The sequence below is a fragment of the Mechercharimyces mesophilus genome (assembly GCF_059818345.1).
Genome location: NZ_JCBAPH010000002.1, coordinates 288,357 through 403,699, shown reverse-complemented (window position 1 = coordinate 403,699; position 115,343 = coordinate 288,357). Strand labels below are relative to the sequence as shown.

Sequence of the window (115,343 nt, the reverse complement as noted above, 5' to 3'; positions counted from 1 at the left end):
GTGAATTTACAAAGCGAGCCTTTCTTAATGGGCGCATCGATTTATCACAAGCAGAAGCGGTTATCGATCTGATTCGCTCTAAGACGGATCGGGCCGCTCAAGTGGCTCTACGGCAAGCAGAAGGACGTTTATCGCAAAAGATCCAGAGGCTACGCCATGAGATCGTGGAGACACTGGCCCATCTTGCTGTCAATGTAGATTATCCAGAATACGACGCAGAGGAAATGACGAGCGCACTCTTGCGTGAACGACTGCAATGGGTGCAAGGGGAAGTGCAAGCCCTTCTGCGTAGTGCTCGTCAAGGAAAGATTTTACGTGAGGGGATTGCCACCGTGATTGTTGGCCGCCCGAATGTAGGAAAATCTTCCCTTCTAAATGCTTTGATTCAAGAAGATAAAGCCATTGTGACGGAGATTCCAGGTACCACAAGGGATGTGATCGAGGAATTCGTCAATGTCCGTGGAATCCCCTTGCGTTTAGTGGATACGGCCGGTATCCGGGAGACGGAAGATGTGGTCGAACGTATAGGAGTAGAGCGTTCACATCAAGCATTATCCGAAGCGGATCTAATGCTACTTGTGCTCAACGTAGCAGAGCCACTAAACGAGGAAGATCGTAAGTTACTCCGTCATATTGAAGAGCGGACTGCCATTGTGATTGTGAATAAAACAGATTTGGATGCTGTGTTAGATTTGGAGGAAGTGAAGCGGGAAATTGGTGATACGCCGTTAATTACCACTTCAATCAAAGAAGAGCAGGGCATTGATCAGTTAGAAGAAGCAATTTCTGACCTTTTTTTTCAAGGAAAAGTAGAGTCGCCTGAGTTGACCTATGTGAGTAACACGCGTCATGTTCATCTGTTGGAGCAAACGCAGAAGCAAGTGGTGGAAGCGCTTCAAGGGATCGATCTGGAAGTTCCACTCGATATGGTTGAGATCGATCTAAAAAATGCATGGGAATCCCTTGGGGAGATCATTGGTGACGCCGTTTCAGAAGATCTGATCGACCAAATCTTTTCCCAATTTTGTCTAGGGAAGTGAGGGGAAATGATGGAGATGGAAACAAAGTACGATGTGATTGTGATCGGAGCAGGGCACGCCGGTTGTGAAGCAGCTCTGGCGTCTGCACGTATGGGCTGCTCCACCTTGCTTCTTACCTTGAGTCTCGACATGATTGCTTTTATGCCGTGTAATCCTTCGGTGGGAGGACCGGCTAAAGGACATGTGGTGCGAGAGGTGGATGCACTGGGAGGGCAAATGGCGCGTACAATCGATAAAACCCATATCCAGATGCGAATGTTGAATACAGGCAAGGGACCGGCTGTATATGCCTTGCGAGCGCAAGCGGATAAAGTGCTGTATCAACAGGAAATGAAACAGGCTTTGGAGAAAGAACCGCAACTCACCATGCAACAAAACATGGTGGAGAAGCTTATCGTAGAGGACGGCGTGTGCCGTGGAGTGGTCACTCGTACCGGGACCCGCTATCTAGCTGAGGCCGTGATATTGACCACCGGTACGTATCTGCGCGGGAAAGTGATTATTGGTGATTTGTCTTATGAGAGTGGTCCCAACAATCAGCAACCTTCGATCGGTCTATCGCAGCATCTAGAAGAACTAGGATTTGACCTTGTGCGCTTTAAGACGGGGACTCCACCACGGGTGCATGCAGATTCGGTGGATACGAGCGAAATGGAGATCCAACCGGGGGATGAAGTCCCTCGTGCTTTTTCTTACGAGACGACGGAATACATTACGGATCAATTGCCGTGCTGGTTAACCTACACGAATGAAACGACCCATGAGCATATTCAAGCAAACTTACATCGTGCCCCCATGTACTCAGGGGAAATCGAGGGAACGGGTCCGCGCTATTGCCCTTCAATCGAGGATAAAATTGTTCGCTTTGCGGATAAGAATCGGCATCAGGTTTTTTTGGAGCCGGAAGGGCGTCATACGGACGAAATCTATGTACAAGGACTCTCAACCAGCCTACCGGAAGACGTACAACTGATGATGTTACGTACGATGAAAGGCATGGAAAAGGCACAAATGATGCGTGCGGGCTATGCGATTGAATACGATGCGATTGTTCCGACCCAATTATGGCCCAGCTTAGAGACAAAAAGGCTCCCTCGCTTATTCACAGCTGGGCAAATTAATGGGACCTCGGGCTATGAGGAAGCGGCGGGACAAGGTTTAATGGCAGGAATTAATGCCGTACGTAAAGTTCAAGGAAAAGACCCCGTCATTCTTGATCGTTCACAAGCTTACATTGGTGTGATGATCGATGATCTCGTAACAAAAGGAACCAATGAGCCTTATCGCCTACTCACCTCACGAGCCGAATATCGCTTGCTGTTGCGTCATGATAATGCCGATATGCGGTTGACAGAGTTGGGTCATGAGATTGGGATCATTCCACAGGATCGGTTTGAGCGCTTTACGCAGAAGCGGAGTATAGTGGAAATGGAGATCGAACGCTTACGGAAGACGATCATCAAGCCGAGTCAGGAATTAGCCACTCTTTTAGAGGAACAAGGCTCCAGCCCAGTCTCACAAGCGACTGATTTGGCCAGTCTGCTTCGTCGACCAGAAATTCGTTACGAACATATTGCGCAACTTTCGTCGCCCTCCGCACTCTTGGAGGCGGGCGCAGCGGAACAAGTAGAGATCCAGCTTAAGTATGAGGGGTATATCAAAAAGTCACTGCAACAAGTAGAGAAAATGAAACGGATGGAACGAAAGAGTATCCTGGAGTGGGTAGATTATCAGAATATCCATGGCATTTCTTCTGAAGCACGTGAAAAGCTAGATCAAGTACGTCCATTATCATTAGGGCAAGCGGCCCGAATTTCAGGCGTCAATCCAGCTGATATCTCCATCTTGTTGGTTCATATTGAACAAGGTGGCAAGTCGTTTACCAAAAGTGAATAGGAGGGGAAACGAGATGGGAGAAAGCCAACAATGGTTGGCTGAGGCGGCATCCAAGCTCGGCATTACTTTAACCAAAGAACAGTTACATCAATTTCATCTATACTATCACTTGCTGGTTGAGACGAACAAACAATTTAATCTGACTGCTATCACGGATGAAGCTGAAGTTTATCTCAAACATTTTTACGACTCCTTATTGATGGCGAAGGTGGTCCCCTTTTCTACCCTCTCATCGCTGATCGATGTGGGAACCGGTGCAGGATTTCCAGGAATCCCACTTAAAATCGCCTTTCCTCATTTGCGCCTTTGTTTGATGGACTCCTTAAACAAGCGCGTGCAATTTTTAACGGATGTGGTGGATGAACTGGGTTTCTCTCAAGTGGAATGTGTGCATGGCCGAGCAGAAGAACTAGGCCAACAGGCACACCTGCGTGAGCAGTTTGACATCGCGACCGCCCGTGCTGTCGCAAAATTAAACGTACTAGCAGAGTACTGCCTTCCCTTTGTTCGCCCTAACGGTCAGTTTATTGCGATGAAGGGTGCGCAAGTAGGAGAAGAGATGGAAGAGGCGTACCCAGCAGTGAAGAAGTTGGGTGGATCAAGATTAAAATTAGAAGTATTTTCTTTGCCACAGGACCAGGGGAAGCGTCACTTTATTATGGTGCCCAAAGTGGCCACTACTCCGTCGCAATATCCTCGGCGCCCGGGAACGCCGGCGAAAAAACCGTTGCGGTAACGGATAGAGGGAAGAAGCGAAGGCAATAAAGCGATTGCTGCAGAAATGATTTTGACAGGAAAAAAGCTGACTGATCAGGTTTATCAACTGACAGTCAGCTTTTTGTTAGCCGAGATTGTTAATCAAATTATGGAGACCTCGTAGTGCAACCTTTCTTTTTTCCTGACTCATTGATGATTGCCGATCAAACGGATCACTAAAATCTTCATACGCATTATAACCATAGGGATCTTCTACTTCTATGGAATCACGCTTCAATGAGTCAGTTGCCGGCTTTTTTAGCGGGGGAGGAGACCTCTTTTCCGTTTGTGCATTCGTTTTGGTTGCGGCCACTTCCTCTTCTGGAAAGTGGTTTTTGGTACGTCGCGCTTTTTTTGTTATTGATTTCGCTTGGGTATCCGCTTTTTTTTCTTCCCATACCACCTTACTCTGGTTTCCTTCCTTTTTTGTGGATGAGGATGGATGGGAAGGTGGTGTGGATGGGCTAGTAGATTGTTTGGCTAGTTGCTCTGTTTGCTTACGATGAGATCGTTTTTCGTCCATGTGGATGACAGATGGATGATCTCGGCGCTGCCGTGTTCGTTCCTGTACGGAGGACTTTCTATCGGGTGGGTTATAAAGTGCCTGTTCCTTTTGTGGTGCCTCTGTCTCCTCTTGTTTATTGGCCCTAAATTGGGCAAGCGGATCCTTATGCTTAGGTTTGGCAGGAGGTCTACGGCTTTGCATACTGCGTGTAAGTTTTTTGCGGAGTTCCATCTCTCGTTTGCGGAAGGATGGTGTATCATCAACCAGGACTTCCGTGGTTTCTTGCGGCTTGGTTCTTTTTCGAACAGGACGATGGATCATGCGTGAGCGCATGTGAATTTCACGTTCTTGCGAAAGAGAAGACGCAGTAGTGGGTTCATCTAGTGTTAGCGGTTGATTCACTTTTTCTTGAAGAGCATGCATGGTATAGACGATTTGCTGACCTTGTCCTTCATCATTTGGAAGTTGAGTCATGATTTTCGTCTGCTTCTTCTCGAGAGAGCTCTGTTGTTCATCTGGATAGAACACTTGGTGGCTTGTTCCTTTATTACAGGTTTGAATAAAGGAGGCAATCTCATCTGGATGAATGGGAAGTAAGAGAACGGACTTTCCATCAGCAGCTTGTTTTTTCGCTAACTGTTCGCCTGTCTCTTTATCAGGGCTAATAAGGATAAGATCGAACGTTTCAGTTTGATAGGCCATGGCTATTTCCCCTCCTTCTTGAGATCGTATGAGGATCCATTTCTTTTGATAATTAATAAAATGTTTCATAGAGTATAACTTGAAAGTTTCTTCCTTCTTTAATCATAATGGGATTTCATATAGATAGTAAAGAGGATTTTCATTGTTTTGTAAGGAATCCGCTCGAAATGACAGATCGAATGGAGAAGAATATGCTTGGTGAATAGTTCCTCCCTTAAGCCACAAGGACTTAAGGGAGGTTATCATAGATGAACGCACGTTTTTCAGTATTCGTTTCTTACTTCTCTTCTTTTTTCTTATTAGTGGTCTTACTGCTATTGTTTCTAGCAGTAGGAGCTTGGAATTCTTGTTGGATCGAAGCCGCTACTTCTTGATGATTCTTCGATGGAATGGCCGCTTTAAATTTGGATTGCGTAAACTTACAGAGACCGAAGGCATTAGCAAATTGAGCTTCGATACCATAATCTTCGGCAAAGATCAGTTTGTCGCCGAACCGCTCATGGTAAAAGGGCTTAAATGGAATAGAGGAGCCACCCGTTAAGATAATATAGGTGATATCATCCCCGTAATCGAGACGGTTCCAAACTTCATTGACGAGGGATTGGCCAATCTCCTTAATGCAATCGTCTACGATTCCTTCTACGTTAAACACATTTCCTTTGTAACTGATCTCCCCAGAGCGAACGACCCGATTTAAACTCCAAATGGGGTATTCTTTGCCTTGTCCATCAGGATCCATCTCACGGGTGAACTCTGTCAAGCGCTTGGAAAGCAGGTTGTATACGTTGAGCATAGCAAAGCGAGAGGTAAAGCTTTGACGTTTAATAATGGTTTCACCGTGTAACGTTTCTACATCGGATGTACCAAATCCGAGGTCATTGATGCTCACTTTACGAATAAACAAGTCTTCATTGAGCAATTGTCCTTCGCGATCAAGCGCGATTTGGAAGAGAGTTGCCATCGGTTGGCTAATCACATACAGATTTTCTGGTTTAATTTCAAATTCGACCTTACGATAAGGAAGGTTCCCTTGTTTCATTTCGAAGGAGTGCTTCCCAATCAAACGACGCTTTAACTCATCTTTATAGTCAATGTAGCTATCTGTCGGGAGCGCTACCGAGATAATAGGCTCTTCATCATCCTGTTGCAACATGAGTGCCGTGCTGACACGGAACATAATGAGGTATTCATTTTCACGGAACCATGTTGGGCTGAAAAGACGGCGTTCATGGGAGTCAAAGAGTTCATCGTCCCCTGATTGCTCAATCGCTAACTTCCCGACAAACCATTCGCGATCGCCTTCATTTTCACGGTACATAATGTTGTGAGGGTCATTGTTGTAAGTAATTTCGCCAACACGGTTGGGGACGACCATGTTGCGGATAAACATCTTATAAAACTTATCTCCATTGCGAGCGACCACTTTGGTTCCATAGTAACCTTGGTCATTTCCGATGTATACAGGTGTACTCATCATTATCTCTCCTTTTAATGGGTTGTTTTTGATGGCATGTCAAGCGTAGGTAGGATTTTGCTGTCGAGCAGTCCTGACGATCGGTTCCTCTTTTTTGCATGGGCTTAGACCCGCACTTCTATAAGTGAACTTTTCCAATCAGATGAAGATTCAACTTCTCCTCATTCCCCGATGTTTCAGCATGGACTGAAACGAGTTTGATGGTGTTTTGTGAATAGATATATAGTTGCATATACAAATTTTTTACAAATCAGATATTTTTCTATCACAAACTCTTTATCTAGGGCTTTCAGATATTTTTACTCATCCTACTCTGTACGCGGATACTTGATAGTGGGCAAGTTTTCCTATGCTCATATTTAGATTCTATCAAGTGGTGAAGATGAAGGTCAACCAAAAAGGATTAGTAGGAGTTTTCTATAAAAATCTATCTATTACCTCTATATAATAATAGGTAATGATGTTATCTACCGTCTTATTATCTTTATATGGAAAAGTTGTTTGATAAGGGGATTGTATCAATATATAATTCTCCGCTACCTAGCGAATCCCTTTTCTGAATTTTTGCATAAATTACCATTCAGGATTGTTTATTGTGAGGAACTCTTCTACTTACTTTGGCATGTGAATTTCATGGAAGGATTTCACTCTTCTCGCCATCACGATAAGAGAATGTTTAAGTATTTACAGAGGTCTCTATGAAAGTCGTTCCTTGTTAAAAATGATTTCATGATGAAAAACGATCTTTGAAGATAAGGATAAAAGCTCCTCTAAGAGTGGTTGGAAGATGGGTGAGCGGTTCTCCTTAAGGGAGACAGAGCTGTGGATTAGACGAAGTCCACCAACCACACACCGAGGGAACCTGAAGCTCCGTTGCTGGTTGCTATCGTCCGGAACGTATGGCGTAGTCTATGAGTGTTTTCTATGGAATGTTTCACGTGGAACATTATAATAGAAAGTTTCTTTTTCCCATTCAACTTCCGTGGGAGATCATATACAATAGCGGTAGAGTAGAGAATTCATTATAAGGAGGGCAGAGGCGTACGTGCTCATAGGAGTGGAGCAAAGGGCGCCGTTTTGGATGAAGGAGCCGTTTACGCGGTGGTTTGGGAAAGAGGAAAAAGTGGATAAAGACGAACTAAAAGAGTTATCCGTCCATGAAATTGTCCCCAGTCCCTATCAACCGCGAACCATATTTGATGAAGATCGAATTGATGAACTTTGCGAAACAATTCAGAAACATGGTGTAATCCAACCGATTGTCGTTAGGAAGAATGAGCAGGGGTACGAGATCATCGCGGGAGAACGTCGTCTGCGAGCAGTACAGAAGCTCCAGATGGAAAAGATCCCAGCGGTCATCCGAAACTTCAACGATGGACAAGCAGCGGCTATTTCTTTGATTGAGAACTTACAACGTGAAGGACTAACGGTGATCGAGGAAGCCAAAGCGTATCAACGTCTCATGAAGTTGCAAGGTTGGACTCAAGAGGGATTAGCGAAGCAACTAGGCAAAGGGCAATCCACTATTGCAAATAAAGTACGCCTGCTGCAATTGCCAATGGAGGTACAAAACTCCTTATTAAATCGACAAATTTCGGAAAGGCATGCACGTGCACTATTGGCTTTGCCAACAGAAGAAGTACAAATGAAAGTGTTACACGAGGTTCTCGATAAAGAGTGGAACGTGAAGGAGACGGAAAAGCGAATCGAACAGCTTTTGTCTAAAGAGGGGAAGCGAAAAGCGAAACGAAAGGCTGTCTCCAAGGACGTCCGCATTGCGATTAATACCATATTCGAGTCAGTTAAAATGGTGAAGAATACAGGTATGCAAGTGGATACGGATGAGCGTGAACACGCAGATCACTATGAAGTGGTTATCCGCATTCCGAAACAGAAAAAAGCAAATCAAGAAACCAAAGGTGGAAAGTCATAATGGGAAAAGTCATGGCGATTGCAAACCAAAAAGGTGGTGTTGGAGTGCGTCCGTAAGGGTTTTTGAACAATGCCGTACAGGCTGGGAAGCGAGAGATTCCTATGATCACCTAGCTTACCCAAAGAGGAAACTTGGATGGGGAACATAGCATGCTAGGAAAGCGCATACCACCAATAGCGAGCAATAGTGGATGATGTGCGAGATCAGTAGGGGCAATATGGCTAAAGCTAGACTGCTTGAAACCTAGTTTCTTGACCCTAACCACCGGGATGTACGAAGGCTCGTTGTTACGTACATGGAAAGAATGAGCGAATCTTTTTCCAACGGGTTCGATCCTCTCGATTCTTTCCTAGCGAATCAAGTGATTCGTGAAAGAAACGAACGGGTGGCCTACGTTGCTCTATTGTGTTCAAATATCTAAACGGAGATGGCCTAAGGCAAAGGTTAGTAAGCGATCTTTGCGATGGTCACGGAGCCTCTGTAGTAGTCCGCGGTAGGGAAAGCCTACTACTTGGCGAAGAGAGGCAGGTTGTTCAAGCGATAAGGAACGGAGGTATGCGAAATGCAAAAAGCCGAAGTCGTCTTATCGATACTGAGTGAAAAAGCGCAGATGGATCCGCAATTTGTTTTTACTCGTCTTTATCGATTGTTTTTTAATCCGGACTTTTATACTTATGCGGACAAACGGCTAAATGGTGGACGAGAAGCTAGCCTCACTCGTGAAGAAATTTTAGCCCTGATTGATACCATGAAGAATGAAAGGTATTACCCGACACCCTACTCTACCTCTGAGAGCCTCCAAATGGATCAAGTGGTGGAAGAGATGGTGTGGCTCGTATTACATACGATCTATCAACCACTCTTTTCTAAGAGGCTCCATCGTTCTTGTTTCAAAAAGGACCGTTTGACAGCGTTACAATCTCTGAGAGAAGAGTACAATGGTGCACAGTGGTGTATTAAGGGAAAGATTGATTCTCTCCTACCACTGTTGGATCAGAAGCTGCTTTTATCACGGATTTGGCAGCGAGTAGCGGATGGGCGATGGATGGAGCTATTGCGCAGGATGATGATGGGAGGAGTACTGCAACGTTCTAGCTTGTTGCAACAATTATTAAGCGATATCTATTTGTACGAGTGGGACCATCGATACGGCCGGGAAGAGGATCCGTCATCTATCTATGTACGCTATGGTGGAGAGTGGCTCTTCCTATTAGCAGGGGGCAAATCGGATGCCATCTACTGGAAGGATGAAATGGAGTCTACCCTCACCCAATCTCTAGGTTTCTCTCTCAATGTGGATTCGCTTACTCTCCACCATCTGGGCAAGAGCAAGGTTTCTTTCTTAGACTACGAGCTCTCTAGTAGATCGAATCGAAAAGGGAAACAGGGATCTTCTGTAAAGTCTCTACAATTACTTGTGCCAAGTAGTCAAATAAATAAGCTTTTGCGTCCCTTTCGAAGAGAAAGCCAGCCTATCCATCATGCTGCTCGTCTTCACCTATCGATTCCCATGATGATTCAGCTCTACAATCAGGAAATGGAAGAGGTTTATCGCTACTATTGCCTTGCGAGCAATGTGAACAAAAGGATGCGTCAATTTCACTATTTTCATTATCGTAGCTTAGTCAAGACGATTGCTCGCAAGGAAAATCGGTCAATGAAGCAGGTATTACAAAAATATGGAGTCTTAGTATCGGTAGAGAATGGAGGAGGGAAAAGAAAGCGAATTGGCTGGGAGGATGGACAAAAAAATATTTTCTGCTATCATCATTCACCTTTTATCCCACTATCCTCCCCTCCTTCCCTTGATCAAAACCGATGAGAGTTTCCATCAACCAGGCTCCGAGAGCAACTGACACGTTTGAGCTGTTTGCTTTTATCGGGGAGAGTAGAGGCGGATCATGGCGGTCTTCTTAGAAGAGATCCATCTGTGCGTGTAAAAGAACTCAGGAACAACTGGAGAGCCGAATACATCGAAAGGTGTACGTTCGGTTCGGAGGGGGGTCTACAGAAACCTGCGATATCCGTTCGTAAGGCGCTGTTTTCCTACCCTACAAAACAACCACTTCGATTAATCTGGGAGCAAGTTTAGCCTCTCTGGGCAAACGTACTTTGCTCGTTGACATTGATCCACAAGGGAACACCACCAGTGGGATGGGAATCAATAAAGCCGATGTAAAAGAGTGTATCTATGATGTTCTAGTAAATGATGCTTCCATGGAGAATGTAATTTCCCCAACGAAGGTGGAACAGCTCGACATCGTTCCTGCTACGATACAATTGGCAGGGGCCGAGATTGAGCTTGTACAAGTGATTTCGCGAGAAAAAAGATTAAAACAGGCGCTGCAGCCTGTTATCGATCAATATGATTACATTTTGATCGATTGTCCCCCTTCTCTTGGAGTGATCACGATCAATGCTCTGACGGCATCCGATACGGTGTTTATCCCCATTCAATGTGAGTTCTACGCATTGGAAGGCTTGGGACAGCTTCTTAATACGATTCGTTTGGTACAAAGACACCTCAATAAAAGTCTGGAAATTGAAGGTGTTTTGTTGACCATGTTTGATAGTCGGACCAATCTATCGGTTCAAGTGATGGAAGAAGTGAAAAAGTATTTTCAACAAAAAGTGTACGAGACGATGATTCCCCGCAATGTTCGTTTAAGTGAAGCGCCTAGTCATGGGATGCCCATTCTTGTTTATGATCATCGCTCGAAGGGAGCGCAGTGTTACTTAGACTTGGCGAAGGAAGTGGTACAAAATGGGGAATAAACGCTTGGGAAAGGGATTAGGAGCACTATTACCTGAAATGGAAGTGGAGGATAAGGATATTCAAGAAGTAGCCGTTGAGGATTTGCGGCCCAATCCTTATCAGCCACGGAAAAGCTTTGCCCCCGAGGCTTTACAAGAGTTAGCAAATTCGATTCAAGAACATGGGATTGTACAACCCTTGGTGGTAAGAAAAAGCATTCGAGGATATGAAATTGTTGCTGGTGAGCGTCGCTTTCGGGCGGCTAAACAGTTGGAGATGGTACGGGTACCTGTCGTTATCAAAGAGTTTAGTGAAGAGCAGATGATGGAGATTGCGCTCATCGAAAATGTACAACGAGAAGATCTAAATCCGATGGAGATCGCTCAAGCTTACCAACAATTAATGGGTCATTTTTCTTTAAAGCAGGAAGAGTTGGCTCAAAAGGTAGGAAAGAGCCGTCCTCATGTAGCAAACTTCTTACGTTTATTGCAACTCCCACAGTCGATGCAAGAGAATGTTTCACGTGGAACATTGTCAATGGGACATGCGCGCGCATTATTGGGAGTGCAGGATCCTGAACTGCAGCGGCGACTAGGAGAGAAAGTGATACAGGAAAAAGCGAGTGTGCGCCAGTTAGAAGAATGGATTAAGCGACTTCATGATCAGAAGAAGCCATCTAAGCGAAAGCAGGCTGAGAAGCCAGATCCGGCTGTGAGGCATTATGAAGATTTACTCCAGGAGATCTTTAGTACTCCTGTACACATCAAGAATGGCCGACGCAAAGGGAAAATTGAGATTGAGTTTTTCTCCTCGCGTGAATTGGATCGTCTGATTGAGATTTTGCAACGCGATCGAATGATTGACTAGGCTTTTTGCTTAGAGAGTCGGTCGCTAGAAAGGAGGAAAGCGTCGTTGATCTACTTAGACAATGCTGCAACCTCATGGCCCAAACCTGCTACAGTAGGAGATGCGATGGCCACTTGTTTACAAAAGTATGGAGTCAATCCTGGACGTGGTGGCTATCGCTTGGCCCAACAGGCGACAACGGCTATTGAACAAACGAGGCAAGTGGTAGCAGACTTTCTTCAGATACGAGATCCGTCTAACGTGATTTTCACTCCGAACACGACCTTTGCTATGAATCTAGCAATAAAGGGGCTAGTCCGTTCGGGAGACCATATTATTAGTACCGGTTGGGAACATCATGCGACAGGGCGTCCACTGGAAACGTTAAAGCATGAAAAGATCGATGTAACTTACTTATCAGGAGATCCTCAGCAGGTGGAACAAGAGTTGAAAGAGGCTATTCTTCCTCGAACCAGACTGATCATCAGTACGCATGCTTCCAATGTGACAGGGGAGCGGATGCCGATTGAGAGCATTGGTCGAGTCGCTCGACAGAAGGGGATTTGGCATCTGGTAGATGGTGCACAAACCGTTGGACATCTGCCAATAGATGTAGAGGAGATGGCGATCGATCTGCTCGCGTTTCCTGGTCACAAAGGCTTGTTGGGACCACAGGGTACCGGGGGGCTCTATATTCATCCTGACTGTCCGCTCATACCCATGATCCAAGGTGGGACAGGCGTACGTTCGGAAGAGATGGAGCAACCCGGCATGCGACCTCAAGGTTTTGAGAGTGGCACCTTAAATGCACCGGGTATTGCTGGATTGCGTGCAGGTATTCAATTTATCGTGGAACGAGGAATAAAGGAAATTCATCAAAATGAAATGAGGCTGACTCATCTACTTTCGGAGAAATTACGAGCGATAAATGGGATTACTCTCTATTCTCCTCTTTCATGGGAACTTCCGCTCCTTCTTTTCCGTATGACAGAAGTGGACAGTCAAGAGGTGGCACTTATCTTGGATCAGCATTATGATATTGCTGTTCGTGCAGGTCTCCATTGTGCGCCACATGCACATCGAAAGTTGGGTACATTGCAAGAGGGTGGAGCCATCCGCGTGAGTCCTGGATTTTTTAATGATCAGGAGGATATCGAACACTTGGCGGTAGCGTTGCAAGAGATTCGACAGGCATTTCTAGGATAAAGAAAAATTCGTATAACGATTAAAGGATGGGGGTGCTTCATGCATATATTTATTATTAACCCCGTCTCTGGCAAAGGACAAGGTAGTAAGATTTGGACTCACAAAATCAAGCCCCACTTAGAGGGAGATAACATTCCGTACAAGGGTTTTTTTACCTCTTATCCTGGACATGCGCGACAATTAGCGAGCCAATGGAGAAATGCATTGGGTGTAAAGGCGATTGTGGTTATTGGGGGAGATGGAACCCTCAGTGAAGTAGGTAGCCAAATGATTGAAAGTGAAATCCCATTGGGCTTAATACCTGCTGGCTCCGGAAATGATTTTGCAAGAGCCAATCGGATCCCCTTTGATTCAATTGGAGCACTGAAGAGGGTGCTCTCCCATCAAGTGCAGAGAATAGACAGCGCTCAATGGGAGAGCGGTTCACTGATTAATTCTGTTGGAATCGGATTTGATGGGCTAGTGACGCAATCTGCTAACCAATCAAGATGGAAATCCATGATAGGGAAATGGGTTTATGTCTTTGCTATGATTCGGGCTTTGTTCTCCTATCGCCCTGTGACGGTTGGAATAGAAGTAGATGAAGAATGCTTTGAATACCATCGGGTGTGGATGGTAACAGTTTGTAATATCGCCAACTATGGAGGGGGAATGAGGATCTGTCCGGAAGCTCAGAACGATGACGGAGAACTGAACGTCTGTATTATTCACAACGTGTCTCCTCTGCGTCTTCTTTTTCTTTTTCCATCGGTTTTTCGTGGCAATCACGTTCGTTTTCCTGAAGTTTCTTTTCATAAAGGTAGCCAGATTCGACTTCAACATGAAGAGTCTCTGATCGCCCAGGCTGATGGTGAGGTTCTGACACAGAGTCTACTAGTTATTGAGGTAAACAAAGAATCCCTAGCAATCTTGTAATCACTAGAGTAAAAGGGCCTCCTATTCTGGCAAAGGGGAGGCCTTTTTTTGATAGGAAGCTTGGGTATCATAGGACATTGACGAGATAGCATTTGCGATGATATCCGCCATTTTCATGACGATACTAAGACGGGTATTTTGTAAGACGAAGTATTCCATAAAGCCTGCTACATTAACAATACCCGTTACATGAACCTGCCCTACTTCGGGTAGGTTTTTGTTTACGCCTGCGCCTGGCTTTAAGGGGCCGAGCCCTACTTGTATTCCACCCACACTTCTAAGCTGTCCGAGGCACGCGTCAACAGCTATGACAAAAGGATGGTGAAATTGTTGTTCAATCTGTACCAGTGTTTCTTGTAAGTTGACGGCATGAACGGGCTCGTCCAACGTCCCAAAGATATGTAAGGAGGGTAGAGAAATTTTTTTTAGTTGAGAGCCAACGAGTGGTCCCAGTGCATCCCCTGTTGAGCGATCCGTACCAATGCAGACACAAATCCATTCATGACGACGCGGATAAAGTTGTCTCGCATAGTTAAGCCACTCGACACAACGGCTAAGGGCCACCGGATCGGAATAAGGAATACGAGCGGGAAACTGTGTGGTTGGAGACGGATGAATCGAATCTTGCATATGGTTAGCCTCCCCCTAATCTGATTTTTACCAGTATACGGATTCAACCATGGAAATATACATATAGGGACAACCTCAAGAGAGAAAAAGATGTCTTGAGAAATAGGGGAAAGTAGGGGAGGAATGAAGGTTGCAATTTCGTCTAGGGCAGGCCATAAAGATCAGTATGACGATCATCGGGACGACCATTGGGGCAGGCTTTGCTTCTGGTCGTGAGATATGGGAGTTTTTCGGTTCATATGGGACCAATAGTAGCAATAGTATCTTCCTAGCAATGGGATTGTTTTGGGCTGTCAGTATTATTGTCTTGTATATCAGTTGGCGCTACCAGACAAAAAACTACTCGGAGGTATTGGTTCATGTAATGGGAGAAAAACTAGCCCGCGTTTTTGATTTGTTTGTGTTGGTCTTTTTACTCATCTCCACTTTGGTGATGGTAGCGGGGAGTGGGGCCACGTTCCAACGCTTTAGTGGGTCCTTTTTCTTCGGGTCGATTCTCTTATCGTTAGCGGTGATGATTGTTCTACTTTATGATGTAAAAGGACTCATCTCGATGAATTCGATATTAATGCCTGTGTTAACCGTGATTCTGATTGTCGTCTGTGTTCAATTCTTACAATCTAGTCCGCTAGACCCTACACTGGCGAGTGATCAACAGGCGAGTATGCCGATGTGGCCCTCTGCTATTACGTATGCAGCATTTAATATTTTGTCACTACTGGCGGTGTTGTCCACAATGGGGTCACAAGTTAGTCACCCCGCGGAAATTTGGATTGCAGGAATCATCAGCACCGTTTGCCTCAGTCTTATGGCCGTCTTATATAATCAATCGCTATTGCAAGTAGAAAGCTTGATTCCTCAGTATGATATTCCGTTATTTGCCTTGATGCGGGACTACTCCTCCTTATGGGTGTATTTGATCTCCTTTGTCTTGTGGTTAGCTATCTATACGACGGCAGTCAGCAATGTTCATGGATTGGTATATCGTATGGAAAGATACATTCCTTTGCCCCATTGGTTGATGGGATTACTATTATTCACGTTTCTCATTCCCCTTAGCCAACTGGGATTTTCTACATTAGTACAAGTCATTTATCCTGTATATGGCGTACTTAACCTCTTTCTCTTATGTACAATCTTGTTATACCCACTCTCTAAAGAATCTTTAGGAGTAGCAGAGAGAAGTGATTAATGGGTAAAATAGAGAAAGGAAGGGGAAATGATTATGTTATATGGATTCGGTAAGGGATTGATCCTATCGATCTTGGTTCTTTATCATCGGGTCAAAATTGAGGGCAAGGACCACATTCCTCAAGAGGGTTCTTTTATACTGGTAGGCAATCATATCAGCTATCTAGACCCCTTTTATATTGGAGCGACGCTTCCAAGACGTATTAAATATATGGCGAAAAAAGAGTCGTTTGACCACCCAGTGACACGTTGGTTTTTGCGTCATTTGGATGCGTTTTCTGTTGATCGTAGTAAGCCGGATATGCAGGCCATTCGTGTGGCACTTAAACATTTGAAGAGTGGAAATGTGGTAGGTATGTTCCCTGAAGGGACACGTCAGGATCAAGAAGGATTAAGTGAACTTAAACATGGAGCAGCTTATTTATCCATAAAGAGCGGAGCACCTATTATTCCTGTTCATATATCAGGGACAGAAAAATGTTTGCCACGAGGGAAGGTATGGATACGACCAGCCAAAGTGCGTATCGCTTTTGGGGAACCGATTCATCCAGATCAAGAAGGAAAGAGTAGAGAAATTCAAGAAAATGTGAGTCAGCAGATTTTACAATCACTACGAAAGCTATCCCCTGAAGGGTGAAGCTGTTTTCTTCTAAAGAAAGCGGACGTTTCCTACCTGGGCTAGGTAGAGACAATATGGACAACCAATTCTTTCTGGCAAGTGACACGAGTAGTGGATAAGGGGGGATGAAGGGGTGCAACGTAAAGAATTTTCCCTAGGAGATATTGTAGAAATGAAAAAAAGCCATCCCTGTGGAACCAATGCATGGAAAGTTATTCGGATGGGGATGGATATTCGCATTAAGTGTACGGGTTGTGGACATAGTGTTTTGCTTCCTCGCCAGCGATTTGAAAAGAGATTAAAAAAGGTGATTCAACCAGCGGACAACTCCTTGTCCAATGATTCATAAGGGAGACAGAAGAGACGGATGGTGAAGTTAGCTGTCCGTCTCTTTTTTAGTTGGCAAAGAGGAGGTAGGCTGAAATTTCCGCCGCAAACGAAGCATATAGAGTTTGAGAATAATAAGCGTGATAAGTAGCAGAATGGATGAGCGAATCAATTTTTGATTTTCCTCATCTGCGAGAAAATGATTAAGGTTTCTTTCCCATAAGGTGAGAGTAGAAGCTCTTTTTACATCCTGAGTGGTGATGAGAGGGACTTTCTCTGCCTCCTTAACGACTTCACCATTGAGGAATAACTGTGCAGTTGCGACGGGTGTTTGGGCAGGAATCGGTGCCTGTAGATTCCTTTGATAGGTTACACGAACTTCATACTGTTCGCTGTCTTCGATGCGTATAGGAAGACGGATGGTTTCAGTCGGCATGATAGGAACCTCTTCTTTTTCTCCTTCTTCCACATGAATAGTTGAATGGCTAGGTATGGGCTGATTGGTGGTGATCAGATTTTCTACCCGATAGTGATCGATGCCATAGTTCATGAGCTTTGCTGTTTCCGCAAAGCGTGATCCTTTAGAATCTGCTCCCATGACAATTGTAATGAAGCGTTGGTCATTTCTCTGAACCGTTCCCGCAAAACAGTAACCGGCTTCACTTGTAAATCCTGTTTTTAAACCATCAACTCCGGAAAACGCGTATTTTTGTCCTGGTAGCATCCAATTCGTGTTCTCTAACTTGATGGTCTTTCCCACTTGGGGATCGAAATGGGCTTCAGTGTTAGATGAGATCGTAAGAATATTAGGATGATGCGCGATCAATGTTCTCGCTAAAATGGAGGCATCACGAGCAGACATCTGATGTTTTCCCTCTATCTTTGGAGGCTGAGGATAAAGGGAAGAAGGAAGTCCCGTGCTATTTAGAAAATGGGTATGTGACATCCCAAGCTTCTTTGCTTTCTTATTCATACGTTTAACGAAGGAGGTTTCGCTTCCTGCGACATGATGAGCCAATGCGGAGGCTGCATCGTTGGCAGAAAGAATCGACATGGCATGAAATAATTCCTTCACTGTTTGTTTTTCACCCGGCAGTAATTGGACATCTACGGCACCCCCAGCTCCTAAGCGGGCAGCAGCAGAGTCAATCGTGACAGTCTCCTCCCAAGTAAGATGCCCTTTCTCAATCTGCTCCAGGACGAGCAGTTGGGTCATCATTTTGGTCATACTGGCGGGAGGAAGGGGTTTATCACTATTTTTCTCAAGTAAGATGGCGCCTGTTTCTGCTTCCATCAGGAGATAAGATGTTGCTTGGATCGAGGGAACTTCTTGAGCATAGCTGGTGGTAGGAGGGATGAGAATAGAACTGATAAGAAAGAGGAAGGAGATGATGAGACTAGTTATGAGGAATTTTGGCTGTGTCTGTTGCTTGTTCACGGAATCCTCCTTGCGATCTGTCGTGATGAAGTAGAATAGGATGGTTCATTAAGTAATGGAAGATATGGTGATGTAGGAGAAGTAGGAAGAGCGCTCGTTTCTCGATTAGAAAGATATTAATAAGAATAACATAGGGTATATATTTTTTTCCACATAAGAAGTTTATGGGTACAAAGGAGTGAGAAGAACGAGGGAGAGGCGATAGAGACACAAAAAGGAGGGAAAGCCCCTCCTTTCCCACAAATCTATTCTCAATAGATAAAGAAGCCTACTGTTTAGTTGAATTCATTCTACTCTACAGGTTATCGGATTGATCAATCGATGATGGTGAACGGACCTTCTGCTAGCAGGTCTTTTCCTCGCCACAATTGCATTTTGTAGTCTCCGGTATAATAGAAACCATTAAACTTGTCGAATTTCGTGAATTCCCACTTCAAATGCGTGGAACTAGGATCTCGGTCATCGAAGATCATCTCTTCGATGACTCGTTTTTCAGGAAATTTGATCCATCTTATGGTGATGACTGAGGTATCGATTTTCTCATCGAATGTGGCTGACATAGAAAAAGTTTCGTCTTTACCGAAGTGGGTGCGCTGGTTTAATACTTCCTTGTTATTTTCATCTTGAGGAAAATCACCAAACTTGATTTCTGCTACTTCTGCTTCATCTTTTGCTTCCGTACTTTTTTGATCCTCTTGAGGGTTGGAGTCTTCGAAAATCCCACAACCACTACTGAAGACCATGAGGAAGGATAAGAGCAGAGGCAAAGAGAATTGTCTATGGGTGTTCATGTCGAGTCCTCCCCGTTTGCTTAAAAAGTCCTAGTCAACAATTTCAAACTCCCCTTCAGCAAGAAGTTCTTCGCCACGATAGTGTTGCATTTTATATTTACCAAGTTCATAAAACCCATGGAAATCATAACTATCGGTGAACTCCCATCTCCATTTAGTGGAATCTGGACTTTTTTCATCAACGACCCATTCTTGAATCAATCGTTCTCCAGGGAGCTTTAATATTTTCACTTTAATTCGGGTGGTATCGATCTTATCAGGAAAAGTGACAGACATAGCAATGGCTTCATCTTTACCAAAGTGTTCGCGTTGATTTAATACTTCCCAGTTGTTTTCGTCCTTTGGTAAATCTCCAAATTTAATGGTGGCTACTCCTTCCTTCTTCTCCTTTCCTTCCTCTTTCTTTTCTTCCTGTTTACTCTCTTTCGCAGATTCATCTCCTATCACGCTACATCCACTGCCTACGAGGAGCAGACTCAGGCAGAAAAGTAGAATCCATCCTTTTTTCATGGCTTGGTCCTCCATTCATTCTAGTCGGATACTTGATCTTGTTCACTGTCCCGTTGGTTTCTTACATAATCCTGAATCGAGTCTCGTTTCTCACGTACTTCACTTTTCAAGTCGTCGCGTGCGTCATACGTCCAACCCTTGATCTCGGTTTCCCGTTCATAGATCCTACTCTTGACCGTGCTGATGACATCATATTCGTAGTCACGCTCATCTTCGAGGTAGATCGCTGCATCCAATAACTGATGATGTTCTTTACTAGCTAACTCTAACAGTGAATTCGCTTCTCTCTCGACCTCATCCAGTTTCAGGTTGGCATAATACTCCGCTTTATTGTATTGGTCATCGGCCCACTTCTCCCATTGATCATAGAGCAAGCGGAATTGGCCTTCAAAGTACTCTTTCATTTCTACTTTGCTCTGCACGGTTTGATAGGTTCCTCCACCTGCATCGGCCACTTCTTTGAGGGATTTTTGTCCTTCATCGTCCACATCGAAACCTAGGATGTTTACAATCGCTTGGATTCCCGATTGATTAAGTTCTTTCGCTACTTTTGCTGGGTCTCCATCACATGTCTCCACCCCATCACTAACAACATAGATGAGGTTTTGTACATTGGCCCCGCCCAAGTGAGAGGAGAGTGTCTCTCTCGCTGCTTTCATGGAGCCAGCAAGAGGGGTAAACCCCTTAGGTTTTGCTTTATCTAGTGCATTTTGAAAGGAATCCTCGGAGAATTCCCCTAAGGGATAGACTTCTTCAATTCCCTTACAAGAGATTCCCTTATCCGCTTCGTTGCTGGAGCCCTTATGACCGTAAAGTTGTAGTGAGACGTTGGCCCCTTCCGGCATATTGGAGAGAAACTTATGGACGGCCTCTTTGGCCATGTCCATTTTCACTCCACCGTCTACCTTTTCTCCCATACTGCCACTGGAATCGAGGAGGATCACTACATTGACCTCTTGTCCTTCAGGAACTTTGATTTTCTTCATCGATTCTGGACTAGCATCCAATTCGGTGACGCTTGTATCATAGTTTTGAAAAAAATGAATGTTAGACCGGTAATCTTCTCCGACTAAGTTGAGCAGTTTGGTATATAGTTGGTCCGAAGACAACTCTTTTGACAGTTTATCCAGTTGCGGACGAATCTGATTAAGATCATATTTGTCTGCGCTATAGCTCCCTGGTCCGGCTAGTAGCTGAATATCTTCCAGCCGAGATGGAACGTTGATTTCAGGTGGCTTTTCCTTAATTGTCTCTGTGTCAGAACTACTTGTTTTCTCTTTAGTGGTTTCACTTTCTACTGCATTTTTCTCTTCTGGAAACAGAAGCGAACATCCACTAAGGACTAGCAATGAGAGTGCTAGTAAGATGCCTATAGGTTTTTTACTCATCGATTCACCTCTTTTCTGTACGTTTGCAAAACTATTATACCGTAAAATAAAACCAAGGGAAATAATAGTATGGGTGGTTTGTATCAACTTTGAAAGATATTCTTTTCCTTATGAAGTGTAATTCTTCAATTCATTCCTCTCTATACCGCTGTGAAGTGTGCCAAAATGACAGAGGGATTGGGTTTCGATATAATGAACGGGGAATGAAGAATAATACGGATGAATGCCGATGAGAGGATGACAGCAAGATGGCTTTAACAACCGGAATTGTGGGCTTACCCAATGTAGGGAAGTCAACACTTTTTAATGCGATTACGAAAGCGGGGGCCGAGTCGGCCAACTATCCTTTTTGTACGATTGACCCCAATACAGGTGTGGTGGATGTACGTGACGAACGTTTGGATCGATTAACTGAGATCGTGAACCCACAACGCGTTGTTCCTACTGCGATTCAAATGGTTGATATTGCAGGGCTCGTACGGGGGGCTAGTAAAGGAGAAGGATTAGGGAATCAGTTTCTCGCTAACATTCGAGAAGTGGACGCAATCATTCATGTGGTGCGCTGCTTTGAGGATGGCAACATTACGCATGTGGAAGGGAAAGTGGACCCAGCTAGTGATATTGAAACCATTGATACGGAACTGGGTTTATCTGATCTGGATTCGGTCGAACGGCGACTGGAAAGGGTATTACGAAAAAAGAAGAGTGGCGATGCGGAAGCGATAAAAGAGTACGATGTATTGGAGAAACTGCAAGCGGGATTGGCTGAAGGTTTATCTGTTCGCCAGATTGAGCTAACGAAAGAAGATATGGAAGTAGTACGCACCTTAAACTTACTTACGTCAAAACAGGTACTTTATGTAGCCAATGTAGGAGAAGATGAAGTAGCAGATCCGACAGGGAACCCCCATGTCCAGCGTGTAATGGAAATTGCCGAAAAAGAAGGAGCGCAAGTGGTAACGATCTCAGCGCAACTTGAAGCGGAAATTGCCGAGTTGGATGGGGAAGAGCGGGAACAATTCCTTGAAGATATAGGATTGGAGATGGCAGGGTTGGATCGCTTGGTTGGAGCAGCGTACAAACTTCTTGGCCTCATCACCTATTTCACAGCGGGTGAAAAAGAAGTACGAGCGTGGACGATCCGTGAAGGCACCAAAGCTCCGGGAGCCGCCGGTGTGATCCACACCGATTTTGAAAAAGGGTTTATTCGTGCCGAAGTGGTGGGATATGAAGACCTCATGGCGAGTGGTTCGATGAATGAAGCACGCGAACGTGGATTGATGCGCCTTGAAGGGAAAGAGTATGTTGTGCGAGATGGGGATGTCATGCATTTCCGCTTTAATGTCTAGAGAGAACTCACGGATAAGGACATCGGGGAGTGGAGTGAAAATGCTCCCTCTGTCCTACCTCTATAGAGGCTCGATGGTTTTTAGATGAGATGGCTAGGGGAGTGTGTTCTTTCCATCCACACACCACAATAGGGGCTATCTAAATCAAATTCTATAATACCACAAATCAAAATAAGTATTCTCATTTATCAATCAATTGATGTGAATATTTCGGACCTGAATGGTGCTGTAGAAACAAAAGAGAACGCCATTACCAACCGAAATATTAGTTTCCCTTGCTTCTCGCCTTCCTAACTGATAGAATAGTTCAGTGTGGGTTTTATATAAACTCCTTGCTTCATCCAGAAAGGATGGGGCCGCAATGTCCATGAGGAGGTGAACGCAAGATGGGAAATTATGAGATGATGTATATCGTACGTCCGGATGTGGACGAAGAAACATTGAAAGCAACACGTGAAGGCGTGGAGACAACTCTTTCAAGCAACGGTGGTGCAAGCATCGAGAGCAAAGACTTTGGAAAACGTCGTTTTGCTTACGAATTCGCTGACTTCCGTGAAGGTTTCTATACCGTTGTCACATTCGAGGCGAATAATGATACACTGAACGAATTGGATCGTACGATGAAATTGAACGATCGTATTCTCCGCAAGATGGTTATTAACTTGGATGATAAATAAGGGATAGATCAGCTTGTCTACATTAGGAGGGGATCAAGATGAACAGGGTTGTATTGATTGGAAATTTGGCTCGTGATCCCGAATTGCGTTATACCGGCAGTGGGGTTGCAGTTGTTAACTTTGCGATTGCAGTAAACCGGCCGTTTACTAACCAACAAGGAGAGCGTGAAGCAGACTTTGTCAACATCGTCGCTTGGCGTCAGCTAGCAGAGAACTGTGCCAACTACTTGAAAAAGGGACGAAAAGCTGCTGTGGAAGGTCGCTTGCAAACTCGCAGTTTTGAAAATCAAGAGGGACAGCGAATTAAAGTGACTGAAGTGGTTGCGGACAATGTCGAATTTTTGTCTCCGCGTTCGGAGTCAAGTTCGCAAGCAGGCTATAGCAACAATGACTATAGCGGAAACAACCCATTCCAAGATTCATCCAACAAAGATCCCTTTGCTGATGATGGAAAGCCCATCGATATTTCAGATGACGATCTGCCCTTCTAAATAAGAGCGACGGAAGAAATATCGAAGAAGGAGGGAATGGAAGATGGCACGTAGACGTGGACACAAACGACGTAAAGTTTGTTTCTTCACAGCAAACAAGATTACCTATATCGATTACAAAGATGTGGATTTGCTAAAGCGGTTCATCAGTGAACGTGGCAAGATCTTGCCGCGTCGTGTAACCGGTACTTCATCTAAATATCAACGGCAATTGACACGCGCAATTAAGCGAGCTCGGCAAATGGCTTTATTGCCATACACCACAGACTGATAAAAACAGGGGCACCTCTTCGCCCCTGTTTTTTCCTTTCCTCCTTTGCTGGAACAAGGAATTTCGTGTCGAGATGTTGAAAGTACATCTAAACCCTTTTCTAAAAGGAGGGCACCTACGTATGAGCCGGCCCGATCGCAGTGTACATATTGCAAAGAGTGTAAAAGTCATTGACTGGTTGAAGACGGAGTTGATCGACCAGCTGGCCAATCTATTTAAAGGGTTGCATCATGCGAACCAGACTTTAATTGTTGATAGTCTGGCAAGCTTGATTACGGCTGTATATGTTTTGGCACGTCGCCTTGGATTGTCCTACCGCGAAATTGATCAAGCGGTAGTGAAGAATTTAAAAGAGCATGTGGAGGAAGGTCACCAACTGGAAGAGTGGTATCAAGATCTCTCCCATTTGGAAAAATATATAGATGACCGTTAACTTGTTGTAGAGAAAGGGGGAGGCCACCAACTAATGAATTTGCAGAGAAATAAGTTTGATTGGCTCCTGTATAGTGGATTATTCATTGCAATATTTCTAGCAACCTTTACGCCATTGGGGATCATAACGATTTGGATTCTTCCGCTCCCTTTTCTGTTGATGGCTACCAAAGAATCTCTCCCACCAACATTGTTGTTTATCTTGAGTATTCATGTCCTGTTCATCGGATGGGTTTACATAAGTGAAAGCTTTACACTCACAACCTTTATGATGATATCCCTCATCTTTCTTGCTACTCTTATTGGAGCGACGATGGGAAGGGTTTATCGAAGGGAAGAAATGAGTGGAACGGATGTCATACTGGCAGGGTTGATGGTGACATGGATCGGACTTCTCCTGGTCTTCGTCGGCGCTACCATCTGGTTTAATGCCTATGATGTGATGCAATCGGCATGGCAGACTCAGTGGGATGAATCCCTTGCTCTCTTCCAAGAGTGGGGCATGGGAGAAATCGAAATGCAGGAATTACCTGAGCTTAGCACGTTCATTCCTGCGGTGATGGCGATGTTGACGATTCCTTTTCCTCTGATTAATTTTTGGTTAGGAAGACTGTGGTTAAACAAAAAATTTCCCGGGAAACAAGTTCCTCCGTTTTACCAATGGCGTCTGCCGAGTGCGTTTCTCTTGCTTTATGGAGCGATGCTTATCATTAAACTGGTCGCTACGATGAATGAGAACCCATTGCCATGGGTCGACGGGGCCTCCAATTTGCTTCACCTCCTCTTTTTGGTTCAAGGATTGGCTTTTGCCTCCTTTTTTCTGCATCGCAAGCAAGCTCGTCAATGGTGGATGATCCTGCTCGTTTTTTTCGCTTTTATGCCTGTTCTTTCTCTTGTGTTCTATGGATTGGGGATACTGGATGTTGGAACGCAGATGAGAAGTCGAGTGAAAGGAAAGGATTAGAACTGTTGGGTTTGGAAAGAGGCTACTCAATGATATCTGCCTAGGTTAAAATGGAGATAGGAAACGTTAGAAAATATGAATGAATTTCGTGCAGGTCGAGGGGATGTGACCATGCCAAATTTCTTATTGCGACGCTGGTACGGCTACCATATGATTAGCGTTCTTTGTTTCATGTTACTGTTGGTGGCAGCATTAGGTTTTTTTCATTATTACCTTGCCATCATCGCTTTTTGTGGGTTTCTTCTGTTTGCCTACTATTTATACCGAGCGGAACGTGCTTTTCGCGCGGATTTGCAGGAATACATCTTAACTTTGTCCCATCGCGTCAAAGGAGCAACCCAAGCAACCGTAGATGAAATTCCGGTAGGGATCTTGCTCTATGATCGGGAGGACCAAGTGGTGTGGCACAATCCATTTATCAAAGAGATGATGGATACGGAAACACTAATAGGAAAGAGGGTAAATGAGGTATTCCCTTCTTTACTGACGGAAGAAAAAAGTGTAACTCCTACACGGTTGGTGATGGATGAACGGGTATATGAAGTGTCTCAGTGGGAGGATGAACGGCTGTTTTTTTTCCAAGATGTGACGGAACTGGCCAGCTTGGAAGAACAGTACGAACAGGAGCGAGTCGTATTTGGCTTTCTTCATATGGATAATTACGAAGACGCCGGTCAAGGGATGGATGACCAAAATCGCGCCCTCCTTCTTACAAATGTAACCAATGCGATTACAAGATGGGCGAGGGAATACGACATCGCTCTGCGTCGCTTTGATTCAGATAAATTTTTCTTAACGATGTCTCATGGAATGCTGGATCGATTGGTGGAGAACTCGTTTGAGCTGTTGGATGAGATCCGTGAGATGACTCATGAGAATAAAATCCCGATCACCTTAAGTATTGGGATGGCTTCATATGGGGATTCGATGACCAGTCAAATGCAAACAGCGCAATCAGCCTTGGATATCGCATTGGCACGTGGTGGAGATCAAGCTGCTGTGCACAACGGTGAACATATTACCTTCTTCGGAGGAAAAACCAATGCGGTGGAACGACGGACGCGAGTAAGAGCGCGTGTGATCTCACATGCGTTGGCCAACCTGATTCGGGATAGTGAACGTGTCTTGATTATGGGGCACGTGGAACCGGATATGGATGCATTGGGGGCATCTATTGGTGTTCTCAAGTCGGTTCAACTCTGTCAGCGCGAAGGGCATATTGTGTTAGCAGAATCCAATCCATCGATTGAGCAGTTGTTAGGGGCGGTTTATGAGCACGAGGCCTTGAGCGAGGCGATCGTCACGCCGGAGAAAGCACTTCAATTATTGGACCCAGGGACATTGGTTATCCTTGTTGATACGCATAAGCCATCGTTTGCCATTGAACCGCGATTAATTGAACGAGCGAATAAAGTGGTGGTCATTGATCATCATCGACGCGGAGAAGAATTTGTGTCAGACCCGGTACTGGTTTATCTGGAACCTTACGCTTCCTCTACATGTGAGCTGATTACGGAGCTCCTTCAATATCAGAGCGACCGTATGGAGATGGACACATTAGAAGCTACCTCGCTCTTGGCCGGTATTGTCGTCGATACCAAGAGTTTCTCCTTCCGTGCAGGTTCGCGTACCTTTGAAGCAGCTTCCTTCTTGCGTCGCCATGGAGCGGATCTAACGATGGTGCAGTCTCTACTCAAAGAAGACATGGATCAATTTGTTAGACGAGCAGAGATTGTCAAAAATACGGAAGTGATATACGATAAAGTAGCGATTGCAATGGGGGAAGAAGGGGCGCGCTATGAGCAGTTGTTAATTGCGCAAACCGCAGATACCCTTTTAAATATGCATGGTATTGGCGCTTCCTTTGTGATTGGTCAAAGGGATGACGATAAAGTTGCCATTAGTGCTCGTTCACAAGGAGAGCTCAATGTGCAAGTTGTGATGGAAGGAATCGGAGGCGGCGGTCACTTGACGCATGCTGCTGTACAATTAGAGAATATCAGTGTGAAGCAAGCGCGTGCGCTTTTGCTCGAACAACTGAAGAAGTTTTTTGCAGAAGGGGAGGACGCTTAGAATGAAAGTGATCTTTCAGCAAGACGTAAAAGGAAAAGGGAAGAAAGGGGAGGTGAAGGAGGTTTCAGACGGTTACGCTCGTAACTACCTGTTGCCTCGCAATCTCGCTGTTCCTGCTTCTTCAGGAAATATAAACGACCTGAATGAGAAAAAGAAACGTGAACAACAACGGAAAGAACAAGAGCGAGTTCAAGCAGAGGAGTTGGCAGAGAAGCTGGCCCAGTTGGAGGTTGTTATTCCAACCAAAGCAGGAGAAGGAGGCCGTCTCTTCGGAGCTGTTACTTCTAAACAGATTAGTCAGTACGTTAAAAAAGTACACAACGTAACGCTAGACAAGAAAAAGATTCTGCTTGATGATCCGATTCGCCATCTTGGAGTGACGAAAGTACCTGTGAAATTGCACCCCAAAGTAACGGCCACGTTGTCGGTACAAGTGGTAGAGGAGTAAAGGGGGAAGAGGGGCGCTCCACTTCGAAAGTGGGGTGCCCTTTTTGGTTGGGGGAATGAAAGATGAGTGATCTATTTGCCGATCGGTTGCCACCTCATCATGTGGAAGCCGAGCAGGCCGTCATTGGTTCCATCCTTATTGATCCGGATGTATTGGTTCAAGTGATGGAAAAACTGCGTGCGGAAGATTTTTATCGTCAGTCGCATCAGCGAATATTTGAAGTGGTTGTCTATTTATCAGAGCGGGCAGAACCGGTTGACCTGGTGACACTTACGGATGAGTTGCAAAATCGAAAGCAACTCGAAGAGGTAGGAGGCGTCACTTATCTCACCGATCTAGCCAACACGGTGCCAACATCCGCCAATGCGGATCATTATGCGCGCATTGTGGAGGAGAAGTCTATCCTTCGCCGTTTGATACGGACAGCAACGCAGATTGCCGCATCCGGCTATGCCGCAGACCAAGAGACGACCAACATTATTGATGATGCAGAAAAACAAATACTAGAGATCTCACAAACGCGATCGACCAAAGCATTTATTCCGATTAAAGATGTGTTGATGGAGACCTTTGATCGCATTGAATCCTTGCATGAAAACCAAGGCAAGTTATTGGGGGTTCCTTCAGGCTATACGGATCTGGACCGCATGACTTCTGGCTTTCAGAAATCGGATTTCATCATCTTGGCGGCACGTCCCAGTATGGGTAAAACGGCGTTTGCTTTAAACGTAGCACAAAACGCTGCCGTAAGAGCAGGAGCACCGGTAGCCATCTTCAATCTAGAAATGTCCGCTCCACAAATGGTGCAGAGGATGCTGTCTGCGGAGGGAAACATTGAGGCAGAGAAGTTTCGCACAGGTAGCATGACGGAAGAAGATTGGGAGAAGTTAACGATGGCGATCGGGACACTCTCTGAAGCAAACATTTTTATCGATGATACACCAGGTGTAACGGTGTTTGATATTCGTGCGAAACTTCGTCGTCTTAAAGCGGAGCATGGCCTTGGACTGGTGATGATCGATTACCTGCAACTCATTAATGGCTCCGGCAAAGAAAGTCGCCAGCAGGAGATTTCACAAATCTCTCGTTTTCTAAAGCTGATGGCGAGGGAATTGGATGTTCCAATCATTGCTCTGTCACAGTTATCGCGGGCAGTGGAGCAAAGACAGGATAAACGACCGATGATGTCTGATTTGCGTGAGTCAGGGTCTTTGGAGCAAGATGCCGATATTGTCTCCTTTCTGTATCGAGATGATTACTATGATGAGAACTCGGAGAAGAAAAACATCGTCGAAGTACTCATCAGTAAGCAACGGAATGGTCCTGTCGGAAAAGTGGAACTCCTCTTTTTAAAGCAGTACAATAAGTTTCTCAGCTTGGACCTTCGTCATGATGAATCGATGATGTAAGAGAGACTTAGGGACCCCTAGTGAGCCACAACAATTTGAAATTAGGTGGATATATCACCCTGATAGGAAGCGGGAATCTACGTCCATGGTATAGAGGGTTTCCTTCTGAGTGACTTTGACAATTCTCATGCAATGGGCAGTGAAGAAGGTTTAAAATCTTCACTAGGCAAATCTTAATTTCTCATAGCTGAGATTTCAGCCTGAAGATAGGATGAAAGCTTACCCATCCATCATGCTTTGAGAAGATCTGACACTTCTATAATGTGCTATCATCGGGGGTGGAACAGATCATGCGTATTTTCTACGAGAATATGACGATTAAAATCTATCCCATGGCATCGATAATAAAATTTACTTGCCTTCACCCATGGTCTACTCTATTGACCATGGGTTTTTTTATGGAAAAACCCGCAGGGTTTATGCTACATGTCTCCAGATAAAAGTAGATTGCGTGGGGTTTCAGGTTTTTTCGTCACGTGGTAGAGGGTGAGGGAATTTTTCTTCTCAGACGGAAGTACGAATACGTTGTTAAGGTCAACGTGGATAGACGATCGCCTCCTCCTACTTTGCAGATGAAGAGTCAAGTATAGAGCGTCATATGAACGTTAACTTATTTTTTTCATTTAATGTTCGTCTTTTTCGTTGACATTCGTCTTTTCCTTTGGATACACTAGTAGTGATGTTCGGTTTACGGAAGGTATCGCCGAAAGGAGAGAGCAAACCATGTCGACAGTGGTGGTTGTAGGAACACAGTGGGGCGATGAAGGAAAAGGAAAGATCACCGATTTCCTGGCGGAAGAAGCAGAGGTTGTGGCAAGGTATCAAGGAGGAAACAATGCGGGTCACACGATCGTGTTCGGTGGCAAAAGGTATAAGTTACACTTGATACCGTCTGGCATTTTTAACAAAGAGAAGGAATGTGTCCTTGGTAACGGGATGGTATTACATCCTGCCGCTTTGGTAGAGGAGTTAAACTATTTACATGAACGGGGAGTGGCAACGGATTCCTTACAAATCTCTGATCGGGCACATGTGATTATGCCGTATCATCTGCTGTTGGATCGTGCAGAAGAACAGCGCAAAGGAAATGGGAAAATTGGTACCACAGGTAAAGGAATTGGACCTTGTTATATGGATAAAGCGGCTCGTGTGGGCATTCGTGTAGCCGATTTGTTGAGGGCGGACCGCTTTGCTGAAAAGTTAAAGCGGAATCTTGAGGATAAAAACCGCTTATTAGAACGGGTTTATAATCAACAAGGTCTTTCGTTTCAAGAAATATTCGATGAATATAGGGAGTTGGCCGAGAAAATTCGACCCTATGTAACGGATACTTCGGTTGCCTTAAATGAAGCTATCGATAAGGGTAAACGTGTTTTATTTGAAGGAGCCCAGGGTGTTATGCTGGATATTGATCAGGGGACGTATCCTTTCGTAACCTCTTCTAATCCAGTGGCGGGTGGGGTTTGTATTGGATCGGGAGTCGGTCCTACAAAAATTCACCAAGTAATCGGGGTTGCTAAAGCATATACGACGCGTGTTGGAGATGGTCCCTTTCCAACGGAACTCTTCGATGATATAGGCAATACCATTCGTGAGGTAGGTCGTGAATATGGGACGACCACCGGTCGTCCTCGCCGAGTTGGCTGGTTCGATTCGGTTGTTGTGCGACATGCACGACGTGTAAGTGGTATTACTGGCCTCTCCCTAAACTCATTGGATGTGCTAACGGGATTAAAAGAGATTCGTATCGGAACGGCCTACCGCTATCGAGGAGAAATTCTTGAAAACTATCCGGCGGATTTGGATGTACTGGCGGAGTGTGAGCCGGTGTATGAAACATTACCTGGATGGGATGAAGATATTACGGGGGCAAAACATATCAGTGATCTGCCTCTTGCGGCACAACATTATATCGAACGAATTACCCACTTGACTGGAATACCACTTACGATATTCTCTGTAGGTCCTGATCGCAAGCAGACGATCCGTATGAGACCGGTGTATGCATAGATAAGGAGCAGGAGACAGGAAGCGAAAGAAGGGGCCATTGCCTTACACTTTGGCTTCCCGTTTCCTTATCATAGCGAACTCGGTCATTTTTCATTTACAGGTGCTTAAAAAGTGAAAGATTTGCAGGTTAAAAGGTGTAGTCATGTAATTCGATTTCTTTTTCATAATATTCAGCAACTAACTTTTGCAGATCAGCATGGTAGTAGGATTGGTATGGGCGTCTTGATTTGCGGAAATTCCCTTTGGCACGAGGCAAATTTCCATCAAACGGTATACCAACCCTTTTACAAATGGATGCTAAGTCTTGCTCAAGGTTTTCGTATTTACCAATGGTATCAACAACAACTTGATCGTTGATGGTATAGAAAGGGTAATTATAGGGTCGCTTATACCAATCTTTTGCAAAAAAATGGTCAAAAGGTTGATGTGATGCCCGACTAAAATAATAGGCAGAGACGACTTTGTCCCAAGGATTGCGGTCGAAGCAGAACTTATAGTAAGAATTCCAGATATCTTCTCCAACGAGTGGGCGAAGCTCTTTCGCCGTAATATGATTAAAGAAAGTCTTCTTGCCATTTCGCTGATAATTCCGAGGGGAGGCGTTCCATTTGGAACGAATTTTCTCATCGGCAGGGGAGATCGGTGTGATGATATCATCCTGACCGCAATAGCGTGACAGGGATATTTCAATACTCGTGCCTGCTGTCTTTTTTGTCTTTAGAAAGATAAATTGATATTTATGAGATAGGATCATCTTGCAACCTCCGTGCTGGTTATTTTCATTCAGAACATGAATATGCAGGCCACAGAGAGGTTAGACATAGAGAAGAACGCACGACGTTTGGATGACTCCATATGAAATTATCTGCTTCTACAAGCGAACAAGCTGTTCGATGAGGGGAATGAGCAGATCAGATCGGATTGATCATGCTTGTTTCATCATTTATGATAGGTTCCCCCTCGATTAATCTTAAATGAGCGATAAATTTGCTCCAGAAAGAGGATACGTGTCAATTGATGGGGGAACGTCATCGCAGAGAATGATAGGAGCAAGTTGGCTTCTCTTTTTACAAAATCAGCAATTCCATAAGAGCCACCAATGATGAAATTCATATGGCTTGTTCCATAAGTCGTCAATCCATCTAGGTGAGAGGCTAATGCTTCAGATGAGAAGGACTTTCCTTCAATAGCAAGGGTAATATGGTAAGCATCAGGGTGAAGGTGCTTTTGAATGCGCTCCCCTTCCTTTTGTAAGACTTGCTCGATCATAGCAGGATGAGGTGCCTCTGTCAGCTTTTCTTCAGCAACTTCGATGATGTTGATTTTTGCATAAGCGGAGAGCCTTTTTAAATACTCTGCCTCGGCCTTCTTTAAATACGATTCCTTTAACTTGCCAACAGTGATCAGGTTTATCTTCATTGGATTACTCTCCTAGCTTTATTCGGTTTAACGACAGATAATCGAAAGGGATGGAGAAGCTTTTCATCCCTCTTTTACTCGCCTTCTTCTGCTTCACGCCATGTACAGATATAGGATGCTGGCTCAGAACAATAGAAACAATGAGGAGTTGGAATAGCAGGATTCACTTTATCCAGCTGTGGACAGGTCGCTAGTAGATCGACAATATCATCCAGTGCTATATCGAGGTGCTCGTGACAAGCATAAAGCGGTTGGTTTAAGGTTGTTTTCATACATCTTTCCTCCTTCTGGTAAATGATTTGATCAATAGCAATCCCCCTCTCTTTATATAGGGAGGGGGATTGCTATTGAACCACATGATGAGCTGACTTCTATTGACCCGCTTCCACCAAAGTAAGGGTAGCAGATTTTTTCTCACCCTTACGATAAACGGTGAGGGTTACTTCCTGCCCTACTTCGGTTTCATCTTGTAAGTAGTTGCGCAGATCGGCAATCGAGTCGATGCTCTCACCATTGATTGCAACAATGGCATCCTGCGAGGTTAAACCAGCTTTACTTGCGGGAGAGCCCGCTTGTACACTTCCTACTACGACTCCACCTGTCACTTCATCAGGTAAATTGATTTGGGAGCGTTGGCTAGGAGAAAGTGCTTCTAAATTAAGGGATTGAATTCCAATATAGGGTCGAATCACCCTACCATGTTCAATCAGATCAGCAATGAGAGGCTCTGCGTCTTTGGATGGAATGGCAAAGCCCATGCCTTCTACATTTTCGAGAGATATCTTAATACTGTTGATACCGATAACTTGTCCGGCAGCATTAACAAGGGCGCCCCCACTATTACCAGGGTTAATCGCGGCATCCGTTTGGATGACATCCATGGTAAAGGTTCCTTGTTCATTTTGTAGCGAACGATGAGGAGCACTAACAACCCCTACTGTGACAGACTGCGAAAATTCTAATCCGAGAGGGTTCCCGATCGCGATTGCAGGCTCCCCCGCCTTGATTACATCAGAATCTCCAAACTCAGCCACCTTTGTGACATGTGTGGAAGGGATTTCTAGCACAGCTAAGTCAGCGTTTTCGTCGTGACCCAATACTTCGGCTTGCACACGCTGAGGTCCCTCTTCTCCCTCATCATTCATAAAGACCACTTCCACATCTTTATTTCCTTGAATAACATGAGAGTTGGTCACGATACGAGCAACATCCCCTTCTTTATAAAAAACGACGCCTGAGCCGGTTCCTTGAACTTCCCCTGAACCAGCTAAATTGAGAATCCCGACAACTGCCGGTTTTACATTTTCTGCTGCCTTGATAATATCAGAAGTGACGTCAACACTTACTTCCTCATTCTTTACCTGCGTCTCTCCATCTTGTTGTTCACTTGGATTGGCAGTATTCACGATGCCGGCCTTCATCAAACCGAACAAGATACCACCTACGACTACAGCAGTGATGAGGGCAGAAATGATTCCCGTTAAAAAAATGGTTCCCATGTTAGAAGAGGATTTTTCGGGAGGGATGCCATTCAACCCAGTAGAATCTTCTCCACTGTAAGGAGGCTCTGTTGGCGAATGTTCTACCGTTGGATGGACGACACCCTCTTCTTTAGGTTCCTTTGGTTCCTCCTCTTGTTTTTTCTTTTCATTGGGATCATCAGGATAGTTGAAATAGTCCATACCTCTTCTCCCTTCATCTCATTTCGACTTCATCATTCCCTCTTGGAAAAGGCAATATACCAAATCAAGGAACGAGCTTAAGGGTTTCTCCCTTTTTTTGCTTTGATTTTCGCACAGAAACGCTTCTTTGGCAAGGGGATCTATCTTAGCGATTGCCCGTACAGATTCTAGGTAGTGACTGCTTGTCCACGAACAGAGCGAAGCGGCGTTGGGCGATCATGATAGGTAGGAAAGAGGTGAACCTCTTCCCCAACTCGAAAGTCAGCTTCCTTCAACCTTTCGGTAACGGTTAGATGAGCGAGATCGATTAAATTGTTGTCCAGACTAAGGTGTGAGAGGTAGACGTTTTCTCCCACACCACGTAGGATTTCGACAAGTGCTTCACCGGCATCCACATTGGACAAGTGTCCAACATCACTTAGGATACGGCGTTTGGTATTCCAAGGGTAAGGGCCCATGCGCAACATGTCTGTATCATGGTTGGATTCAAATATTAAGGAGTCCACCCCTGTAACATGATCAATCATTTGTTGATTAATATAGCCTGTATCTGTGATTAAACCAAGAGCGGTTTGCTCAGTGGAAAAACGAAAACCAATGGGGTCGGCCGCATCATGGGAGACAGGGAAAGGGGTTATCGATAGGTTGCCAAGGGTGAAAGCCGATCGATTGTCGATCGTATGACATTGTGACGAATCGATTGCTCCGACAGAAGAAGGCAAGGCACCCCATGTCCCCTGATTCATATAGATGGGGAGCTTATACCTTCGTGCAAGTACTCCTAGGCCTTTGACATGATCGATATGTTCATGGGACACAATGAGTGCATGAAGCGACTGAGGGTCTACTCCGATGGTGGCGAGGTGATTTTCGATTTTTTTTCCGCTTAGGCCTGCATCAATCAAGAGGCGGACTTCGTCTGTCTCGATATAAATGGCATTTCCTGTACTTCCGCTGGCTAAAACGCTAAATTTCATTCATTTTCCTCCTTTCGACCTTGATTAGGGAGCAGAAGGGGTTCACTATCACCATAGAAGGCGTTGACATAATAAGCAGCCCCTTCAGCCGTGGTAATTCGCCAGGAAGGGAGAAGATCATATTCTTGCGCCTCGTAGTTTTTACCATGATACCCTAGTTGAACGTCGGTGATCATGGTGCCATCCGGAACATTGCCACCTTCAATCAAGGTGAATAACGCACTTTGTGCGGAATAGACACTCTCTTTGGAGCGGCTTTCTTCAGAAATGGAGAAGGGGATGAGCTGGATTGAGCGGATACCCTTTTCCGTAAGCGTTACGGTTAGTGTCGCATCAAACAATGATAAACCATCCCATTGTTGCTGATAGACGATCACTGATGAGGTGGACAGGAATTCGTCCTGTTGATAATGAGAAAAATCTTCGACGTATTGCTCAAGAATTTGTTGACGTTCCGCCTCACTCTTATAAGTAAGTGGATTGTTAAATTCTTTTTCGTAGTACCCATCTTCACCCATCTTCCAGCTTGCGTCCATTTCCTTCAAGGTGGCATTCAAAACGATTTCTGCTGGTTTCTCCTCGGGAAGATTTGTTTGCAAAGAAATATTACTTTCCTCCATCAGTTGTTCCAGCTCACGTGGAGTAATGTTTTGTGCATCACTCAATTCCATTGTCTTTTCCCATGTTTGATAAACTTGTATCGCCAAAAAGAGATTGAGAGCGGAAAAAGCAATAATGAGAATGGTTTTTGCACGATTCCAATCCATACCCGTGCCTCCTTATGGGGATTGGAGCAAGTGCTCCGTGCCATCTTTCTGGATTACAACCCAAACAGGTACGAGAGATATCTGCGCATCATTCACAGTGGCGCGGTATCCGGGAAAGAGGTTATCCACTTGATTGACATCGATGTTTGCAGAGGAAATCTGTTTGAGTAACTCTTTTCCACTAGCCAGGGTAAGGGTATTTTGAGCCTTCACATCATTGGAGAAATAGTAAAGGGAGCGGTTATACTCAATCAACCTTTCTGATGGAGACCCTTTGAGTCGAATGGTATATAACCCTTTTTCCTCCTCTTTGGCGTAGATGGGCAAACCGTGAGCCAACAGGCGAAACTGGTAGGCATACATTTCATCATTAGGATCTACGTCTATCGTATCTAGGTGATACTCTCCTGTCCAGCCGTTATGCGTATTGATAGAGCTATTGATTGCTTGTAACTCTTCTGCAGGTGTGTAGGAGGATGCCTGTGGAAAAGAAGGCGGGTCCTGAAATGAGATATAGTTGATATCCTCTTCATGAGTTAACTTGCGATTACCATATCGGTAGACAACATACTCTTTAAACGGAAAGCGACTGGCTGACGGATCCAAAAGAAAATTTTTCATATCATTGATGGCAATCGTTTTTAATGGATAAGTAAGTTTCTCTAGCAAGAGATCGCTAACTGGAATGTAAAACGCTTGTGGATAGAGTACTTGTTGTTCAGGAGTATCGTCTTCATTCCAAGGATCGCGAGTATAGATGGGTTTTACTTCTTGAAGTTCTTGGTTACGAAGCGCTACCATCCACTGATCTAAGCTATCCACGATGGTTTCCGCTGCCAGTATTTTTTCGTCTGTATCGGAAATGAACCAGATACTGAGTACATCCTCATTCTCTTCTAACGAAATCCAGATGCGATTGAACGAGTCTATTTCTCCCGTCTTCACCGGTGATCGGAAGAAAGCATTGATCACATCAGATGGAAGTTTATGCGTAAATCGCAGCTCGATTCCCGGCTGCTCTACATAGCGCGCTTCCCAATCCTTCGCTGTTGGACGGATGGAAGAAAGAGAGCCTTGTAGCGGGAGATAATGAATCTTATTGATCAAATCTTGATAAAGGACATGATCGGCAGAAACGGCAGATGTTTTCCCTTGGTCATGAAAAATGAGTTGATGAGGAGAGACCACTTCATAAAGTAATTTCCTTTCCTTTCCGAGTGGTGGACTTAAATAATCTCCACGTGCACTCTCTTCATATGAAGGGGAACTATACCACAATGTACTCGTTAAGATGAAACTTAATAGGATTAAGGAGATGAGTACGAACGTCTTCAGATGTTCTCTCATTCCATCACCTCCGCTTCACAAGAGGGTAGGGTAAAGGTGACAGATGTCCCGATCCCTTCCTCACTATCGATCCAGATATGACCCCCATGTGCGTGTACCATTTCCCGGGCAATAGATAATCCCAAACCTGTTCCACCCATGCTACGGGAGCGGGCTTTGTCAACGCGATAAAAACGATCAAAAATATGTTGTAAATCTGCTTGTGGTATTCCTAAGCCTGTGTCTTTAATCGAGACCTCTACAGCCCCATCCACACGTCGATGAGCGGAAAGTTGGATGGAGTTTCCCTCTGGAGTGTACTTTACTGCATTGGAAAGGAGGTTATCTAATACCTGATCAATTTTATCTTGATCAATATATACTTTGGGCAATTGAGGTGCCAGCGAGAGTGTAAAATGAATGTTCTTTTGTTTGAGAGGGACAGCAAAACGGTCTGCTACCGTCTCCAATTGTTCTTCGATATAAATCGGTTGCCGATTTAACCGAAGTTGGTTCGCATCTAAGCGGGATAATTGTAGTAAATCAGAGATTAAGCGTGTCATTCGCTCGGCTTCTTGATGTGCAACATGGGTGAAGCGCTTTGCTAAGTCTGGTTCGGCTAGTGCGCCATCTTGTAATGCTTCTAAGTAGCTAATAATGGTGGTAAGAGGAGTTCGTAGTTCATGGGAGACATTTGCCACGAACTCTTTGCGCTGACGATCCAGTTTCTCCTCTTCTGTCACATCTTGTAGAACCGCAATCACCCCTACGGATTCCTGATTGGGACGCCGAATGGGTGTAAGGGTTACTTTGATTACTAAGGAATCCACATGATCTTCCCGCTTTAATTCTAGATGTGTTTCTCTTTGCTCAAGAAGTGGTGACGAAGGGGATTCAGTTAGCGGAAGGACGGATGATAGTGGATCTCCTACTTCGAAAGGACGTTTTAAGATTTCTCTTGCGCGCTCATTCCAAACAATGATCCTTCCCATCGAATCGGCGGCTAGGACCCCATCACTCATGTTCGCGAGTACAGACTCTAGCTTTCTCTTCTCCTCTTCCTTCTGGGAAAGTGCTTCGTGTAGATGTGCGGACAGATCATTAAAAGCAACACCTAAGCGTCCAATCTCATCTAAGCTTTTGACCTTGACACGTTGATCGAAGTCTCCTCCCGCCATAGCGGCCGCTTGCGTCGTGATTTCTTTGACGGGATTGGTGATCGTACGAGCTAATACGAATCCGAGGAGTGCGGTTAAAAGTACAGTGACGATGGTAATGTTGATTAGGATTTTCGTGATGTCCAGGATACTGTCGTAGGTTTCTTCCATGTTGGCTTCAATATAGATCGCCCCGATAACCCTGCCCTGATTTTTAATCGGTTTGGTATAGGTTTGGATGCGATTACCATATCGGTTGATGCGGATGGAACTGGTTTCTTGTCCATTGAGGGCTTTGTTAGCACGAATATTTCGTTGCCCGATCAATTCTTTATTCTGTGTATTAGAGGCCGCCCCTAGTACGATCCCCTCTTGGTTTAACACTTGTAAGCTTGCCCCGCCTTTACTGGACGTGCCACGACCGAGAATGAAGAGATCGTCAATGAGGGAATTAATCTCCCCTTCTGTTTCTTGTGAATTGGTTGGCTCTATAATATACGCTTTCAGTTGCTCGGACTCTGATAAGAGATTGGCCTGGAAATAAAGGTTATCCTTAAACTCTTTAACATAGTAGTTTTCTAGCTCACGAAAGAAGTAGACCCCGATGAGTTGCATAGAGATGAGAATCAGAGAAATGTAAATAAAGACCAATTTCCACTGAACACTGTTAATTTTGGAAAACCAGTGTGACAGGCGTTGTCTCATTCGTTAGATGCCTCAGGATCACGCAGTGTGTAACCGATACCGCGTCGAGTAATAATGTATTGTGGTTGACTGGGATCTTCTTCTATTTTCTCGCGTAAGCGGCGAATGGTCACATCTACCGTGCGGACATCACCAAAGTAATCGTATCCCCACACGGATTGTAAGAGGTGTTCGCGCGTCATGACTTGAGCAACATGTTTAGCCATATAGAGAAGCAATTCAAACTCACGATGAGTGAGGTCAATGGTTGTTTGTTGTTTCTTTACAATGTAGCGCGTTTCATCAATACTGATTTTGCCGACATTCACGGTTTCGTCTGTATTGGCAGTGGTGTCGGGTGTTGAACGGGAAGCAGAGCGACGTAAGTTGGCTTTAATACGCGCAAGCAATTCGCGGTTGCTAAAGGGCTTGGTGACGTAATCATCTGCACCTAATTCGAGTCCCAGTACTTTATCCACCTCTGAATCTTTGGCAGTAACCATAATGATAGGCAGTTGGTATTTTTGTCGCACTTGCCGACAAATTTCGACACCATCGACGCCAGGCAACATTAAATCTAACAGCAGTAGGTCGGGTGGTTGTTGAAAAATCTTTTCCAAAGCAGTATGTCCATCGTGAACACACTCTACTTGGTACCCCTCCTTCTGTAGATTAAATTCGATAATATCTGCAATCGGTTTCTCATCTTCGACCACCATGATGAATGCACTCATGCGAAGTCCCCCTATTCTATAACTGAGTCTATGAATTCCGATTATCCTCATTTATATCCACCACTCTATGGGAATAGTCATCCGTGGTGCAAAGAGTGATGGTTCTTTCGTTCCATGATAGATACCCTTGCTCCTCTTTAGTTTACCACATGGACATGGGCGAACTGATGAGTCGATTGCAAGAGGATGTGAATACCATATGTTGATATGCATGCCGTACTAGGAGGGGAAAGGTATGGGTAATCGTAGATACCGACAAGTTGCCAGTAAAATGTCTAAGACAAAGGTGTTGGAAAGAAGTGCGGTTGTAGCGACTTATATACCGGAAACGAGGTGGCTAACTGCACTGGATCTACAGGAGATGCTTAGGCAGTACAACCTTCTTTATATTAAGCCTGACAAAGGAGGAGGAGGGGTAGGAATCATTCGTGTGAAAAAGTTGAGTCCTTCGTCGGTGGAAGTTCGATACCGCAGGTTAAAAAGAACGGTAAGCCATAAAGCGTTGTTTGGACAGCTTCGCAAGTGGATGTTACCCAATCGTAAATACTTGATTCAACGCGGCATTGAGAGTGTTTCTATCGAGGGTCGCCCTTTTGATTATCGGATTTTGTTACAACGACCCAAGGGGGAGTGGGAGTTATCAGGAATGATTGCCAAAATAGCAGCTCCAGGGGAGATTGTAACGAATAGCCGCAAAGGAAGGAAAGCCATCTCGATAGAGAAGTCTTTACAATATGTTACTTCCAACATATCTTATCAGGAGTTACTCTATAAAGAACTCACTGAAGTATCTTATGAAATTGCCCATGTACTAGAGCACCGTTATCCTGGTTTGAAGGAACTGGGTGTTGATATGGGAATTGATCCAGATGCACATTTCTGGATCTATGAAGTGAATACGAGCCCGCGATTCAGTGTTTTCTCACATCTTGAGAACCGGAAGCCATATCGTTTAATTATGAAAAATCATCGAAAAATCACCTCTTGATTGCAGAATTCTCTCTCCTAGTGGGACGAATATAGAAGGCGACTGCCGCATATAATCATGTCAGAACGACAAACAACTATGAGAACAGCGAGAAACATTTTTTAGGGTCGAAAAAAAAACGAGCTAAAATACAATAATCGAACCATTTCGACAGAAACTATCATTGAAATTATATTATTACAGTTGATAAAATAATGATAGAAAAGAGAAAAAAATTGTTTCTGCTTTCTTGTTGTTCTTCTTTGTTGCTCGGTCGTCTTTCATGGGAGTACAGGACAGGCTCATGTGTAAAAATCAACTAGGAGGGATGTACTGTGTCAATCACAGTAGGTGTCTATATTGGGAAAAAGGATCGGTTGCTTCGTTATTGGTATGATATGTTGCCTAAAGGACAATTTTCGATCTTAGTTAAGTATTGTATTCAATCTTATTTACGAGGAAAATATTTCCCTCTCGATTCTGTTACGGACCCATCCGCTTTTGTAGAAAGACTGCAACAACAACTCAAGTTGGCACCGACGCAACGCAATGTAACGTTTTCTACTGAAGACGGATCTCTCTATCAATGGGTAACTAAGTTAGAGAATGGCTACCGTAGTGAAGAGATTAAGAATATCTTAAAGGAAACGGTTCAGCATACGTTGATGAGCATCCCACAACAGACACCCGTACAGACGAATCCCCTCCGTCATCCGACGACTCTTCCCGATAATGGATCGATGCCTGTAAGAAAACAAGAGTCACCACAGTGGAAAGATACTTATTCAAGCAAAGAAGAGTCGGCTTTGAGCACCAATCAGGGGAGAGGGCGTGACTCAGAACAGAGGACACACATGGAACGACAAAAAGTGATGAATCAGCTAGGCTAAAGAAAGAGGAGAGAGGAATATTTGTCAAAAAAACTTACATTTTTTCGATAAGTAAGCAGGGTGGAGAGTGGGATTGGAGGAAAGGATGGAGATCAGGAATTTTGTTTCTTTTCTTTCCTCCAGCAACTCACCTCTTGGGAGCTCTCTTCCTAAAAACCGCTTTTTCTAGTCATTTTGAGGGGATTTATGGTATTCTGATAGAGTGAGAATACCGTATACATAGAAAATAGGATGAGTAAATGCATTTGCTCGAAAAGAGTAAGAGGGTGCCTCTTGCTCTTTCGTATTTCTAAGCTTCTAATAGGGAGGGCCAATAAAGATTTTGTCGAAGAGAAGGGTTTGATCCCCTCTGTATGGAAGGTAGCATAGATTAGAAGCATGCACATGGTCGTCCTCAAGGGGTGGGAAGGGAATGGTTGATGACTCCATATTACTGTTGACTGGATCAGAGCAATTACGATGGATGGGGGCTTCAGTTCTTATTGGATTGGGATTTCTTGGTTCTATTTTGGTAGCTGCCAGAGTAGGCTATCTGGAGCGTATACGAACTTCCGCCTTTCGCTCCTATCTGTGTGTATTCGTCTGTCTGGCAATCGTTCTCCTCTTCGATGAAGTTGCTATTCTTACCGATGACTGGGCTCTCGGTTTTTACCTGGTTTCGACAGCCACTCTATTGACTACACTCACGACACCTCCCCACTGGGTGATCAGTGGTCTCTTCTATCTCACCTTCTGGGGAAAGAGAATCTTTGAGGGACGTGAGGAATGGGACTTGACCATGGTGGCGGGTTCGATTATCCTTTTTGCAGCTTTATTGTGGATGGGTGGAATGATCCAACGGGCACGTGTACTTGTACAAGTGATGAAAGAAGAGAACCAAGAGCTACTACATACAGTCAATGAAGCTTATCGACGGTTACATGAATACATTAATGAGTTAGAAGAGACATCACGCCGTGATTACCTGACAGGTCTTTATAATCTAAGTGGATTTCAAGAACAAGTGACACGTCATTTAGCGAAGTGTGCACCAGGTCAGTCTTATCACGTGATTTGTTTTGATTTGGTGGACTTTCAACAAGTGAATGTGCGTGAAGGTATGGACGCAGGGGATGAGTTACTCGTCCGTTTGGCTCGCCAACTCAATAAAGATTTACCTCCTTATGCCCAAGTGGCGCGTTATGACGGAGACCAATTTGCGATCGGTATTATCGGTGATGAAGCTGTATTGCGCTACTGTTTAGAAAAAGTAGAGAATGTGATCGCTAGTATGCGGACTGAACGAACCATCATCAACTATTGCCAAGGTGCTGCTACTTATCCTGAGGAAGCAAAATCAGCCTCCAGTCTCATTCGCTTGGCAGAAAAACGACTTTCAATCCAACAGCAACGAATACGTCATCAAGTAGAAGAGCGACGGCGGTACTTGGAGAAATTATCGGCGGTGGGCCAGTTGGCAGCTGGATTGGCTCATGAGATTCGCAATCCCCTTACATCTATTCGCGGGTTTATTCAAATATCAGCGAAAGAATCAGAAGAGATGAAGAAATGGGAGTCGATCATTCTTCCCGAAATTGATCGCATCAATGATCTGTTGCGTCAATTTCTCCATTTAAGTGATAAAAAGCCGGCTAAATTTTCCACAATTGAATTAGATTCTCTGATTGAAGATGTTATTCAATTGATGACACCGAAGGCTTTTTTGATGGGACATGAGCTAAATTCTTCTCCTCCTTCCTCCACCTTGACGATAGAAGCAGATCCGGAACAATTAAAGCAAGTGTTGATCAACTTGCTACAAAACGCTCTTGAAGCTTTGGGAGAAAAGGGTTGTGTATGGATTCGGTGGAAAGAATTGCGGGACCGTATTAGTATTCGCATTCAAGACAACGGGTATGGAATTCAGCCTGAATATATCTCCCGTATATTTGATCCTTTCTTTACAACCAAGGGGGATGGAACGGGGATGGGCCTTTCTATCTGTCACCGTATTATCTCTGAACATGGGGGGCATATTCATGTTACCAGTCAACCGGGTAGGGGAACCACCTTTAATATTCATTTGCCTATCCGCCAATCCAGTAGTACGATCAGAGAAACAGATGAACCCTATGATTTGGAAGAAAATCCAGAAGAGGCACTTTTAGAAGTGACAGGTGAGTGAGCACGTGGGACAGGAAAGAGGCAACAAGGATAATGATTGGGGCATACTCCCTATCTTCCCTTGTTCCTTGCCTCCCTTGCCTCTTCACTGTATGATCGGTACAATACAAGGGGAAAAGGGGGCGGTTAGATGAAGGAAAAAAAGAAAAATCAGTTCAATATACTTCGCGATGATTCCACCACCCATGGAGGCTACTCTACTGGAACCTTTAACCTGAGCAACTTATCCTCTGTCTTGATTGATCAAGATGAGGCCAAAATTGACCTAGGTTTAATTCATGCGAAAAGTCGTATAGAACGTGGTATTAAGTTTTCAGCTGAAGAGGATGTGGCTCCAGAAGGGAAGACTTACTGGATAGTGTGGGTTTCCCTAGACCGCAATGAGCAAGGCCCATTTTATGCGGGAGTCACTGCCTGTCCGATGAGAATTGATCATGAAACGCGTAGAGGGTGGAAGAACTTAGCCTACCATGTGAACCGGTTGGATGATGCATTAAAAGGAAAAATTAAAATAGAAGGGCTCAATGAGATCGAAAAAGGGGCTCTAAAAAAACTACTGTTAGCGAATAGCAAAGAGATGTGGGAAAACTCCGCTGCTCTTCATCCGTTTTTGCCATAGTGGATTGGGGACCACGAGGAATAATTCAGTGGAGAAAAATGAACGCTATGTGAAAAATTTCGGCAAAAACTTGTCGAACAGAGTGGTTCACGGTAAACTGAAAAAGAGATATGTGATCAAGATACACTTCTAAGGGAAGTGTGATCGCGGAACCATATTTGCTAGGACACTGAAAGAGCGGGCGCCCAGAAGCCCGCTCTTTCAGTGTCTAAAAATAGAATTATTTTCCTCGAAGCTTTTGGTTTATTCTTCTTCTCATTTCCCCATCCTAGAGGATGAGTTCATCTCTAAAAGGTGGCGATTAGCTGATGGAAGAAGAACAGAATCACTTTGCTCGTCACGGAGGAGTTCATTTTACTCCTAATGTGGAACCGGAACAGGTTAATCAATTTGTAAACCAGCTTCCATCAGAGAAGCGTGATAGTTTGTATGAAGTCATGAAAGAGCTAGATCAAGCGGGTTTAATCACGCTCTATAACGATGGCCTCTTCGCAGATGGAGATGGCGAAGTGGGTGGAAGCGAAGAATGTTAATCAAGAGGTGGTGGTCGATCATGAAGACCACCACCTCTTGATTTTATCCCACATTTTTTGTGGGCCGTCCAATTCTGGCAGAGAAGGTGCGTGAGCCGCACACTTGGCTTTTGGTTCTGAACCGCTTAAGAAGTATTCTTTGTGTGTATGCGGGCAATGGGGAGTAGCGAGTAAACCCGTTTCCGAGTCGATGCTTACTTGAGTAACCCCATCGGGAACTGGAAAGTCTCGTCCCTCGTAGGAGGAGCGGATGCTCTTCATATAGGTCCCCCAAACAAATTGCGAGAGTCGGGATTGTTGGTAGGGGAGCGGTTGATGCTGATCGTTTCCGACCCAGACACAGGTAGCCAAGTCGGGAGTGTATCCAGCAAACCAGGAGTCCCACTCGGTGGTCCCTGTTTTGCCTGCGGCCGGAAGGTCGCCAATAAGCTGTTGGATACGACGACCGGTTCCTCCTGGTTGCAACACTCCTTTTAGCATATCTGTAAGTAAAAAGGTTTTCGTATCAGAGGCTACTCGAATGGGAGTGACGTGATTTCTGGAGAGAGGATTCCCATTGGCATCTTCGATGCGGACGATTCCTCGTGGTTCTGCATGTATCCCCTGAGAAGCGAGTGTAGCATACACAGTTGCCATTTCCATGGGAGTAGCTGTTTCCGTACCCAGTGCCAACGAGGGATGAGGGTGGATCTCACCATGAATCCCTAAGCGGTGTGCCATGGCAACGGCTTGATTTCGACCAATTTGAAAGTGCGTACGAACAGCATACACATTATCGGAGCGAGCAATCGCCTCTCGTAATGAAATAGGTTTGTTGGCATATTGATCATGAAAATTGTGAGGCTCATACACTCCTCCCTCATAGGTGAAACGGGTGGGCTTACTCAAGATTTTGGTGGTTGGTTTCCAACCTTGATCCAAGGCTGCTAAATAGAGAATTGGCTTAAAGATGGACCCCGGCTGTCTTTTGGCAAATACACGGTTGTATTGTGATTCCTGATAGTCTCTCCCACCAACTAAGGCGACGATGGCTCCAGTTCGGGGTTCAAGCGAAACAAGAGCACCTTGCAACGAGCCACTCCCAATATATTTTTTCATGGCTTCTTCCGCAGCTCGCTGTTTGTCTAGATCCAAGGTGGTGTAAATCGTAAAACCTCCAGTGAGCAACTCTTTTTCAGGTATGCCATATTGAGCGGTCGCTTCTTTCAGAATAATATCGCGGAAGTAGGGAGCGGCGGAAGGGGTGGAAGCAGGGGGAGAAGAGAAAGTTAGTGTTTCTGCTTTAGCTGTTCGTTGTTCCTCCTCGCTAATCCATCCATTCTCCCTCATGTTATCTAGGATGGCAGCTTGTCGCTCTTTCGCCCGTTTTTCATCCAATAGAGGAGAGTAGTACTTGGGACCGCGCGGAATTCCGGCTAGCATGGCACTCTCCGCTAAATCCAACTCTTTGGCAGATTGATGAAAATATAGCTGAGCCGCGCGCTCAGCCCCATATGCACCGTGACCGTAATAAATTTCATTTAAGTACATAGTCAAAATCTCATCTTTGGTATAATGAAGCTCTAATTGGATGGTATATAAGGCTTCTTTCCATTTGCGCGCCCATGTCCGTTCGTGCGAAAGATAGAGATTGCGTGCAAGCTGTTGTGTGATTGTACTTGCTCCTTGGGATAGCTTACCGGAACGCATATTCACCCAGATGGCACGTGTAATACCACGTACAGAAAACCCGTGGTGCTGAAAAAAAGTTTGATCTTCCGCTGCCAGTGTGGCATGAATGAGATGAGGTGAAATCTCATTCCGTTGGATAGCGTCCCGGTGTTCTCCTTGATCCAACTGATCTATAAGGGTCCCATGTCGGTCGACGACAGTGGTTGTCAGAGGGATGTCTGGAGTGGGAAGAGGACGTGAATAAAGATATAACGTGAGCACGAGCATACTCGTTACCATGATGGCGATCATCCAGAGAAGTAGGCGCAACAGGCGTATGAGCGGCTTTCTTTTCTGTTGATGAGCGGGGGAATGGCTTGATGAAGGTAGCGGAGGGTTTGGTGGTTTTGCCATGATGTCTACTCCCTTTTTCAGGTTTGTCCGTCTAATGGAGAGATAATGGTGATAGAGAAGAAAAGTCCTCGTTTATTGTGAGCTGCAACAAGGAAGAATATACCTAAATAATTATTTTTCGTGATCGGACGAAAAACATTTGAGACTGCCTATCTGCAAGTAGTATGCTAATGGATATTGCCGTATAAGAAGGAGAAATGGATATGACTACATCGAATACGAACCAAATGGAGCTTTGGTATACGGAGAAGCAAACTCCTCATCATGGGATTACCAGCAAAATCGCTCGTACACTTCATCATGAGCAGACCGATTATCAATCACTGGATATTATCGAGACGCATCAATTTGGGAACATGATGGTGCTCGATGGCATGGTGATGACCACCGATCAAGATGAATTTGTCTATCATGAGATGCTAACTCATGTGGCTATGAACACCCATCCAGACCCCAAACATGTCCTTGTCATCGGAGGAGGAGATGGTGGAGTGATTCGTGAGGTGGTCAAATACAAGAATGTGGAATCGGCTACCCTGGTGGAGATTGATGGACAAGTCATTGAGGCCGCGAAAACCTATTTTCCTCAGATTGCGAGTGGCTTGAAAGATGAGCGTGTTACGGTCAAAGTGGAGGATGGCATTCAGTTTATTGCCGAGCACCCGAATCAATTTGATGTGATATTAGTCGATTCGACGGAACCCGTGGGGCCGGCGGTCGGTTTATTTCAAAAGCCATTTTATAAAGGGATTTATGAGTCCCTGAAAGCCGATGGTGTGATGGTAGCGCAAACGGAATCCCCGTGGTTTAATCGGGACCTGATCCGGCGAGTATATCAAGACATTTCCACGCTCTTCCCCATTACGCGCCTGTATACTGCCAGCATCCCTACTTATCCAAGTGGATTATGGAGCTTTACCATGGGCTCGAAAAAATACGATCCGCTTCAATTGCAAGCAGGCGAGCAAGAGCTAGATACGCGGTATTACACGAGAGAGTTACATTCAAGCCTCTTTCAAGTACCTAAATTTGTAAAAGAATTGACAGAATAGAGGAGAGCACCGTTATGCGTTTTGAAGAAGCTTACTCTGGAAATGTTTTTATTGGATCGACTGATCAGTTGGATGAAGCGGAAGCGGTCATCTATGGCATGCCGATGGACTGGACCGCTAGTTTTCGCGCTGGTTCCCGCTTAGGTCCGAAGAGGATTCGCGAAGTATCGCTCGTATTAGAAGAGTATAGCCCGGTTTTGGACCGCGAGTTGTCCGAAGTTGCTTATTATGATGCCGGAGATATTCCCCTACCTATTGGCAATCCTGAGCGGAGTCAAGAGCAGATTGAGGCCTTTGTTAAGCAGGTATTGGATAAAGGGAAGATGCCGATTGGCCTGGGCGGTGAACATTTGGTCACGTGGCCCATTGTTCGTCAGCTGGAAAAGCGCTTGGATGATCTGGTGGTATTGCAATTGGACGCTCATGCGGATCTGCGCACGGATTATGAAGGGGAAGTTCATTCTCACGCCACCCCACTGCGAAAAATTGTTCAGTTAATTGGAGCAGAAAATGTGTATCAATTGGGGATTCGTTCGGGAACACGTGAGGAATTTCAATATGCGAAAGAGGCAGGCATTCACTTTTATCCCTTTACGGTGTTGGAGCCATTAAAGGAAATTCTTCCACAACTAAAGGGACGTCCCGTCTATGTCACCATTGATATAGATGTGTTGGACCCCGCTTTTGCCCCAGGTACAGGAACACCAGAACCAGGTGGTATCTCCTCAAAAGAATTACTAAATGCGATTCAGCTGCTAGCAGAAGCGGACCTGGAGATTGTTGGCGCCGATTTGGTGGAAGTGGCGCCTCACTTTGACTCGACGGAACAGACACCGATTGTGGCGGCTAAAGTTGTCCGAGAAATGCTCCTTGGATTTTTAAAAGGGCGTTAAGAGGGGAGAGATGGAAACATGAAGCCTGTATGTGTGACCATTCGCTCCACGATTGATCGAGGGCAAGGGGATCACGAAATCATTGAACAGCAACTTCCCGGTCAATTTCAGGAGAAGGGGGATCGTTGGTTTCTGCGCTATATTGAACAGCCAGAAACAGAAGATGAAACCCGCACCACAGTGAAATCAGGAGAGCAAGAAGTTGTGGTGGTTCGTCATGGTACACTCGCTTATCGTCAAACGTATCGACCGGGTCAAGAGACTCGGTCGATGATACAAGCACCGAGTGGATCGATGGAGATGATCGTGCATACGCATACCTATGATCGTGCACGAGAGGCGGGAAGAGGGCGTGTTCAGTTTTCTTTTGCGTTGGCTATGAGCGAAGAATCATTAGGGAAATATCAATTAGAAATAGAGTGGACGGAGGTGTCGGATCTCGATGAATGTGTTAGAACAGATGCATGAGAAGCTCAAGAGTGCGATTCGAGAAGCCGTAATAAAGTCGGGTGTAGTTCCCAGTGAACAAGTACCGGAGATTGTATTGGAAGTTCCGCGAGAAAAACAGCATGGGGATTTATCAACCAATGTAGCGATGCAGTTGGTGAAAGTAGCTCGTAAGAACCCTCGTGAGATTGCGCAAGCTCTGGTGGAGCAAATCGATCACCAGAAAGCATCGATTCGTAAGGTAGAAATCGCAGGTCCCGGATTTATTAACTTTTATATGGATCGCTCCTATTTAACCTCTTTGGTCCCAGAGATTCTGGCAGCGAAAGAGGCGTATGGAGAATCGGACAGTGGCGCGGGCAAAAACGTCTTAGTGGAGTTTGTTAGTGCCAACCCTACAGGAAACTTACACCTTGGTCATGCGCGCGGGGCGGCTGTCGGTGATGCCTTAAGTAGCATTCTAGATGCTGCTGGATATAAGGTTACACGGGAATATTATATTAACGATGCTGGGAATCAGATGGATCTGATGGCCCGGTCATTAGAGGCTCGCTATTTTGAAGCGCTTGGGAAAGAAAGTATGTTGCCACAAGATGGTTACCGCGGAGAGGATATTCGCAAGCTGGGCGAACAAGTAGCCGCCGAGCAAGGAGAGCGTCTGATAGAGAAGGGATCGACTGAGCGGCTTTCTCTGCTACGTGAAGTGGGATTAAAACAATTACTGGATAAAATCAAAGCGGATATGAATCGTTATCGCGTTCATTTCGATGTCTGGTTTAGTGAAAACTCACTCTATCAATCTGGAGTGATTGACGACGTGTTGAAGAAGTTGGAGGCTGGAGGATATACCTATGAACAAGATGGTGCACTTTGGCTTCGTTCAACCATGTTTGGCGATGATAAAGATCGGGTACTAATCAAGCAAGATGGTTCTTATACCTATCTCACCCCTGACATTGCTTATCACCGGGATAAATATGAACGTGGGTATGATCGAGTCATTAACATCTGGGGAGCCGATCATCATGGTTATATTGCCCGTATGCGTGCTGCAATGATGGCGCTGGGTTATCAAGAGGATCGCTTTGATGTTGTCATTACCCAAATGGTGAAGCTATACCAGGGTGGAGAGTTAGTGAAGATGTCAAAACGAACGGGGAAAGCCGTCACTCTGACAGAACTGATGGATGATGTTGGGGTGGATGGTGCACGTTATTTCTTTGCGATGCGCAGCCCGGATACTCACTTAGACTTCGATATGGACTTGGCTGTATCTCAGTCCAGTGATAACCCTGTTTTCTATGTACAGTATGCTCATGCACGTATTTGTAGCCTCTTTAAACAGGCAAGCGAACAGGGCTTTTCAGTTATAGAGAATGCGGACTGGAATGAGTTGAAGGAAGAACAAGAATATGATCTGTTGAAGAAGCTAGGCGAGTTTCCTACTGAGATAGCGATGGCTGCCGAGCATATGGCACCCAACCGCGTGGTTCGCTATCTACATGAGTTGGCCTCCCTCTTCCATAGCTATTACAATGCACATCGCGTGATTGGGGGAAGCGATGCACAGACGCTCGCTCGCTTGGGTCTCTATCGTGTGATACAACAGGTGCTCGTCAATGGATTAACGATGATCGGTGTGGAAGCACCTGAGAAGATGTAAGATGGTAAGAGTAAATGAAGGAATAAAAAAAGGGAGCTGAATGCTCCCTTTTACATAAAGACTTAATTGGAAAGATAAGGATTTGGATTGGTGCGTGTATTGTTTTTCCACACTTCAAAATGAAGGTGAGACCCAGTAGAATATCCGTTGTTACCCACTTTACCAATGAGGTCTCCCTTTTCTACATAGTCGCCTTTTTTCACGGTGACATCCCAAGCATACATGTGCCCATACAGAGTCATGATCCCTCCGCCGTGGTCAATCATGACCACATAGCCGTAACCACCAGCAGGTTGGCTCTTGACGACAATCCCCTCTGTGGCTGCATAGACAGGATCTCCACTATCACCGTTATAGTCGATGCCATAGTGCATCCCTGGATCCGGATTGCTACGGTATCCATAGGTTGAACTGATGGGTACAGAGGAATCAACCGGCCGTCGCATGGGGCCTTGGTAGGCAAAATTTCCAGATTTGATTTCATCGATACGCAGTTTACGCAAATCTTCTTCTACAATTTCTGCTCTACCTTTAATCTCCGCTAGTTGCGTTCTGTTTTTCTCTAGATTTTCTTGGAATTTTTCGTTCTTCTTTTTTCCCTCTGCTTTGGCTTGCTCAAGCTCGTCCACATTTTCCTTGAGCTGATCCTTTTTAGAAGCAACCTTATCTTTTGCTTTCCTATAATTATCGAACACATTCTGATCTTGTCCAATGATTAAGAGAGTATACTCATAGACAGCAAGAAACTCTTCAAATGAGTCGGCGCGCAACAGAGCGGCTAAATCGGCCATTTGCCCCTGAGTGTAGACAGCTGCGACTCTCTTCTTTAGTTTTTCTTTATATACACCGACTAATTCTTCTTGCTTTTCTAGTTCGGTCTCAGTTTCTGCTAACTCTTCCTGTTTTTTAGAGATATCTTCCTCTATTTTTGTGAGATCTTCCTTTTGTTTTTCTAAGCTACCTTCGATATCTTTGATCTCGTCCTCTTTTTTCCCTTTGTCTTTCTCGATTTCTTCTAGCTCTTTTTTCATTTCCTCTTTGTCACTATTGGCTACGACAATGGAAGGTGAGAATGAAGAGGCACAGAAGCAAACCGTAGCAACGATTGCAATGAAATTTATCTTTTTCATCCAATCCTCCTCTGCTAGGCGGCTCAATCCATTTTTCTGCATCATTAGTGGATAGAAGACGAGAAAGAGGCATTCTCATCTTCTATGCATGCCGCACGGTTATCATACTATTATTTAAACATGTTCCCTCAATGGTGTCGACCCCTAATCCTCAATTGAGAGAATTTGTTTTAAGATTAGTCAAATTATTTTCTTTATATAGTTATGTAAGGATATTATTTACATATTCATGGCGATAATGTGTTACTTTTCTGTCATCATGTGAACCTTTTTTGAAGAAAGAAAAAAGCCCTATGATGCGAAGAAAAATCGCTTCATTAGGCAATGAGTGTCCGAACAGCAACGAGAAGGACCAACCAGAATGGAAGACTAAAAGCAGAAGCATAGAAAAGTCCGATTGCTTGGTTCATCATCACTCATCTCCTTCAATGTTTGTTAATACCATTATAATCGGTCAGAGCACTCATATGGGTGAAATCATGGAAACGTAAAGCGGATGTAATATAGCTGTAATACAGAAAATGCTTTCGATGAAAGCGGACAACCTGTGTTGAATAGAATAGGACAAAGCGGACAACAAGGGGGAGAACGATGAGGCTTCGTAGACGACCACGTCCTGTTCGCCGTCAACGTCCCGTTATTCGTGTTCATCTTCATCCCATTCGCATTCGACACCCGTTCAAACTGTTGATTTTCTTAGGGTTTTTTCTTTTTCTGCTCTCCTTTCCATTCATCTATTTCTTTGAGCAGAAGGTAGAAGATACCTTGGTCAAAATGGCACGTTCTGAAGTAAAAGCAATCGCACAAGTAGCGATGAGCAATGGGGTTAAAAAGATGAGAACCAACTTGGGAGAAGAAGTTAATGATGCCATGGTGATAGAAACAGATGGAGATGGAAAGGTGAGTAGCCTGCAGGTAGATCAGTATATACAAGCACTAATTTATGAAAATATTTCTGATGGTGTGCGAGAAGAATTAGAAAAAGCGAGTATGCGTGATATGGGCATTCCAATCGGTTCCATTACTGATAGTGCCTTCTTCGTAGACAAGGGTCCGGAAATTCCTTTTCAGTTTTGGCCCAAGGGATCAACGCACGTCAATATGGAGGCTTTTTATGAGCCTGTAGGGATTAATATGGTAGCGATTCGTCTGGAAGTGGTGGTACGAACGGATCTAGAAATTTTGTTTCCTAGTCATGAGAATAGCAAGTTGAGTATGGAGTATAACTATCCCATTGGGCAGAGAGTGATCGCAGGTGAGGTACCAGAGAATTACTATTACTATAATGGAGAGAGGGAGGATGGCGAGAAAGGGGAGCAGGTGCCTATGCCGATTGTGCCCGTTCCATGAAGTTAAAGGAACGGGCAGAGCGGAGCGATTCCGCTGGACAGCCATTCTCTTTTGACTAGAGATGAAAAAAGCCACCACTGGTGGCTTTTCTAAATATAAATGATTTTTGTTTATAAGTGAGTTAAAATATTGACTAGTTTCCCAAAAGGATCTCTAACATAAAAACGCCGAACCCCCCACGGTTCTGTAGTTGGTCCATATACAATTGGAACTCCATTTTCATTTATACGAGTAAGAACTTCGTCTAGGTTATCAACTTCAATTGACAAATCAGGTACTGGTGTGCCAGATCCTCCCTCAGATAAAAAACTGATTTGAGTGGCCATCTTCTCATTAGATCCATATGTTGCAATAAATCCATGGTCCATTAATTGATCAAGTCCTAGTATTTTCTCGTAAAAGTGTTTTGCTTTGGAAGTGTCCTGCGTTTCAATATTGGCAACAATTCGCTTGACTTTCAATTCTACACCTCCATGGTATTTTGAATTCTAGTTTTCTCGTTACTCCTCAAACTTGCCCTATGTGTAACATAACTTCCGTATTACTACTCCAGAAACCTTCATAAACTTCAACAAAAAAATGCGTAACCTTTCTTAATCCCACCAATACAAAGAAGTCTCTATGACAAGGTAATCCATCAAGTATTAGATCAATATCTCGAAACTGAGTCTCCAATAAACTCTCCCTTTTCTGGAAGACTCAGTTTCGAGATAATCTACCCTAACGATTAATTACAATTCTTTAAAATCCTCCTCTCTACCACAAGCATTTCTCACAATAAGTAGAAGCCATGTCAATTAACAGACATGGCCCTATATTCAAGAAGATTTGTGTGGGAGGGAAAAATATAATAGAGAAATACTAGGAAAGCTGTTTGCTCTTTAGTCCGCTCCTCACTTATTAACATAATGTAGAGGAGCGGGCTCTCCTCGATGTTCTTTCCACGTTCTCCAAACGGTTTCTACCATGCCTTGTAATTCTCTTACACTTAATCCTAGCATCCTGACACAGATCCCATACTGAAATGTTAAGCTGGCACCAGCTAGTAACACGTGGTCTCGTGGAAGTATTGCTTTGATCTCCTCCAGTAAAGGAGTATCTGCTTCTGGTCCGAAAATCCATATACTTCCACTATGCGTGTAGTGTTCGAGTGACCCAATATTTTTAAAAGAGTGGATAGATGGATTGAGATAAAAAGAGTCCCAAGCGATCTGCTCTTCAAGGAGGTAGACCGAGAGTTCATTTTGTATGGAGCGATAGGTGAAAGCTTCATCGCGATGCAATCTTCCAGGGGTTAAGATGTCAACGAGAAAGAGTGAGGCCTCTTCTTGTAACTGGAAGAGGCTCGTTTGTATCAGTTGGCTATCTCGATAGGGAACGATCGGTTCAGGAATGTACTCAAGACAGCTACCAGACTCCAATATATAGGACTGTTGTAGGAAGGAGCCTCGATCTTTACTGGGATGAATTTTGGTAGATGATTGATTTGTTAGATAGAGAGAAGTGTTCTTTCTTAAGTGCATCTGGATGTGATAATGATCAGAATCGAGTAATCCTGGAGAAGCATCCATCATACAGACTGCTAGTTGGGGGCTATGTCGATGGATACGATGGGTCTTCGATACCTTGATTGCTCCATAGTGATAACGGTCCACCATGGTCGTAGCACCATTTCTGAGAGCAAATTCCCCCTTCAATTCACTCGTATACGGAGGAAGGGTTCGCGTGGAGGAGGAGTTGCTCATGCGTTGCACATTGACTCGTTCCACTGCTTTTCCAACCATGCTACGACGTCTGTTGCCCCCTCTCCTGTTTTAAGGTTTGTGAAGAAGTAAGGAAGTCCAGGTCTCATCTTCTCTGTATCATTTTTCATCACCTCTAGACTAGCGCCTACATAGGGAGCAAGGTCCATCTTATTGATGATGAGAAGGTCAGATCGTGTGATCCCCGGTCCACCCTTACGGGGAATTTCTTCTCCTTGAGCGACATCGATGATGTAGATGAAGCGATCGACTAACTCTGGACTAAAGGCAGCGGCTAGGTTATCACCACCGCTTTCAATCAAGATCATATCGAGGTCGGTAAACCTCTCTTGTAAAACCTCAATTGCATCAAAATTCATGGACGCATCTTCACGAATAGCAGTATGGGGACATCCACCCGTCTCAACACCTATGATTCGTTCTTCAGGTAGAGCTGATTGACGTACCAAAATCGCTGCATCCTCTTTGGTATAGATGTCATTGGTAATGACAGCAAGATTATAGTGGTCACGTAGTTGCTTGCTGATCTTTTCGACAAGAGCCGTCTTTCCTGAACCGACAGGGCCACCGATTCCGAACCGCATGGGGCGATTAAGTTTCCCTTGCGGTTGTTGCCATTGTTGATGATGATGATGAGCTCCTTCACACATGCGATATCACTCCTAATCTATTTTTTAGGCAAGTCTATTTGCTATCAAGACATAAAAAGGCGAGAATAGAGTGTTTCATGATTCATGGCATGGATTTCCTGTGAAAGGGAGAAGGAATGAAGAGCAGAGGGAGGTAGGTGTTTCACTTGCTCCCATTCCCGTTCGATGACAGGAATCATGTTACATACGATGCGTTGTCCTTCGGTTTGCCCGATGGACATGAGGCGAATCGCGCTATTCACCATGGTCATGACGTTCGTGTAGGCATACCCTGTGACGCAAACATCCAGCGTTACTTTTAGATGATAGGAAAGAAAGGCATGCAAGGTGGGATGAGTCAGCTCCCCTTTGCCGATGGTTGCTTGCAAAGGAGAAAAGTTGATGGATGGATAAAGAGTGTTTGCTAGCTGGAGCAATCGTTTCCCCATCTTTTCGATCCCCTCTCTCGATTCACGTGCCACCCGTTGCACTCGTAGGAGGCGATTAAAAAAGGTGACAAGTTCCCAATCCTGTTCAGCGAGGGCGTTAAAAATCCCTTTCATCGCTAGACCGTCTAGTCGCAGGAGTGTACTGTGTAATTGCGTGCCGATATAACTTTCGAGGCAGTCAATCTTTGTTATCTTCCCTTCCTGCACGAATGTTTCAAGCCCGAAGGAGTGAGAGAAGGTGCCGATTGGTAGAGCGGAATCAAGCAATTGTGCATAATGAAGTAGTTGAACAGATTCTTTCATTGGTTATCCCTCGCTTATCTGGCTACATATCCAGTTTACTAAAATAGGAAGTATCTCTGGGCCAGTGAAACCACTTCAGCAGGTTCGCATGCGAGCTTCTCACCATCTACTCTTACTTCGTACGTTTCTGGATTGACGTCGATGTGTGGGGTTTGATCATTGTGGATCATATCTTTTTTGCTAATGTTACGGCAGTTTGCTACGACTTCGATCTTTTTTTGTAAACCCAGCAACTCATGGATGCCCTTCGTGAAAGCGACGCTAGATAAGAAGGTTAAGGAAGAAGAGAATAAGGCTTTGCCGAAAGAACCAAACATCGGTCGTCCATAGGAAGGCTGAGGGGTAGGAATAGAGGCATTGGGATCGCCCATCTGTGCGTATGCGATAAGCCCTCCTTTGAGGATCATTTCAGGTTTGACACCGTAAAAGGCTGGCTTCCATAGCACGAGATCGGCCCACTTGCCTACTTCAACCGAACCAACGATATGGGAGATGCCATGGGTTATCGCAGGATTGATCGTGTATTTGGCAATGTAACGTTTGATGCGATCATTATCTCCGAGAGAGTGTCTTGCTATATGAAGAGGTCCGCGTTGGCGTTTCATTTTATCCGCCGTTTGCCATGTTCGCAGAATCACCTCTCCAACACGTCCCATGGCTTGGGAGTCGGAGCTGATGATACTAAATACTCCGCGATCATGTAAGATATCCTCGGCGGCGATGGTTTCCGGACGGATGCGCGAATCGGCAAAAGCGACATCTTCCGGAATGGAGCTGTCCAAATGGTGGCAAACCATGAGCATGTCCAGGTGCTCATCTATGGTGTTAATGGTATAGGGACGCGTCGGGTTGGTGGATGAAGGCAAGATATTTTCATATGAGGCCGCTCGGATGATATCGGGAGCATGTCCGCCACCTGCTCCTTCGGTATGGTAGGTATGAATGGTTCTCCCATCAATGGCACGCAAGGTATCTTCGGCAAATCCCGCTTCGTTGAGGGTATCGGTGTGAATCGCCACCTGTATATCAAAGGCATCAGCGACACGAAGACACTGATCAATGGCAACGGGAGTGGTTCCCCAATCCTCATGAAGCTTTAAGCCAATGGCTCCGCCTTCTACTTGTTCGATAAGCGGTTCGGGTGAGGAACTGTTTCCTTTTCCTAAGAAGCCAAGATTCATCGGAAAAGCTTCCGCTGCTTCTAACATTCGCTGGATATGCCATGCTCCAGGCGTACAGGTGGTGGCGTTGGTACCTGTAGCAGGTCCAGTGCCACCTCCGATCATGGTGGTAATTCCGGAGGCAAGAGCCGTTTCGATTTGTTGCGGACAGATGAAGTGAATGTGGCTATCCACACCACCAGCGGTGACGATTTTTCCTTCTCCTGCAATCACTTCGGTTGTGGCGCCGATGATCATATCCGCATGTACACCCTTCATGGTATGTGGGTTGCCGGCCTTGCCGATACCGGAGATCTTGCCGTCGCGGATTCCGATGTCTGCTTTTATAATGCCTCCGTAATCGATGATGATGGCATTGGTAATAACCACATCCAGTGCGTTGTCGGCCCGCGACACTGTAGATGATTGTCCCATTCCATCACGTATAACTTTCCCTCCACCAAACACGCACTCATCACCATACACGGTGTAATCGTGCTCAATCATTGCCCAGAGCTCCGTGTCTGCTAATCGAACGGCATCGCCGGTTGTGGGACCATAAAGGGAAGCGTATTTCTCACGACTCAGACTGGCCATCACTTTGCTCCCCTTTCCACTCAGCAAGTTTCTGAGCGATTGTTTCTTCCGTGGGCTTGGGATCAAGAGCGCCGTTGATGAGTCCGTTGAGACCATGCACCATTCTTTCTCCACCCAATTCCACTAATTGAACTTCTTTTTCTTCCCCGGGTTCAAAACGAATAGCCATACCTGCTGGCAATTGCAAACGCATGCCATACGCTAAGAGGCGGTGAAAATCGAGCGCCTTGTTTACCTCGAAAAAATGGAAGTGAGAACCAACTTGGATAGGGCGATCTCCACGATTGATGACAAGTAAGTGGATGGTTTGTCGCTCAACATTTAATTCTATATCGCCTTCTTGACAGCGGTATTCTCCTGGAATCACATATACTCCCTCATTTCGCAACATGCATCGATTAAATTATTTCATTTATTATATTGGGAAAATTAAGTCTAATCGGCCGACTAGAAGGTGTGGCTAGCGAATGGGTTCGTGAACGGTAACCAGTTTGGTCCCATCAGGAAAAGTGGCCTCCACCTGAACTTCTTGTAACATTTCAGGGACTCCTTGCATGACATCTTCCCGCCGTAAGATTGTTCCCCCTTTTTGCATCAAGGAGGCTACAGTGAGGCCATCGCGTGCTCCTTCCAGTATTTCAGCCGTAATATAGGCCATGGCTTCTGGGTAGTTAAGTTTCACACCGCGGTCCCTGCGTTTACGTGCTAAATCTGCGGCGACTGTAACCATGAGCATCTCTTTCTCTCGTGGAGTAAAATGTATGGCTATCTCCTCCCCTAACCATCTTGTTGGATGTGAACAGACCGAATCGAGTAACGAAAGTAGCGCATTTTTCCTATGTCAGGTATTATAACATAAATATCGCATATATAGAAACGGAATTTACTAAATGAAGCGAAACGCCTATATTGTGTTAGGTTATCTAACACAATATAGGCGTTTCCCGATATTTTGGTGGCGGATAGTAAGCGAAGAGAAATAGGTGTAAAAAATAGTTTACACAGTGTAACTTATTTGATACATTAAGTATGATTAATTTTACTTTTTTGACGAGTGAGGAGGAAAAGAAGGATGTCTTATCAAGAGAGAAAAGTGATCGCTTCTTTGATTCGTACAGTGCTTATCTCTGTGGTCTGTTGCTTCTATGTGCTTCATAATTACCAAGTTGGAAGCATCAATTCTACAACAGTTTTTCGTTTTTACGGAGAGATATTCATCTTTCTCATTGTTTTCGGAATTGTGACCGATATTGTTGTGAACATAGGGTTAGATAGGATTGGTGCAGTGAAAAAAGAATCTCTATTTACGGACGAGCGAGACAAACTAATTGAGCTCAAAACAATAAAAATTACCCACTACGTGTTTCTTGTTGGATTTTCCCTTTCTATGGCTGTGCTGGTTATGGATATGGAGCCGGTGGTGATGTTTCCTCTGCTCCTTGTCTCTGGGATAGTAGCAGCGATTGTAGGTGACATCTCAAAGATCTACTTTTATCGGAGAGGAATGTAAGGAATGAGGAAAAGTCAGGTCAGTAATCATATTCGCAAACTACGTTTTCATCATGATGAAATGACACAAAAGCAACTGGCTGAAAAGGTAGGGGTGACGAGACAAACCATTGTAGCGATTGAAAAAGAAAAGTATTCACCTTCACTGGAACTGGCTTTTCGTATTGCTCGTGTATTTCAATCGCCTATAGAAGAGGTGTTCTTCTATATTGAAGATAAGGAGTAGGCTTCGTAAAGAAAACTTATGATCCTATGAGGGCAGTCCTTAGGGGAGTATAAATTTATGGGGATAATGGGATCTAATCACAAGTAAAAAAAGGTAGAAGGGTAGATGAGGCACTTGTCTTGTCCTTTGTAGAATGGGAATCAAGAATAGGAGGAAAGAAGGATGCGAGTTAGTACGTTCTCAAGATATGGATCACCCGATGTGCTTCACCTGGGTGAAGTTGAAAAGCCGACTGTAAAGGAGAATGAAGTGCTCATCCGAGTGATTGCCGCTGTCGTAACGACTGCAGACTGTGCTTTTCGTAAAGCGGACCCTTTCATTATTCGTTTCTTTTCGGGGCTAGTAAAGCCAAAGGTTACGATTCTTGGAACAGAGTTTGCTGGCGAAATTGAGGCTGTTGGTAGTAAGGTTACACGTTTTCGAAAAGGGGATCAGGTATTTGCTTCTAGTGGGGCTAATTTTGGCGCACATGCCGAGTACATTTGTCTACCGGAAGAAGGGGCGATAGCATGCAAACCGGAAAGTCTGACTCATGCGGAAGCTGCGGCTGTGTGTGAAGGGGCGTTAACAGCACTACCTTTTCTCCGAGATGAGGGAGAAATAGAGAAGGGGCAACATGTGTTGATCAATGGTGCATCGGGAACGGTAGGTGCTTCAGCTGTTCAACTTGCCAAGTACTTCGGAGCAAAAGTGACAGGGGTATGCAGTACCAGAAATGTTGCATTGGTTCAATCGCTTGGGGCGGATGTCGTGATTGACTACACAAAAAAGGACTTTACCGAACAAAAAGATTCCTATGACATTATTTTTGATGCAGTAGGTAAGAGTTCGTACGCTCGTTGCAAGAAATTACTCAAGCACCAAGGAATCTATCTCTCTCCCACACTAACTTTGGGAATTTATCCACAGATGTGGTGGACTTCAAAAGTGGGAAGTAAAAGAGCGAAATTTGCTGCTACTGGGTTAAGAGAAGCTGGTGAAAAGGCAAAAGACCTCTCGTTCATTCGATCCATTGCGGAGGAAGGAGAGTTAAAGCCTGTAATCGATAAGCACTTTTCGCTACAGGATGCAGCAGAAGCACACAGGCATGTAGAAACTGGACGAAAAAGAGGGAATGTTTTGTTAGATATATAAGGATAAGAACATCTCTCCGAGCAAGAGGGGAGCACTTTCCCATCCTTCGCGCGAACTTTTTCTACTATAGACCTGGAAGTTAGAAAGGCTGGAACAATACACCATATCCCAGCCCTTCAAACTTTGATTTTTGTCTCGTTTACTGGGGATTTCCTTCAATCCACTCTACAATATCTGTAATGACATACTCGGGAATATTAGCGGGGATCGTGTACTCATCTGGTGTACTTAATTCCCCTTCGCCTTCTGTGAAAAAGTGATTTAACTTTGAATAGAGACGATAGTCCACATTATCGCGTGCCACTAGCTCTTCCTGCCAGATGGGAATCTCGATATCTGCTCGAACCTGATAATCGCGTTCCCCTTGTAAAAGGAGGAGAGGTCGGCTTTGTATCTTAGCCATCTCAGCCGCTTTAATGTCATTGATGGAATCCCAATAAATAGGGTGAGGCAGAAGGGAAAAACCATCAGGAGGATCTTCACCATTAAAATCGGGGTCGTTTAACATCTCCAATTGGGTGGTGTTGAATAAATACTGTTCTCTTGATATCTTGCCTATTTCGTAGAGATAGTCCATTTGGTCTAACGTCGTATCTTGGAAGGTACGTGCGGGTGCTCCCATGGCAATGGCACCTGCGATGACTTGATGTTTATCTTTGTTGATCATTTGTGGAATCATCATCCCGCCTTGACTGTGGCCGATGATATAGATGCGATTGCGATCAACTTTCTTTTGACGCTGAAGAAAGCGAGCGGCCAGTAGAGCGTCGTTGGTGGTTTCTTTATCGACAGTGTGTCCGGGATCCCAAAGCGCCTTTTGATAGTGTTCGTACGTTCGTTTGTTATAACGGAGCACGGCAATGCCTTTAGAGGAAAGTCCTTCAGCGAGATCGCGAAAAGGTTTCAGGGCTGCAGCGGTTTCATCACGATCAGCAAGTCCGGAGCCGTGAACAAGCACAATCGCAGGGAAGGAACCTTTTCCTTTAGGGACGGTTAGTGTCGCAGGAAGGGTAAACTTTCCTCTACCAATCACGACTTCTGTTTCTGTGAAAGAGGCAGGGTCACTATAGGAAGGTGGACCAACGATGTTGATAGAAGAGAAGTTAAAAAAGTAGTCATTGATTTTGCCGGATCGCTTTAGTCGCAGGGTGAGCGGGAGTGTTCCATTCTCAAAAGCTATATAAACGTTCACATTGGTATGAACCTGATTTTGATCACTTACCTGTACATGACTAATCTCTTTAAAGGTGCCGTAACTGATAAGATAGGAATTCCACAACTCTTCTAGCTGCTCTTCTGAGAGGCTTTTTCGGAGAGCGGGTGTGAAAGAACGACGTGCTCCTTGAAAATCTTCTTCAGAGAGCTTTTCAATATATTGGCGAGCATTTTCTACATAATGATCCGGCATTCCAAAAGGCTGGTGGTTATTCTCTTTAAATGTCGGCTTTGTCTCGTTTTTAAGAGAGGAGGAGGCGAAACAAGGGGATGAGGGAGGGGCAGTTACAATAGACGGGTGATCAAGAGAAGAGGGATGGAGCAGGTCCTGGCATGTTGCCTCCGAGGAAGCAGAAAAGGCGGTGAGTGGTAGACAAAGAAGCAGAGTCAAACTAATAAGAATTATTCTTCTGACAACTGATCTCTTCAATGTGATCCTCTCCTTAACCCAATTAAGAGCATAGTTATAGTTCAGGGAAATATTGTTTTTCCTACATATTTGATCTCTAAGTCCTTTAACCGAAAAGTTCGTCCTTCTTTTTAAAAATCCTCTTTTGAGTGGGATGTGTCACAGCTTTTTCGAAGGAAGTAAGGGAAGGGGCTGAGTAGAGTTGTTCTGTCCCGTAACATGAATCGTTCGGAGGGAGAGTATGTGCTTGTTTCGGAGGGAATTTTCATTACAGAATATGAATTCGGTTATGAAAAAGCTGATGAAAAGGGCCACTTTCTTTACAGAAAACGAAGAAAATCTCTCGCTATTCACTTTATAAAATATGGATATTAGGACGAAAGATCCTCTCGCAGGTTCAGGCAACCCCATATATAATAGCTACAAATGGAGTTAGAAGGGATGCTAATTTATGTTTCACTGGGTTCGGAAAAGGAAGAAGATTAAACAGGAGGAAGAGCTGAAACGAAGAAAAGAATTGGATTTAAAACGAAAACAGATTCTGAAGCAAAAAAAAATTGAAAGAAAAGAGAAATGGCTAAAAGAAACTATTGAAGTAATAGAAACATCAGTTGATTATCTTTTGATGAAGAAGTTAAATGACTCCATCGGAATCGTAGTTATAACAGATGATAGTGAAAATATTACAATTCGATTACTTAGACCATATGAGGATCTTTTAGCCTTTTGGCACAACAATGTTTTAGATGCCACGTTTGAAGAAGCGAATAACTCTTTCCATATCGATGATATCCGAGTGAAATATGAGGGTAAAGGTGATGGCTCAGTTCTCTTGAATCAACTAATTTCTATGGCGAAGGAGAGAGGAATCAATACAATTACTGGGGATTTAGTTGGTGATGAACGATTTTCTCAGCTCCGTCGATTTTATCAGAAGAATGGCTTCTCAGTTAGTTTTCCTTCTGATTCTATGGGAAGGATCAAATGGATTAATCAGAGCGAAGATCCCGTATGTGAGAAAAGTAACAAAAAATGAGCAAAGTAATGTTACAGAAGATGGCGTAGAAACTGTCCAGACTGTCTAGATGAAGGGTAGGGAACGTTTCTGATATAATCCATAACGGGCCGTCGGGGGTCCGTCAAAGCCTTCTCCTTTTTCGGAGAAGGCTTTTGCATGCGTGCGTTTGAAAAAGTATACGATTTCATCGGGTAGATTGGCAGAATCCTTTCGCGTTTGGAAACCATGTTCTAACGTTGGTTATCATGAAGTTGTTTTTGAGACTTCTCCATTAATTTGGGAAGCTTTAAAGGTTATGTTTTACATCACTTAGAAGTAGGTGAAGTTGGAAGTGATTAAAGATAAAGGAGGTAGGAATATTTGAAAAAAATTGCTATAGTGGTTGGGCTTATAGTAGCATTCTTGCTATTGTACTACATAGCACTTGTATTTGGGTTATCAATCAGTTAATCGCTAATTCAACCGTTGGAGGGGTCTCAAAAACGATTCTTTTTGAGACTATCATCGCAGGGGGAGGGTTGCTTGCTCAAACCCGCATTTCTTCCGTCTCAAAACTCGGTATCAAATTCAAAGCATCTATACTCTTGGATTATGAGACAATAAAAGAGAAGAGAGAGGGGGATCAGTGGAGGGAAACTGATCTTCCATGTATTTAAATCTCTTTCTGAAATTGAACGGGAGATCATCCGCGAGTGAGCGAACGCATGCAGGTTTGGTAGTAGCAAGTCAACGAGGTAAACTTGGCAGTCGGACACGGAAGATGGATGAGCAGAAAATAAAGATGGCTCATTTCTTGATGAAGGACCTTAATCTAGGGGTTTGCGAGACGCTACATATATTGAAAACAGCGCTTCACAGACATCTTAGGAGAGTAATCTGATAGGGTATCAATGTCGGTATAGTTCACTTAACATTCTCATGATGAGAAAGAAGGGATGGATTCTATAAAAAATCTCTTTTTTTAAATCCTCCGGATAGTTGATCCATCTGGAGGATAACACTTCGTAAAATAGGAATGAATATACTATTATCAAACTCACGTTGAGAGAGCCAGAAAGGGACTATCCTCCCCGGCTCTCTTTTTATAAATATGAATCAAATGAAAATATCCATTGCATGTTCGAGTCAATCATATATAATAGTAGCCAAGTATGCATTTGTTAGGAGGATTGAAAATGTTAGGAAACCATTCAAAAGAAGTAGGTGAAATTCTTAGGCGAATTCGAAAAGAAAAAGGATTGCGCCTAGAAGATATTGCAGATAATAATATTTCGCCGGCAACGGTGTCCAATATTGAGCGTGGGGTTCCTCATGTGCTTCCAGCAAAGGTTGAATACCTTATGGACAAACTCGAGATCAATGAGAATGACTTGAAAATTAGGATGTCAGGTGTTGAGAAGGAGTTAGGCTTTCTCGAACTCAAACTTACATCAATTGAATCTCTTCTTGACCAGCAAAACCATATGGAAGCAGAAAAAATGCTTGAAGATTTTGATGGAGTGAGTACAGAGCATCCTCTAGCCTCTCTTCTCTTTTACATACGTGGCCGGCTAAATGTAAAGAGAAAGAAATGGTCCAAAGCAGAAAAGGAACTATTGAATGCTATTCGCTTATCCGAACAAAATCACAACAATATTCATGTGGATGCTTACAATGAACTGAGTTTGGTGTCCTATTTCAAAAACAATCTAACAGAGGCAGTTGAGTACGCTAACAAGGGTCTGGAGACATATAACCCAGATGGGAAGCGAATGCATGCTTTTGATGTCTTAGTTGTTAACAAAATTGCTTACCTAGAGAAGCTGAATCGGATCGGAGAGGCTTTCTCCATACTAAATGATGTTTGGGAGAGGAAAGAAGAAATCAAAAAACCAGAACTACTGCTACATTTGTATCATTTGAAAGTCATTTTACTTCGTAAAACAGGATATGTTGACGAAGCTCTGGAGGTGGGGCTCGAGGGAATTCAGCGGGCTCGACTCACTACGGAATATAATCGCATTCTTCATCTATGGGATGCACTGGGCAGTGTTTACTTACGCATTAACGATTTGTCCAGCGCAGAAATCTGCTTGAGTCATGCACTTTCTCTTGAGAAACTAATTAGTAGCCAATATTATTTTGTATCGACCCTAACCAAAAAAGGTATTCTTCATATGCGAAAAGGTGAGACGGATATAGCAGAGGAATATTTACGAAAAGCTATTGCGATTGGAAAGGAACAGCATGCTGATGTATATTTGTTGGATGCTCTAGCTTTTATGGGAGACCTTCAAGCTTCATTAGAAAGACATGGTGATGCTGTTGCTTTTTATCGCCAAGCATTAAGCATTACGGATCATTTAGACTTCAAACGGAAGAAACACTCTATTCTTTTCCGTATCATTCAATCTCTCCAAAAAACAGGCTCAAAGGAATTGTCCGCCGAGATAGAGAATATGCTTGAAACACAGAAAGAAATAAAGGAGGATCCGTTGTTCGATGAAATCATTTAAACTAATCCTTGTAGCCGTCATCTTATCCTTTGGTATCTTGGCGTCATCTCCACTCGAAAGTGATTTATATTCTACAGATGTTAGAGAAGAGGCAGAGCCAAGTAGCACATAAAAGATAAGCTTAGAGAGAAAACCCCTTATCCGATGATAAGGGGTTTTAAAAATATGATTATTTATATTCATCTAAAGGCTAAATATTATATTCTGCTTTATAAAGGATCTAATTCCAATCTCCTTTTGATGATAGCGATTTGATTAGTGAACAATCGCCAGTTATTCTTGTAGCTGTATTGTGCCGTTCAGCATACTTAAAAATTCTCATTAACAGCTCTTCTTTGATCAGGAAAGTATCCTTTTTGATGACTCATTTCAAGTTTTATCTCTCTTTTTTATGTACTGGAATTTGAATCTCTGTAACGAAATTATTTGAATTCTCTTCATTTCCAGGATGTTTTATACCACAACCTCTTGTATGGCCAGTTATTTTATAATTATTTTGTTCTATCCATTCTGCAAGTGCAGTCATTGCAGGCACAATGTTTTCGTAAGCGCCAGTGTATTTAATGGTTGCTGCGTAGGGTATTTCTGGTAACTCTTTATAAGTAAACCCGTTTTGGTCTTCAAGCAATTTTTCTATAGGGACAGCAACTTCAATTTCAACTTCATGCTCTTTATGTTCATCATCATAATAGATAGAATAAATGCAGTTATTCTTTGTTTTAACACCCTTTTCCGAACAAAAAGAATTTAGTTGTTTCCATAGTTCATCTTCTTTGCTGTAATTAGTAATGACTCTTTTTAGTGATAGTACATTAATCGATGATATTTTCTTTAATTCAACTATATATTTCATACTATCCTCCTTTAGCTTATTCAGGGCCTTAATTAGTCTTTCATGTTTGAGGTGTTCAACATCAATGTTATCTCTAACTTGATTTAACTTTGAATTAAGAACTGCATGTAAAAATGCTTTATTATCATATTTATCAATGATCTCATTCATCTCATTCACAGAAAAACCCATATCACGAAGCTCGACGATACGATTTAACAAAGGGATTTGAAATGCGCTATATAGACGGTATCCTGTATATCGGTCGATTTCCGCAGGACAAAAAAGCCCCAATTTATCATAGTGTCTTAGCATACGTGTAGACACCCTTGATAACTTTGAGAATTCTCCTATTCTAAACACTAGCATCACCGCCTTTATATATTTTTTATTGTTCATTCATCCAAAAACATGCTAGGCGCTAGGACATCTTTGACTGTTACTGATATTGCTGATGAATCGAGATTATTTTTTATTCTAGACCTTATCACGGTGACAAAGTCAATATGTTCTAGCGAAATTTCCTGTGTTAATTGTTCACTCCATATTTTACTTACATACAATGAATTTTTTCAATGATATCCCATACCCTTGACATTTGTTAACGAGATCGTTTCTCCTCCCCCATATTTAATCCTTCTACTAAGCTCGTTTTAAATGGAGACAAGACTAAAAGTGATCGGATGAGTAGCACTGAAAATTTCCCGCTAAATGTAAAACCCATCTCTTGTGGCCCGAGATGGGTTTTTTCGTAGAGGAATGTGAGTGGTTTTTTCGATCTCCTCTTTTCATCGAGGAGATCGAGAAAACCGCTTATATTTTAGTAGTAAGCTCCGCCCCTACAGAAAGCGAATATAACTGCTACGAGGAGTATGAAGCACAGTAAACCAATACCAGGAAATCCACATCTACTTCCACATCTACCACTCATTTCGTTTCCCCCTTTCCTTGTACTCATTATATAAATATGTGGAAATAAAAATTATGTAAGTGCGAATATCATAGTTTGAAAAAATAGGTTTAGATTCATAGTTAGAAAACGATGAGGAATTGCATAATACGCTATATTTTCGGAAAAACCTCCTATAAGATTGAAGTTGGTTCCGATAGTCGTGTTTATCCTACTTGGTTGTTCGGGAGTGGTAACTTTTTTTGTAAACATTTATGTACTATCTGAAAAAAATTAAATAAATCTTGAATAGATAAAGATAAAAAAAGGTACTTGGCACATTTGCCAAGCATCCTTCAGTCTAGTTCTCAAAATCCCCCTCAACCAAATGCTGTAGAATAGAAAGCTTATTATCCCAGAATTGCTCGAAGTAGGAGACCCACTCTTTTACTTCTAATAGCTGTTCAGGTTGAAGAGAGTAAATTTTTTCTCGTCCTGATTTGCGGTTACTTACCAGATTTGCATCTGATAGAATGTTTAAATGCTTTACAATCGCCGTCCTACTGATTGTAAAATGCCCGCTAATCTCTTTTATAGAACATTCATCTTTAGCGAGTAGCATCAGCATTTTCCTTCTTGAGGGATCAGCTATAGCTTGATAAACATCATGTTTAGGTACTGCAGTCATTATTCCTCTACAACCTTACGCAATCTTTCGTTTACTATGCTGTCCCAGCCGTTGTCCATGGTATTGCGTGTATCCAGCTGTGTCTTGTCTGTAGGGTGCATCTTCTCATCCGGATGACCCCAACCAGTATGAATCAACGTGAACTGAGTTTTCTCCTCAACCTCTTCTAATAGAAAATGTATCACCCAGCCTTGTTTTCCCCAGGAGAAGGAAAGTTCTTTTGGAGGATTGACCGTTAATACTTTACATGAGGATGTTTCAAAGGGAGTTTCAAGATAAAACTCATGACCCTCAACTGCTTTAAAGTCATTTGGCATAAACCAGTCAGCAATTCCCTCTGAAGTAGATATTGCTTGCCATACCTTCCTCACAGGGGCATTAAATATAACCTGTTTTTTAATTTCTGGTACCGTCTGATTTTGACTCATTCTTTTAACCTCCTTTAACCTATTGGTTTCATATAAATTATAACACCGAAAGGTTATATGTCAAAAGTTAATACCTAGAAACTTACATCTAGAAAATCATAATTTTGGAAACAGCCAACTTTACAATTAAGTAGATCCTAACTTGTTCAATTAAAGGATTAGAGCATGAAAATTTCAGAACTTATTGATACGATCAAAAAGCTACGAGAGAGCGTATCAGTCATTAAATCATAAGAAATGACCCGCCCTTCTGACAAAGGATAAGCGGGTCATTTTTCCTCTTACAGATCGTATTAAGCGTCTAAAGACACTAACTCACTAGATGAGAGAAGATTTCCTCCATCTCAAGTGATTGTACGTCGATTACTTCTACTCCCGTTAGTTTGAAGTGCGCCAAGGTGGTATTTGCTCGCTTGCTGATTACATGAAAGGGAGATTCCGTACTACGATAGACAACACCGGGTACATTCATTTCGGGAGTGGTTTTTAACCAGATTCGTTTCCAGTCAGAACGGAATTCATCTTTCTCAAACGGACCCACCATTCTCCCCTTGTTTAACAAGATGATATAATCGGCCATCTTTTCAATTTCGTTGAGGTGATGGGTCGTTATGATGATGGTGCGTTCTCCTTCCTCGATCCACTGCCCTAAGTAATCAAGAATCACTTTTCTTGATTGGAAATCGACGCCGTTGGTCGGTTCATCGAGAACCATAATAGGACTATTGGCAGCGGCGACTAGTAGAAATTGTAGCTTCCGCTTGGCTCCGGTAGATAGCGAATGAAATTTTTCTTTCATGTTCAATTCGAACGGTTCCAAAAGCGACTGTGCGATTTCATCACTCCAATTTGGGTACCACTCCTTACCGAAAGCATAAAAATCTTTTACTTTCCAATTAGGAGGACCTTCAAATTCAGCTGGCATATAGGCGATTTTCTTCTTTAATTCTAAGGAATGATCCACATGGTTTTGTTCCCCAAGACGAATGCTTCCGTGCTCGGGTTTGAGGTGCTGCGTAAGGGTTTCGATAAAGGTTGTTTTACCTGAGCGGTTGGGTCCTACTAATCCATAGATGAATCCGGGCTCCAATTGAAGATCGATGGGCCCTAGTTCAAACGATCCCCTCTTTTTGCGTATAGAATCAATGGTAAACATGATGCATTCCTCCAAGTGAAAAGATTTTTTTAATGGATGGCTATGAAAAGTAGGGTGGTGCGATTTACCCTTTTTTCTGCTTATTTGGTAGAAATCAGAGTGAGAAAGGTGGCTTTTATCTCCTCTTCCGTAAAGCCGAGCTGACTTGCTTGCTCAAGTGTCTCTTTTAATAAATCGTGTAGTTGATTTTGCTTTAAATTTTCTAGGTCGGAGGGACTATAATCCGCAACATAGGTGCCTCTGCCCCGGCGTGTGACGATCAACTTCTCCTGTTCCAAATCTTGATAGGCCCGTTTAGTGGTAATCACACTGCAAGAGATATCTTTGGCGAGCGCGCGAATGGATGGCAACGCCTGATTCGCTGGAAGGGTTCCACTCACAATGAGGCTCCGTAATTGGGTAGTAATTTGAACATAGTAAGGATCTTCTGAATGAGGATCCAATTGGATCGGTAGCAGCAAGTTCCATCCTCCTCTCGATTAAATAGTAAGGTCTCTTGAGCGTAATTTTTTTACGGAGAGGATATAGGTGACATAGTAGAGGAAGAAGGCAACGATCAGAAATAGTAGATTGAGCCAGGGCTGATGTTCGTACATATGGGACAATTGATCGATCCAATACCAGTCAAAGATGAGATGTAACAGGGAAGTGCATAAGGAGAACAGAAGACTAAAGGCAAGCAAGAGAATGAAGGTTCTCTTGAGAGAAGTATTAACCTCAAAATAAAGCAATATGCCGCTTGCAATCATGCTGATAGAAGCGAGGGACAGCGTGAGATGGATCAGTGTCATGGCAGCAGGCACGTTGGATGAGAAGAGGACGAGTAAAAACCCACTTATGCCAAAAGCCATGGCCCATACCAGCATCGAATGGAGATAGCGGCTTCCAACGAGGACTTGGTTGGGAATGGGAAAGAGATTGAGAAAGATGAGCTCACGTGTGGAATCATTTCGCTGGATGGAGGGAAAGGAGTAGTACATCCATTTGCGATTGGTCGGCAGGAAGCAGAGTACGATAATCCAGAAATCAAGAAAGAACGTAGTGTACACCGCGAAGGAGCCTGGTTGAAAAGTGAGAAGTATCGGGATGAGCGATATGGTGAGTACGAAAACAAGGAGTCCTATAGTAATGAGTCCTGCTATCCAGCTATTTTTACATTCTGATAGCGTAAGACGAAACGTATTTCGATGAAACATGAGTAAAATCACTCCTTAGTAGTGTGTGTGAAGGTACTGTGCTAACTGTTTATATATAATATATACACTAAGCACAGTACCCTTGTAAAGGGCTATACGAATATTTTTGTAACAGAAGGTTCTTACTTATTATGGTTCACTTGTTAATTAGAGGAGAAACTCCTCGTTCATAGAGGGAAAAGGATGAATGATCTTTTTGACCTGAGTTTACGATGTTAATCCCCGCTTCCATAAATGGACTTCTTTAACTAGATGGATTCACATTCCCACCTGTATCTATGATCATTCAGCATGGGCAGAAACGAAAAGTGATTGCCCGATTGCCCCAGTGCATCGTGAAAATCCTTAGAGGAGGGAAACTTCTCTAGTAAAATTGCAGGGTTTATTTTTCTCATAGTGAATGATTCATAGTGACGGTTTTTCGGCAGTATATGCTGATATTTTGGCCAGTGAAGGAGGCATAAATGAGAATGAATCATCAGTTGGTGGAATCCTTGTACCGTCTGGTACTACAGCGGATCGACGATGGGATTCATGTTGTGGATCGAGAGGGGATGACATTGTTTTACAATGATGTCGCTGCCGCCTTGGATGGCCTGAGCGTACAAGAAGTGATGGGAGCGTATATCCTCGATGTTTTTCCCTCTCTCAACAGAAAAACAAGCACACTTCTGCAAGTACTGGATAGCGGTCAGGCGATTCATAATCAAGAGCAGGAGTATACCAACCGTTACGGCAAGCAAATCGTTACGATTAACAAAACGGTTCCTCTTTATATAAAAGGTGAGTTGGTTGGTGCGCTGGAAGTCGCCAAAGATATTACGCATGTGAAAAATTTGTCCGAGAAGGTGATGGAACTACAGACGGAAATCCGGACACGGAGTGCTCAAATCGGATCAAAAAAGACCCCTCCGCGTTTGGACCCCATTATGACGCAAAGCGGTTTGATGCAACAAGCGATAGCGCGCGCACACAAAGTGGCAGAAACCACATCGTCTGTATTGGTGGTAGGCGAGACGGGTACCGGTAAGGAATTGATTATTCAGCTCATTCACCGTCGCTCTCGCTTGAGTGAACAATCGTTGATTACGCAGAACTGCGCTGCCATCCCTGCCTCTTTGCTGGAAGGACTGCTGTTTGGTACCGTTCGAGGAGCATTTACGGGGGCAGAAGACCGACCGGGCCTCTTTGAATTGGCGGATGGCGGAACCCTCTTTCTGGATGAAATTCATGCGCTGCCGATTGATCTACAAGCTAAGTTGCTCCGCGTGTTAGAAGAAGGAGTGGTTCGTCGGGTGGGGGATCTAAAAGTACGGCCCGTCAGTGTACGCTTACTGGTGGCGACCAATGTGGACCCCGCTGAGAGCGTACGGAAGGGAATGCTCAGGGAAGATCTCTATTATCGCATCCAAGTGGTACGTATTACCCTGCCTCCTTTGCGGGATCGGAAAGGGGATCTTTCGCTGTTAACCCGTTATTTTATCGAAGAATATAACAAACAATTCGGTAGAACGATTCGTGGGCTGACCTCAGAAGCGGAAGAATGCTTAAATCACTATCCCTGGCCCGGAAACGTACGTGAGTTAAAGCATGCGATTGAAGGAGCGATGAATGTTGTGGAAGGGGAGTGGATTACGCTGAAACACCTTCCAGAGCATTTGCTACAAAAGGATCTGCCACCAGTACTTCAAGTTACCGCGCCGATAGATGACTTGCCCTTGCGTGAGGCGATACGACAGTTAGAAGAAGAGATGATTCGACAAGCGCTTAAGAAACAACAAGGAAACATCGTGAAAGCTGCACACGCTCTCTCCATACCGAGACAAACATTGCAATACAAGATGAAGAAGTGGAAGATTTCCTTAGAAGAACGCCAGGAAGACCTATGACGTCCCAATGAAGATAAAGGAGTGCCGAATATTCAGCAGTTGCAAACAGACATTGGTGGATTCCAGCAGAGATTGAGCGCAATCTTTATTGGCACGCAATTTGCAATAATTAATTGGTGAAAGTTAATTTGGTGCAAGTAGAAAGTGGAGGAGAGGGGGCAAGGGAGATGAAACAAGGGGAACGATATGGACTTCATCGTGTCATTGAGCCGGTAGGAGTTCTGCCACAACCAGCTTGGAGGCTGGATGCTACTCCCGTTTGCTACCCATCGGAGTTACTCTTGGATGTGGAGCGCCTCAATATTGATTCAGCTTCTTTTACACAGCTAAAACAAGAGGCAAATGGAGATTCAGACAGGGTGAGGAAAAAAATCGAGAAGATTGTAGCAGAACGTGGAAAAATGCATAACCCCGAAACGGGTTCGGGGGGAATGCTTATTGGAACTGTGATCGAAAAGGGTGATCAATTTCCTGGAACCTTTCTAAATGAAGGGGATCGTGTAGCTACATTGGTCTCGCTTACGTTAACCCCGTTAAATCTACAACGGATTGGGAAAGTAGAGATGGCGACTGGGCAGGTGGATGTACAAGGGCAGGCAATCCTATTTGCCAGTGGACCGTATGCTTGTTTACCAGCTGATTTACCGGATGCTGTTGCGCTTGCTGCGCTGGATGTCTGTGGAGCTCCGGCACAAACGGCACGTCATGTTGCTCCTGGACAATGTGTGGTCATCTTAGGAGCGGGTGGCAAGTCAGGCCTCTTAAGTCTTTATCAGGCTAAAACCAAGGCGGGTCAGGATGGACGGGTGATTGCGCTGGAGACGAGTCCAGAGGCATGTGCCCAAATCGAGCATCTCCAATTGGCAGATTTGGTACTGCAGGTGGATGCAACCAATCCTGTCGAGGTACTGGCTCAGGTGGAGAAAGCGACAGGAGGAAAGTTGGCGGATATTACGATTAACTGTGTGAATGTCCCCAACACCGAGCTGTCAGCTATTTTAGCGACACGCACGGGAGGGACGGTCTATTTTTTCAGTACAGCTGTTCGTTTTACCGCTGCTTCTCTAGGGGCGGAGGGAGTAGGCAAAGATGTGCACATGATGATCGGCAACGGATATGCACAAGGCCACGCAGAGTTGGCGTTAGAGACGCTTCGCCGTCACGAAGGGCTGTTGCAGTTGTTTGCACAACGTTATGCCAACAATGAACCGAAAGGGGCTATGTAATATGAGGGATTGGCGTGAGGTTGAACTTTGGAAAGACGTAACCGAGGAACAGTGGAATGACTGGCTCTGGCAATTGACCCATACCATTCGCAAGATGGATGATTTGAAGAAAGTGATTAATCTAACACCGGAGGAAGAAGAAGGGGTTAATATCGCCAAGCAAACGATTCCTCTCAACATTACCCCTTACTACGCCTTGTTGATGGATGAGGATGACCCCAAAGATCCGATTCGTATGCAATCGGTGCCGATCTCCGGTGAGTTGCTGCAGACGCAATATGACATGGAAGACCCCTTGTTAGAAGATACCGATTCCCCGGCACCAGGACTGACGCACCGTTATCCTGATCGCGTTCTCTTTTTGATTACCAATCAATGCTCCATGTATTGCCGCTATTGTACCCGCCGCCGCTTCTCTGGACAGATCGGGATGGGGGTTCCGCGCAAACAGATGGACGCTTGTATTGAGTATATCCGCAATACGCCGGAGGTAAGGGATGTTTTATTATCTGGTGGAGATGGGCTGTTGGTCAATGATAAGATTTTGGAATATTTACTAAGCAAACTGCGTGAGATTCCGCATGTTGAGATCATTCGTATTGGGACAAGAGCTCCTGTCGTCTTCCCACAACGAATTACCGAGAATCTGTGCAAAATCTTACGTAAATACCACCCTGTGTGGCTCAATACCCACTTCAATCATCAAAAGGAGCTTACTCCTGAAGCCAAAAGAGCATGTGAAATGTTAGCCGATGCGGGAGTGCCTCTCGGAAATCAGACGGTGATTCTAGCGGGCATCAATGACTGTCCTCACTTGATGAAGAACTTGATGCAGGAGTTGGTGAAGATTCGCGTGCGTCCGTATTACCTTTATCAATGTGATCTATCTGAGGGAATCGGCCATTTTCGTGCTCCCATTTCCAAGGGCTTGGAGATCATGGAATACTTGCGCGGACATACTTCTGGGTATGCGGTTCCAACCTTTGTCGTCGATGCGCCCGGTGGAGGAGGAAAGATTCCCGTCGCCCCCAATTACGTCGTTTCACATAGTGCGCAAAAAACGATCCTGCGTAACTTTGAAGGCGTGATTACCTCCTATCCGGAACCGGCATCTTATCATCCTCATGAATCGGAAGAGTGTGAGTTCTGTGCCCGTGCCAAAGGGAAAACCACGGGGATTGCCTCTCTCATGGCAGATGAACGTCTCAACCTTGAGCCCAAACAATTGGATCGGGAGACGCGGCGTCCGCAACAAGAAGCACCGGATGCGACGGAATCCGAACTGTCGAAAGCGTAAGGTGACCGATGCTTACGCGAATCATTCAAGAAGAGAGGATTACATCACTGGCATTGATCGGGCTTGCTAAGAATGTAGGAAAAACGACAGTGCTCAATACAGTGGTGAGAAAGTGCGCTGAAAATGGTCTTTCGTTGGGTTTGATGAGTATGGGTGTGGATGGTGAAAGGCGCGATGTGTGGAGCGGTCGTACGAAGCCAGCTATTTATGTACCTGCTGGCACACTGGTAGCGACGGCTGCTCCTTATTTGGAGGAAACAAGAGGAGAGTGGGAGTTAATCGCTGCTCTCCCCTTTTTCTCTACTGTAGGTCAAGTGATGATCGCACGTTCTCTACGTCCGCTGAGAAATGTGAAATTGGCCGGAATTACAGGTGGATGGCAAGCACGCAGGGTCAAAGAATTATTTCAACAGGCGGGAGTCAGGCTTACCCTGATCGACGGTGCTTATGATCGCAAGGCTGCAGCCAACCCACTCATCAGCGATGCAGCTATTTTGGTAGCGGGAGCAAGTATGGGACGTACATCGGCGACGGTAGTCCACCAAACCAAAGAGGTGGTGGAGTTGTTTTCCTTACCAAAAATCAGCGAACCTGTTTGGCAAGAAGCGGGTGAACAGGCGGAAGAGACGAAACGCGTGGTTGTTGTGAGGGGAGAAGAGTTAGAAGTGACATCCTATACCTCCTTGTTATTAGATAGTGAGCAGGTGATGAAGCATATCTCACAGACGGAGAGCGAAGGCTTGGCGATTCCGGGTGTACTGACCGAGCGCATGCTCTTACGTTTGATGGAAATAAAGCATCCGTTGACGGTATTGGCTTCTGATCCGACACGCTGTTTCCTCTCTCACTCTCTACTGCGTCGTTTTTTTCGTAAGGGACATCGCTTGGGATATTGGCACTCCTTTCGCCTCATGGCGCTGGCTATTAATCCAGTAGCTCCTGCAGGATATGCTTTTGTAGCAGAGCCCTTTAAACAGGAAGTCCAGCGTGCTTGTCCTACCTTGCCTGTCATCGATGTGATGCGCGATACATGGGATGAAGAAGTGGAACAAGCGGAGGGGAGCGAGTAGGATGGAGTCGTTCCTTGATAAGAAGACAGCAGATGTTATCGGGTTCTCTTCTCTTTGGTCTCAGTTTCGGCCCCTCACTCCAATGGGGCGAAAGCGCAAGATGGAAGGAGTTCCGTTTGTCCCAGGGGAGGAAAAGCGGTGGCAGGAATTTTTGTTAGAGCAGCAGGCGCTTTGGGATACGGCAGGGAAGGATTCGGTGTGGGAACAGCGGATAGAGGCGCTGTTGTCCAAGGTTCCTGATGTGGAAGATCTCCTTTCCCGCTTGCAAAACAAAGAAAGCCTCGGTATAGGCGACTGGTTTAAGTTGAAGCAATTTTTGTGGCAGGGAAAGAACGGAGCGGAACTCTTACGACAGCATGAGAGGGTGGCGTCTAGCTATAAACTGGCCACACTCCCTTGGGAATCGCTACTCCGTCCCTTAAACCCGAGTACCAAACTGACGCCGACCTTTTCACTAGAAGGGCTAGGAGATCCTCAGCTTTCTTACTGGAAAAAGCAGTGCCTTTATTTGAAAAAAATTTGGCTTGATCTACAAGCAGAAGAGGTTAAAGAAGTCGAAGAGACGTATCAGCTGAAACAAACGGGAACGAAGGAATGGGTTGTTTCCAGGGATCATCCTGATCTAAGCACCCTACGAACTGATTCACGTCTGCGACTGGTACGGGAAACCGTCTTTGAAGTGATCTTCGCGTTGGCGGGGAGTCAGGAAGCGCAAGCCGCCACGCATGAATGGCAAGAAGCAGAAAGGAAGAAAGAAGAAGCGGAACAAGTGGTGCTAGCAGGTCTGTCCGCCCGCTTCCATCCTCAACTCTCCTTAATCATGAGAGCGGTAGAAGCGGTTGCCTATCTGGATTTGCAATGGTCCCGCAGAAAAATGGCAAGAAGTTGGGATGGAGTCAAGCCCTTGTACGCAAAAGATTGCATTACCTGTAATGGACTTATTCACCCCCTTCTGCTTGAGAGGCTGAAAGCTCATGGGAGGGAACCTACTTCTCTTGACTTCTCCCTTTTACCAGGGGTGACTGTTATTATAGGGCCCAATATGGGTGGGAAAACCATGTTTTTAAAAGCGGTCGGGCTAGTAGTTGCCCTTGCCCACTATGGCTTTTTTGTGCCAGCAGTCAAATGCCAGTTGCCTCTTCTCCCTTTTATGGTAGCTGTGATGGGAGATGAACAAGATACTGATCAGGGGTTATCCACCTTTGGGGCAGAAGTGATGCGAATGAAAGAAGTGCTGGCGTATAAGGAAGCCGGTTTACTTCTCCTTGATGAGATCGCTCGCGGAACCAATCCAGTAGAAGGAGCCGCATTATCGGTGGCCATGACACAGGCACTGACAAAACGCGATCATTGGACGGTTCATATTACTCATTATCAAGAGGTTCTGCAGGTATCCAACATGGTTCGATACCGAGTAGCGGGGTTGAGAGAAGAGCTGGGTCCACCCGCTGCAAACGAAGAAGAAGATTGGTTGGAAAGGCTCGCGATGCACATGGATTATCGTCTGCTACCGATTACAGAGGGAGAAGAAATGCCCATGCAAGCATTGGAAGTGGCACGGCAGCTAGGGTTGCCATCCGTCATCGTGACAGAAGCTCAAAGGAGAGTGAAAGGAAAAGACCGAGGGAGGTAGAGAGATGGAAGAACGGTTCCGACTGGATAACACGCTAGTGGAGCGTGCTCGACGAGCGGCCGCACGGATTGCCGGACAGGTGGATGAGTTGGTGGCGCGCAAGACGACGGTGGCAGTGGAACGGACTGTGTTGCGCTTGTTGGGAGTGGACGGCATTGATGCGGAGGGAGTACCACTGCCCAATATCATGGTGGAAAAAATGGAAAATAAAGAACAACTAGGGAGGGGGATCGCCGGACCATTAGTAGAGGCGATGGTACAGACGAATTTATCAGCACAACAAGTAGCGGAACAGGTAGCCACTGGGGCCTTGGATCTTAATAAAGTGGATCGATTAGAGGAAAGCGTGTTGCGCGAACAGGGAAGAAAATTGGCAATGGTTGCACTTGGGCGAATTGAACAGAACCGCGAGCGTCGTTCTGAATGGATTAGCCGTGTAGGAGACCGTCCGCGCCCCTATTTGTACGTGATTGTCGCTACGGGAGATATATATGAAGATGCTGTACAAGGGAAAGCAGCGGCACGGCAAGGAGCCGATGTGGTGGCCGTTATTCGTAGCACAGGTCAGAGTTTATTGGATTATGTTCCTTATGGTGCGACGAGAGAGGGGTATGGAGGAACATTTGCCACACAGGAAAACTTTCGCATTATGCGCGCTGCGTTAGACGAGGTAGGGGAGGAACTGAATCGCTATATTCACCTTTGCAATTATTGTTCGGGCCTTTGTATGCCAGAAATTGCAGCTATGGGGGCTTCGGAGCGACTGGATATGATGCTTAATGACGCCCTTTACGGCATTTTATTCCGCGATATCAACATGCAACGTACCTTAATCGATCAAGCTTTTTCCCGCATGATCAACTCCTTCGCTGGGATTACAATTAATACGGGAGAAGATAATTACCTGACAACTGCCGATGCAGTGGAGTCTAGTCATACGGTGACGGCATCTCAATTTATTAATGAACAGCTCGCCTTGTTATCTGGTTTGCCGGCGGAACAGATGGGGATCGGACACGCATTTGAAATTAACCCCAATATGGAGGACGGACTTCTCCTGGAAATTGCTCATGCTCAGTTGGCGCGTCAGCTGTTTCCCCAGGCACCACTCAAATATATGCCTCCTACCAAGCACATGACAGGCAATATATTTAAAGGGCATGTACAGGATGCGATGTTTAACTTGGTTAGTATTTTGACAGGGCAAGGAATACAACTGCTGGGCATGATGACGGAAGCGATGCATACGCCCCATATGCATGACCGTAAATTGGCGATCGAAAACGCACAGTACATCTTTGGTAATGCCCGTCATCTACGCGATGAAATCACCTTTCGCCCTGGAGGGAAAATTGAACAGCGTGCACAAGAAGTATTAGAAAAAGCGGTACTCATGCTAGAAGAAGTGGAGCAAATCGGACTGTTTACTGCATTGGAGCAAGGGATGTTTGCTGATGTGAAGCGCCCCCGAGAGGGAGGTAGGGGACTAATCGGTGTGTTGGAGCGAGAACCTGATTACTTCAACCCTCTGGAAGAGATTTTGCGTGAGCGGCTTCATCTAAAGAGAAGGGAGGGGCAACTCTCGTGACAGTAGACTTTACCAATGTCAAGCCGTACGGAGATACTTCCAACGATGGAGCTGTCCAACTAAGCTTTACTTTACCTGTCCCATATGGGGAGGAAGCACGCGAAGCAGCGCGTCAACTTGTGGCGAAGATGGGGTTTGTCGAGCCACAAGTTTACCATATGGATGATTTGGGGGAGGCATTTACTTACTTCATCGTGTATGGTCGTTGTGAAGAGCTGATTGATTATTCGCAGATTGAAGTTCCCAAGATTGAAACAGATGTCATGAATTTCTATGAGATTAACCGCTTTATTAAGGAACGTATCGGACGGAAGTTAGTCGTTCTAGGAGCTTGCACAGGCACGGATGCGCATACTGTAGGAATTGACGCCATTATGAATATGAAAGGATACAATGGGGAGTATGGGCTGGAACGGTATCCGGAAATCGAGGCATTTAATCTGGGTAGTCAAGTGCCGAACGAAGAGCTACTAGCACAAGCATTAGAGAAGAATGCGGATGCGCTTCTCGTGTCACAAGTAGTAACACAAAAGGGAGTGCATATTACGAACCTAACAGAGTTGGTGGAGTTAGCGGAAGCAGAGGGGGTACGTGAACGATTTCTCTTCATCTGTGGTGGGCCGCGCATCAATCATGAAATGGCTTTGGAACTGGGTTATGATGCGGGTTTTGGTCCTGGTTCGCTTCCTCCACAGGTAGCTTCCTATGTTGCTCAAGCAGTGGAGAAGCGTCAGAGTGGGTGATACATCCAACATGCTTTCAATCTTATAAAAGTGCTCCCTGCTAACGAGGAAGCACTTTTTTGATCTTTCGAAGTGGGCTTATTCCAATCAGTATGCTCCCGCGCAATATGCTATCACCCGGGTACGCATGAAGGAGACTATAAGTTTTTCTTTGAGTGGATTATATGATTTTGTTTTATGTTTGTATGTTTTGCGAGAGTTAGTAGACTCTGTGAAAGAGAATGTGATAAGATACACCCGAAGTTTGGAGGTCTTCACCTCTATTTCAATCTGAATGGCTCTATTTATACTAACTAAGGGACCAATCGTGGTCTGTTTAGACAGTAAAATAACAGAAATGTTTGCTAGCGAGGTGAACGTTTGATGGATCGACAAGAACAATCAGCTTATTCGTTGTATCACTATGCAACATTTTTTTGGAAGAAAAAAGTAGCATTCTTATTAATATTCGGCTTGTTTTTGATAGGAGCTGTCTGTGTGAGCCTCTATCTTCCTGCGGAATACAAAGGATCTGCTACTTTCTGGATTGGTGAAGAAGGTAGAAGCGATCTGGCTGATTCGGGTGTAGTAAAAGCAGAATTATTACAGAGCGCTGTCGATGAGAAGACCAATGTGAAACTGGAAGTTACTTCCCATGATGCAAAGACGATTTACGTCTCCGTGATGGGAAGGGATGCACAGGAAGTTGAGAAAAGTTTAGATCAAGTAGCACGTTATTATTATAATTTGATACAAACAAGCTATGAAGATAGAAAAAGCTTGGTTGAAGAGGGGATCAACCTCACGGAAGAACGAATGGAGAACCTTGATCCACTCATCGAAACGCTGAATGAGCAGGCTGAAATGCATCCTGATGATAAAAGCATCTTTATTAACCTACTTTCTTACCAGGAAGAACAAAATCAATTAAGTAACACTTATTATCGCTATCGCTTAGACTTGGCTGAGTTAGGAGATCAACCAAGAATGATCTCCCCTCAATCACTAGATGAATTAAAAGTAACCAATACGCAATCCTCTTTTCTCTATATCTTGGTGATATCTATATTGTGTAGCATCATCCTGTCGATCGGTGTCCTTGTTATGTGGAAATACATAGAGAATGGTCGGGAATATCATTCTTCAGAACAAATGTAAGGGAGGTGCAGGGAGAGAGGAGGTACCTGTTTGTTTTCTACTATGAAACGATTTCTTGGTGATTCTCTGCTTTACAGCTTGATGAGTGTAGGGACAAAGATGATCAACTTCATTTTGGTCCTTATTTATACAAATGTTTTTGTAGGGGATTTAAAGCGAGAGTACGGAGCATTAGCCAATATAGATAGCATTATCGCGATTATTACGGTTTTAATCATCTTTGGGACGGACTCTGCCCTTGCCTATTACTATCTTGCAGAGGATGATGAGAAGAAAAAGTGGATATATGTTCAGAATGTGATGTCTATCCGTCTGCTTTTTTGTGTCTCTTTCCTTTTTCTATTTTATATAGGGTCAGATACCATATCCTGGCTACTTACTCAAGACAAAAAATTTGCGTATGCGATCGAATTGAGCATATGGGTACTGCTTTTAGAAACCGTTGGCGTATTGATATTAACTGTTTATCGCTATCAATTTAAGACAGGCAAAGTAGTATCCCTTACTTTAGTGAAACTGGCTGCGATCTCGTTGCTGTCTTATATCTTCTTCATTTGGATGGGCAAGCAGTCGATAGATTTCATCTTTTATGCAAGGCTAATAGGCGTTGGCTTGATGTTACTACTTCTAGGACCCAAGATAGGATCATTTCTTAAACTTCGCTTTGATTACGAAGTGTGGAAAGAAATCCTTACATATGGTGCTCCTTTAGTACCGGCATCGATCGCGATCTGGCTGATTGCAGGCTCAAATCGCTTGATGATCACCCATTTAATGGATGACGGTACGATACAGGTGGCCACTTTTGAACTCGCCTTCAAATTTGCCTCATTGATCACACTGGTTACTTATGGCATTCAGATGGCTTGGCGCCCCTTCTCCATGCAACATAAGGATGATGAAAATAGCCAAGAGTTATTTTCTAAAGTATATGTGGGTATTTTCGTTGTGGGTATGGTTGTCACCATGTTGATCACGACGGTGATAAAAGGGGTCTTTCATCTCCTTGATAATCCTGCCTATTTCGAAGCTTATCAGTATGTTGGCTTTCTATCGCTGGCTGCTTTTTTGAACTTCTATTATTTAATTATCTCAGCGGGACTCTTTATTACGAAAAAGACGACGGTGGTTTCAAAAGTTTTTGGTTGGGTTGCGCTATTTAATCTAGGATTAAATGTGAGTTTGATTGTTTGGCTGGGGCTTTGGGGATGCGTCATGGCTAATGTGATTACCTATGTATTGGCTTTGGTTCTTATCTATCGCAAGAGTCAACAAGCCTGGTTTATTCCTATGCCTGCGTTGAAGTTGGTGTTATTTTTCCTACTGACGGTGATAACGATGGGGGGATTGGTGTATGTGCAACTCCACTCCTACTCTTTGTTATGGCAAGTAGTCCCTTGGATCGTGTTTTTGGCATCGTTTGTTGTACTCCGTCTCGACAAGCATTTATTCTTGCGGAAGGAAGCATAGAGAGAGGGGAGGTCTATTAGTATGGAACTTTTTTATGTTCTAACATGGGTGCTCGTGCTCATTGTTTCTATTTCGATGTTTTCGAGAGCGGGGGGGAGTCTTTCTTTTAGAAAACCAAATATGATTTCCTTCATCTTTTACTATTCTCTCTTTCTTTCTAGCTTTATAGGGGCTCTCCTGATTGTATTAGAGGTGGATCATTCCTATATCATAGATAAGCTGATTAATGAGGAGTCAAGAGTAACGGGTTTTGGACTCATTTCATCTGTTATGGTCCTGTTGCCTCTCTCCATGGTGATGGTTGCACATCTTTTTCGATTTAACAGCAAGCAAGAATGGAGCGATTACTTAGAGGCGCCAGTGGAAGATCATAGGGACGATGAACAAACGCGGGACCGCTTTTTTGAGATTTTTGTTTGCTTGGTTTCGCTATGCTGGGTTGCATTGCTTTATACCCTTTTCATGTCGGATACCATTCCTCTTATAAGTAAACTGATGGGTGATAGTCGTTCATTAGGTGAGTTAAGGCAATTAGCGAAAACAGACTATCACGGCAATATTCTGGTGAAAAACATCCTGGTGTTAAGCTTTCTCCCCTTGCTTTCGTTGGTGGCTTATATTATGGGAGTAAAGACAGCAAAAAAGAAGTGGAAACTTCTATTCTTATTGCTGTTTATCACATCTGTATTTGCCCAAGTATATGATTTTCAGAAATCGCCTCTCATATTTTATGTGGTCATGTTGATACTCGTAAGAATCTTTATAGGTAAAACGAGAGTAGGGTTGCGATCCCTTGCCCTTGGATTCGTGATCGTCGTAGGATACCTGTTGTTTATGTATAGTGCATCAGGAGTAAAAGAGACGAATCAGTATTTCAATTACTCCACAGGTCCAGTAGGCAGAGCCATACTCACTCAAGTTGCACCTACCTTTCTGCATATCGATCGGTTTGGAACGGTTTATTCACACTCACCTGAACTGGGTCTACCCTTCACTATGCCCCATCGAGATACGGAGTTGATGATTCGATCTTCGCGACGTTTGATGTTGGATTTATTTCCAGATAGAGTAGAAGAGGGGACAGCAGGTGTTTTAAACACGCTATATATAGGAGAAGCGTATGCAGCTTTTGGTGTTAGTGGCGTGATCTTGGGGACCATTTTTATGGGGATACTGCTACAATGCCTCTATATTCACTTTATCCGACTACCGAAGCACCCGCTCTTTCTAAGTTTATTTGTTTACTTTACCGTTAATATTCCTCGTGCCCTAGTGGGAGGGTTTCGTGAATTTATCTTTAATCCCCTATGGATCGTGATCTATTTAACCTTTATGGGCCTCTATTTATGGACTATCTACCCACACTTTGTATCTATCTGGTCTCAATATAGGAGGGAAAATTAGGTGAAGAGTATTCTCGTATATTATCCTTTTCCGTTAGCAAAGGATGCAAATAGTGGCTCAAAATTAAGGCCACTAAAGATGGTGGAGGCATTTGAAGAGTGGGCTGAAGAAATCGGGGTAAACGTGATCGTCATTAGTGGTGAATCCAGAGAGAGGAAAGAGGCATTTAGGGATCTGAAGAGAAAAGGGGAGTTAGAGGATCTCTTATTCTGCTATATGGAGAATCAAAGTATCCCCTTGTGGTTAACGGACGATAATCATATACCGAAGAGCCCGCTGATCGATTGGAAGATCCTTTCTTTCTTAAAGAAAAGAGAGGTTCCTGTCGGAGTGTTTTATCGTGATGTATATTGGAAGTTTGATGATCTTTATTCACTTCGAGGAATCAAGAAGTGGATAATGCGAAAGGTTTACCAGATGGAGGAGATCTTTTTTGAACATTATGCACGGACGATTTTCTTGCCCAGCGATGAAATGAAAGAATATGTTCCTATTCATCGTGAGAAAATAGCTCTTCCACCAGGTGGATTTTCTATAAATGATGAAGAAGAGAAAAGGAAAAACGAAACCATTCGTGCTATATATGTTGGTGGAATCTCTGAACGTTACGGGCTCTCGCTTTTAGTTGATACGATGGCAGAATTGGAGCAAAGGGCGATTCCAATCTCTCTAACCTTAGTCTGTCGTGAGCAAGAATGGGTCCAGGTAAAACCAAGTGTCAAAAGTAAAATGAAGCAGTTGGGGATTCTCGTATTCCACTTATCGGGTAAAGAGCTGGCTTCAATTTATAAAGGTGTGGACCTTGCTTTTATTCCTATCTTACCGACGAAGTACAATGACTTTGCGACGCCAATCAAACTATTTGAATATCTTTCATATAATTTGCCAGTAGTTGCTACGGCTTGTAAAGCACAGCGAAAAGTGATTCAATCCGGTCCCTATGGTTTAATCTGTGAGGATACTCCCGAAGCAATGGCGGATGCAGTTGAATCTATTATAGAAAATTATGATAAGTATACCTTTGAGATTAAGGAAACTTTTTATGAACGCCATTCTTGGTTGGCGCGAGCGAAGACTGTGCATAGCGAGCTATTAAAGGAGGGGGAGTAAATGAGAGTGGCACTTTTTGGGCCATTAAAATCGATTCATACACAAAAGTGGATTCGTTTTTACCAAGAAAAGAAGATTGAGATAAAGGTGATTACATTCTCTGATCATGTAGGCACTCAAGAGTATGGAGAGAACGGTGGTTTTGAAGTGGAGGTTTTATCGAAGGTATTGCCGGGGAAGTTATCTTACTTGCCTGGAGTGTACCGCTTGCGGAGAATTCTAGCAGACGATCGTCCGGATATTCTTCATGCTCACTATGCTTCTAGTTATGGGTTTGTAGCAGCGATGAGCCAATATACTCCCTTAGTCACTTCGGCATGGGGGTCAGATATATACCAATTCCCACGGAAGAATTGGATAAACAAAAAAATTTTGCAGTATTCGCTAAAATCGGCAGAGGTCATTTGTTCAACGAGTGAGGCGATGGCGAAAGAAGCAAACTTGTATACCAACCAGTCCATAGAAATCACGCCCTTTGGTGTGGACACGAAGAGGTTCATCCCAGGAGAGAAGTCTGGAAGAGATCCGCGTTTTACCATCGGAATAACCAAAGCGTTGGAAGATATCTATGGTATCTCGGAGTTAATCGAGGCTTTTGCAGTAGTGGAAAAAAGTGATCCAAATGTGCGCTTGTTACTTGTTGGTGAGGGGTCGATGAGAGCGGATTATGAGCATTTAGTCAAGAAGCGCCAGCTAGAAGAGAAGGTAGACTTTGTTGGTGCGGTTGACCATGATGATATTCCATCCTATATTCAGCAAATGGATCTTATGGTTCTTCCCTCACATCAAGAAAGTTTTGGTGTATCTGCTTTAGAAGCACAAGCATGTGGTGTTCCTGTGATTGTAACGGATGTAGGTGGTTTTCCAGAGGTTGTAAACCACGGTGAGACAGGAAGAATCATTCCAGATCACTCTCCTGAGCAACTTGTAGAGGCGATTCAATATTTGATGCATTCACCAGACGTTCGCCAACTGTATGGCCGAAATGCGAGGAAATTTGTAAAGGAGAAGTTTGATTGGAATGAAATCTCTCAGCATATGCTTTCTATTTATGCACAGATTCTTGCCAAAGAGGAAAGATGGAAACGAGCCTTGTAGAGATGAGAGATGATTGCGTTGTTTCCTCGTACAAAAAACCTCCTTCTGGATAGTAGGACCCAGAAGGAGGTCATTTTACTTCCTTGCCAACCACAGGCAAAGCGAAATCATAACAAAAGCAGTGAGTGCGAGAAGCGGGATAGTGATAAACCCAGCAAGGTTGATATATTCGCCACTGCAGGGGACACCACTTGTACAAAGTTCTACTTCTGCTAATGCAGGTACCTTCTGCTGGGCATAATGGAAGGTTGAGATGGCCCCACCAATGAGGCTGAGTGGAAGGGCATATCGAATGATCTGTTTATCATCACGGAAACTTGCGATGCCGAGCAAAAGGACGAGAGGGTACATCAGGATGCGCTGGTACCAACAGAGATTACAAGGGATAAACTCTTGAATCTCACTGAGATAGAGGCTCCCTAGCATGGCTACGATGGAGATGAGCCAAGCAAAATAGATGCCATAGGTGGAAAATAGCGAACTTACTTTCGTTTTCAAAAGGTGTCCCCCTCTTTACAAAGCTAACGAAATGCTATTTATTCTTTTGCTAACTCTTCTTCAATAATCGAGCGGAGGGCATCATAATCGTAAGGATCTTCGACCATTCTTCCATTCACAAAGAGAGCGGGGACGCTTTCGATCTGAACTTGGTTCGCCACTTCCATATCTTGATTGACCGCTTCTACATAGGTTCCATCGTCTAATGCTTTCTCCACTTGAGCGGCATCTACTTCGGGAATCTCTTTCTTAATCACGTCTAAGATATACTCCTTTGTTGCCCAAATCTCGTGGCTATCTCCTTGATTTGTATAGAGATAGTCATAATACGTCCAGAATGCTTCCGGGTTTTGTGCGTAGATCGCTTCTCCCGCTTGTGCTGCTGTTTGCGAATCTTGGGAAACTACAGGGAGATTCATAAATTGAAGTTTTGCTTTTCCCGTATCAATAAACTCTTTTTCTAATTGAGGAATCACACTATCATGAACGGTTTTACAGTGTGGACATTTAAAGTCACCAAACTTTACAATGGTGACAGGGGCGTTTTCGTCCCCTTTCACTTGCTGATTTTCACTAGGAATGGTAAATGCTTTGGTATCGGCCTTTGTGGTGGCATCATTCTCTTGCGAGAAGACAATAAAAGCGATAACGGCAAAAACAATCACCAAGAGGGTAGTTAATGTCATCATTTGTACGCGTTTTTTACGTTGAGCCTGCTTCTTTTTCTCTAATCTTTCTTTTTTATTGGACATGTTCATCAGTCACCTCTTCCAATATGGGAAATATTCTATTAATCTATCATTACTTAAGAGAAAATCACATGTAGAAGAAATCGGGATAATCGCTATTGTTAGAGTGGATATCTTTAAAATTTATCATCTCTCGCTCACCCTAATAGTATCGCATATCTGATAGATAAATCCAATAAAAAAGAAGAAACAGGGGATAAATGGCTGCAAGTTGTGGGAAGCAGCTAGGAGTCGTTAGGTAGATGACTAGTGTTCTATGGAGAAAAAGGAGTGGACGAGCGTGAGTATGTGGTGGTTTGGTGGGCTAAGCATCCTTTTGATTTTTCTACTTTATGTAGGGTTCCAATATTGGTATCGCTTAGGGAGGATGCAACAAGGCGTGAAGCGAACGGTTATAGTAAAACCGGACCCAGAGAAATGGACGGAAGAGGGAGTAAGTGTTACTTGGATTGGTCACTCCACCCTTTTGATCAACCTCTTTGGCACCAAAATTTTGACCGATCCTGTATTTAGTGAGCGAATCGGGGTTCATGTTGGTGGAGGTGTGCAGATTGGTCCCAAGCGTATTACTCCACCGGCGTTATCGCTAGCGGATGTGGGAGAGGTGGATTTGATTCTCGTTTCTCATGCCCATATGGATCACTTTGATTTCCCCTCGCTTAAAGGGTTAGCAGATAAAAGACGAGAAGTGTTAATACCCAAAGGGATCCATCCTCTCATGCGTCGTCTCCCTTTTGGCAAAATACATGAATTGGACCATCATGAGACGATGGAGTGGACGGGCGGTTTAAAAGTTACTTCGGTTCCTGTTCGTCACTGGGGGCGAAGGTTTCCGTGGAATGGGAATTACGGATGGCATGGTTATCTCATTGAGAAAGGTGGCGTACGCCTCTTTTTTCCCGGAGATACAGCGTATACCCCTTCCTTTTCGGCTCTTAAAGGAGAAGGAGCACTGGATATTGTGTTTATGCCGATTGGGGCGTATAAGCCGGATGCTTACCAACAAGCACATTGTACACCTGAACAGGCGTGGGAGATGTTTAAAGATACCGAAGGGAAATGGCTTGTGCCGATTCATTGGAATACGTTCATCCTCTCGCAAGAACCGGTGGACGAACCGATGGAGCGCTTACTAAAGGTTGCGGGCGAGGAAGGGGAGCGCATCGTGATCCGAAAGCAAGGGGAAGAGTTTCAGTTATCACTGCCATAGGAGAGTAGTTGCTAAAAAAAGAGGCAAAATACATGACAAGTAACTTTTATTCCCTTTTGAAAAGAGAATGAATGCCCGCTCATTTTATGATACAATACTGCTATATGTGAATTTAAGGCGGATCTTTTGTTGTTACTTGATTATTGACTCATATCTAATACGATGGAGATAAGAAGGAAAGGAGCGAACATGGATTATGCCTGCATTGCAGATTATTAATCTCATTCTGTTTTTGGCTGTAGTAGGTTATGCGATTTATCTCGTATCTCACATTATCTATAGCCGGTATATGTTTATTAAGCTGGGCCGTCCTGCCGATCTGAAGAAGGATCTCGGTCAGCGGATTAACCAGACCATGGTCAATGTTTTTGGACAAAAGAAGCTCTTGAAAGACACCAAGAGTGGTGTGATGCACGTCATTATGTTCTATGGGTTTATCGTGATCCAATTTGGAGCGATTGATCTCTTCTACAAAGGACTGTTCCCAGGTAAGCATTTGCCTCTACCTGCTTATGGCGTGTTTACCTTTATCCAAGAGCTCGTTGTGTTTTCTGTGTTGTTAGCCACCATCTACGCCTATTATCGCCGTTATGTGGAGCAGTTGGCTCGTCTGAAGAGAGGGTTTAAAGCAGGACTGGTGATTATTTTCTTATCGACAGTCATGACCTCCATTCTGTTTTCGGCAGCGTTTGAACAGATTTGGCATGGATTGGAACCTTCTTGGGAAATGCCGATTTCCTCTCTCTTGGCGGCACCTTTTGTGGGATGGATGTCTGCTTCGACAGCCGCTGTCCTTTTCTACATCTTTTGGTGGATTCACCTCATTGCGGTTCTTTCTTTCGGGGTTTACGTACCGCAGTCGAAACACTTTCACCTCATTGCGGCTCCCATCAACTCTTTCTTAAAGCGGACTGACCCGCCTTCCAAGTTGCGGACAATCGACTTTGAAGATGAGTCACTTACCGAATACGGAAACAGCAAAATTGAGGATTTTGATCAAAACCAATTATTAGACCTTTATGCTTGTGTGGAATGTGGACGCTGTACCAATGTTTGTCCTGCTTCCAATACAGGGAAGGTACTTTCACCCATGGATTTGTTGGTGAAAATGCGTGATCACCTGACAGACAAAGGGGCGGCCATTACCTCGCGTACCCCATGGATGCCGGCGTTTGCTTTTAGTGGTCCCAACCAAGCGGCGCTGAACGTAGGCGTATCCAAGGACGAAGAGGGCAATTACCAATATCCCATTAGCCTCATTGGCGATGTGATTACGGAAGAAGAATTGTGGGCTTGTACGACTTGCCGAAATTGTGAAGATGCTTGCCCGGTTTCCAATGAGCACGTAGATAAGATTATGGATATGCGTCGTCACTTGGTGTTAACACAAGGGAAAATGAGTCCGGAAGTGGCTCGTACCTTCCAAAACATCGAACGACAAGGAAACCCATGGGGACTGAGTCGGAAAGACCGCGCGAAGTGGACGGAAAGCGCGGACACTGAAGTTCCTTCAGTAAAAGAGAAGAAAGAATTTGAGTATCTCTTGTACGTGGGATCAATGGGTTCCTATGATAACCGCAGTCAAAAAATCACACATGATCTGGTGAAACTGCTTAACCATGCAGGGATTGATTTTGCCATCCTCGGTAAGAAAGAGAAGAACTCTGGCGATACGGCACGTCGTCTCGGAAATGAGTTCCTCTATCAACAGTTTGCCATGGACAACATTGCGTTGTTTGAAAAGCATAATGTGAAAAAAGTGGTTACAGCGGACCCCCATGCTTACAACGTCTTTAAGAATGAGTATCCAGATATGGGGCTAGAGGATATTGAAGTGATGCACCATACGCAATTGTTGGCGAAGTTGATCCGTGAAGGGAAAATTACGCCAACCAAAGAAGTGAAAGAGCGTGTGACGTATCACGATTCCTGCTATCTGGGTCGTTATAATGATGAGTATGATGCACCGCGCGATATTTTCAAGTCGATCCCTGGGATTGAATTAGTTGAGATGGATCGTAATCGTGAGAATGGAATGTGCTGTGGTGCGGGTGGCGGTCTGATGTGGATGGAAGAAGATAAGGGTGTACGTGTGAACGTCGCTCGTACCGAGCAAGCACTCAAAGTAAACCCTTCGATGATCGGAAGTGCTTGTCCGTACTGCTTAACCATGCTCAGCGATGGAACCAAATCGAAAGAGAAAGAAGACGAAGTGAAAACAATGGACGTAGCCGAAGTGCTTGCTCTGTCTGTTGATTTCGCTGACAATACAGAAGTTGCCGATGGCGTTCATTGATAGATAGCCGACTTCTTGTTTAACGGCTGGTGCCGTTATCAAGTCACATAACTATAAGAGTGCGATGAAACTCGATTACATGGTTTCATCGCACTCTTTTTCTTATAACGGGAATCCGATAACCTGAACATCATCTTGGCTGATTTTTTGACAGACAACCCTGGACTTATGGAGGAAATGATTAGAGAGAATATGGAGAGGCAATAAGAACCGATTCGTTCTTCTTTAGTAGTGATGGATATGATTTATATTAACTGATTCTGGGTGTTAACGGTAGCGGAAGTACCAACCGTTAACACCCACTTTTTTATATTGGAGTACGACCTTCATATGGTGGATACATGATGCGAGAATGGTGGGGAAAAACACTTATCTTGCTTTAGAATATTAATTAATGAAAGTAATCGTGAAGCATCTTCTTCCACTCTGCTTCGCTGTAAATCGCAATTTTTTCTTTCTGGTTCTGTGTGGTAATGGTCAGGGAGTCCTCAGATAAAGAAATACGCCCGTGTTCTGTTCGTTTGCTGCAGATACGCTTGTCCCGAAAGGGGCTTTTATCATCCGTCTGATAGAAGTGGAGCATGCTTTCAAAATCCGATAATTCTCTCGGGTGTGAATCGATTAGAAGCCAGTCGGTCCAGTGTTTTTCTTCGTCTTTTTGTAAGATAAAGGTGCTGCTTTTTTCGTCCTGTTTCTGTACGCGATATTGTCCGCTTACATCGGAATACTCCTGTCCGTCAGCTAGGGCGATGGGATGAACAAACCCTCCGCCAATCCCCACATCGAATAGGTAGGGACGCTCTTCTAAAGTGACCAGTAGCGCGAGATGAGAGCAATCTGGATTCCAAGACTGCTCCTCTGTATTCCACATGCGACCGGAGAGGAAAGTTACGTGGTAACCGAGTTTCGTCAATACCCAATGGAGTAAGCTATTGGTTTCAAAGCAAAGCCCTCCACGGCGATGGTGGACGATCTTTTCAAATACTTTGCCAGGGTCCATAGAGAGTGGCAAATGGTAATAGGAGATATCGAGGTTTTCAAAAGGGACGTGTAGTAGGTGTTGAAAATGGATATCTTTTAACAATTGAAGGGGATCATTTGTCTGTTGGACGCCAATATGGTTTAAGTACTGTGAGGGATGCACGACCATTCTTCCTTTCTATTAAAATGCAATGGATAAAATAATGAAACACTAGGTAATTTAATGGTCTTTCTATGAAAATCTCCGCTTGATGAAACTCGATTTCACTAAGTAAAAAACCGCTGTTGGAGAGAAGGGTGAAAACTCACCCTAAGCGTGGTTGGAAGATGGGCGAGCAGTTTCTCACTGAGAGACTCTGAGCCGTGGATCAGGCAGCGAAGGAGATATCGCTGCCCATCAACTGCGTTTCGAGAGAACCTGATGCTCCCATGATGACTGCTTTCATCTGGGGCGTGTGGAGGGAGCATGCGGATTTTTTATGATCGTGAATCGAGATAACGAAAGAGTGTTTCTACCATCTTAACATAATAAATGCAGGTGCTTGGAATGAGCTTTACTTCAATCATAATCGTGGTATAATGGACAAGTCTTATTTGGAGCGGAGTAAAAATAGATGCAGAATAGGTAGAAAACCTGCGTAGAGAAGGGGTAAACTTCGCATCTATTTTAAGAACAAAATGGATAGAAAATGACCTTCTTAATAGAGGGAAATGAAGATAGTTAAGAGTTGCCGATTACGAACCGGAGCGGTTCGTTATGTTTTTTATAGAGCAAAGTAAATGATAGTAGAAAGAGGGATGATGTTTGGAAAGCAGAGTAAGTCGTTATTTACATGAGTGGAAAGGCAACATTCGAGGGGATGTGCTGGCTGGCATGACAGTGGCACTTGCCCTCATTCCAGAAGCGATTGCCTTTTCTATTATTGCGGGTGTTCACCCGATGGTAGGATTATATGCTTCTTTTTGTATTGCAGTCGTTATTGCCTTCGTGGGTGGTCGCCCTGGGATGATTTCGGCGGCGACGGGCGCGATGGCACTTTTGATGGTAACACTGGTTAAGGAGCATGGACTAGAGTATTTATTGGCGGCGACAATTTTAACGGGTATTATTCAGCTAATATTAGGCTTTTTAAAGGTTGGACGCTTCATTACCTTTGTTCCACACTCGGTTATTATAGGCTTTGTCAATGCGCTGGCGATCCTGATTTTCATGGCTCAACTGGAGCACTTTGTCGGCGCTTCCTGGGTTATGTATGCGATGGTTGCCGCGACACTGCTCATCATTTATGTGTTTCCCCTGATTTCCAAAGCGGTCCCATCTCCATTGATTGCGATCATCTTGATGACAGCGATTGCGATTATGATGAACCTAGAACTGAAGACCGTAGGGGATATGGGAGAGATTAAGCAAGCTTTGCCCTTTTTCAGCATTCCTGATATTCCCTTAAATTGGGAGACCCTTAAAATTATTCTTCCTTACTCATTCCCACTTGCTTTAGTGGGACTCATGGAATCTCTCTTAACCGCCACTATTGTGGATGAAGAAACAGATACCAAGAGTGATAAAAATAGAGAAGTCCGCGGACAAGGATGGGCCAATATGGTTGCTGGATTCTTTGGTGGAATGGCCGGTTGTGCGATGATTGGGCAATCGGTAATAAACGTTAAATCTGGCGGAAGAGGGCGCTTATCCGCTTTGGTAGCGGGGGTTTTTCTCCTCTTTCTGATCATTGTTCTGGGAGATATAGTGAAGCAAATTCCGATGGCCGCCTTGGTCGGCGTGATGATTATGGTATCGATCGGCACTTTTGATTGGGGATCTCTGCGCGAAGTCTTTCGAATTCCCATCACGGATGCACTGGTGATGGTACTCACGGTAGGAATTGTTGTTTACACGCATGATTTATCCAAAGGGGTTATTGCAGGCGTGGTGATGAGTGCTTTGGTCTTTGGTTGGAAGATGGCCAAGCTTCATACGCGCACCTTTGAAGAAGAAGGACGTAGAGTGTACCAGGTTTCGGGTCAGCTCTTTTTTGGAACGATGAGTCACTTTGTTGATATATTTGACTACCAAGAAGATCCTGCTGAGATTGTGATTGATTTTACGCAGGCACATGTGTGGGATCAGTCGGCTGTACAAGCCATTGCGAAAGCACGGAAGAAGTATGAAGGACTTGGGAAGAAAGTGATCATCCGTGGGTTAAACGAAGAGAGCGAAGCATTGATCCAACGGGTAGGGCTATCTACTTCTGGACACTAGAGGACTTCTGTTAAGGCTACTCTAACAGAGAAAAAGGGTTGCCACTCAGCATCCACCATCTCGACGTTAATCAATATAATAAGGAGAAGGCAGGAATTCGAGAAGAACCTGCCTTCTATTCTCTTTACCTTTCTTTGAGGGGTTTGCAAAAGAAAGCAAGGGGGCGACATCCGCTCCTATTTTTTAGATAAATTTATCTGATTAATAAGAAAAGAGGAAGATCTATGTATACCATCGGACAATTTTCAAAGATTTGTGGTGTCTCGGTCAAAACTCTTCGCTATTATCATGAGATTGGTCTTCTTCCTTCCTCTTCTATTGATACAGAGACCCAATATCGGTATTACCATGACGACAAGATTCGAGAATTAAAAACCATTCTGCTCTTAAAAGAGTGTCAGTTTACGCTCCAAGAGATTAAAGCGTTCCTAGAAGAGCCAGAAGTGCAAAGTTTGCTTCCAACTTTAGAACAAAAGTCGGCTGAGCTTCATCGACAGCAAGATCAGATTCAACGACAGCTGAATCGGGTTCATGAGTTAAAGCAAAAGGTGAAGAACAAGGCTCCTATTGTTCCCGGACCAAAGCTATCGCCAGGTTATTTGGAAGAGCAAGCAGAGTGCACGGTCCTATTTATCCAGGATCGAATTGACTTCACCGATATCGATGTGCTGGTCAGACGGTTATTTGAACGTGTCTATGCTTATGGATGTGAAGTGGAGGGAGATTTACTCGCCGTGTTTCCTGACACCTTGTGGGAGGAGCAAATCGAGGTAGAATTGATGATTCCGGTGAGATCTTATGAGGGGCCTTATATAAAACACATGCCAAAAGGGACGTATGCCTGTATGGATGTGAGGGGACCGTACTCTGATCTACACTATGGTTATCAGGCACTAAAAGCATGGATAGATCAAGCGTCACTTTTGGTGGAGGGACCGTTTATGGAACAGTATATACAAGGCCTTTTACCATCAACAGTGGATCATCCACTTTACTTAAAGCCAAATTTAGGGTTACATCCACAGGACTTCTTGACAAAGATCTTTGTGAAAATCTGTGACTGAGCTAGAAAGGGCTACTTTGCAAAAGGAGGGGGTCCACTCTCCCCTTACTGGAGGGGTTAGGCTAAGGGTAGCAAGAGTTACTCTTGTGATTCTTATCCTAGGAGGGATCAAAGTGGAGATGGGTTATGCCAATTTTTCTTATCTCACAGGGAGTTCATATGAGATCGGAAAACAGCAAGCGATAGAGATGAGAAAACAGAAGGGAACCTATCCCTTTCAGTACGTAGAGGAGCCTCTCTCTGAGAGGATGTTCCGAGATATGGAGAAGATGATGGCGGAGTACTCTCCTCATCTTAATGAGGAGCTAGCGGGGTTTGCAGAAGAACTAGATATTGAGCCTAAGCGCCTCCGTTTTTACCATGAAGCTTGTTTGTATCCTGGAGGCTGTAGCATTGCTGCCGTTTTACCTCATAAGATGCAGGATGGGAAGGCTTATGTCATAAGAAATTATGATCTAAGTCCCTCGCTTACAGACATGCGCCTCTGTTCCACCAGAGTGACTGGATGCTATGCGCACACGGGCTTTTCTGTTGCTACCTTTGGTAGAAGTGAAGGGTTAAACGAGCGGGGCTTGTGTGTGGCTTTTGCTGCGTGTGGAACGCCGGTTGGGCATTATCCTGGGATGGCAAAGCCCGCAGTGACAGGATTGCAATTCATGGTGGTCGTGCGAACGATCTTGGAGCAGTGCAAAGATTGTACGGAAGCGATTGAGTTGCTTAAAGATATGCCAATCGGAACCAATATGAACTTGATCCTCGCAGATGAGGCAGGTGAGAGTGCCTTATTCACGGCGTATGAGGGTGTGAAGGCGGTAAGGAAGGCAGATAGAGACTATCTCATCGCGACGAACCACGCCCTCTTTCCTGAGATCCAGCGCCTACAAGAAAGCAAACTGGTTCAATCTCAGCATCGATATGACTGCTTAGAACAGCAGATTGGAATGGAGGGTAAGCGAAGTGTACAAGAGCTCAGAGAGCTCTTAATGAATGAATATCCACACGGTGTAACCGTTCATAATTATGATGAACTCTTTGGTACGGTCCATTCGGTTCTCTTTCATGTAACGGATCGACAGCTAGAGTTTTCCTTTGGGTCACGAATACAGAATTTGGTTTATACGATGAAAGTGGGAGAGGATCTTCTTTTCAAGCCTGAGCGTATTTACCTTCAGAATGGGTCGTATGGAGATGATTTCTGGAATATTGTCAATAACTAAACAACTACCCTTTCTAGAAGTGGTCTTTTCCAATCAGGTGTAAATCAAGTCTTCGCCGACTTCCCCAAGCGAGCCAAGTATGGACGGAAACGGTTATGGTCGTGTACAGTGGGCTAGATACTCGTTCATTTGTGGTCAGTAGGGCTGGGTGATACGATGCCCAGCCCTACTTTTCTAGGAACCAGAAAAAGAAAGCGAGTAAGGTAGCGATGACTGGATGGTGGTAAGTACGGTTTGGGGCCTTTCTTGCTGGTTTTTTATGATGTTGAGGAAAGGCTTCACCCTGTTGCTCCTGCCATTGGGTGAGAGCTTGTCTACGATATTTTGTTTCGAATAGCATGATGCATTCCTCCCTAGCAAGAAGAAGTGTAATGACATGACTATCGAGAATTTTCGACGAAGATGTTCTACCATTATTATAAGATAGTCAATACGCTCTTGCAAACGCTTACAAAAAGAAAGATGAGAATGTTCGATCTTTATGATGAGGCTTAGACTCCTTCTGCTATGAGGGGGTTTTTCTAGATGAATGGCGTCAGATCTGATTCTCCGAGGGATGCCAGTAAAGAGGGAGGAGCCTGATCATCCTTCTTCTCTCTACTGTCTGAAATACGAGCCAATTTGGTGCCTCTATTAGTGGAGAGGACGGGTGTGATCCCCTGCGGGCCCTTCTTCTAACAGAACATTCTGGTTGCCATAAGATCAATTCCACGGTATCTTTAAGATTGAAGCGTTTTCAAATGTGGAATAGAGAGGGTAAATAAAAATAAGGAAGAGTTTCGAATCATGTACACATAAAAAGAATCTTTGGAGGTGCGAATGTTGAAAGAAACCGTTGTATTAGGTGGAGCGCGTACTCCCTTTGGCAAGTTTGGTGGAGGACTAAAAGATTTATCAGCTGTTGAGCTGGGTGGCATTGCTATTGAAGAAGCGATTAAGCGTGCTGGTATTTCAGGAGAATCAGTAGAAGAAGTAATTATGGGTATGGTATTAGCGGGAGGAGCTGGACAGGTTCCTTCCCGGCAAGCGGCTCGTCATGCTGGACTTCCCTGGGAGGTGCAGTCAGAAACCATTAATAAAGTTTGCGCATCGGGAATGCGAAGTCTTACGCTCTCAGATCAGATTATTCGCTCTGGTGGTGCGCAGGTCATGGTTGCAGGTGGGATGGAAAGCATGAGCAATGCCCCATATCTTCTTCCCAAAGCCCGCTGGGGTGAACGGATGGGAGATGGGCAACTGGTTGACCTCATGATCCATGATGGATTGCGCTGTGCTTTTGAAGGGGTTCATATGGTTGTTCATGGAAGCAACGTAGCGGCCGAATATGAAGTGAGTCGCCAAGAGCAGGATGATTGGGCGATCCGTAGTCACGAGCGGGCCATTGCAGCGATAGATGCAGGGAAATTGGCGGAAGAGATTGTTCCTGTGACAATTCAATCGCGCAAAGGAGAAACGGTCATCGATAAGGACGAATCCCCTCGAAGGGATACCACGATCGATAAACTTTCTTCTTTAAAGCCTGTCTTCCTAAAGGATGGGACGATTACGGCTGGCAATGCACCTGGGGTAAATGACGGTGCAGCGGCGATGGTGCTCGCTTCTAGTGAACAAGCGACAGAAATGGGTGTAAAACCTTTAGCACGTATCATCGGACATGCAGCTGTGGGAATGGAAGCGCGCTACTTCCCGATTACCCCTGCACATGCTGTACAAAAGCTATTGAAGCAACACGATCTAAAGTTGGAGGATATCGACCTCTTTGAAGTAAATGAAGCTTTTGCTGCAGTTGCCCTAGCGAATGGACGAATTGCGGGTTGGAACGACGAGTTGGTCAATGTGAATGGTGGAGCCGTAGCTCTGGGTCATCCCATCGGAGCGAGTGGTACACGAATTACGCTTACCTTGATTCATGAGTTGCGTCGTCGTGGTGGCGGATTAGGGATTGCTGCCATCTGTAGTGGAGCGGCACAAGGTGATGCCATCTTGGTTCGTGTCGACGGCTAAAGGGAAATTTCTTCCCCTGCCTTCGTTCAGGGGAAGAGGCTTACATAGAATAAAGTAGGAGGAATGAATATGAGTATTAGGCGGATCATGGTGATTGGTGCAGGACAGATGGGTAGTGGCATTGCACAAGTGGGAGCGCAAGCTGGTTATGAAGTGACGTTGTATGATATGGATCCTACTGCTCTGGAAAAAGGGGTATCAGGGATAGAAAAACGGCTGTCGCGTGCGGTGGAGAAAGAGAAGGTGAGTGAGGATGAGAAAGAAGCGACGCTGGGTCGCCTCTCTTCCTCGCGAGATTTGACGGAATCTGCGAGCGGTGCGGATATCGTGATTGAAGCAGTTGTGGAGAATATGAATGTGAAGACCGAAATCTTTCGCAATCTGGATTCCATCTGTCCCGCACACACGATTTTAGCCAGCAATACTTCTTCCTTGCCTATAACAGAGATTGCAGCCAGTACCAAGCGACCGGAACAAGTGATTGGCATGCACTTTATGAATCCGGTGCCCGTCATGAAGTTGGTGGAAGTGATCCGTGGATTAGCTACATCGGATGAAGTATATCAGGCAGTAGAAATGTTGGCGAAGCAGATGCAGAAGACACCGGTGGAAGTAAATGATTTCCCTGGGTTTGTGTCCAACCGAATTCTCATGCCGATGATTAATGAAGCGATCTATACGGTATATGAAGGAGTAGCCACACCAGAAGCGGTGGATGAAGTGATGAAATTAGGAATGAATCACCCTATGGGACCGTTAACCCTAGCTGACTTTATTGGGTTGGATACCTGCCTCTATATTATGGAGACATTGCATGAAGGGTTTTCTGACTCCAAATACCGCCCTTGTCCACTTCTGCGTAAGTACGTAAAAGCGGGCTGGCTTGGGAAGAAGAGTGGCCGTGGCTTCTACGTATACGATTAACGCAAGATTGGAAGGAGGAGACGAGGGATGGAACTAAGATTGTCGGAAGAACAACAGATGATGCGCAAGATGGTACGCGATTTTGCTCGTACAGAGATCCCACCATTTCTGGAGACGATGGATGAAGAAGATGTGTTTCCGCGTGCGGTGGTGAAGAAGATGGGTGCACTCGGTTTAATGGGAATTCCGATTGAAGAGGAGTGGGGCGGAGCAGGAGCCGATTTTTTCTCCTATATTCTTGCGATTGAAGAAATCTCTAAAGTGAGTGCGACGCTGGGTGTTATTTTATCGGTACACACTTCGGTGGGAACCTACCCGATTTTACGTTATGGAAATGACGAACAAAAAAAGAAGTATGTCCCCAAACTAGCGAGTGGCCAATTTATTGGCGCTTTTGCCTTAACGGAACCCAGTGCTGGTTCCGATGCGGGTGGCATTCGTACGACAGCGAAGCGTACAGGAGATCACTATCTGCTTAATGGGAACAAAGTGTTTATTACCAATGCAGGGGAAGCAGATACCTACGTTGTGTTCGCTGTTACAGATGCTTCGCTTGGTTCCAAGGGAATCTCTGCTTTTATTGTGGAGAAAGGGACGCCTGGCTTTTCTGTAGGAAAAAAGGAACAAAAGATGGGTCTGAATGGTTCCAACACGTGTGAACTGATATTTGATCAGGCGCAAGTCCCAGTGGAAAATTTGTTGGGCACAGAAGGTCAAGGGTACGAAATTGCCCTTTCTAACTTGGCGGGAGGACGAATTGGGATCGGAGCACAGGCGTTGGGAATTGCCGAAGGAGCTCTTGAGCACGCACAAGCGTATGCCAAAGAGCGAAAGCAATTTGGTAAACCGATTGGTCGTCTACAAGCGATTCAATTTAAGCTAGCGGATATGGCAACCCAGATCGAGGCTGCCAAGCTACTGGTCTACCGAGCCGCCCAACTACGACAAGCTGGGCAGGAGTGTAAAGTGGAAGCGTCCATGGCAAAGATGTTTGCCTCGGATACGGCCATGAAGGTAACGACAGAAGCGATTCAAGTGTTTGGTGGTTACGGTTATACGCGTGACTATCCAGTAGAACGATTGTTTCGCGATGCCAAAGTGACACAGATCTATGAAGGAACCAATGAGATTCAACGTATGGTGATTGGTGGACAGTTGCTAAAATCATAGAAGGAGACAAGCAAAATGAACTTTCAACTTTCAGAAGAACATAAGATGATGCGCAAGATGGTGCGTGATTTTGCAGAGAAAGAAGTGGCACCCACGGCGGCAGAGCGAGATGAGCAGGAGGTATTTGATCGCTCCATCTTTGAAAAGATGGGACCCCTCGGAATTGCAGGTATTCCATGGCCTGAAGATGTGGGAGGTGTGGGTTCGGACTTTCTCAGTTATGTCATTGCTGTCGAAGAACTTTCTCGGGTTTGTGCTTCTACAGGAGTGACACTCTCTGCTCATATCTCACTTGCCAGCTGGCCGATCTATAAGTATGGAAATGAGGAGCAAAAGGAGCGCTTTTTACGCCCGTTGGCAGAGGGAACAAAGATGGGTGCTTACGGCTTAACGGAACCGGGATCTGGATCGGATGCTGCGGGCATGAAAACCACTGCTGTGCGTGAGGGAGAGGAATACGTACTTAACGGGAACAAGATTTTTATTACTAATGGTGGTGAAGCACAAGTTTACGTGGTATTTGCGGTTACCGATCCAGAAAAGAAACATAAAGGGATTACGGCATTTATAGTAGAAGAAGGGACCCCCGGTTTCTCCATGGGGAAAAAAGAGAAAAAGTTAGGGATTCGTTCTTCCCCTACGCTAGAAATTATCTTCGAAGAATGCCGCATACCTGTTGCCAATCGCCTAGGCGAAGAGGGAGAAGGCTTCAAAATTGCGATGAGCACCTTAGATGGCGGTCGCAATGGCATTGCTGCACAAGCTGTGGGCATTGCACAAGGAGCATTGGATCAAGCAACCGCTTACGCTAAGGAGCGAAAGCAATTTGGCAAACCGATTGGTCGTCTTCAAGCGATCCAATTTAAATTAGCAGATATGGCGACCAAAGTAGAGGCGGCACGTTTGCTTACTTACCAAGCAGCCTATTTGGAAAGTGAAGGCCTTCCCTATGGGAAAGAATCCGCTATGGCTAAGCTATACGCAGGGGATATTGCGATGGAAGTAACCACAGAAGCTGTGCAAGTGTTTGGTGGTTATGGTTATACTCGAGAATATCCCGTGGAACGTATGATGCGCGATGCGAAAATCACGCAAATCTATGAGGGTACCAATGAAATTCAACGTCTGGTGATTTCGCGCTACCTTTTGGAGGGTTAACAAGCGAAGCAACCAGGTGAATGAGGGCGAAAGAGGTTTTAAATATGAAAAAGCAGGGCGAAGTAAGTTTTCTACTTTCCTCTACCCTGTATTTGCATCTGGTCACCGAGGGAGGGGGAATATGAAAGAGCTGGTAGAAAACATTCGAGCGCGTGATTTACGTAGTATAGCTCGTGCCATCACATGGGTTGAAAGCGGTGATGAAGCGCGCTATCCCTTGATGGAAGCTCTCTTTCCTTATACCGGTCAAGCCCATCTGGTTGGCTTGACCGGAGCACCAGGAGCAGGAAAAAGCTCATTGGCCGATGCCCTTATTACCCACCTGCGAAATGCCGGTCGCACAGTAGGTGTGATTGCGGTGGACCCCACAAGCCCGTTTACGGGAGGGTCCCTTTTAGGAGATCGTATCCGGATGAACCGCCATGCGTTGGATGAGGGTGTTTTCATTCGAAGTATGGGTACACGTGGTAGTTTAGGTGGTTTGGCTCGTGCCAGTAAAGAAGCGGCCCGTGTATTGGATGCCGCCGGCTTTGATGTCATTCTGGTCGAGACGGTGGGAGTAGGGCAGTCGGAAATTGATATCATGCATATGGTGGATACCGTGGCCTTAATGCTAACTCCTGGCTCGGGCGATACGGTACAAGTTTTTAAAGCGGGCATTATGGAGATTGCTGACTTATTTATTGTTAACAAAGCGGATTTACCGGGTAAAGGGAAATTGATTGCCCAATTGGAAGAATTAATTCATATTGCGATGCAGGGACGAACGTGGCTTCCTGCGATTCTCCCTGTGGTCAGCACAAGTGGAGAAGGAATCGATCGTTTATGGATGAAAGCAAGTGAACACCGAAGCTTTTTACAAGAGAGTGGAATGGGAGCACAACGTAGACGGGAGCATTTGAAGCGGGAAGTGCAGGAAATCATGAGAAATCAAATGGGAGAACTACTTGTTAGCCAGATGGAGACCCCGCCTTTTCAAGCGGATCTTGATCGGGTACAAGCAAGGGAATTGGTCCCCCATCGGGTAGCAAGCCAATGGTTTCAACGTTTGCTTGAAGTCAAATCTACTCCTTAGTTTTGTTCGTGGGCATGAGTTGCCCACGAACAAAAATGAAAGCGGTTTCATATAGCGTGATAGTATACAGGAGGCGAATAATAACGTGAATAGAGAAAAAGAAAAAGCTAAATACCCCATCCGTTTTCTAACCTCTGCCAGCTTATTCGATGGTCACGATGCATCGATTAACCTGTTTCGGCGCTTATTGCAAGCAGCTGGGGTCGAAGTGATTCATCTGGGGCATAACCGCTCAGTAGATGAGGTGGTCAATGCTGCAATTCAAGAAGATGTGCAAGGAATTGCTGTATCTTCTTATCAAGGCGGGCATATGGAGTACTTTCAGTACATGATTGATCTCTTACGCGAGCGTGGAGCGAGTCATGTGCAAGTATTTGCTGGGGGAGGGGGTGTCATCGTTTCACACGAAGTGCAGAAATTAGAAGAGTACGGTGTAAACAAAGTATTTACACCAGAAGATGGACGGGAACTGGGACTTGAGGGCATTATTGCTCATATGGTGAACGCATGTGACTTTGCTACCGTCGATCAGCACACGAGCAAAGAGAAGCTATCCAGCGAGGAACCTCGTTCCGTTGCACGACACATTACCCTGGCGGAGTATGTAGCGGAACAGCGATTAGAGAAAGAAATACTACCAGAAGGGAAGGCTCAGAGAGAGCAAGTTGCGCCTGTATTAGGGATTACAGGTACTGGTGGAGCGGGCAAGAGCTCTCTCACCGATGAACTCATTTTACGCTTTGTGGAAGATTACCCGCAGAAACGTTTGGCAGTATTATCGATCGACCCTTCTAAACAAAAAACAGGAGGGGCTCTATTAGGAGATCGCATCCGGATGAACGCGGTTCATCATCCCAATGTGTATATGCGCAGCATGGCGACCAGGCGGCATCGTTCTGAGTTAAGTCTGGCTACGCAAGATGCGATTCGTGTATTGCAACAGGCAGGGTATGATCTCATCATTGTGGAAACGAGTGGAATTGGCCAGGGTGATGCCGATATTATCGACATTAGTGACCTCTCTCTTTATGTTATGACAGCAGAATACGGCGCCCCTTCTCAGTTGGAGAAAATCGAAATGCTGGATTATGCCGACTTGATCGCGATCAATAAATTTGATCGTGCGGGTTCCCTGGATGCTTTGCGTGACGTCCAAAAACAGTATCGTCGTAATCATCAGCGCTTTGAAGACCCAGATGATGCGATTCCTGTCTATGGAACAATGGCTAGTCGCTTTCATGATCCAGGGATTAACCGTTTGTATCTGGCTCTGGTTGATCAGCTTAAGGAGCGTACTTCATCTAGTTGGCAATCGTCATGCGAATGGGTAGCGGGTTCTCCTGAAATTGCTCATATTATCCCTCCTGAAAGAACGCATTACCTACGTGATATTGCCAATACTGTACGCAACTATCGTCAAGAAGTTGAACAGCAAGCGGAGGTTGCCACCACCTTATATCAGTTGGACGGAACCAAGAAAGCTCTCCATCTTGAATCGGAGACAAAAGAAGAAATGCCTCTTGCCTTAGATGAAGTGATTGCGAAATGGGAGTCGAAGTTGCAGCCCGATTATCAAACGGTGTTGGATCAATGGGAAGCCTTATGTGAAATGTACCGACAGCCTGAATATGTGGTAAAGGTACGTGACCGTACGCTCACCACCCCTCTTTTCACGGAGACCTTATCCGGAACAAAAATCCCTAAGATCTCACTCCCGCGATTTCGCGATTGGGGCGAGATCCTTCGTTGGAACCTATTAGAGGGGGTCCCTGGTCGCTTTCCATATACAGCAGGTGTATTCCCGCTAAAACGGCAAGATGAAGATCCGAAGCGACAGTTTGCTGGAGAAGGCACGCCTGAAAGGACCAACCGACGCTTTCACTATCTGACGGAAGATGAAGGAGCCAAGCGCCTATCGACTGCCTTTGATAGCGTAACCCTCTATGGAGAAGACCCTGATGAGCGACCCGATATCTATGGGAAAGTGGGGGAATCAGGAGTCAGCATCTGTACTTTGGAAGATATGAAGAAGCTATACGCCGGATTTGATTTATGTGATCCTTTGACCAGTGTATCGATGACGATTAATGGGCCAGCTCCAATTCTACTTGCGATGTTTTTTAACACGGCGATCCAGCAACAGGTGCAACGGTTTGTTGAAAAAGAAGGGCGCAATCCAACAGCAACAGAACGGACTGAAATAGAGAAACAAACCTTGAAAAAGGTACGGGGAACGGTACAAGCGGATATCTTGAAGGAAGATCAGGGTCAGAATACATGCATCTTCTCGACGGAGTTTGCCATGAAGATGATGGGGGATATACAACAGTATTTTATTGATCACGGGGTGCGCAATTATTACTCGGTTAGTATTAGCGGTTACCATATTGCGGAAGCAGGTGCCAATCCGATCTCCCAACTGGCATTTACTCTCTCCAATGCTTTTACCTACGTGGAATATTACTTAAGTCGGGGAATGGAGATCGATCAGTTTGCCCCCAACCTCTCCTTCTTCTTCAGCAATGGTTTGGATGCGGAATATACCGTAATCGGACGGGTGGCGCGCCGTGTGTGGTCGGTTGTGATGAAGCGGCTCTATCAAGGGAATGAACGAAGTCAAAAGTTAAAATACCATATCCAAACTTCTGGCCGTTCTCTCCATGCCCAAGAAGTGCAATTCAATGATATTCGTACAACACTACAAGCCTTATTGGCTATCTATGACCAGTGTAATTCTCTTCATACCAATGCGTATGATGAGGCGATTACCACACCAACAGAAGAGTCAGTACGCAGGGCGATGGCCATTCAGATGATTATTACCAAAGAGCTAGGTCTCGCCAAGAATGAAAATCCCCTCCAAGGTTCATTTATCGTTGAGGAATTGACGGACTTAGTTGAGGAAGCAGTACTACAAGAATTTGAACGGATGAGCGACCGCGGGGGTGTTTTGGGCGCAATGGAACGTCAATACCAACGCGGAAAGATTCAAGAGGAGTCCCTCTATTACGAAACGAAAAAGCACAACGGCGAGCTACCGATTGTTGGGGTGAACACTTTTATTAATCCAGAAGGAGAAGAAGAGCCTAATTTCGCACTCACCCGAGCAAGCGAGGAGGAGAAAAAAGAGCAAATCACCAGCCTACAAGCATTCCAAGCCAAATATGAGAAGGAGGCTACAGAAGCATTAACCCGTCTAAAAGAAGTAGCGAAAAGTGGTGACAACTTGTTTGCCGAGTTGATGGAAGCTGTGAAAGTAGCCAGCCTGGGACAAATTACGCAAGCATTATACGAAGTGGGCGGGCAATATCGGAGGAATATGTAAAGAATTTTTCCTAGAAAATGTAAAATAGAGAAGCAGTCTCATCCTTTAGGAGGGATTGAGACTGCTTTTTTGAAACTTTTTAATGAAAATCGCCTTTTATGCAGAAAGAGCCTTCGTTCCTTGATGATTTTTCGGCCCGATAAGGTAGATTACAACTTTGTACAGGAATAGCATCATCATGATGATCCCCTATTTTTGTAGGGTATGATATGCTACAAGGGGGGAGGAGGTAGAAGATGAAGAAGGTACTTCGCTTATTGTTTAGTCGGATGGTAGTCGTTAGTGTCTTGATTATCATACAACTTGTGTTTCTCCTCGTGGTTCTCTTCGGAGTTTCGCAATATGCTTCCTTTCTATACACATTATTAGAGATTTTAAGTGCGCTCTTGGTGGTGGCTGTTGTTACAAGTAATGATAACCCCTCATATAAATTGGGGTGGGCGATTGCCATCTTAACCTTGCCTATTTTAGGTGGGCTCTTTTATCTCATTCGTGGTAGCAACCGTATACCGAAAAAGCATGTCCGACTATTGGAAAGCTATTTAAATAAGCATAAAGAAATTCTCACCTCAACGACAGGTACGCAAGAGCAATTTGCACAGAACCATCCCAAAGATGCGAGTATATCCAAGTTTATCACCCAAGCAGGTGGTTACCCGATCTGGAGTGAAACAGCAGTCGAGTATTTCTCACTTGGAGAGAAGATGCATCAACGATTACTGGAAGAGCTGAAAAAAGCAGAGTCCTACATTATGATGGAATATTTCATAGTGGAAAGAGGGGAAATGTGGGACCCCATTCTGGATATCTTGAAAGAAAAGGTGGCACAAGGGGTGGAAGTCTACTTCATGTACGATGATTTAGGCTGCATTCAAACGCTACCGACGGGATATGATCGTCAGCTACGCAAATATGGGATGAAGGTGGCTGTGTTTAACCCGTATCGCCCACAACTGAATTTATTGGTTAATCACCGCGATCATCGTAAAATAACAGTAATTGATGGTAAGGTCGGTTTTTGTGGGGGGATCAACCTTGCAGATGAATACATCAATGAAAAAAAACGATTTGGCCACTGGAAAGATACGGCCGTCTTGTTACAAGGAAAAGCGGTATGGAATCTGATCATCATGTACCTGTCCTTGTGGAATTTTGCTTCGGATGAGTCAGTCGAGTTAGAAAAGTATCTGAAGTCTTTAACCAAAGCTAAATCGGATGGATACGTGCAACCGTACGGGGATAGTCCGAGGTATGCCGATAAAGTATCGGAGAACACCTATTTAAATATCATTAATAAAGCAACAAGATATGTTTATATCACGACGCCCTATTTGATTGTGGATCACAACATGGTGACTTCACTCATTCGAGCCGCGAAAAGTGGTGTAGATGTGCGTATTGTTACGCCTCATATCCCAGATAAATGGTATGTACATATGACAACGCAATCTTATTATGGTGTGCTTGTCAAAGCGGGCGTGAAGATTTACGAATACACACCTGGATTTATGCATGCCAAAATGGTGGTAGCCGACGATGACTTAGCAATTGTGGGGACGGTTAATATGGATTATCGTAGCTTGTATCTCCACTTTGAATGTGGTGTTATTCTCTATAAAAACAATACCATCCCACGTATTAAAGAAGATATTGATGATGCTATTCAGCGGTCCATGCTCGTTACAGTTGAAGAGGCAGGGCGTGTTCCTTTCTTAAAATGGCTTGTCCGCTCGTTTCTCCGGCTATTTGCCCCCTTGATGTAGGAGAGGGCAACCTATTCTCCTATATATAGAAACAACTTTCCATATTTGACAAATATAAAGATTCATCTTAAGATAACAATAGGGATTATTAGAAAACAATTCCGCGGGTGAATAGTTTACATATGGAGGATCAAAAAATGTCGATTGTTATGAGTCCCATTGGAACGATCCGCTCACCGCGATTAGAAGCAGAGGATGATTTCTGGGGTGATGTGATATCCACCATTCATTTAGATAGAACACAATTTGATCAAGAGGCGGTGGCAGGATTATGTGATTTTTCTCATATTGAAGTGATTTTTTATATGCATCGTGTCTCAGAGGAAAGTGTAAACTTGGGCGCTCGTCACCCTCGCAATCGAACAGACTGGCCTAAAGTTGGTGTTTTCGCGCAAAGAAACAAGGCACGTCCCAATTTTATTGGACTGTCCCGTTGTCGTTTAGTAAAGGTGGAGGGGCTTGTGCTCACTGTTCAGTCTCTAGACGCCATTGATGGTTCTCCTGTACTCGATTTGAAACCGTACATGAAAGAGTTTGCTCCCCAGGGAGAAGTAAACCAACCTGCTTGGGCGAGCCAATTGATGCACTCCTATTACGAATGAAATATTAAAACAGAAAGTAATTGAGGCGATACTATGGAGAGATCTTTACAGTTAACGAAGTTGTTGCAAGAACAGACGGAATCCTCTTCATTTTCTGGAGTGGTTATCGTTAAAGATAAAGAAGAAACGTTATACAGCTATGCTGGTGGCTATGCCAATCGTAGTGACAAAATAGTAAATACGACAGATACCCGCTTTGGTATTGCTTCAGGCGGGAAAGTTTTTACCGCTGTTGCTATCTGTCAATTGGTTGAGAACGGGAGCCTTTCCCTTGACACTCGTTTAAGTGAGTGCTTGGACTTTTCTTTTCCCCACTTTCATCCCGAAGTCACGATTCATCAGCTTTTAACTCACACAGCTGGGATTCCTGATTATTTTGATGAGGAACTAATGAGCGATTTTGAAGAGTTGTGGGAAACAATCCCGATGTATCGTATACAGTCTCCAAAGGATTTCTTACCACTGTTCCAACAAAAAAAGATGAAACAGACTCCAGGAACGACGTTCTCCTATAATAATGCGGGATATATTCTTCTGGGGCTAGTGGTTGAACAATTAACAGGAAATTCTTATCGAGAGTTTGTAACCAAGAATATTTTTGAACCATGTGGTATGTCTGATACGAACTATTGGCGCATGGATCAGTTGCCCGCGCGGACAGCATTTGGCTATATTGAGCAGGAAGAAGGATCTACGTGGAGAAGCAACATCTACTCGCTCCCGATTATCGGAGGACCGGATGGTGGCGTGTATACGACGGTTCATGACATGACGAAGTTTTGGGAGTGTTTGCTCCAGAAGAGGTTGTTAAATGAGCCATTAACAGATACCCTACTTACACCTACTGTTGAAGTGGATGAGGGGTTTGCCTACGGATATGGAGTGTGGATGCTTACGGAGGAAGGAAAGCCGGTAAAATATTTTGTTATGGGACAAGACCCAGGAGTTAGCTTTCACTCCGCCATCTATGCTCATTCGAACGTTCAGGCACATATGGTCTCCAATACGGACCAAAGTGTAGGACCCATTGCACGAGCCATCAATGATTGGTTTTTTCAACCTTCTATAAAGTGATGAAATGATGGGAAGGATCGATCCTCACTCTTGAGATGAAGAATGAATCCTCAAGAGTGAGGATTTTTTTGTCGTCCTGTGATGCTGATCGTGCAGACTTACATAGAAAAATTGCATGGTTGGTGCCACACGCCCCGGATGAAAGCAATCAACATGGGAGCATCTGGTTCTCTCATAGCGTGGTTGATGGGTGGGCGGCATCTCCCATCGCTTCCTGATCACTCTGCTCAGAGTCTCTCAGTGAGAAACCGCTCGCCCATCTTCCAATCATCTTTAAGGGGAGCTTTCACCCCTATCTTTAACGGCCGATTTCTCATCAGTGGAAATGAGTTGCATCACATAGAGAGAGTTACATAGAAACGTGATGCCAGGCAAATAAAACTATACATGAAAATGTTATAATGAGAGAATCAAATGACACGTGAAGGAGAACCGTCTAGATGAATGATCAAGAAAACAGCCAAGGGCAAAGAGAAGAGCAAGGGCAACAACAGGAAGACCCCATTGGGCACCAAGCGGGCTCTCCTCTACTAGAGACAGAGATACAGAAGAGTGAATCTGAACCCCAAGAAATCGTCCCAACAGCTCAGAAAGAGAAATCGTGCGAAACAGACCAGATAGCCCCTTCTTGGCAATCACCCACCTTCGTGGCCAAGAAGAAAGATCGGACCGTTCCCTTTTTAATTGGGTGTGGCTCCTTATTTTTTGTCCTCATCATTAGTTCAATCGTTTTTATGGTGATCTATGCTGAAGAGATAGAGAAATCATTTTCTGAACCTTATATGGAAGATGTCCAGGGTAGCTACTCGGATGAAGGAGCATGGAGCGAAGAGGAAGAGTCCTATGCAGATACCAAAGTAAAAATGTTAAATGAAATGACAGATGCGGACCTGTATTTCGCAGAAGATTATCTGGAGACGGAAGAAGAGCAGATTGTTGCCTACTATGACGTGTGGCTCAATCAAAGCGAAGTGACCCTTTTGACCAATAAACATTTGTTTTATGTAGCCGAAGGACGTGCTACATCTTTACAATTGGATGAAATAAAGCAGATTGAACGGTCACAAAGAGAGAATAGCGATGGCTCTTATTTTGATGTATTTCTCATTACTGGCCAAGCAGGAGAACGGATGAAAGTGGAGATCTATATTGGAGAGGGAGGCGATCTCTTTTACGAACTCCTGCAGCAAGAAACAGGGATTGTCGGGAGTGACGAAAGCGGATTTGATTTATGATATAGGTAAAATACCCTTTTTTACTTTCTCTAGATAGATACCCTACCACCTTGTACCCATGAGACATAAACATATAGGGACATTTGGATCAGGGAGGAATGAATCATGGGTAGTTATGCTGGTCAAGGTGGCACGCAAGGATGTAATGTGGGAGGGTATGGGTATAGTAGAGGAATCGGCTATCGCAGTTTGTTACTCTTCCTGCTAATTATTGCTACCATCTTTGTCTTTATTGGAGTTTGTTAGAGAACGATACGTAAATAATCATAAAAACAGCCGCTATCCTACTAGAGCGGCTGTTTTTATGATTATTTTATTTGTGAAGTAAATCACGCAAATAAAGCGCTTTGTAGCTGCTTTTTATAATGCAGGAAGGGTTCCTCCATCATCATCTCTTTCCTACGTGGCCGTGCAAGCTCGATGGGTAACTCCTGAACGATTTCTGCTGGCCGCGAAGATAGAACGATCACACGATCAGATAAATAGATGGCTTCATCAATGCTGTGGGTAATAAATAGAATAGCTTGTTGATAGGTACTCCAAATCTCTAGTAGCCAGGATTGCATCTGTTCTCGTGTGAGTGCATCCAGTGATCCGAAGGGCTCATCCAGTAACCAGATGCTTTTTTCCATCATTGCAGTGCGTAGGAGAGCCACACGTTGACGCATTCCACCGGAAAGGCGGGCGGGATACTCATCAGCAAATGCTTCTAAGCCAAAGGAAGGCAGAAGTTTGCGCGCTTTGTGGCGAGCCGCACGCTTAGAAAAGCCTTGTATCTCGGCTCCCACAGTGGCATTTTCGATCACCGTGCGCCAGGGAAGCAGGGCATCTTTTTGCATCATATAACCGACATGTCCTGTATTTCCTGTGATATCTGTATCATCAATATGAATATGACCTTTATTCGGTCGTTCTAGTCCACTGATAATGTTAAACAAGGTACTTTTTCCGCACCCACTTGGCCCGATCAGAGAGACAAACTCCCCTTGCTGGATATGCAAAGTGATGTTAGACAAGGTCGGTAAGGAGCGCTTGGTGGATGTATACGTCATGGAGATTTCTTCAATGGATAATCTCATCTGCCATTACTCCGGTAGGAATTCATTCGTATATGCATCCTTGGATGGGATGGATTCCTCGATGAGTTGATTATCTACCATCCATTCTGTGAATTTAACCCATCGCTCTTTCTCTTGCCATCCCCACTTGCTTGCATTCGCTTGATAATGCGGACTCATCCATTCTTGTGAGGCTTTGATCAATTCTGGATCGGACTCGGGGGTGTGCTTGATAAGGATGTCAGCTGCCTCTTGTGGCTTATCGATCGCAAATTGATATCCCTTGCTGACTGCACGCATAAATTTGGTAGATAGTTCCCCGTCATTTTCTATTGTGTTTTCACTAGCGATGATAGTAGGTGTATAAAAGTCTAGTACGGGTTCCAAATCAGTTAGATAGATCATATTGAGTGGGACCTTACGCTCCTGAGCTTCAACACCTGTCCAGCCATAATAAATCCAAGCAAAATCGACGTCACGCTTGGTGGCGGCAAAGAAATCCGATTCTCCCATATTGACAATGTCCACTTTGTCTTCTGCTTCATCGACGGAGATCCCCTTCTTCTCAAGAACGGTTTTTAAGAAGGCATTTTCCATCGGCGTTCCCCATCCACCGTATGTTTTCCCAACAAAGTCTTCGGGAGAGGTGATGTCCTTTTCTTTTGGTGAGGCAAAGCCAGAAGTATTATGTTGTAAGATCGCCGCGATTGAAACGACCGGAATCCCCTCTGCACGCGCCTGTGTAATATATTCTTGTGAGCTTATACCAAAATCAGCCTCTCCTGCCCCGACCAATTGGGTCGCGGAGGTTTCGCCAGGAATTTCAATTTTGACGTCTAGGCCTTCATCAGAAAAGTACCCTTTCTCAAGTGCTACATAGAGACCGGTATGGTTGGTGTTAGGGGTCCAATCTAATAACAAGGTAACCTCTTTCTTACTCGTCTTTTCCTGTTCCTCTGCTTGTCCACAAGCGGCAACACTAAAAGAAAGCAGTAAGATAAGGCTAAGGGTAATGAGTTTGCTTCCTCTTATCATTTTTCTTCATTCCTTTCCTCATCTGTTTTTATGTATGTCCAAGGAATCGCCCAGCGTTGGATAACCTGAATTAAGAGAAAGAGGAGGATACTCCAGAAGGTGATGACAACGATGGCGACAAATACTTTATCAGCTGAAAAGGCGTGTTGAGCGCGGATTAAAAATACGCCTAAACCGCGACTAGCACCCAACCATTCCCCAATGACCGCTCCCAACACACTGTAAGTCGCAGCTATCTTACAGCCGGAGAAAAAAGAAGGAAGCGCGTGGGGAAAGCGAACCATTCGAAAGATCTGCCAGCGTTTGGCGCCTGCTGATTGCAATAATCTTACGATATCGGGGTCGGCAGAGCGTAAACCATCCGCAGTACTGATAACCACCGGGAAAAATGTAACCATCGCGACGATTAACAACTTTGGTAGAAGTCCATAGCCAAACCACACAATCAATAATGGAGCAATGGCGATGATAGGAATCGTCTGAGTGGCTACGAGTATAGGGTAAAGTGCACGACGCAACCATGACGAAAGTTCGATGCCGATTGCTAACCCGAGGGAGATGATAATCCCAAGAGAGAATCCCAATAGCGCCTCTTGGAGTGTTACCCATACATGTCGGTGAAGTTGATCGAGGCTGTTCATCAAGGTGATGACAATCATGGTGGGGGCGGGTAGGAGCCATGTTTCTACGTGAAACAGGCGAACGGCACCCTCCCATAGGATGAGAGTCCCTAAAATAAGGAATGAGGCAGGCCATACGGCATGCCAATGATTCTTCCATCCCTTCATTTTTCCTCTTCCCCTTTGTGATGAGATAGCTTTTCTTCAAAGTGGACGCCACTAGGACAATAATCTACTTTGATGATACTGATGACGCGCTCACTACCGGCCTGAACAACGGCTTCTTGTGCTTTCTTGGCGATAGCCATTAACTCATCATAGTTGCCTTCCATGGTCGTTTCCATGGGACCTACTATGTAGTTTACCCCAGACTGTTTAATGACCGCGATAGCGACATCGACTAGACGGTAGATTTCGTGGGTATCATTTCCACGGGGTAAGATTTGCAAACTTACATGTGCATTCGCCATCATGAAGGCCTCCCTTTGAAAAAACCAACCCTTTTGATCGAGGGTTGGTGGCATGCCCCCGATGGATGGGAAGAGGGGCTTTTATTCCTTAAGAAGTACATTTTCTTCCGAATTAATCCCATCGCTAGCCTAGCATATCCGCCCCTTTTTTTCAACTGAAGGGCACCGGTATGGTAAAATGAAGAGCATGTAGGCGGTGATAAAATGAGTACAATGAATGATCATAAAGGCA

General features: G+C 44.6%; 106 protein-coding genes and 1 pseudogene (2 of these 107 cut by a window edge). 67 read left to right on the top strand and 40 right to left on the bottom strand.

The window, feature by feature from the left end:
- The 3 genes in view from mnmE to rsmG are tightly spaced (at most 13 nt apart) and all read left to right on the top strand, a layout consistent with a single transcriptional unit that may run on beyond the window.
- Nucleotides 1-1,040, top strand: partial view of a tRNA uridine-5-carboxymethylaminomethyl(34) synthesis GTPase MnmE gene (gene mnmE, locus AC6RGY_RS09600; protein ID WP_499862346.1) — the 3' portion only. 337 nt of this gene lie to the left of the window's left edge; the window shows 1,040 of its 1,377 coding nt (coding positions 338-1,377); its start codon lies off the left edge, out of view; it ends in the stop codon at nt 1,038-1,040.
- Between the two features lie 6 nt (nt 1,041-1,046).
- Nucleotides 1,047-2,936: a tRNA uridine-5-carboxymethylaminomethyl(34) synthesis enzyme MnmG gene (gene mnmG / locus AC6RGY_RS09595; protein WP_499862344.1), complete on the top strand. Its 1,890-nt coding sequence runs from the start codon at nt 1,047-1,049 to the stop codon at nt 2,934-2,936.
- A 13-nt stretch (nt 2,937-2,949) separates the two neighbouring features.
- Complete coding sequence (gene rsmG, locus AC6RGY_RS09590; protein WP_499862342.1) at nt 2,950-3,672, top strand: 16S rRNA (guanine(527)-N(7))-methyltransferase RsmG; 723 nt, start codon at nt 2,950-2,952, stop codon at nt 3,670-3,672.
- A 105-nt stretch (nt 3,673-3,777) separates the two neighbouring features.
- On the opposite strand, the gene AC6RGY_RS09585 is transcribed toward rsmG, so the two are convergent.
- Both AC6RGY_RS09585 and AC6RGY_RS09580 read right to left on the bottom strand, forming a co-directional pair.
- Nucleotides 3,778-4,899, bottom strand: coding sequence for a hypothetical protein (locus AC6RGY_RS09585; RefSeq protein ID WP_499862340.1), 1,122 nt, complete (start codon nt 4,897-4,899; stop codon nt 3,778-3,780).
- A gap of 277 nt (nt 4,900-5,176) precedes the next feature.
- The gene (locus tag AC6RGY_RS09580; protein ID WP_499862338.1) at nt 5,177-6,373 is read right to left on the bottom strand and encodes a ParM/StbA family protein; all 1,197 of its coding nucleotides are present in this window, start codon (nt 6,371-6,373) and stop codon (nt 5,177-5,179) included.
- A 1,081-nt stretch (nt 6,374-7,454) separates the two neighbouring features.
- Between AC6RGY_RS09580 and noc the strand changes: the two genes are divergently transcribed.
- The 6 genes and pseudogenes from noc (at nt 7,455) to AC6RGY_RS09550 (ending at nt 14,028) form a co-directional block, all read left to right on the top strand.
- Nucleotides 7,455-8,306, top strand: coding sequence for a nucleoid occlusion protein (gene noc, locus AC6RGY_RS09575; protein ID WP_499862478.1), 852 nt, complete (start codon nt 7,455-7,457; stop codon nt 8,304-8,306).
- 562 nt (nt 8,307-8,868) lie between these two features.
- A complete protein-coding gene (locus AC6RGY_RS09570; RefSeq protein ID WP_499862337.1) occupies nt 8,869-10,128 on the top strand; it encodes a group II intron reverse transcriptase/maturase in 1,260 nt (419 codons plus the stop codon).
- 233 nt (nt 10,129-10,361) lie between these two features.
- A pseudogene (locus AC6RGY_RS09565) lies at nt 10,362-11,081 on the top strand (ParA family protein); the annotation flags it as partial.
- Entirely contained in the window at nt 11,071-11,928 is an 858-nt protein-coding gene (locus AC6RGY_RS09560; RefSeq protein WP_499862335.1) for a ParB/RepB/Spo0J family partition protein, read from the top strand. The pseudogene AC6RGY_RS09565 and the gene AC6RGY_RS09560, both read left to right, overlap by 11 nt.
- A 45-nt stretch (nt 11,929-11,973) precedes the next feature.
- Nucleotides 11,974-13,113, top strand: coding sequence for an aminotransferase class V-fold PLP-dependent enzyme (locus AC6RGY_RS09555; RefSeq protein ID WP_499862333.1), 1,140 nt, complete (start codon nt 11,974-11,976; stop codon nt 13,111-13,113).
- A 39-nt stretch (nt 13,114-13,152) separates the two neighbouring features.
- Complete coding sequence (locus AC6RGY_RS09550) at nt 13,153-14,028, top strand: diacylglycerol/lipid kinase family protein (protein ID WP_499862331.1); 876 nt, start codon at nt 13,153-13,155, stop codon at nt 14,026-14,028.
- A gap of 21 nt (nt 14,029-14,049) precedes the next feature.
- On the opposite strand, the gene yyaC is transcribed toward AC6RGY_RS09550, so the two are convergent.
- Nucleotides 14,050-14,658: a spore protease YyaC gene (yyaC, locus tag AC6RGY_RS09545; RefSeq protein WP_499862329.1), complete on the bottom strand. Its 609-nt coding sequence runs from the start codon at nt 14,656-14,658 to the stop codon at nt 14,050-14,052.
- Between the two features lie 130 nt (nt 14,659-14,788).
- Between yyaC and AC6RGY_RS09540 the strand changes: the two genes are divergently transcribed.
- From AC6RGY_RS09540 to AC6RGY_RS09530, 3 genes are all read left to right on the top strand, one after another.
- Nucleotides 14,789-15,850, top strand: coding sequence for a YkvI family membrane protein (locus AC6RGY_RS09540; RefSeq protein WP_499862327.1), 1,062 nt, complete (start codon nt 14,789-14,791; stop codon nt 15,848-15,850).
- Between the two features lie 33 nt (nt 15,851-15,883).
- Nucleotides 15,884-16,486 (top strand): lysophospholipid acyltransferase family protein, encoded by a 603-nt coding sequence (locus AC6RGY_RS09535; protein WP_499862325.1) that lies wholly within the window; start codon nt 15,884-15,886, stop codon nt 16,484-16,486.
- A 115-nt stretch (nt 16,487-16,601) separates the two neighbouring features.
- The gene (locus AC6RGY_RS09530; RefSeq protein ID WP_499862323.1) at nt 16,602-16,817 is read left to right on the top strand and encodes a DUF951 domain-containing protein; all 216 of its coding nucleotides are present in this window, start codon (nt 16,602-16,604) and stop codon (nt 16,815-16,817) included.
- Between the two features lie 27 nt (nt 16,818-16,844).
- On the opposite strand, the gene AC6RGY_RS09525 is transcribed toward AC6RGY_RS09530, so the two are convergent.
- The 4 genes from AC6RGY_RS09525 to AC6RGY_RS09510 all read right to left on the bottom strand — a co-directional run bounded on the left by AC6RGY_RS09525 (nt 16,845) and on the right by AC6RGY_RS09510 (nt 20,922).
- Nucleotides 16,845-18,233, bottom strand: a complete 1,389-nt coding sequence (locus AC6RGY_RS09525; protein ID WP_499862321.1) for a D-alanyl-D-alanine carboxypeptidase family protein — start codon at nt 18,231-18,233, stop codon at nt 16,845-16,847.
- A gap of 314 nt (nt 18,234-18,547) precedes the next feature.
- Nucleotides 18,548-19,024, bottom strand: a complete 477-nt coding sequence (locus AC6RGY_RS09520; RefSeq protein ID WP_499862319.1) for a hypothetical protein — start codon at nt 19,022-19,024, stop codon at nt 18,548-18,550.
- Between the two features lie 30 nt (nt 19,025-19,054).
- Nucleotides 19,055-19,534 (bottom strand): hypothetical protein, encoded by a 480-nt coding sequence (locus tag AC6RGY_RS09515; RefSeq protein ID WP_499862317.1) that lies wholly within the window; start codon nt 19,532-19,534, stop codon nt 19,055-19,057.
- A gap of 20 nt (nt 19,535-19,554) precedes the next feature.
- A complete protein-coding gene (locus AC6RGY_RS09510; protein WP_499862315.1) occupies nt 19,555-20,922 on the bottom strand; it encodes a vWA domain-containing protein in 1,368 nt (455 codons plus the stop codon).
- A gap of 248 nt (nt 20,923-21,170) precedes the next feature.
- Here AC6RGY_RS09510 and ychF point away from each other — a divergent pair, with 248 nt between their 5' ends.
- From ychF to AC6RGY_RS09460, 10 genes are all read left to right on the top strand, one after another.
- Complete coding sequence (ychF, locus tag AC6RGY_RS09505) at nt 21,171-22,271, top strand: redox-regulated ATPase YchF (RefSeq protein ID WP_499862312.1); 1,101 nt, start codon at nt 21,171-21,173, stop codon at nt 22,269-22,271.
- Nucleotides 22,272-22,657: 386 nt separating this feature from the next.
- The gene (gene rpsF / locus AC6RGY_RS09500) at nt 22,658-22,948 is read left to right on the top strand and encodes a 30S ribosomal protein S6 (RefSeq protein ID WP_499862310.1); all 291 of its coding nucleotides are present in this window, start codon (nt 22,658-22,660) and stop codon (nt 22,946-22,948) included.
- Between the two features lie 38 nt (nt 22,949-22,986).
- Nucleotides 22,987-23,439 carry a single-stranded DNA-binding protein gene (locus AC6RGY_RS09495; protein ID WP_499862308.1) on the top strand — a complete coding sequence of 151 codons (453 nt, stop codon included), beginning with the start codon at nt 22,987-22,989 and terminating at the stop codon, nt 23,437-23,439.
- A gap of 43 nt (nt 23,440-23,482) precedes the next feature.
- Entirely contained in the window at nt 23,483-23,710 is a 228-nt protein-coding gene (rpsR, locus tag AC6RGY_RS09490; RefSeq protein WP_499862306.1) for a 30S ribosomal protein S18, read from the top strand.
- 121 nt (nt 23,711-23,831) lie between these two features.
- A complete protein-coding gene (locus AC6RGY_RS09485) occupies nt 23,832-24,143 on the top strand; it encodes a MazG-like family protein (RefSeq protein WP_499862305.1) in 312 nt (103 codons plus the stop codon).
- Nucleotides 24,144-24,176: 33 nt separating this feature from the next.
- Complete coding sequence (locus AC6RGY_RS09480) at nt 24,177-25,106, top strand: DUF2232 domain-containing protein (protein ID WP_499862304.1); 930 nt, start codon at nt 24,177-24,179, stop codon at nt 25,104-25,106.
- A 111-nt stretch (nt 25,107-25,217) separates the two neighbouring features.
- A complete protein-coding gene (locus tag AC6RGY_RS09475; protein WP_499862475.1) occupies nt 25,218-27,179 on the top strand; it encodes a DHH family phosphoesterase in 1,962 nt (653 codons plus the stop codon).
- Nucleotide 27,180: 1 nt separating this feature from the next.
- Nucleotides 27,181-27,627 carry a 50S ribosomal protein L9 gene (gene rplI / locus AC6RGY_RS09470; RefSeq protein ID WP_499862302.1) on the top strand — a complete coding sequence of 149 codons (447 nt, stop codon included), beginning with the start codon at nt 27,181-27,183 and terminating at the stop codon, nt 27,625-27,627.
- A gap of 62 nt (nt 27,628-27,689) precedes the next feature.
- On the top strand, nt 27,690-29,036 hold the full coding sequence (gene dnaB / locus AC6RGY_RS09465) for a replicative DNA helicase (protein ID WP_499862300.1): 1,347 nt from the start codon (nt 27,690-27,692) through the stop codon (nt 29,034-29,036).
- Nucleotides 29,037-29,759: 723 nt separating this feature from the next.
- Nucleotides 29,760-31,046, top strand: coding sequence for an adenylosuccinate synthase (locus tag AC6RGY_RS09460; RefSeq protein ID WP_499862298.1), 1,287 nt, complete (start codon nt 29,760-29,762; stop codon nt 31,044-31,046).
- Between the two features lie 127 nt (nt 31,047-31,173).
- Here the strand turns inward: AC6RGY_RS09460 and AC6RGY_RS09455 are convergent, their stop codons facing one another.
- The 9 genes from AC6RGY_RS09455 to yycF form a co-directional block, all read right to left on the bottom strand.
- Nucleotides 31,174-31,800 (bottom strand): sulfotransferase family 2 domain-containing protein, encoded by a 627-nt coding sequence (locus AC6RGY_RS09455; protein WP_499862296.1) that lies wholly within the window; start codon nt 31,798-31,800, stop codon nt 31,174-31,176.
- A 185-nt stretch (nt 31,801-31,985) separates the two neighbouring features.
- Nucleotides 31,986-32,465 (bottom strand): 23S rRNA (pseudouridine(1915)-N(3))-methyltransferase RlmH, encoded by a 480-nt coding sequence (rlmH, locus tag AC6RGY_RS09450; protein ID WP_499862294.1) that lies wholly within the window; start codon nt 32,463-32,465, stop codon nt 31,986-31,988.
- A 74-nt stretch (nt 32,466-32,539) separates the two neighbouring features.
- Nucleotides 32,540-32,737, bottom strand: a complete 198-nt coding sequence (locus tag AC6RGY_RS09445) for a CxxH/CxxC protein (protein WP_499862292.1) — start codon at nt 32,735-32,737, stop codon at nt 32,540-32,542.
- Between the two features lie 99 nt (nt 32,738-32,836).
- The gene (locus AC6RGY_RS09440) at nt 32,837-34,147 is read right to left on the bottom strand and encodes a S1C family serine protease (protein ID WP_499862290.1); all 1,311 of its coding nucleotides are present in this window, start codon (nt 34,145-34,147) and stop codon (nt 32,837-32,839) included.
- 167 nt (nt 34,148-34,314) lie between these two features.
- Complete coding sequence (locus tag AC6RGY_RS09435; RefSeq protein WP_499862288.1) at nt 34,315-35,124, bottom strand: MBL fold metallo-hydrolase; 810 nt, start codon at nt 35,122-35,124, stop codon at nt 34,315-34,317.
- Nucleotides 35,121-35,891, bottom strand: coding sequence for a two-component system regulatory protein YycI (gene yycI, locus AC6RGY_RS09430; protein ID WP_499862286.1), 771 nt, complete (start codon nt 35,889-35,891; stop codon nt 35,121-35,123). Before yycI ends, AC6RGY_RS09435 begins: the two co-directional genes overlap by 4 nt.
- 12 nt (nt 35,892-35,903) lie before the next feature.
- Complete coding sequence (gene yycH / locus AC6RGY_RS09425; RefSeq protein WP_499862284.1) at nt 35,904-37,238, bottom strand: two-component system activity regulator YycH; 1,335 nt, start codon at nt 37,236-37,238, stop codon at nt 35,904-35,906.
- The gene (locus AC6RGY_RS09420) at nt 37,235-39,079 is read right to left on the bottom strand and encodes an ATP-binding protein (RefSeq protein WP_499862281.1); all 1,845 of its coding nucleotides are present in this window, start codon (nt 39,077-39,079) and stop codon (nt 37,235-37,237) included. Before AC6RGY_RS09420 ends, yycH begins: the two co-directional genes overlap by 4 nt.
- Nucleotides 39,076-39,792, bottom strand: coding sequence for a response regulator YycF (gene yycF, locus AC6RGY_RS09415; protein ID WP_499862279.1), 717 nt, complete (start codon nt 39,790-39,792; stop codon nt 39,076-39,078). The genes AC6RGY_RS09420 and yycF overlap by 4 nt, the downstream gene beginning before the upstream one ends.
- Nucleotides 39,793-40,027: 235 nt before the next feature.
- Between yycF and AC6RGY_RS09410 the strand changes: the two genes are divergently transcribed.
- From AC6RGY_RS09410 to AC6RGY_RS09390, 5 genes are all read left to right on the top strand, one after another.
- Nucleotides 40,028-40,780 carry a YheC/YheD family protein gene (locus tag AC6RGY_RS09410; RefSeq protein WP_499862277.1) on the top strand — a complete coding sequence of 251 codons (753 nt, stop codon included), beginning with the start codon at nt 40,028-40,030 and terminating at the stop codon, nt 40,778-40,780.
- A 314-nt stretch (nt 40,781-41,094) separates the two neighbouring features.
- The gene (locus AC6RGY_RS09405; RefSeq protein ID WP_499862275.1) at nt 41,095-41,649 is read left to right on the top strand and encodes a hypothetical protein; all 555 of its coding nucleotides are present in this window, start codon (nt 41,095-41,097) and stop codon (nt 41,647-41,649) included.
- Between the two features lie 412 nt (nt 41,650-42,061).
- Entirely contained in the window at nt 42,062-43,813 is a 1,752-nt protein-coding gene (locus AC6RGY_RS09400; protein WP_499862273.1) for a sensor histidine kinase, read from the top strand.
- Nucleotides 43,814-43,942: 129 nt separating this feature from the next.
- Nucleotides 43,943-44,431, top strand: a complete 489-nt coding sequence (locus tag AC6RGY_RS09395) for a YwhD family protein (RefSeq protein WP_499862271.1) — start codon at nt 43,943-43,945, stop codon at nt 44,429-44,431.
- 308 nt (nt 44,432-44,739) lie between these two features.
- The gene (locus AC6RGY_RS09390; protein ID WP_499862269.1) at nt 44,740-44,964 is read left to right on the top strand and encodes a hypothetical protein; all 225 of its coding nucleotides are present in this window, start codon (nt 44,740-44,742) and stop codon (nt 44,962-44,964) included.
- Between the two features lie 18 nt (nt 44,965-44,982).
- On the opposite strand, the gene AC6RGY_RS09385 is transcribed toward AC6RGY_RS09390, so the two are convergent.
- Complete coding sequence (locus AC6RGY_RS09385; protein WP_499862267.1) at nt 44,983-47,028, bottom strand: transglycosylase domain-containing protein; 2,046 nt, start codon at nt 47,026-47,028, stop codon at nt 44,983-44,985.
- Between the two features lie 227 nt (nt 47,029-47,255).
- On the opposite strand from AC6RGY_RS09385, the gene speE reads away from it, so the two are divergent.
- From speE to argS, 4 genes are read left to right on the top strand one after another with little or no spacing between them, the layout of a single operon-like run.
- Nucleotides 47,256-48,080 (top strand): polyamine aminopropyltransferase, encoded by an 825-nt coding sequence (gene speE / locus AC6RGY_RS09380; RefSeq protein ID WP_499862473.1) that lies wholly within the window; start codon nt 47,256-47,258, stop codon nt 48,078-48,080.
- A 14-nt stretch (nt 48,081-48,094) separates the two neighbouring features.
- On the top strand, nt 48,095-48,973 hold the full coding sequence (gene speB, locus AC6RGY_RS09375) for an agmatinase (RefSeq protein WP_499862265.1): 879 nt from the start codon (nt 48,095-48,097) through the stop codon (nt 48,971-48,973).
- A gap of 18 nt (nt 48,974-48,991) precedes the next feature.
- Complete coding sequence (locus AC6RGY_RS09370) at nt 48,992-49,441, top strand: YwiB family protein (protein ID WP_499862263.1); 450 nt, start codon at nt 48,992-48,994, stop codon at nt 49,439-49,441.
- Nucleotides 49,416-51,083, top strand: coding sequence for an arginine--tRNA ligase (argS, locus tag AC6RGY_RS09365; RefSeq protein WP_499862261.1), 1,668 nt, complete (start codon nt 49,416-49,418; stop codon nt 51,081-51,083). The genes AC6RGY_RS09370 and argS overlap by 26 nt, the downstream gene beginning before the upstream one ends.
- Before the next feature lie 62 nt (nt 51,084-51,145).
- On the opposite strand, the gene AC6RGY_RS09360 is transcribed toward argS, so the two are convergent.
- Nucleotides 51,146-52,213, bottom strand: a complete 1,068-nt coding sequence (locus AC6RGY_RS09360; protein WP_499862259.1) for a murein hydrolase activator EnvC family protein — start codon at nt 52,211-52,213, stop codon at nt 51,146-51,148.
- 591 nt (nt 52,214-52,804) lie between these two features.
- Here AC6RGY_RS09360 and yunB point away from each other — a divergent pair.
- Complete coding sequence (gene yunB / locus AC6RGY_RS09355) at nt 52,805-53,563, top strand: sporulation protein YunB (RefSeq protein ID WP_499862257.1); 759 nt, start codon at nt 52,805-52,807, stop codon at nt 53,561-53,563.
- Nucleotides 53,564-53,673: 110 nt separating this feature from the next.
- Here the strand turns inward: yunB and AC6RGY_RS09350 are convergent, their stop codons facing one another.
- The 7 genes from AC6RGY_RS09350 to AC6RGY_RS09320 all read right to left on the bottom strand — a co-directional run bounded on the left by AC6RGY_RS09350 (nt 53,674) and on the right by AC6RGY_RS09320 (nt 59,227).
- Nucleotides 53,674-54,024, bottom strand: coding sequence for a VOC family protein (locus AC6RGY_RS09350; protein ID WP_499862254.1), 351 nt, complete (start codon nt 54,022-54,024; stop codon nt 53,674-53,676).
- A 432-nt stretch (nt 54,025-54,456) separates the two neighbouring features.
- Nucleotides 54,457-55,332, bottom strand: a complete 876-nt coding sequence (locus AC6RGY_RS09345; RefSeq protein ID WP_499862251.1) for an urease accessory protein UreD — start codon at nt 55,330-55,332, stop codon at nt 54,457-54,459.
- A complete protein-coding gene (ureG, locus tag AC6RGY_RS09340) occupies nt 55,305-55,976 on the bottom strand; it encodes an urease accessory protein UreG (RefSeq protein ID WP_499862249.1) in 672 nt (223 codons plus the stop codon). The genes AC6RGY_RS09345 and ureG overlap by 28 nt, the downstream gene beginning before the upstream one ends.
- A 44-nt stretch (nt 55,977-56,020) precedes the next feature.
- On the bottom strand, nt 56,021-56,707 hold the full coding sequence (locus tag AC6RGY_RS09335) for an urease accessory protein UreF (protein ID WP_499862246.1): 687 nt from the start codon (nt 56,705-56,707) through the stop codon (nt 56,021-56,023).
- Nucleotides 56,708-56,745: 38 nt separating this feature from the next.
- Nucleotides 56,746-58,464: an urease subunit alpha gene (gene ureC / locus AC6RGY_RS09330; protein ID WP_499862244.1), complete on the bottom strand. Its 1,719-nt coding sequence runs from the start codon at nt 58,462-58,464 to the stop codon at nt 56,746-56,748.
- Nucleotides 58,445-58,831: an urease subunit beta gene (locus AC6RGY_RS09325; protein WP_499862243.1), complete on the bottom strand. Its 387-nt coding sequence runs from the start codon at nt 58,829-58,831 to the stop codon at nt 58,445-58,447. The genes ureC and AC6RGY_RS09325 overlap by 20 nt, the downstream gene beginning before the upstream one ends.
- A 93-nt stretch (nt 58,832-58,924) precedes the next feature.
- On the bottom strand, nt 58,925-59,227 hold the full coding sequence (locus tag AC6RGY_RS09320) for an urease subunit gamma (RefSeq protein WP_499862471.1): 303 nt from the start codon (nt 59,225-59,227) through the stop codon (nt 58,925-58,927).
- A gap of 309 nt (nt 59,228-59,536) precedes the next feature.
- Here AC6RGY_RS09320 and AC6RGY_RS09315 point away from each other — a divergent pair, with 309 nt between their 5' ends.
- From AC6RGY_RS09315 to AC6RGY_RS09305, 3 genes are all read left to right on the top strand, one after another.
- On the top strand, nt 59,537-59,974 hold the full coding sequence (locus tag AC6RGY_RS09315) for a hypothetical protein (RefSeq protein ID WP_499862241.1): 438 nt from the start codon (nt 59,537-59,539) through the stop codon (nt 59,972-59,974).
- Nucleotides 59,975-59,977: 3 nt separating this feature from the next.
- Nucleotides 59,978-60,199: a helix-turn-helix transcriptional regulator gene (locus AC6RGY_RS09310; protein WP_499862239.1), complete on the top strand. Its 222-nt coding sequence runs from the start codon at nt 59,978-59,980 to the stop codon at nt 60,197-60,199.
- Between the two features lie 162 nt (nt 60,200-60,361).
- Complete coding sequence (locus AC6RGY_RS09305; RefSeq protein WP_499862237.1) at nt 60,362-61,333, top strand: NAD(P)-dependent alcohol dehydrogenase; 972 nt, start codon at nt 60,362-60,364, stop codon at nt 61,331-61,333.
- A gap of 139 nt (nt 61,334-61,472) precedes the next feature.
- On the opposite strand, the gene AC6RGY_RS09300 is transcribed toward AC6RGY_RS09305, so the two are convergent.
- Nucleotides 61,473-62,984 (bottom strand): alpha/beta hydrolase, encoded by a 1,512-nt coding sequence (locus tag AC6RGY_RS09300; RefSeq protein WP_499862469.1) that lies wholly within the window; start codon nt 62,982-62,984, stop codon nt 61,473-61,475.
- Nucleotides 62,985-63,408: 424 nt separating this feature from the next.
- Here AC6RGY_RS09300 and AC6RGY_RS09295 point away from each other — a divergent pair, with 424 nt between their 5' ends.
- The 3 genes from AC6RGY_RS09295 to AC6RGY_RS09285 all read left to right on the top strand — a co-directional run bounded on the left by AC6RGY_RS09295 (nt 63,409) and on the right by AC6RGY_RS09285 (nt 66,582).
- Nucleotides 63,409-63,993, top strand: coding sequence for a GNAT family N-acetyltransferase (locus tag AC6RGY_RS09295; RefSeq protein ID WP_499862235.1), 585 nt, complete (start codon nt 63,409-63,411; stop codon nt 63,991-63,993).
- Between the two features lie 1,157 nt (nt 63,994-65,150).
- On the top strand, nt 65,151-66,470 hold the full coding sequence (locus tag AC6RGY_RS09290) for a helix-turn-helix domain-containing protein (protein ID WP_499862233.1): 1,320 nt from the start codon (nt 65,151-65,153) through the stop codon (nt 66,468-66,470).
- Entirely contained in the window at nt 66,457-66,582 is a 126-nt protein-coding gene (locus tag AC6RGY_RS09285; RefSeq protein ID WP_499862231.1) for a hypothetical protein, read from the top strand. Before AC6RGY_RS09290 ends, AC6RGY_RS09285 begins: the two co-directional genes overlap by 14 nt.
- Nucleotides 66,583-66,846: 264 nt before the next feature.
- Here the strand turns inward: AC6RGY_RS09285 and AC6RGY_RS09280 are convergent, their stop codons facing one another.
- From AC6RGY_RS09280 to AC6RGY_RS09255, 6 genes are all read right to left on the bottom strand, one after another.
- Nucleotides 66,847-67,671, bottom strand: coding sequence for a MerR family transcriptional regulator (locus AC6RGY_RS09280; protein ID WP_499862467.1), 825 nt, complete (start codon nt 67,669-67,671; stop codon nt 66,847-66,849).
- 881 nt (nt 67,672-68,552) lie between these two features.
- Nucleotides 68,553-68,879 carry an ArsR/SmtB family transcription factor gene (locus tag AC6RGY_RS09275; protein ID WP_499862229.1) on the bottom strand — a complete coding sequence of 109 codons (327 nt, stop codon included), beginning with the start codon at nt 68,877-68,879 and terminating at the stop codon, nt 68,553-68,555.
- Nucleotides 68,879-69,307, bottom strand: coding sequence for an SRPBCC family protein (locus AC6RGY_RS09270; protein WP_499862225.1), 429 nt, complete (start codon nt 69,305-69,307; stop codon nt 68,879-68,881). The genes AC6RGY_RS09275 and AC6RGY_RS09270 overlap by 1 nt, the downstream gene beginning before the upstream one ends.
- Nucleotides 69,308-69,617: 310 nt before the next feature.
- Nucleotides 69,618-70,463 carry an ATP-binding cassette domain-containing protein gene (locus AC6RGY_RS09265; protein ID WP_499862220.1) on the bottom strand — a complete coding sequence of 282 codons (846 nt, stop codon included), beginning with the start codon at nt 70,461-70,463 and terminating at the stop codon, nt 69,618-69,620.
- Between the two features lie 80 nt (nt 70,464-70,543).
- Entirely contained in the window at nt 70,544-70,924 is a 381-nt protein-coding gene (locus AC6RGY_RS09260) for a GntR family transcriptional regulator (protein ID WP_499862217.1), read from the bottom strand.
- 18 nt (nt 70,925-70,942) lie between these two features.
- Nucleotides 70,943-71,659, bottom strand: coding sequence for a hypothetical protein (locus AC6RGY_RS09255; RefSeq protein ID WP_499862212.1), 717 nt, complete (start codon nt 71,657-71,659; stop codon nt 70,943-70,945).
- 470 nt (nt 71,660-72,129) lie between these two features.
- On the opposite strand from AC6RGY_RS09255, the gene AC6RGY_RS09250 reads away from it, so the two are divergent.
- From AC6RGY_RS09250 to AC6RGY_RS09195, 12 genes are all read left to right on the top strand, one after another.
- Nucleotides 72,130-73,548 carry a sigma-54 interaction domain-containing protein gene (locus AC6RGY_RS09250; RefSeq protein WP_499862208.1) on the top strand — a complete coding sequence of 473 codons (1,419 nt, stop codon included), beginning with the start codon at nt 72,130-72,132 and terminating at the stop codon, nt 73,546-73,548.
- 167 nt (nt 73,549-73,715) lie between these two features.
- Complete coding sequence (gene kdd, locus AC6RGY_RS09245; RefSeq protein ID WP_499862203.1) at nt 73,716-74,774, top strand: L-erythro-3,5-diaminohexanoate dehydrogenase; 1,059 nt, start codon at nt 73,716-73,718, stop codon at nt 74,772-74,774.
- A gap of 1 nt (nt 74,775) precedes the next feature.
- Nucleotides 74,776-76,071: a lysine 2,3-aminomutase gene (gene kamA, locus AC6RGY_RS09240; RefSeq protein ID WP_499862198.1), complete on the top strand. Its 1,296-nt coding sequence runs from the start codon at nt 74,776-74,778 to the stop codon at nt 76,069-76,071.
- 8 nt (nt 76,072-76,079) lie between these two features.
- On the top strand, nt 76,080-77,141 hold the full coding sequence (gene kamB / locus AC6RGY_RS09235) for a lysine 5,6-aminomutase reactivase subunit KamB (RefSeq protein ID WP_499862195.1): 1,062 nt from the start codon (nt 76,080-76,082) through the stop codon (nt 77,139-77,141).
- 1 nt (nt 77,142) lies between these two features.
- Nucleotides 77,143-78,774, top strand: a complete 1,632-nt coding sequence (gene kamC / locus AC6RGY_RS09230) for a lysine 5,6-aminomutase reactivase ATPase KamC (protein WP_499862191.1) — start codon at nt 77,143-77,145, stop codon at nt 78,772-78,774.
- 4 nt (nt 78,775-78,778) lie between these two features.
- On the top strand, nt 78,779-80,362 hold the full coding sequence (gene kamD, locus AC6RGY_RS09225) for a lysine 5,6-aminomutase subunit alpha (RefSeq protein ID WP_499862187.1): 1,584 nt from the start codon (nt 78,779-78,781) through the stop codon (nt 80,360-80,362).
- Nucleotides 80,359-81,105: a lysine 5,6-aminomutase subunit beta gene (kamE, locus tag AC6RGY_RS09220; protein WP_499862183.1), complete on the top strand. Its 747-nt coding sequence runs from the start codon at nt 80,359-80,361 to the stop codon at nt 81,103-81,105. Before kamD ends, kamE begins: the two co-directional genes overlap by 4 nt.
- 363 nt (nt 81,106-81,468) lie before the next feature.
- Complete coding sequence (locus AC6RGY_RS09215) at nt 81,469-82,242, top strand: hypothetical protein (protein ID WP_499862180.1); 774 nt, start codon at nt 81,469-81,471, stop codon at nt 82,240-82,242.
- 30 nt (nt 82,243-82,272) lie between these two features.
- Nucleotides 82,273-83,712, top strand: coding sequence for a lipopolysaccharide biosynthesis protein (locus tag AC6RGY_RS09210; protein ID WP_499862177.1), 1,440 nt, complete (start codon nt 82,273-82,275; stop codon nt 83,710-83,712).
- Between the two features lie 21 nt (nt 83,713-83,733).
- Nucleotides 83,734-85,116, top strand: coding sequence for an oligosaccharide repeat unit polymerase (locus AC6RGY_RS09205; protein WP_499862176.1), 1,383 nt, complete (start codon nt 83,734-83,736; stop codon nt 85,114-85,116).
- Entirely contained in the window at nt 85,117-86,226 is a 1,110-nt protein-coding gene (locus AC6RGY_RS09200; protein ID WP_499862172.1) for a glycosyltransferase, read from the top strand.
- Nucleotides 86,227-87,324, top strand: a complete 1,098-nt coding sequence (locus AC6RGY_RS09195; RefSeq protein WP_499862168.1) for a glycosyltransferase — start codon at nt 86,227-86,229, stop codon at nt 87,322-87,324.
- Between the two features lie 75 nt (nt 87,325-87,399).
- Here AC6RGY_RS09195 and AC6RGY_RS09190 read toward each other — a convergent pair whose 3' ends face one another.
- Both AC6RGY_RS09190 and AC6RGY_RS09185 read right to left on the bottom strand, forming a co-directional pair.
- Nucleotides 87,400-87,822, bottom strand: coding sequence for a disulfide oxidoreductase (locus AC6RGY_RS09190; protein WP_499862165.1), 423 nt, complete (start codon nt 87,820-87,822; stop codon nt 87,400-87,402).
- A gap of 38 nt (nt 87,823-87,860) precedes the next feature.
- Entirely contained in the window at nt 87,861-88,580 is a 720-nt protein-coding gene (locus AC6RGY_RS09185; protein WP_499862163.1) for a DsbA family protein, read from the bottom strand.
- 277 nt (nt 88,581-88,857) lie between these two features.
- Here AC6RGY_RS09185 and AC6RGY_RS09180 point away from each other — a divergent pair, with 277 nt between their 5' ends.
- Together AC6RGY_RS09180 and AC6RGY_RS09175 are read left to right on the top strand one after the other, a co-directional pair.
- Nucleotides 88,858-89,781, top strand: a complete 924-nt coding sequence (locus AC6RGY_RS09180; protein WP_499862465.1) for an MBL fold metallo-hydrolase — start codon at nt 88,858-88,860, stop codon at nt 89,779-89,781.
- A gap of 196 nt (nt 89,782-89,977) precedes the next feature.
- A complete protein-coding gene (locus AC6RGY_RS09175; RefSeq protein WP_499862161.1) occupies nt 89,978-92,077 on the top strand; it encodes a (Fe-S)-binding protein in 2,100 nt (699 codons plus the stop codon).
- A gap of 391 nt (nt 92,078-92,468) precedes the next feature.
- On the opposite strand, the gene AC6RGY_RS09170 is transcribed toward AC6RGY_RS09175, so the two are convergent.
- Nucleotides 92,469-93,221, bottom strand: a complete 753-nt coding sequence (locus AC6RGY_RS09170) for an arylamine N-acetyltransferase family protein (protein ID WP_499862159.1) — start codon at nt 93,219-93,221, stop codon at nt 92,469-92,471.
- A gap of 642 nt (nt 93,222-93,863) precedes the next feature.
- Between AC6RGY_RS09170 and AC6RGY_RS09165 the strand changes: the two genes are divergently transcribed.
- The 3 genes from AC6RGY_RS09165 (at nt 93,864) to AC6RGY_RS09155 (ending at nt 97,598) form a co-directional block, all read left to right on the top strand.
- Nucleotides 93,864-95,318 carry a SulP family inorganic anion transporter gene (locus tag AC6RGY_RS09165; protein ID WP_499862157.1) on the top strand — a complete coding sequence of 485 codons (1,455 nt, stop codon included), beginning with the start codon at nt 93,864-93,866 and terminating at the stop codon, nt 95,316-95,318.
- Nucleotides 95,319-95,542: 224 nt separating this feature from the next.
- Entirely contained in the window at nt 95,543-96,382 is an 840-nt protein-coding gene (locus AC6RGY_RS09160) for a MerR family transcriptional regulator (RefSeq protein ID WP_499862153.1), read from the top strand.
- Nucleotides 96,383-96,500: 118 nt separating this feature from the next.
- A complete protein-coding gene (locus AC6RGY_RS09155; RefSeq protein ID WP_499862463.1) occupies nt 96,501-97,598 on the top strand; it encodes a C45 family autoproteolytic acyltransferase/hydrolase in 1,098 nt (365 codons plus the stop codon).
- A gap of 166 nt (nt 97,599-97,764) precedes the next feature.
- Here the strand turns inward: AC6RGY_RS09155 and AC6RGY_RS09150 are convergent, their stop codons facing one another.
- A complete protein-coding gene (locus AC6RGY_RS09150) occupies nt 97,765-97,938 on the bottom strand; it encodes a hypothetical protein (RefSeq protein WP_499862148.1) in 174 nt (57 codons plus the stop codon).
- Nucleotides 97,939-98,420: 482 nt separating this feature from the next.
- On the opposite strand from AC6RGY_RS09150, the gene AC6RGY_RS09145 reads away from it, so the two are divergent.
- The 11 genes from AC6RGY_RS09145 (at nt 98,421) to AC6RGY_RS09095 (ending at nt 112,174) form a co-directional block, all read left to right on the top strand.
- Nucleotides 98,421-99,602, top strand: a complete 1,182-nt coding sequence (locus tag AC6RGY_RS09145; protein ID WP_499862146.1) for an acetyl-CoA C-acetyltransferase — start codon at nt 98,421-98,423, stop codon at nt 99,600-99,602.
- A gap of 69 nt (nt 99,603-99,671) precedes the next feature.
- Nucleotides 99,672-100,526, top strand: coding sequence for a 3-hydroxybutyryl-CoA dehydrogenase (locus tag AC6RGY_RS09140; RefSeq protein ID WP_499862144.1), 855 nt, complete (start codon nt 99,672-99,674; stop codon nt 100,524-100,526).
- 27 nt (nt 100,527-100,553) lie between these two features.
- Entirely contained in the window at nt 100,554-101,696 is a 1,143-nt protein-coding gene (locus tag AC6RGY_RS09135; protein ID WP_499862140.1) for an acyl-CoA dehydrogenase, read from the top strand.
- Nucleotides 101,697-101,711: 15 nt separating this feature from the next.
- A complete protein-coding gene (locus AC6RGY_RS09130) occupies nt 101,712-102,854 on the top strand; it encodes an acyl-CoA dehydrogenase (protein ID WP_499862135.1) in 1,143 nt (380 codons plus the stop codon).
- A gap of 121 nt (nt 102,855-102,975) precedes the next feature.
- Nucleotides 102,976-103,929: a methylmalonyl Co-A mutase-associated GTPase MeaB gene (gene meaB, locus AC6RGY_RS09125; RefSeq protein ID WP_499862130.1), complete on the top strand. Its 954-nt coding sequence runs from the start codon at nt 102,976-102,978 to the stop codon at nt 103,927-103,929.
- Between the two features lie 85 nt (nt 103,930-104,014).
- Nucleotides 104,015-107,254 (top strand): fused isobutyryl-CoA mutase/GTPase IcmF, encoded by a 3,240-nt coding sequence (gene icmF / locus AC6RGY_RS09120; RefSeq protein WP_499862128.1) that lies wholly within the window; start codon nt 104,015-104,017, stop codon nt 107,252-107,254.
- Nucleotides 107,255-107,490: 236 nt separating this feature from the next.
- Nucleotides 107,491-109,017 carry a cardiolipin synthase gene (gene cls / locus AC6RGY_RS09115; RefSeq protein ID WP_499862127.1) on the top strand — a complete coding sequence of 509 codons (1,527 nt, stop codon included), beginning with the start codon at nt 107,491-107,493 and terminating at the stop codon, nt 109,015-109,017.
- Nucleotides 109,018-109,154: 137 nt separating this feature from the next.
- The gene (locus AC6RGY_RS09110) at nt 109,155-109,619 is read left to right on the top strand and encodes an SAM-dependent methyltransferase (RefSeq protein ID WP_499862123.1); all 465 of its coding nucleotides are present in this window, start codon (nt 109,155-109,157) and stop codon (nt 109,617-109,619) included.
- A gap of 33 nt (nt 109,620-109,652) precedes the next feature.
- Entirely contained in the window at nt 109,653-110,693 is a 1,041-nt protein-coding gene (locus AC6RGY_RS09105; RefSeq protein ID WP_499862121.1) for a serine hydrolase domain-containing protein, read from the top strand.
- A gap of 440 nt (nt 110,694-111,133) precedes the next feature.
- Nucleotides 111,134-111,928: a hypothetical protein gene (locus tag AC6RGY_RS09100; RefSeq protein ID WP_499862117.1), complete on the top strand. Its 795-nt coding sequence runs from the start codon at nt 111,134-111,136 to the stop codon at nt 111,926-111,928.
- Between the two features lie 105 nt (nt 111,929-112,033).
- Complete coding sequence (locus AC6RGY_RS09095) at nt 112,034-112,174, top strand: hypothetical protein (RefSeq protein ID WP_499862113.1); 141 nt, start codon at nt 112,034-112,036, stop codon at nt 112,172-112,174.
- Between the two features lie 83 nt (nt 112,175-112,257).
- Here AC6RGY_RS09095 and AC6RGY_RS09090 read toward each other — a convergent pair whose 3' ends face one another.
- Genes AC6RGY_RS09090 through AC6RGY_RS09075 form a run of 4 tightly spaced genes read right to left on the bottom strand, consistent with a single transcriptional unit; the run spans nt 112,258 to nt 115,111 of the window.
- Nucleotides 112,258-113,007, bottom strand: a complete 750-nt coding sequence (locus AC6RGY_RS09090) for an ABC transporter ATP-binding protein (protein ID WP_499862109.1) — start codon at nt 113,005-113,007, stop codon at nt 112,258-112,260.
- 6 nt (nt 113,008-113,013) lie between these two features.
- Entirely contained in the window at nt 113,014-114,021 is a 1,008-nt protein-coding gene (locus AC6RGY_RS09085) for an ABC transporter substrate-binding protein (protein ID WP_499862107.1), read from the bottom strand.
- Nucleotides 114,018-114,809, bottom strand: a complete 792-nt coding sequence (locus AC6RGY_RS09080) for an ABC transporter permease (RefSeq protein WP_499862103.1) — start codon at nt 114,807-114,809, stop codon at nt 114,018-114,020. Before AC6RGY_RS09080 ends, AC6RGY_RS09085 begins: the two co-directional genes overlap by 4 nt.
- The gene (locus AC6RGY_RS09075) at nt 114,806-115,111 is read right to left on the bottom strand and encodes an MTH1187 family thiamine-binding protein (RefSeq protein ID WP_499862099.1); all 306 of its coding nucleotides are present in this window, start codon (nt 115,109-115,111) and stop codon (nt 114,806-114,808) included. The genes AC6RGY_RS09080 and AC6RGY_RS09075 overlap by 4 nt, the downstream gene beginning before the upstream one ends.
- Nucleotides 115,112-115,315: 204 nt before the next feature.
- On the opposite strand from AC6RGY_RS09075, the gene AC6RGY_RS09070 reads away from it, so the two are divergent.
- A protein-coding gene (locus tag AC6RGY_RS09070) for a lipoate--protein ligase family protein (protein WP_499862096.1) crosses the window boundary here: on the top strand, nt 115,316-115,343 show its 5' end (the start). It continues 851 nt past the right edge of the window; 28 of the gene's 879 nt are visible here — the first part of the coding sequence; it begins with the start codon at nt 115,316-115,318; the stop codon falls past the right edge of the window.

What these genes read in the sequence shown, in the direction of transcription:
- AC6RGY_RS09180 (WP_499862465.1), top strand. Translation starts at nt 88,858, where the DNA reads ATGTGGTGGTTTGGTGGGCTAAGCATCCTTTTGATTTTTCTACTTTAT.
- AC6RGY_RS09155 (WP_499862463.1), top strand. Translation starts at nt 96,501, where the DNA reads ATGGGTTATGCCAATTTTTCTTATCTCACAGGGAGTTCATATGAGATC.
- AC6RGY_RS09480 (WP_499862304.1), top strand. Translation starts at nt 24,177, where the DNA reads ATGAATTTGCAGAGAAATAAGTTTGATTGGCTCCTGTATAGTGGATTA.
- AC6RGY_RS09445 (WP_499862292.1), bottom strand. Translation starts at nt 32,737, where the DNA reads ATGAAAACAACCTTAAACCAACCGCTTTATGCTTGTCACGAGCACCTC.
- AC6RGY_RS09080 (WP_499862103.1), bottom strand. Translation starts at nt 114,809, where the DNA reads ATGAAGGGATGGAAGAATCATTGGCATGCCGTATGGCCTGCCTCATTC.
- AC6RGY_RS09440 (WP_499862290.1), bottom strand. Translation starts at nt 34,147, where the DNA reads ATGGACTATTTCAACTATCCTGATGATCCCAATGAAAAGAAAAAACAA.
- yycH (WP_499862284.1), bottom strand. Translation starts at nt 37,238, where the DNA reads ATGAGAGAACATCTGAAGACGTTCGTACTCATCTCCTTAATCCTATTA.
- kamB (WP_499862195.1), top strand. Translation starts at nt 76,080, where the DNA reads ATGCTTACGCGAATCATTCAAGAAGAGAGGATTACATCACTGGCATTG.
- AC6RGY_RS09090 (WP_499862109.1), bottom strand. Translation starts at nt 113,007, where the DNA reads ATGAGATTATCCATTGAAGAAATCTCCATGACGTATACATCCACCAAG.
- yycF (WP_499862279.1), bottom strand. Translation starts at nt 39,792, where the DNA reads ATGAGTGCATTCATCATGGTGGTCGAAGATGAGAAACCGATTGCAGAT.
- AC6RGY_RS09520 (WP_499862319.1), bottom strand. Translation starts at nt 19,024, where the DNA reads ATGAACACCCATAGACAATTCTCTTTGCCTCTGCTCTTATCCTTCCTC.
- AC6RGY_RS09295 (WP_499862235.1), top strand. Translation starts at nt 63,409, where the DNA reads ATGTTTCACTGGGTTCGGAAAAGGAAGAAGATTAAACAGGAGGAAGAG.
- ureC (WP_499862244.1), bottom strand. Translation starts at nt 58,464, where the DNA reads ATGGCCAGTCTGAGTCGTGAGAAATACGCTTCCCTTTATGGTCCCACA.
- AC6RGY_RS09175 (WP_499862161.1), top strand. Translation starts at nt 89,978, where the DNA reads ATGCCTGCATTGCAGATTATTAATCTCATTCTGTTTTTGGCTGTAGTA.
- AC6RGY_RS09255 (WP_499862212.1), bottom strand. Translation starts at nt 71,659, where the DNA reads ATGTTTCATCGAAATACGTTTCGTCTTACGCTATCAGAATGTAAAAAT.
- AC6RGY_RS09360 (WP_499862259.1), bottom strand. Translation starts at nt 52,213, where the DNA reads ATGAAAAAGATAAATTTCATTGCAATCGTTGCTACGGTTTGCTTCTGT.
- AC6RGY_RS09535 (WP_499862325.1), top strand. Translation starts at nt 15,884, where the DNA reads ATGTTATATGGATTCGGTAAGGGATTGATCCTATCGATCTTGGTTCTT.
- AC6RGY_RS09585 (WP_499862340.1), bottom strand. Translation starts at nt 4,899, where the DNA reads ATGGCCTATCAAACTGAAACGTTCGATCTTATCCTTATTAGCCCTGAT.
- noc (WP_499862478.1), top strand. Translation starts at nt 7,455, where the DNA reads ATGAAGGAGCCGTTTACGCGGTGGTTTGGGAAAGAGGAAAAAGTGGAT.
- rpsF (WP_499862310.1), top strand. Translation starts at nt 22,658, where the DNA reads ATGGGAAATTATGAGATGATGTATATCGTACGTCCGGATGTGGACGAA.
- AC6RGY_RS09215 (WP_499862180.1), top strand. Translation starts at nt 81,469, where the DNA reads ATGGATCGACAAGAACAATCAGCTTATTCGTTGTATCACTATGCAACA.
- AC6RGY_RS09110 (WP_499862123.1), top strand. Translation starts at nt 109,155, where the DNA reads ATGTCGATTGTTATGAGTCCCATTGGAACGATCCGCTCACCGCGATTA.
- AC6RGY_RS09570 (WP_499862337.1), top strand. Translation starts at nt 8,869, where the DNA reads ATGCAAAAAGCCGAAGTCGTCTTATCGATACTGAGTGAAAAAGCGCAG.
- AC6RGY_RS09135 (WP_499862140.1), top strand. Translation starts at nt 100,554, where the DNA reads ATGGAACTAAGATTGTCGGAAGAACAACAGATGATGCGCAAGATGGTA.
- kdd (WP_499862203.1), top strand. Translation starts at nt 73,716, where the DNA reads ATGAAACAAGGGGAACGATATGGACTTCATCGTGTCATTGAGCCGGTA.
- AC6RGY_RS09160 (WP_499862153.1), top strand. Translation starts at nt 95,543, where the DNA reads ATGTATACCATCGGACAATTTTCAAAGATTTGTGGTGTCTCGGTCAAA.
- AC6RGY_RS09485 (WP_499862305.1), top strand. Translation starts at nt 23,832, where the DNA reads ATGAGCCGGCCCGATCGCAGTGTACATATTGCAAAGAGTGTAAAAGTC.
- ureG (WP_499862249.1), bottom strand. Translation starts at nt 55,976, where the DNA reads ATGTGTGAAGGAGCTCATCATCATCATCAACAATGGCAACAACCGCAA.
- AC6RGY_RS09370 (WP_499862263.1), top strand. Translation starts at nt 48,992, where the DNA reads ATGAAGCCTGTATGTGTGACCATTCGCTCCACGATTGATCGAGGGCAA.
- rpsR (WP_499862306.1), top strand. Translation starts at nt 23,483, where the DNA reads ATGGCACGTAGACGTGGACACAAACGACGTAAAGTTTGTTTCTTCACA.
- AC6RGY_RS09150 (WP_499862148.1), bottom strand. Translation starts at nt 97,938, where the DNA reads ATGCTATTCGAAACAAAATATCGTAGACAAGCTCTCACCCAATGGCAG.
- AC6RGY_RS09335 (WP_499862246.1), bottom strand. Translation starts at nt 56,707, where the DNA reads ATGAAAGAATCTGTTCAACTACTTCATTATGCACAATTGCTTGATTCC.
- mnmG (WP_499862344.1), top strand. Translation starts at nt 1,047, where the DNA reads ATGATGGAGATGGAAACAAAGTACGATGTGATTGTGATCGGAGCAGGG.
- argS (WP_499862261.1), top strand. Translation starts at nt 49,416, where the DNA reads ATGAATGTGTTAGAACAGATGCATGAGAAGCTCAAGAGTGCGATTCGA.
- AC6RGY_RS09290 (WP_499862233.1), top strand. Translation starts at nt 65,151, where the DNA reads ATGTTAGGAAACCATTCAAAAGAAGTAGGTGAAATTCTTAGGCGAATT.
- AC6RGY_RS09130 (WP_499862135.1), top strand. Translation starts at nt 101,712, where the DNA reads ATGAACTTTCAACTTTCAGAAGAACATAAGATGATGCGCAAGATGGTG.
- AC6RGY_RS09275 (WP_499862229.1), bottom strand. Translation starts at nt 68,879, where the DNA reads ATGACTGCAGTACCTAAACATGATGTTTATCAAGCTATAGCTGATCCC.
- AC6RGY_RS09420 (WP_499862281.1), bottom strand. Translation starts at nt 39,079, where the DNA reads ATGAGACAACGCCTGTCACACTGGTTTTCCAAAATTAACAGTGTTCAG.
- rplI (WP_499862302.1), top strand. Translation starts at nt 27,181, where the DNA reads ATGAAAGTGATCTTTCAGCAAGACGTAAAAGGAAAAGGGAAGAAAGGG.
- rsmG (WP_499862342.1), top strand. Translation starts at nt 2,950, where the DNA reads ATGGGAGAAAGCCAACAATGGTTGGCTGAGGCGGCATCCAAGCTCGGC.
- ychF (WP_499862312.1), top strand. Translation starts at nt 21,171, where the DNA reads ATGGCTTTAACAACCGGAATTGTGGGCTTACCCAATGTAGGGAAGTCA.
- yycI (WP_499862286.1), bottom strand. Translation starts at nt 35,891, where the DNA reads ATGGATTGGAATCGTGCAAAAACCATTCTCATTATTGCTTTTTCCGCT.
- AC6RGY_RS09400 (WP_499862273.1), top strand. Translation starts at nt 42,062, where the DNA reads ATGGTTGATGACTCCATATTACTGTTGACTGGATCAGAGCAATTACGA.
- AC6RGY_RS09195 (WP_499862168.1), top strand. Translation starts at nt 86,227, where the DNA reads ATGAGAGTGGCACTTTTTGGGCCATTAAAATCGATTCATACACAAAAG.
- AC6RGY_RS09495 (WP_499862308.1), top strand. Translation starts at nt 22,987, where the DNA reads ATGAACAGGGTTGTATTGATTGGAAATTTGGCTCGTGATCCCGAATTG.
- rlmH (WP_499862294.1), bottom strand. Translation starts at nt 32,465, where the DNA reads ATGAAGATAAACCTGATCACTGTTGGCAAGTTAAAGGAATCGTATTTA.
- dnaB (WP_499862300.1), top strand. Translation starts at nt 27,690, where the DNA reads ATGAGTGATCTATTTGCCGATCGGTTGCCACCTCATCATGTGGAAGCC.
- speE (WP_499862473.1), top strand. Translation starts at nt 47,256, where the DNA reads ATGGAGCTTTGGTATACGGAGAAGCAAACTCCTCATCATGGGATTACC.
- AC6RGY_RS09455 (WP_499862296.1), bottom strand. Translation starts at nt 31,800, where the DNA reads ATGATCCTATCTCATAAATATCAATTTATCTTTCTAAAGACAAAAAAG.
- speB (WP_499862265.1), top strand. Translation starts at nt 48,095, where the DNA reads ATGCGTTTTGAAGAAGCTTACTCTGGAAATGTTTTTATTGGATCGACT.
- AC6RGY_RS09305 (WP_499862237.1), top strand. Translation starts at nt 60,362, where the DNA reads ATGCGAGTTAGTACGTTCTCAAGATATGGATCACCCGATGTGCTTCAC.
- AC6RGY_RS09095 (WP_499862113.1), top strand. Translation starts at nt 112,034, where the DNA reads ATGGGTAGTTATGCTGGTCAAGGTGGCACGCAAGGATGTAATGTGGGA.
- AC6RGY_RS09280 (WP_499862467.1), bottom strand. Translation starts at nt 67,671, where the DNA reads ATGCTAGTGTTTAGAATAGGAGAATTCTCAAAGTTATCAAGGGTGTCT.
- meaB (WP_499862130.1), top strand. Translation starts at nt 102,976, where the DNA reads ATGAAAGAGCTGGTAGAAAACATTCGAGCGCGTGATTTACGTAGTATA.
- AC6RGY_RS09410 (WP_499862277.1), top strand. Translation starts at nt 40,028, where the DNA reads ATGGGTAATCGTAGATACCGACAAGTTGCCAGTAAAATGTCTAAGACA.
- kamD (WP_499862187.1), top strand. Translation starts at nt 78,779, where the DNA reads ATGGAAGAACGGTTCCGACTGGATAACACGCTAGTGGAGCGTGCTCGA.
- cls (WP_499862127.1), top strand. Translation starts at nt 107,491, where the DNA reads ATGAAGAAGGTACTTCGCTTATTGTTTAGTCGGATGGTAGTCGTTAGT.
- AC6RGY_RS09580 (WP_499862338.1), bottom strand. Translation starts at nt 6,373, where the DNA reads ATGAGTACACCTGTATACATCGGAAATGACCAAGGTTACTATGGAACC.
- AC6RGY_RS09100 (WP_499862117.1), top strand. Translation starts at nt 111,134, where the DNA reads ATGAATGATCAAGAAAACAGCCAAGGGCAAAGAGAAGAGCAAGGGCAA.
- AC6RGY_RS09105 (WP_499862121.1), top strand. Translation starts at nt 109,653, where the DNA reads ATGGAGAGATCTTTACAGTTAACGAAGTTGTTGCAAGAACAGACGGAA.
- AC6RGY_RS09390 (WP_499862269.1), top strand. Translation starts at nt 44,740, where the DNA reads ATGGAAGAAGAACAGAATCACTTTGCTCGTCACGGAGGAGTTCATTTT.
- AC6RGY_RS09395 (WP_499862271.1), top strand. Translation starts at nt 43,943, where the DNA reads ATGAAGGAAAAAAAGAAAAATCAGTTCAATATACTTCGCGATGATTCC.
- AC6RGY_RS09560 (WP_499862335.1), top strand. Translation starts at nt 11,071, where the DNA reads ATGGGGAATAAACGCTTGGGAAAGGGATTAGGAGCACTATTACCTGAA.
- AC6RGY_RS09475 (WP_499862475.1), top strand. Translation starts at nt 25,218, where the DNA reads ATGCCAAATTTCTTATTGCGACGCTGGTACGGCTACCATATGATTAGC.
- AC6RGY_RS09265 (WP_499862220.1), bottom strand. Translation starts at nt 70,463, where the DNA reads ATGTTTACCATTGATTCTATACGCAAAAAGAGGGGATCGTTTGAACTA.
- AC6RGY_RS09310 (WP_499862239.1), top strand. Translation starts at nt 59,978, where the DNA reads ATGAGGAAAAGTCAGGTCAGTAATCATATTCGCAAACTACGTTTTCAT.
- AC6RGY_RS09435 (WP_499862288.1), bottom strand. Translation starts at nt 35,124, where the DNA reads ATGAAATTTAGCGTTTTAGCCAGCGGAAGTACAGGAAATGCCATTTAT.
- AC6RGY_RS09185 (WP_499862163.1), bottom strand. Translation starts at nt 88,580, where the DNA reads ATGAACATGTCCAATAAAAAAGAAAGATTAGAGAAAAAGAAGCAGGCT.
- AC6RGY_RS09460 (WP_499862298.1), top strand. Translation starts at nt 29,760, where the DNA reads ATGTCGACAGTGGTGGTTGTAGGAACACAGTGGGGCGATGAAGGAAAA.
- kamA (WP_499862198.1), top strand. Translation starts at nt 74,776, where the DNA reads ATGAGGGATTGGCGTGAGGTTGAACTTTGGAAAGACGTAACCGAGGAA.
- yunB (WP_499862257.1), top strand. Translation starts at nt 52,805, where the DNA reads ATGAGGCTTCGTAGACGACCACGTCCTGTTCGCCGTCAACGTCCCGTT.
- AC6RGY_RS09285 (WP_499862231.1), top strand. Translation starts at nt 66,457, where the DNA reads ATGAAATCATTTAAACTAATCCTTGTAGCCGTCATCTTATCCTTTGGT.
- AC6RGY_RS09385 (WP_499862267.1), bottom strand. Translation starts at nt 47,028, where the DNA reads ATGGCAAAACCACCAAACCCTCCGCTACCTTCATCAAGCCATTCCCCC.
- AC6RGY_RS09510 (WP_499862315.1), bottom strand. Translation starts at nt 20,922, where the DNA reads ATGAGTAAAAAACCTATAGGCATCTTACTAGCACTCTCATTGCTAGTC.
- AC6RGY_RS09315 (WP_499862241.1), top strand. Translation starts at nt 59,537, where the DNA reads ATGTCTTATCAAGAGAGAAAAGTGATCGCTTCTTTGATTCGTACAGTG.
- yyaC (WP_499862329.1), bottom strand. Translation starts at nt 14,658, where the DNA reads ATGCAAGATTCGATTCATCCGTCTCCAACCACACAGTTTCCCGCTCGT.
- AC6RGY_RS09075 (WP_499862099.1), bottom strand. Translation starts at nt 115,111, where the DNA reads ATGGCGAATGCACATGTAAGTTTGCAAATCTTACCCCGTGGAAATGAT.
- kamC (WP_499862191.1), top strand. Translation starts at nt 77,143, where the DNA reads ATGGAGTCGTTCCTTGATAAGAAGACAGCAGATGTTATCGGGTTCTCT.
- AC6RGY_RS09140 (WP_499862144.1), top strand. Translation starts at nt 99,672, where the DNA reads ATGAGTATTAGGCGGATCATGGTGATTGGTGCAGGACAGATGGGTAGT.
- AC6RGY_RS09205 (WP_499862176.1), top strand. Translation starts at nt 83,734, where the DNA reads ATGGAACTTTTTTATGTTCTAACATGGGTGCTCGTGCTCATTGTTTCT.
- AC6RGY_RS09550 (WP_499862331.1), top strand. Translation starts at nt 13,153, where the DNA reads ATGCATATATTTATTATTAACCCCGTCTCTGGCAAAGGACAAGGTAGT.
- AC6RGY_RS09085 (WP_499862107.1), bottom strand. Translation starts at nt 114,021, where the DNA reads ATGATAAGAGGAAGCAAACTCATTACCCTTAGCCTTATCTTACTGCTT.
- AC6RGY_RS09270 (WP_499862225.1), bottom strand. Translation starts at nt 69,307, where the DNA reads ATGAGTCAAAATCAGACGGTACCAGAAATTAAAAAACAGGTTATATTT.
- AC6RGY_RS09250 (WP_499862208.1), top strand. Translation starts at nt 72,130, where the DNA reads ATGAATCATCAGTTGGTGGAATCCTTGTACCGTCTGGTACTACAGCGG.
- AC6RGY_RS09515 (WP_499862317.1), bottom strand. Translation starts at nt 19,534, where the DNA reads ATGAAAAAAGGATGGATTCTACTTTTCTGCCTGAGTCTGCTCCTCGTA.